The following is a 115,343-nucleotide window of genomic DNA, read 5'->3' as shown; positions in this document are numbered from 1 at the left end:
CTTCCGGTTACGGTCTTCAGGCTCCACGACGCGGGAGACGCTTTCGCACTGATGGCGTCCGGCCGGCATACCGGCAAAATCGCCGTCTCGATACCGGGCTCCGGGAACGTCGAAGCGATCGCCTGTCCGCCACCACAGCTGTTGGTCAGCTCAGACGGCGGATACGTCATCGTGGGCGGCATGGGGGGCCTCGGCTTCGCCGTTGCTCGGTGGCTCGCGGAGCAAGGCGCGGGACTGGTTGTCCTCAACGGGCGTTCGGCTCCGAATGATGACGTTGCAACCGCGATCGCAGAACTCAACGCCGCTGGGCGCCGAATCGAGGTGGTAGTCGGTGACATCTCCCAACCCGACACCGCCGAGCGGCTGGTCCAAAGGGTCGAAGGCCACGGCTTCCGAGTGGCCGGAGTCTTGCACAGCGCAATGGTCCTCGATGACGAGATCGTATTGAATATGTCCGACTCAGCCGCACGACGCGTGTTCGCACCGAAAGTCACCGGGAGCTGGCGTCTTCATCAGGCCACCGCCAACTTGAACCTGGACTGGTGGTTGACGTTCTCGTCGGCGTCTTCGTTGCTGGGCGCCCCAGGCCAGGGCGCTTACGCCGCCGCGAACGCATGGGTCGATGGTCTGGTCGCCTACCGGCGTTTCCTTGGACTGCCCGCCGTCGGAATCAACTGGGGCCCATGGGCCGAAGTGGGACGAGCCCAATCCTTCGCCGATCTCGGCGTCTCGATGATCTCGGTCGAGCAGGGGCTGGCAGCAATGCAGCGCGTGCTGGCGGCCGACCGGGCGCATACCGGTGTGTTCAGCCTCGACGCGCGCCAGTGGTTCCAATCCTTCCCCGCCGCTGCGGGATCATCCCTGTTTGCCAAGTTGCACAACACGACAAAGCCGGAGCGGCGCGGCGGCGGAGCGATGCGCGCGGAATTGGATGCCATCGACCCCGGCGAGCGCGCGGGCCGCCTCGCGGCGGCGATCGCCGACGAGATCCGGGCGGTGGTGCGCTCGGGCGGGCCAATCGATCATGACCGGCCGATGGAGTCGCTCGGACTGGATTCGCTGATGGCACTGGAGTTGCGGAACCGGTTGGAATACCGGCTCGGCACCACATTGCCGGCCGCCCTCGTCTGGGCATACCCGACGGTCAACGACCTAGCCGCCGCCATGTGCGAGCGCCTGGGCTACGCGACAACCGACGACACCGCGGAGACGCCCGATGCGGAGGCCGCGTTGTCGGTTGAGGACATGGAATTGCTGTCCGACCTTGTCGCTGCGAGCGAACTGGAAACGGCGGCGGGAGGCAGCGAGCAATGACCGGTCTCGCTGAGCGTGCGGCGCAAATGTCACCGAAGGCGCGCGAGGTACTGGCGCGTGAACTCGTCCGCGCGGGAACGGCATTCCCGACCGATATCGCCGAACCCGTGGCGATCATCGGGGTCGGATGCCGGTTGCCGGGGGGTGTGAATGGACCGGAGAGCTTCTGGCAGCTACTGATCGAGGGCCGGGACGCTGTCGGCGAGGTGCCGTCCGACCGGTGGGACGCGGACGCGTACTACGATCCGGACCCACAGGCACCGGGGAAGATGACGACGAAGTGGGGGGGGGTTCGTCGATGACGTCGCCGGGTTCGACGCCGACTTCTTTGGCATCACCCCACGCGAAGCCGAGGCGATGGACCCCCAGCAGCGGATATTGCTCGAGGTTGCCTGGGAGGCGCTCGAACACGCCCGCATGTCACCGGATTCACTGGGCGGCACTCGAACCGCCGCAATGATGGGCTTGTCGGCGTGGGATTACACGATCCTCAATCTAGAGCACCGCGCCGAGATCGACGCCTACATGAGCACCGGCAACCCGCACAGCGCCGCGGTGGGGCGGATTTCCTATCTGCTCGGGCTGCGTGGTCCGGCCGTCGCCGTGGACACCGCCTGTTCGTCATCATTGGTGGCGGTCCACCTTGCCTGCCAAAGCCTGCGCCTGCGCGAAAGCGACGTGGCGCTGGCGGGCGGGGTGCACCTGTCGTTGTCGCCATTCACCAGCATCGCGATGTCCAAGTGGTCCGCCCTGTCGCCGACAGGTCGGTGCAGGGCCTTTGACGCGATGGCCGACGGGTTCGTGCGCGGCGAGGGGTGCGAAGTGCTGGTCCTCAAGCGGTTGGCCGATGCGGCGCGCGACGACGACCGTGTGCTGGCAGTCATCCGCGGTTCGGCGATCAATCAGGACGGGCGCTCCAACGGCATGACCGCCCCGAGCGCGGCTGCGCAGCGCGAGGTGATCACCGCGGCGCTGCGGCTGGCCGACGTGCCTGGGGGCAGCGTGGACTATATCGAAACACACGGCACCGGAACAATTTTGGGCGACCCGATCGAATTCGAGGCGCTGGCCGCCACCTACGGACGAGGCAGCGGCCGCTGCGCGCTCGGGTCGGTCAAGACGAACCTCGGACATCTGGAGGCGGCCGCTGGGGTCACCGGACTGATCAAGGCGATCCTGGCCGTGGAGCGGGGACACATTCCGCAAAATTTGCATTTCAGCCGTTGGAATCCGGCGATCGACGCCTCGTCCAGCCGGTTTTTCGTGCCCACCGAGGGCGCCGACTGGCCAAGCGGCGCCACGCGTCGCGCGGCGGTGTCGTCGTTCGGACTGAGTGGCACGAATGCTCACCTCGTGATCGAGCAGGCGCCCGCTACGGCGCCCATACCGCGGACCGCCTCTGGGGCAGTGGTTTCGACGTTGGTAGTGTCCGGCAAGTCGTCGAGGCGGTTGGCCTCGACTGCCGCGGCCCTGGCCGACTGGATGGACGGCCAGGGCGCCACGGTATCGCTGGCAGACCTGGCACACACGTTGTATCGTCGCCGGGCCCGTCATTCCGAGTCCGGTGCCGTCATCGCCCGGGACCTCCGCGCTGCGGCTACGGGGTTGCGGGCCTTGGCCGCTGGCAGCCCAGCGCCCGGCGTCGTGGGGGCGATCACGGCCACTCGCGGCAACGGCACGGTATTCGTGTACTCCGGCCAGGGTTCGCAATGGGTGGGGATGGGCCGCCAACTGTTGGCTGACGAACCGGCTTTCGCCGCCGCCATCGGCGAACTGGAACCCGAATTCGTTGCCCAGACCGGCTTTTCGCTACGCGAAACCCTGGTGGAGGGCCGCGAGGTGGAAGGCATCCACAACACCCAGCCGGTGCTGGTGGCCATGCAACTAGCGCTGACCGCGCTGTGGCGCCACTACGGCGTCGAACCCGACGCCGTAATCGGACACTCGATGGGCGAGGTGTCGGCCGCGGTTGTAGCCGGCGCGCTGACCGCGACAGAAGGGCTGCGGGTGATCGCCAACCGCTCACGTTTGATGGCGCGGCTATCCGGTCAGGGTGCGATGGCCCTGCTGGAACTCTGCGGCGGCGCCGTCGAGGCGCTCCTCGCCGACTACCCGCAGGTGACGCTGGCCGTACACGCCTCACCGCGCCAATCGGTCATCGCGGGTCCCCCCGAGCAGGTCGACGCGATCATCGCTGCGGTGACCCAGCAGAACCTACTGGCGCGCCGCGTCGACGTCGACGTGGCTTCCCATCACCCGATCATCGAGCCGATACTGCCGCAACTGCGTTCGGCGCTAGCCGATTTGGCGCCCAGGCGGCCGACGATCCCGATGATTACCACGACGTGCGACAATCCGGCACCGCTGCTCGATGCCGACTACTGGGCCGCGAACCTGCGCGAGCCGGTCCGCTTCCACCAAGCCATCACCGGCGCCGGCGCCGACCACCGTACCTTCATCGAGGTTAGTCCTCACCCGTTACTCACTCATGCCATCGCCGACACCCTCGGCGATGCCGACACACACGCCATCGGCACCCTCGAACGCGATGCCGACGACACCGTCACCTTTCACGCGCGTCTCGCCGCGGTGGGGAAAGCCGCACCGGCCACCACCGAAGGCCGACCAGTCGACATTCCCGTAACACCCTGGCAGCACGACAATTTCTGGGTCGCCGATCGGTCAGCGATGTCGGACTCTTCCGACGCCCATCCACTGCTCGGCCGCCACATCGAGGTCCCGTCGAGCCGGGACCATGTCTGGCAGGTCGATGTCGGCACCCAGGTGGCCCCGTGGCTCGCCGACCACAAGGTGTTCGGCCAAGCCACCATGCCGGCCGCGGCATTCGCCGAGATCGCCCTGGCCGCAGCCAGCGAAGCGTTCGGCGTGCCGGCCGACGCCCTGTCCATCTACCAACTCGAGGTCGAGCAGATGCTCCCCCTCAACGACCACACACAGCTGGCCACCCAGTTGACCCCTGGCGCCGATGAGAAGACCCGTATCGAAATCTATTGCCGCTCAACCGAGCGCCGCTGGTCTCGACACGCCACGGCCAAGGCCGAAAGGCGGATGCCGGATGCCTCCCCCAATCAGGCCGCGCCCACCGGTGGCGCAAGCGAAACGGCCGTCAAGCCAACCGACCTGTACGCTGCGCTGCGGCGCATCGGTCAACACCACGGTCCCGCTTTCGCGGCCCTAACGACGATTCACCGTCTACCGGGCGGTTGCGCCGAGACCGAGATCGTCCTGCCGGACGAAGCGCCCCGTGACTCGAGGTATCGGATCCATCCGGTGATGCTGGACGCGGCCTTGCAAAGCCTGGCGGCCGCGATGCCGGACGAGGAAATGACCGGCGCGGGCGAAACCAGCTATCTGCCAGTGTCATTCGAAAGTTTGCGAGTATACGGCAACCCGGGCCGGCGCGCCCGCTGCCGGTGTTCGTTAGCCAGCCTTGATGAAAGTGGAACGGGAAAGATCGGCAAAATCGTCCTCACCGACGAGGCCGGGACGACCACGGCAGAGATCAACGACATCTATCTGCGGCGCGTGGAACGGCGCAGCGTGCCGCTTCCGCTGTCGCAGAAGGTCTTCGACACAGTCTGGGTGACCAAACCTCTCGGTGCCGTGCACATCGAGCCATCCGGTAGTTGGCTCGTGCTCGCCGACGCGCCAGCACCCGAGATCGAACAATTCGTAGCCGGCTGGCGCACCCCCGCACGCCGAGTGCTCACGGCCGACCTGAACGACGAGGCTGCCGTGCTGGCCGCATTTGCCGAAACGGCAGGCGATCCCGACTACCTTCCCGTTGGTGTGGTCGCCTTCGTCGGATCCAATCCGGGCGTCACCGACGCCGGCATCGCCCGCGCAAAGGGATCGGTCTGGGCGATTTCGACCGTCGTTCGCGCGATCGTCGGCGGCTGGCATGGCCAGCCGCCTCGGCTGTGGCTCATTAGCACCGGCGGCCTTGCGGTTCATGACGAGCCGGGACAACCCGGGATCGGCGCATTGAAGGGCCTGGTGCGTGTGCTGGCCTACGAGCACCCCGAGCTGAGCACCACGCTCGTTGACCTCGATGCGGATTGGGACCCAACGGCAGCGTTGACCGCCGAATTGACTGCGGTGGTCAGCGACTCGATCGATGACGTGATTGCATGGCGACGTGGGCGGCGCTACGTCGAGCGGCTTTCGCGGGCCACCCTCGGCGAGTCCACGACCGACGATGTCGTCCGGGCCGGGGCGTCATACATCATCACCGGCGGGCTGGGCGGGCTCGGCTTGGTGTTCGCGCGGTGGCTGGTGGACAGCGGCGCGGGCCGAGTCGTCCTCAACGGCCGCGGCGAACCCTCACACGAACAGCGCACGGTCTTGGCAGAGCTGGAAGACATGGCTGAAATCGTCGTCGTCACCGGCGATGTGGCGGCTGAAGGTGTCGCAGAAAGGCTAGTGGCCGCTGCGGGCGAGTCATCCCTGCGCGGCATCCTGCACGGGGCCGCGGTCCTTGACGACAGCCTCGTGTTTTCCATGACCAAGGAGAGCCTCGAAAGCGTGTGGGCCCCCAAGGTCGTCGGTGCCCAGCGAATGCACCAAGCAAGCACTCGCTGTGAACTGGACTGGTGGCTAGGCTTTTCGTCTACCGCTTCCATGCTGGGCGGTCCCGGACAGAGCTCATACGGGTCCGCCAGCGCTTGGCTCGACGCGCTGGTCGACTGGCGACGTGCATCAGGCCTGCCGGCGGCCGTAATCAACTGGGGACCGTGGGCAGAGGTCGGGCTTGCCCGCAGCCTCACGGGCGGTCCCCTGGATCCAATCACGCCTGCCGAGGGCATCACGGCGCTGGAAGTGTTGCTACGCACCCGCCGGTGCCACACCGGCGTGGGACGGCTGCGTCCCGATCGGGCGCTGATCGCCTTCCCAGAAATCCGCAGCCTCGGTTATTTCACCGACGTGGTCGAGGAACTAGACTCCGCCGGCGACGGCGGTGACTGGGCGGGTCCCGACGCGCTGACCGGACTCGAGCCCGGCGAAGCACAAGGCATGATGACGGAACGACTGCGCACGCGCGTGGCTGCGGTGATGGGCTACGCCGACCGATCGGCCGTCGACGTTACCGTGCCGCTGGTCGACTTGGGTATGGATTCCCTGATGGCCGTGCGGATCCGCAACACGGCCCGTGTGGATTTCGGGGTCGAACCGCCGGTGACGCTGCTGTTACAGGGCGCGTCGCTACAAGACCTCACGGCCGATCTCGCCCGCCAGATCGGTCTCCGAGAGGACTCGTGGGCACTCGACTCGGACGATGAGGTTCGCGACCGGGCACAGCAGCGCGCGGCGGCGCGTCAACAAGCCGCGATGCGGCGGAAGCGAGGACAACCACGATGAGCACCGATCCGGAGTCGTACGCAAAGAGTTTGCCGGCCAGCGCAATCGCGGTCGTTGGTATGGCCGGTAAGTTCCCGGGGGCGAATAGCGTCTCGGAGTTCTGGGACAATCTGCGACGCGGCGAGGAATCCATCGTCACATTCTCAGAGGAAGAACTACGGGCTGCCGGGATTGGCGATGAAGCATTGGCAAATCCCGCGTATGTCCGGCGGGCACCGGTCATCCAAGGATTCGACGAGTTCGACGCTGAGTACTTCGGCTTCCCACCGCAATCCGCTCGGCTGCTGGATCCACAACACCGACTGTTTCTTCAGTGCGCTTGGCACGCGTTCGAGGACGCCGGCTGCGATCCGGCGCGGTTCGGCGGCTCAATCGGTGTCTACGGAACCAGCTCCCCCAGCGGCTACCTCCTGCACAACCTGATGTCGCACCGTGCCGGCGACGCCGCCATGGGGCAGGGCCTCAATTTCGAACAATTCAACCTGTTCCTCCAGAACGACAAGGATTTCCTGGCAACGCGGGCATCCCACCAATTCAATCTTCGAGGACCGAGCATCACGGTCCAGACCGCATGCTCGTCGTCGCTCGTTGCGGTCCATTTGGCCTGTCAGAGCCTGCTCAGCGGGGAATGCGACATGGCGCTTGCCGGGGGGGTGTCACTGTCGATCCCCCACCATGTGGGTTACTGGAACTCGCCGGGATCGATGGTATCGGCGGTGGGGCACTGCCGGCCCTTCGATGTGCGGGCCGATGGCACGGTGTTCGGCAGCGGCGTGGCCATCGTGGTTCTCAAACCGCTGCAGGCCGCCATCGAGGCCGGCGACCGAATTCATGCCGTCATCCGCGGTTCGGCGATCAATAACGACGGATCCATGAAAATGGGTTACGCGGCGCCAAATCCGGCCGCTCAAGCCCATGTCATCGCCGAAGCCCACGCCGTGGCGGGCATCGATGCCTCCACCGTGAGCTACGTCGAGACACACGGAACGGGTACCCCGCTAGGCGACCCCATCGAAGTCCAGGGTCTGCGAACCGCATTCGCCGTATCGGCGGCAACCCGTGCGGCTCCCTGTGTTCTAGGCTCGGTCAAGTCGAACATCGGCCACCTGGAGGTGGCGGCCGGTGTTGTGGGTCTGATCAAAACCATTCTGTGCCTGAAGAACAAAGCGATCCCGGCGACGCTGCACTACACGGCCCCCAACCCGGAACTGCGTCTCGACGAGACCCCGTTCACCGTGCAAAGTGCGTACGGCCCCTGGGAATGGGAGGGCACGCTGCGGGCCGGGGTCAGCTCGTTCGGCGTGGGGGGGACCAACGCGCACGTCGTGATTGAGGAGGCGCCCCCTGCCGCAGCGCGGCTCGAGCCCGCCGGCCCGCAGGTGCTGCTCGTTTCGGCGGAAGACGAAGTGGCACTTCAGGAATCCCGTGTTGCGCTGGCGGCGGCATTGGTCAGGCCGGATGCTCCTGCCCTAACCGACGCCGCGTTTACCCTCTCCGGGCGCCGCAAACACCGCCTCAGCATGGTGGCGGTAGTTCACGACCGTGAACACGCGGCGACGGTGTTGCGCGCATCCGACCACGACAACGTTTTTGTCGGGGAATCCATCGGCGAGAATACCGAATCCGGCTCAGAACTCCTCGTGTTCATGTTCCCCGGGCAGGGCGCCCAGCACGTAGGGATGGCCCAAGGCCTGTACGCCTCCGAACCTGTCTTCGCCGAACACTTCGACAGGTGCGCCTCCCGCTTCCGTAACGAGATGGGCATCGACCTACGCGCCGAGATATTCGGCGACGCCACAACAGACTTGGAGCGGATTGACTATTCTCAGCCGGCCCTGTTTACGGTCGAATACGCACTTACGCGGCTGGTCGAAACATACGGGGTGCGCGCTGGAGCGTACATCGGCTACAGCACCGGTGAATACATCGCGGCCACCCTGGCCGGGGTATTCGATCTCGACACGGCAATCAAAACGGTGTCACTGCGCGCCCGCCTGATGCATGAGTCCCCACCGGGTTCCATGGTCGCGGTGGCAGTGGGTCCCAAAGTCATCGCCCCGTACCTGGCGGAATACGCCCACAAAGGGGTGGACCTTTCCGCAGTGAACGATCCCGGCCACTGCGTCGTCGCGGGGCCGAATGACGAGATCCGGGCCTTCACCCAACGTCTTCGCGAGGTCGGCATCACTGCCCGACGGGTCCGCGCGACCCACGCGTTCCACTCCAGTTCGATGGATCCCATGGCCGCACAGTTCCAGGAGTTCCTTTCCGGCATCGAGCTTCGGCGCCCGCACACCCCTTTGCTCAGCAACCTGACGGGAACGTGGATGACCGACGAACAGGTCACCGACCCCGCGAGCTGGGCCCGCCAAATCAGCTCCACGATCAGGTTTGCCGACGAGGTCGGCGTGGCGCTGAGCGAGCCGGGTCGGATCCTCGTCGAGGTGGGCCCGGGTGGGGGCCTGACGGGGTCAGCAATGCGGCACCCGAAGTGGTCGGACGGCCACCGCGCGATTCGGCTCATGCGGCATCCGATCCAGAACAGCGATGATCGAGACACCTTCTTGCTCGGCCTCGGTCAACTGTGGGCGGCAGGCGTGCAAGTCGATTGGTCGCCAGCAACGGGACCGAATCCGCGAATCGTGTCACTCCCCGGATACCCCTTTGCCCATCAACGGCATTGGATCGATCCGACGCCGATCACCTGGACCGATCGACCCGCCCTATCGAACACCCCCATTAACGACGCCAGCACCCACTCCAAACGGGCTGCCGATGGCAAGGTGCAAACCGAAGCGGCACTACGGCAGATCTGGCTGCGCTGTTTGGGCGTCAAATCGATCGACCGCAATGCCAATTTCTTCGACCTCGGCGGCGATTCACTGATCTCGATCGGCATCTCGGCCGCCGCCACCGATGCAGGTTTGGATGTCACGCCGCAGGATCTTTACCGACATCCGACACTGGCCATGCTGGCAACGCACGTCGACGCTAAGGAAGCGGCAGGCAGCTTGGCGAAACCTCTTGACCTGACCGCCCATTTCGCGGTGCCGCCGAATGTCGCGCAGTTTTTCGATCAAGGTGTGCAAGAGCCCGGCCGCTGGCGGTTCCCCCTCGTCTTCCGACTCGCGCCGGGCGTGGGCGTTGAGGACGTCCGGTCCGTGCTCACCGCGGTGACTAACCATCACGACGCGTTGCGCCTTCGTCTCGTCGAGCGTGCAGGGGCGTGGGAGCAGCACATCGCGCCACCGCAGGAATTCGACCGGCTGTCGACCCGTTCGCTTTCCGGCGACGTCGAAGCCAGCTCGGACCGCCTGCCCGCTGCGCTGCCAGCCGCGGTGCGAGACATCGTTGCTGAGGCTGTGGCGCTAAATGACTTGTCCGCGCTGTTGACCGCCACCCATGTTTCGGGCCCGGAGTCCATTGGGCAAGACGCCAGCTACCTGATCTTGTCGGTACACGAGATCGTAGCGGACAACGCTTCTCGCGAGATCCTGCTGGCCGACCTGCTCACCGCATTCACCCAGCGACTTGCGGGTGAGGACATCGTGCTGCGCCTTGCCAGCGCCGAATGGCGCGAATGGTCTCTGCGTTCCGCGACCCTGGCGACGCACCCGGCGGTCCTGGGTACCCGAGACTTCTGGCTGGAGAACTCCACCAGATCAACGCTGCGGCTGGGCGACCCCGAGGTATCCGACCGGCCACATTTCAGCGACCTGGCCCGGCTACCGTCGGCGCTGACCGTTGATCAGACAGCCGAGATCGACGACGCCCGCCGCAGACTCGGCGTGTCGATGGAGGAAATCCTGCTGGCGACGTTGGGCCGGACGATGGCCCAAACTGTGGGCGAGGGCTTGATCTCGGTGGATTTGGAAGGCACTGGGCGGACGGTGCTGAGACCCGAGGTGGACCTGCGCAGGACTGTCGGCCGCTTCACGACGGTCTACCCCGTCCCGGTACCGTGCACGGGGGACAGCGACGCGGCGACGCTGCTGTCCACAGTTGGCGACACCCTCAAGTCCGTCCCCCACCACGGAATCGGCTACGCACTACTGCGTTACGTCTATGCGCCCACCGCGCGGCAATTGGCGGCGACGGGCTCCGCCGACATCCACTTCCGGTACGTGGGCATGATTCCGCAGCTGCCCCCCACCGATGCGCCGATTCAATTTGATTCCGACACGATTTCGGCAATCGGACCGGTTCGCGACACAATTCCGGGTCTGGGCCACGCCATGGAGTTTCGGGTGTACCGCCACTCGGGCATGCTTCATCTCGATTGGTGGTGCGACACAAGCCGCGTTGCACGCGCAACGGCCGAGCTTCTGGCACACCGATTCCCGCTAGCCCTACGGGTTCTCATCGATGACGCCATCCGCACCGTCCCCGGCGAAGCCGACGGCGCATCAAGGCCTGTGGACCTGGCCCTCGTGGACTTGTCCGGCGCATAACGTTCGAGGGTTGAAGGGAGATCCAATGAGTTACGCCGCGCGGGGTTTCGGCAAGGCGATCGTGGTCGATCAGGTGCGCAAGACCTACGGCGAGGTGGTGGCCTTGCAGGACGTCAGCTTCGAAGTCGGTCGCGGTGAGGTGATCGGTCTCCTCGGGCCCAACGGGGCGGGGAAGACCACAATCGTAGACATCCTGTCGACTCTGAGCAGGCCGGATCGAGGACGTGCGATCGTTGCCGGCTATGACTGCGTCTCCGAGCCAGCCGGCGTACGCCGGTCGATCATGCTCACCGGCCAACACGTGGCCCTCGACGACATGCTCACCGGGCGAGAGAACCTCGTCATGTTCGGTCGGCTGTACGGTCTCGATAAGTCGGACGCGCGCGCCCGCGCCGAAGAATTGATCGAAGAATTCGCACTAGCCTATGCCAGCAACAGGCGCGTGAAAACATACTCGGGCGGAATGCGGCGGCGGGTAGATATCGCGTGCGGCCTTATGGTCCCGCCTCAAGTGGTTTTCTTGGATGAGCCGTCCACTGGATTGGATCCACGTAGCAGACAAAAGATTTGGGATCTAGTCAGCGATTTCAAAACCGCCGGGATCACCACACTATTGACCACGCAGTACCTCGAGGAAGCCGACGCCCTTGCCGACCGCATCATTGTAATCGACCACGGAAGCATCATTGCCGAGGGAACGGCCGATGAACTCAAGGCGCGAACCGGCGCCAGCTATTGCGAGATCGTCCCGCAGGATCTCAGCGACCTGCCCGTGATCGCCAAGACGCTCGGCTCTTTGTTGCCGGAGAAGAACAGGGCCGCTTTGACGTCCGCATCAGATCGAATCGCCATGCCGGCACCGGATGGTGCCAGCACCCTCATCGCAATCGTGGGGAGGCTCGCCGCCGCCAATATCGATGTCGTCGACGTCGCGTTGCGACGCCCGTCGCTGGACGAAGTATTCCTCGCGTTGACAGGGAATTCCCCCGAGCCACACACCGCTGTCGCGGAGTCCGTCCAGTGACGTCCCCGGCTCGCGCGCGGCCCCGCCCCGGGGCGCTCGCACAGTGGTGGGTCCTCACTTACCGCTTCATCTCGCCGACGCTGCGCAACGGTGAAATCGAAGTCACCATCGCGTCCTCGGTGGTCTTCACAGCCGGCTTCTACATCCCATTGCACGACGTCATGAGCGCCGCCACGAGAGGATTCGCCAGCAGCTACGCGCAGTACATCATGCCGTTGATCGCATTACAGGCCATTACATTCGCTGCGATGTCGACGGCGTTCCGCGCGGCGACCGACTCCGTGCAGGGAATCAACCGGCGGTTCAGATCGATGCCGATCTCACCGGTCACGCCGGTGGCAGCGCGCATCTCTGCCGCTGTGTACCGTTGCCTGGTCTCTTTGGTAGTAGCGCTCGTGTGCGGCCACCTGATCGGATTTCGCTTCCACCGGTCAGCGGTCTACTCGCTCGCCTTTTGCGTACTAGTGCTCGTGGTCGGGGCGTTGCTGTCGTTCGCAGCGGACCTGGTCGGCACCGCAACCCGAAACCCGGAGGCCATGACGCCGCTACTGATCCTGCCGCCGTTGATCTTTGGCCTACTTTCTGTCGGCGTGCAACCCGTCGGCCAGTTTCCTCCCTGGATCCAGCCCATTGTGCGCAACCAGCCGGTCTCGAAAATTGTGGACACCCTCCGCGCGCTGGCCGGTGACACCACACCGTTTGGCGGAACGGTCACCTGGTCCGTGCTGGTGCCCACGTTGGCGTGGCTATGCGGATTGGCAGCAATCCTGGTACCGGCATCGGCAACGGTGCTGTCAAGGCGGACACGATGACCCTGGTCCACGAAAAAGTCACCAATCCCGACGGGAACCGGCGGTGCGACGAAAGTTCCGCGCGGGTGCTTATCCCGCAGACCCTGGTGCAGACACGGCGGATCCTCCTACGGTGGTCGCGCGATCTCACCGCGGTGGTCGAGGTTTTGGTGTTGCCGATCTTGTTTCTGCTGACTGTGAATATCGTGCTCGGGCACATGGTTTCACAGATCACCGGGCACAGCGCGCTATACGGCAGCGTTCCGATGAACGCCCTCGCCGCTGCGATCAACGGATCGGCAGTCGGGGCGATCGGCCTTATCGGGGAGCGAGACGACGGGCTGCTTCGGCGGTTGTGGGTGCTTCCCGTACACCGCGCATCGGGTGCCTGTTCGCGGATCGCCGCCGAGGCCGTTCGGATCGTCATCACGACGGCGTTCTTGCTCGCCGTCGGGATGCTGCTCGGTTTTCGCTTCCATCAGAGCGCACTGGCGAGCCTGTCCTGGCTGATCGTCCCGGTAGTATTCGGGCTGTCGTACGCGACGCTCGTCACGATGGTCGCGCTGTATACGGCGAAAACGTTTCTGCTCGAGGCAGTTACACTCGTACACCTTCTCGCCGTCGTCTTCTCGACCGGCTTTCTGCCGGTGGATCAATTTCCAAAGTGGATACGTCCGGCGGTCGCACACCAGCCGATGACCTACGCGATCGAAGCGATGCGCGGACTGTCGCTTGGCGGTCCGGTGCGATGGCCCCTGACCGCCACCCTCTTGTGGTCCACGGCCATCGTCGCGATATGCGTAGCTCCGACACTCGTGGCTTATCGACGGGGCAGCACGCACTGAAAAGGGAGTTCTACGGTGTTTCCCGGATCCGTTATCCGAAGGCTGGCTCGCAGCGAAGAAGTGTTCGCGGTCAACGAGACCTACTTTGCGTTCACGGCGCACCTCGAGGGTGCCGTCGACGTCGACGCGATGTCGGCCGCTTTTGACACGCTCCTGCGGTGTTATCCGGTTTTCACCGGCCACCTTGAGAAAGCTGATGACGGCCGGCACCAGATCGTGGTCGATGAGTTCTTACACCCCGGGCTCTGGGTAGTCGACGACGACGCCGACCGCACCGCCACACCGAAACCAGCGGGAGCACAACTCGATCAGACCCAGTCACTAATGCATCTGCGATGGAAAGGTAACGGCACAGGCGGCGCACTGACACTGTATACCCACCACAGCTTGGCCGATGCCCACCATGCATTCGGCCTTCTCGAGGAGCTTTTCACCCTTTACACGAAGGTGGTGGAGACTGGCGACCCCGGCCCGGTCGTTCCGCAAGCCGCACCCGAGCCGCTGGAGGTGTTGCTCGAACAGCGCGGAATCAAGAAGCAGGTCCGGTCTGGGCTCGAACGTTTGTACCCGGCTACGTTCGCTTACGACTTGCCCGTAGCCGAAGCACCACCCATGCCGCCGAACCCTGATGCAGTAGCACCCATTCCGGTAGCACGCATCCGGTTCACCGAGCAAGAGACGTCCGATCTGGTGGAGTTTGGCCGTGCCAACCAACTCAGCCTGAACTCCGTGGTGGCCGCAGCCATCCTGCTGACCGAGTGGGAACTGCGTGGTACGCCGCACATTCCGATCCCGTACATCTATCCCGTCGACTTACGATACATACTGTCTCCCCCGGCAAGCCTGACCGGCAGCACGCTGCCGCTGGGGGTGGCGATCTACCTTGCGGAGATCGGACCGGAAACCGAACTCGTCGACGTAGCCCACGGTATCGCGGATGCCTTTCGAGCCGACCTGTCCGACGGCGTGATCCAGCAGTCTACCTTGCACTTCAATCTGCAATACGATGGCACTCCGCCCGGGCTGCCGCAGTTCGTGCTGTGTACAGACACCGGCACGATCCCTGGCCTGGGCACGCCACCGGGCTTGGAGGTGTCCGACTTCCACAGCGAATTGCACTTTCCCACCCGCACCCCGGTCGACCTCTACAGTTGTGGAACCTTCGCCGGCTTGCTGTTCATCGAGCACCATGCACATTTGCCGGGACGGGAAAAGCCGCTGAAGGCAATACATTCACTGCTGTGCTCCCTTCCCGCCGGCGACAGCTGGGATATGGAGTGACCGCTGAGCGCGAGTTTGACATCGTCTTGTACGGTGCCAGTGGCTTCTCCGGAAAGCTGACGGCCGAGTACCTCGCGCATGCGGGCTCGGGGGCACGAATTGCGCTGGCCGGCCGCTGCAGTGATCGCCTGTTGGCAGTGCGGCGGATGCTCGGCCCGGCCGCCCAGAGTTGGCCCCTGATCGTCGCCGAGGCGTCGCAGCCAACGAGGCTGGCGGCGATGGCTAGGCGGACTCGAGTGGTGTTGACGACCGTTGGCCCCTACACCCGGTACGGCCTGCCACTGGTGGCGGCGTGCGCCGCCGCCGGAACGGACTACGCCGATCTTACAGGGGAGCTGTTGTTCGTCCGAAGGAGCATCGAATGCTACCACGACCAGGCCGTCGACACGGGTGCGCGGATCGTGGTCTCGTGCGGATTCGACTCGGTCCCTTCGGATCTCAATGTCTATCAGCTCTACCGCCGCGTCATTGAGGACCGCTCCGGTGAACTTTGCGACACGACATTGGTGCTGCGATTCTTTCGCCAATCCGCCGCATCCGGGGGCACCGTCGCATCAATACTGGAAACAATGCGCGCCGCGTCTACCGACGTGCAAGTCCGCAGGATCATCGACGATCCCTACACGCTGACGACCGACCGCGCCGGCGAACCGGAACTCGGGGCGCAGCCGGACTTCCTGAGGCGTCGAGGCCGCGACATCGCGCCCGAGCTTGCGCGATTCGGGGTCGGCGGATTTGTGATGGCTCCGCATAACACACGAATAGTTCGACGTAGCAATGCGTTACAGGGCTGGCCCTATGGTCGGCTTTTCCGCTACTCGGAAACCATGAGCCTCGGCAAATCGCTCGCGGCGCCGATCGCTTCGGCGACAACCAGCGGCGCTTTGGCCTGTGCTTTTGGCCTCGGCAACAAGCACTTGCGCCGAGTTTCCCGCCGGCTGGTGGAGCGCATCACGCCCAAACCAGGGTCCGGTCCCGCCGAGAGCGCGCGGAAGCGCGGCCACTACACCGTCGAGACCTACACCACCACGTCGACCGGCGTCCGCTACGTGGCGACGTTCGCGCAACCGTGCGACGCTTACCAGGGCACCTCAGTACTGTTGGGCGAGAGCGGCCTCGCGCTGGCCTTGGACCGCGACCGCCTCTCCCCGCTGCGGGGCGTGCTTACGCCGGCAGCGGCAATGGGCGATGTGCTGTTGGCCCGCCTCCCGTCCGCCGGTGTCTTGATGGGAACGGCCCGGCTCAGCTGAAGGCCAGCTCACGGGGTAGGAACCGTCACGTACCCCATATACATCCGGCCCCGCAAGCGGCTACCGAGAGCGCAGTCGAAGGCACGGAGGCACATTTCGGTGAGGTCGGTCCGCGAGATATTCTGCGACTGAACCCACTTCACGCACGCGGCGCGAACGAACGCCAGCCAGGCCTCCACGGCGATCTCGGCGGCGTCACGCAGACATCCGTCCGCGACGAGTTGATCGACCAGGCGTTCGCCGACAACTTTTAGCTCTTCGGCGAGAATCGCCCGGATTTCCGGGTCATCCGCCAACGCGACACGGTTGATCGCGGCCGCCTCAAAGGGATGGTCCGCAAAATGTTGGATGTGGGCCTCAAGCCCGGCGACGAGCTGTTCTGCGAGCGGCAGTTGCGGATCAAGGCTGACGCTTGCCAGGAACCGGTCACTAGCTCGCTTCACTATGGCTATGTACAGATGTCGCTTGCTCGGAAAGTAGTGATACATCGTCGCTCTCGACACGCGCGCGCGGGCGGCGATGTCCTCCACGAAGACATCTTCATATGGTTTTTCCGCGAACATCGCGGCTCCGATGTCGAGCAACTGCTCGCGACGCTGCTGCGGCTTAAGCCGGCGTCGTATCACGTGGAGCCACCTCCGACCAGTTCAGGGGATTCGGTCACGGCCATGTCGGTCGCAAGGGTTTCCGAAAGATACAGACCCAAAGCTCGCGCGCAGTTGTGGATCGCGATGGTTTTGGGGGTGATTCGCAGTCCGGTTTCGGCTTCGATGCGGTTCCGCAGTTCGAGGTTGCCCAGCGAGTCCAGGCCGTGGTCCGCGAACGGACGGTCGGGGTCGATCGCACGCCGCAGGATCAGGCCGGTCTGCTCGGTTATGAGACGCCGAAGCCGAACGGGCCATTCGGTTGGCGAAAGTGTCTGCAGCTCAACACGCAGAGTGGAGTTTCCCGGGGCCGCTCGGTCTCCGGCCGTCCGGAAAGCTTCGGCGAACGGGCTGCGTGCAACCAGCGATGCCAGCCACGGTGCACCCAAAGTGGGGACGTAGCCGGTGTAACCACGATCGTGACGCAGCAACGTCGCGAACGCCTGAGCGCCTTCATCTGGCGTGATCATCGTGGTCCTGCCATTCGCCGCCATGAAGGCCGCGCGGCCGATTTCGCCCCATGCTCCCCACGCGATGGCGCTGGCGGGAAGGCCCTGGCTGCGACGCCAATGGGTGAAGGCGTCCAGCCAGCTGCAGGCCGCGGCGTAAGCCCCCTGACCGGCTGAGCCGAAAAGCGCGGCCACCGAGGAAAAGGAGCAGAACCAGTCCAGCGGCTGTCCGGCGGTGGCCTGATGCAGGTTCCATACACCGTATACCTTTGGCGCCCAGTCCCGGTCGATCAGTTCGTCGGTGATGTTTGCCAGGGTGGCGTCTTCGACCACTGCGGCGGCATGCAAAACGCCGCGCAGCGGAAGCCCGGTGGCGGTGGCGGCGGCCACGACCTGTACCGCCGTGTCGGCCTCAGCGATGTTGCCGCACTTTACGACGATGTCGGCTCCGGTCGCCCAGAGCCGTTCGATGGCTTGCCGCGTTCGGGGGGTCGGGTTGGAACGGGCAGTCAGCACGATCCGCCCACAGCCCGCTTTCGCCATTTCGCCGGCCAGGAATAGCCCGAGGCCGCCCAGGCCGCCGGTGACGATGTAGGCGCCGTCGTCCCGGAAGACCGGTGCCTCTTGCGGCGGCACTACCGCGCGGGTCTCCCCGGTGCGCGGCACGGTGAGTACAAGCTTGCCGGTGTGCGCGGCGCCGCTCATCATCCGCATTGCTGTAGAGGCTTCCGATAGCGGATATTCGGTGTAGGCGGGCAGCGGCAAGTCACCCTTCGCGATCCGCTCGTACACGGTCTGCAGCAGCTTCTGCAACCGCAGCGGATGGGTCTTTGACAGCAGCGCCATGTCGACCGCGTGAAACGTGAGGTTGCGGCGGAAGGGGGAAAGACTTATCCGGGCATCGCCGTAGATGTCTTGCTTGCCGATTTCGACGAACCGCCCGCCGTAAGCCAACAGGTTCACCCCGGCGCGCAGCGCCGCTCCCGTTAGCGAGTTGAGCACGACATCGACGCCGTACCCGCCGGTGTCGAGACGGATCTCCTCGGCGAAATCGGTGCTGCGCGAGTCGTAGACATGTTCAATGCCGATGCCCCGCAACATCTCCCGGCGCTCGACGCTGCCGGCGGTGGCATAAATTTCGGCTCCCACCATGCGGGCGATCGCAATCGCAGCCTGGCCGACGCCCCCGGCGCCCGAGTGGATCAGCACTTTGTCTTCTGCAGATATCCGCGCCAGGTCGCAAAGGCCGTGCCACGCAGTGCCGTACGCGGTGGCCGCGGCGGCGGCCTGGCCGGCGGTCAGGCAGGATGGCAGGGCGACCACCAGCCGGGCATCGCAGGTGACGAACGTACTCCAGCTGCCGTTGGCGTAGCCGGAGAAACCACCGACCCAGTCGCCGACCTGATGGTTGGTGACGTCGTCGCCGACTCGGGCAACCACACCAGCCAGGTCGAATCCCAATTCGTGCGGTTGACCCTCGAGGTCGGGGTAGCGGCCCAGGGCGGCAAGCACATCGGCGAAGTTGATGCTCGACGCGTTGACCGCGATCTCGACTTCTCCCGGCCCCGGCGGCCTCCTATCGTGGCCGACAAATTCCATCGTCTGCAGGTCGCCGGGGTGGCGGACCGTCATACGCACCCGCTCGGACTCGTGCTGCACCGTGGTAACGCGGCGTTCCTCGGCGCTCAGCGGCGTGCAGCGCACCCGGGCCACGTACCTTTGGCCGGCGCGCCAGGCCGTCTCGTCTTCCTCTGAACCACTGAGGAGTTCGTGCGCCACCTGGCCGGCGGCAGTATCTTCCTGGAGGTCGACCTGGGTGGGACGCAGCTGGGGGGTCTCGGCGCCAATCACCCGTAGCAGGCCGCGCAGTCCGGCCTGCGCCAGGTTGGGGTTGTCATCCGCAAGGACGACCTGGGCGCTCCTGGTGATTACATACAGCCGGGGCGGCTGCGCCGACAGTTCCGGCAGCTCGCGGGTCATGCGCACCAGGTGACGCACCTCCTCACGGCCGCGCAGCAAACCATGCTCGGCTGCATCGTCGGCGGGTGGCGGGCAGACCATCACGATGCCTTCGAGGCCGTTGCGCACGTGGACGCCGAGCTGTTTGCCGTTAGCCACGTGGTCGGCGTCCTGCGGCCAATTCAGAGTGGTGCATTGCGCTCCAAGTGCTTTCAGCGCGTCCGTGAGGCGGGATACCAGCGGATCAGTCTCGGCGGTATCGATCAGCAGCCAACTCCCTACCACCCGGTCGGGCACGGGTGGCAGCGTCTGCCGCTGCCAGTCGATGGTCAGAAGTCGCTCGGCCATCAGTTGGCCCGCGCCGCCACTGATGCCCATCCGCAGGCCCTTGACGGCCAGCAGGACCGTGCCCTTTTCGTCCAGCAGATCCAGATCGATCTCGGCTGCCGACGCGCTCACTGATGTGACCCGCAAGTGGCAATAACGCGTGGCAGCCGTCGGGGCGTACTGGCGCAACCGCCGCACACTCAGCGGCATCAACGCTCGCCCCTCAGAGAAGTCCTTGACGGCCGGGTGTGCCAGCACCGACTGGAAGCACGCATCCAGCAACGCGGGATGAACGCAATAATCAGCACGTTGCGACCGAACTGAGCTGGGCAGCCTGATTTCGGCGACGAGGCTGCGTCCCTTGCGGTCGGCGGTGCATGCCGATGACAAACCGCTGAAGGCAGGGCCGTATTCGACACCCCGGTCGGCGAAGGACTGTCGTAGCGCCGCACCGTCAATCAAATGAGAGTGGGCGGCTAGCAAGGTGGAGATGTCGCGCGGCTGCGGCATCTGATCGTCAGCCGCGCGTAGCATCGCGCTCGCTCGCCGGGTGCGCTCACCCTCGTGCTCGGTGTTCACCGCGAAATCGGCAACGCCGGCCCCGTCCTCTGCCGCCACCGCGCTCACCTGAGTCGCCTCACCGAGCAGCAACGATTGCTCGAAGTGAAGGTCACACACCTCGGAGTCCGGGCCCAGCACCGCGTTCGCAGCCGCCAGCGCCATCTCGCAGAATGCGGCTCCCGGAAGGACCGCAACCCCGTTCAGTCGGTGATCGGCCAGCCAAGGGAGCGTTGCGGTGCCGACCTCACCCTGCCACGCATGACGTTTCGGTTCTTCGAGCAATTTCACATGCGCGCCCAGCAGGGGGTGCACCACAACCGTGGACTTGCCGGGCGGTCGCGTCGCTGCCTCGGACTCGATGAGGAGCCGCTGGTGGGTCCACGTCGGCAGCGGCGCATCCACCAGACGCCCGGACGGATACAGCAGTGAGAAGTCGATGGCGGCACCGGCGATGTGCAGGTCGGCCAGGAAGCCGAGCAATCCGTGGGGCATCGGTTGCTCGCGCCGCACGCCGGCAAGCGCGGCAACAGACATGTCGGCGGCGCTGGCGGTATGTTCCACTGCATGGATCAGCAGCGGGTGCGGCGACGACTCGGCGAACACCCGGTGACCGTCACCGAGGGCCGCCTGCACCGCAGCGGCGAACTTCACCGTTCGCCGCAGGTTATCCACCCAGTAGTCGGCGTCAAAAGTCGGTGGTGTACGCGGATCATCAAGTGTCGCAGAATAGTACGGTACTTCCGGCGCGGTCGGCGTGAGGTCTGCGAGTTGGCCGGCCAAGTCGGCTAGGATCGGTTCGACCTGAGGCGAATGCGAGGCGACGTCCACGGCCACCTCGCGGGCCATGAGGTCGCGGCCCTTCCATTCGGCAACCAGTTCGCGCAGCGTTTGGGCCGCCCCGGCCACCACGGTGGAATTCGGTGAGGCGACGACCGCCACCTCGACCTCGCTTATGCCTCGCTCGGCCAGCTCCTGTCGCACCCGCTCAGCTGGCAGCTCCACCGACGCCATCGCTCCCGCTCCCGCGATGCGCGACAACAACTTAGAGCGCCGGCAAATCACCTTCGCCCCATCTTGTACTGACAGCGCGCCTGCTACGACAGCAGCCGCGATCTCGCCAAGGGAATGGCCGATTACCGCGCCAGGCCGCACGCCCCGGGCTCGCATCGCGGTGGCCAATGCTACCTGGAAAGTGAAGAGCGTCGGCTGCACCCGGTCAACGCCGGTAACGACCTTGGGAGACGACATCGCCTCGCGCACTGAGAATCCCGACTCCCGTGCGATCAGCGGCTCGATGTAATCCACGGTCGCGGCGAACACCGTGTCCATTGTTAGCAGCTCGGCGCCCATGCCTGCCCACTGTGAACCCTGGCCCGGGAAAACCCAGACCGGTCCGCGATCGTCGCGGCCAGCCGCCGGTGCGTAGGCCACATCCGCCTCGGCGACGTCCCGCAGCCGAGCAAGTAGCCCGTCGATGTCCTCTCCGTCCTCCGCCACTACCGCAGTCCGCACCGTCCGGTGTCCGCGTCGCCGCGCCAAGGTGTAGGCCAGGTCCCAGATCGCCACGCGGTCCCTGTTTCTGTCCAGCCAGTCGGCCAGGCGTTTTGCGGTGCGCCGCAACTCGTCGGCCGAGGTAGATGAGACCGGCAACAGCAACGGCCCGTGGCTTTCCGGCGTTGTGCACCCCGCTTTCGCGGCAGGGGCCTGCTCGAGGATGGCGTGGACGTTGGTGCCTGACATGCCGAAGGACGACAACCCTGCTCGCCGTGGCACCATACCTTTGTCCGCCCACGGCATAACTTCCTGCGGCACAAAGAGTCCGGTTTCCATCCTCCGCAGCGCCTGAGGCAACTCAGTGAAGTGCACCATCGGTGGCACCACGCCGTACTGCAGCCCGAGGACCGCTTTTATCAGTCCGACAGCCCCGGCGGCGGCTTCGGTGTGCCCCAAGTTGCTTTTGGCTGACCCAAGTGCGACGCGGTTGCCACAGGTTCCGTATACCTCAGCAAGGCTTGTGAATTCGAGTGGATCGCCGATCGGAGTACCGGTGCCGTGCGCCTCGACCATGCCGATTGTGGCCGGGTCCACCCCGGCAGCCGCCAAGGCTGATCGGTATACCGCTGCCTGGGCATCCGCTGATGGCGTGGTGATGGTTTCTGAACGGCCATCCTGGTTAATCGCGGTGCCACGGACGATGGCCAGAATCCGGTCGCGGTCCCGCAGCGCGTCGGGCAGCCGCTTGAGCAGGACAACCGCACAACCGTCTGAGCGGACAAATCCGTCCGCGGAGACGTCGAACGTATGGCAGCGGCCTGTGGGCGAGAGCATGCCCTGCGCGGATGCCGAAGCGGACACCCGCGGGTCCAGCACCAGCATCGCGCCCCCGGCCAGGGCAAGATCGCTCTCGCCCTTGTCCAGGCTCAGGCAGGCCATATGCACGGCGAGCAAGCCCGAGGAGCACGATGTGTCGACCGTGAGCGCGGGGCCCACCAGCCCCAGCCCATAAGCGATCCGCCCGGAGGCCATGCTGAAAGGAGTGCAGGTGTAGCCGTAGGCGTCATCCAGCGAACCGGCATCACCGGCAATCAGCGTGTAATCCTGTTGACACAGCCCCACGAAAACGCCCGTGCGAGAGCCGTTTAGCGAGCTCGGCGCGATGCCCGCATGCTCGATCGCTTCCCAGGATGTCTCCAGTAGCAACCGGTGCTGCGGATCGATGGCGGTCGCCTCCCGTTCCCCGAAGCCGAAGAACGACGCATCGAAACCTCCGACGCCGTCGATGAACCCGCCCCACCGCGATACGGACCGCCCGGGCACGCCGCGTTCCGGGTCGTAATGGTCTTCGATGTCCCACCGATCGGCGGGAATCTCGGTCACCAAATCGTCGCCGCGGAGCAGCGCCTGCCAGAACGCGTCGGGCGAATCTATGCCGCCGGGGAGGCGGCATGCCATCCCGATGATCGCAACGGGGGTGGCGCGTCGTTCCATGGGGTTTTCCAACCTCGCCTCAACTAGACCGGCACCGCTTCGCGGACCGAACTTAACTTGTGAAACTGGAGAAGGTCACCCCACCGCGTCACCCTGACAACCCCGGTCCCAATCACGGGGCATCGACGCAGAACCATCGCCGGAAACTTGAGCTTAGACCCCCGCCATCGGACAGGTTGGTCAAACGACGAACTTCACTGGGCCGGAAGGCATATGGATTGCGACAACTAATGTTGTTGCACACCAATCTATTTCAGGGACGCCGCCTGTCTTCGGCTGCTACCAACGAGTAGTTTCGCATTGAACTTTGCGCCTAGACTTGGGGATTTGCCACGCTCACACGAGTTCGCCTTATGATCAGCGGTTTTTCATGTGTTGAGATATTGCCGGACGCGGTGGATCGTGGACCGCTTCATCAGGTTTCCCGGAAACAGCGTCGCCAGTTGGCGAGGACTTCGGTACTGTTCCACACGCGTCGAATCATTGGTACTCAACATCGCGGAAGGGCGGGTTAGGTGCGACTAGTACTACGTGCCTCAGATTCGTTGAACAGCACCATGAAAGAAAGCCGGTCACCGGTGGATGGCCCAACGTCCCCGGCGACTAGGGGGGCTGTTGCCGGTCCATACTCACTTGCCCTAGCCGGCGGCAGACGGGCAGCTTCCCCGCAGCGCCCCACCGCCGCGGGGAAGCTGCCCGTACTCAACGGCCGGTGCCCGCGAAGTGGTGGCCTAGGCGACTGAGCTGAAGGGATTGTGCTGCATCAGATTACGACAGTACCACGCGTCATTTGTCACGCAGCTTCCTTCGGGGCGGATTCGATGTTCCGTGGCTTGGCGACGTAACTCGTTCTCCGGAAAGGGGATCGATGTCCACGCGGCGCAATGTCTATCGATCACCCGGCTGGCGGGGTCTTATTCCACCACGCTGGGGAGTGACGGTTCCTGCCTGCGTACCCACCGCGCTTGAGTGCGTCCGCGGGCGTTCTGTCGGTCCTCTGTTTATCCAGCGTTGGCCCACCGTGCGCCTGCGCAGGTTCTATCGAGGGTAGTTTCCGCGCGTTGTCGTCGTCTCACACGGCTTTAGCGCCCCTGTCCGCCGAAGTCATGGGATCAGCCCGGTCAGCTCGGTTTGCAGCCCGCCGAGGCTGGTGCCCGCGACCGCGTCCATCACGTCCCGGGTGACCGCGTAGGGGAAGTTGAACGACGCCGCGCCGACCTCGTTGATCCCGCCGCGGACCGCGTTGAGGATCGTCGTCGGGTCGGCGGTGAACAGCGACTGCCCGACGTTGAAGGCCGCGAACTGGGGCGCCGTGATCAGGTCGCGCGCGTCGACGAACAGCTTGGTCGGCAGCGTCGCCGGCCCGACGGGAACTCCGTCCCAACTGACCAGCGTCCAGCCATCCGTGGGATTTCCCTGTACCTGGACCACTCCGGTGTTGGGCAGGGAGTGGGTGAGCATGAGCAAGGGGTTGGGGTTGTTGACGTTCATCAGCGTCCCGGTCTCGATCGCAAACGCGCTCGAGAAGGCGACCTCGGTGACCTTGCCGTTCGCGGCCACGACCATCGGGTTGGCCAGCGCGTTGGCGTACATCGCCTGCAGCGCGTTGGTGAAGCCCTGGTCGAAGACCACCCCGTTGAATTGGGTGCCCAGGCCCATGTTCGGCATCAGCGGAAATCCGAGCGTCCACGCCATCGGGCCCATCAGATAGAAAATGCCCGCGGGGATTTGGGGCATCCCCTCGAAAATCCCGGCGCTGATCTCGTTCAGCCCGGACAACACCTGCGGCGCCATCCCTTCGATGTTGGCCAAGGGCAGGGCGGTCTGCTGCGCCCTGATCAACTGCGACTCCCAGATCCCGGCGAAGGGCCCCTGCTGCTGCAGTGCCCCGGCGATGGCATTGGCCTGGTCAATGCCCAGCTGGGTGAGTGACGGCCCCGGCACCGCGGTGTCAATCAGGTTTGCGGCGTTGCCGAACGATTGGCCGTGCCGCACGAAGTCGATCTGGATGATCGGCCCGCTGGGCCCGCCGGGACCGCCGGCGCCGATGAACAGCCCGCCACGACCGGCGGCGCCGTCGACACCGCCGGGCCCGCCGGGCCCGCCGAGGCCGCCGTTGCCCAGGAAGAACGCGTGGCCACCGGTGCCGCCGTTGGCGTTGGCGCCGCCGGCACCGCCCATGCCGCCGTTGCCCATCAGCCAGCCGCCGATGCCGCCCGTGCCGCCGGCGCCGCCGGCGAAGCCGGCGCCGCCCACGCCGCCGTTGCCGATCCACCCCGCAGCCCCGCCGGCGCCGCCGACTGCGCCCGCGCCCCCGGTGGGCGAGTAGCCGGCCCCGCCGTCGCCGAAGAGCAAACCGCCGGGGCCGCCGGTGGGCGACACCGCCGTTCCGGCGGCACCGTTGCCGATCAGGTCGCGCCCCAGCAGGAAGTCGGTGGGCGCGTTGATGATCGGGCCGACCGCCTGGCCGAGAGGGCTGTTGATCCAGGCTTCACCGGTCGCGTGAATCGGCCCGTAGACAAACGTCTGGAACCCGTTGGCAGCCGCGGAAGTCAGGCCGGAGGCGACGCTCGCCTCGGCACCGGCATACATGGCCGCCGCCGCGCCCAGCGTGCGCAGGAATTGCTCGTGATACGTGGCCGCCTGCGCTGCCGCCGCCTGATACTCCTGGGCGTGCGCGCCGAACAGCGCCGCGACCGCCGCCGACACCTCGTCGGCGCCCGCCGCCGCCAGTTGGGACGTCGGAATGGCCGCGGTCAGATTGCCGACACTGACTGCCGAACCGATCTGCGCCGCATCGGCCGCCGCCGCTTCCAGGAAGTCCGGCACCACGAACATGAACATCGCCTAACCCCCCGGTTACCAACGCGTACTAGACATCATGGAGCCGGTCGGCGGAGAAAGAGGCGTATCGACACAAACGACTCGCCGTCATTTTGCGAAGGGCGCGGCCGCCTATTGAGCGCCGGCCGCGGGCCACCCGGGGTACGGCGGCAGGGTGGGGAAGTCGGAGCGGGGATGCGCGCCGTTGAGCAGGTGCAGCCGGCGCTCCAACGGGTCGGGCGCTTTGTCCACGCAGGACTGGGCGTCGGCCGATGCCGAGGGCCACTCGGCCGGGTTGAGATTGGTCGTCATCGCGGGATCGGCGGTGAGGTAGCCGACGACCTGCCAGCCGCCGAAGACGTCGTCGACGGGCGCGGCGGCGGGCCCCTTTTGGTTCGGCAGCGGCGGTGACGCGCTATGTTCGGGCGCCGTCATCCGGACCCACCGCAAAGCCAGCCCCGCCGTGGGATCCGTTGCGGGCGCGGCGCCCTTCGAGCCATACGTCCCATTGCCCAGATCGGTCGCCTCGCCATATCCCCACCCGCACACGACGGCGGTCACCTGACGACCCGAGGTGTCGATGCGCAGGATGTGGTAGCGACCGGTCCCGACGACGCGATCACGGATCGGGTGCTCGGTGTTGGGCCAGCGATCGCGGGCGCTGTCCGGTTGGCCCTCCGGCGCATCGGGCGGCACCGCGCGGGTGAACCCCGGATAGGCGTAGCCGATATCTCCGCCGGTTTCCGCCACGACGACCGACTCGACATAGGCACGCACCACCGCGGCCGCGCCAGTGAGCAGATCGATTCCCGGCTCGGCGCTCCACACCACCCTGTCTTCGGACAGGTTTCCCGTCCACGGAATTTTGGGCGGGGGCGCGGCGGGGTACTGAACGGCCCGAGAACCGCAGCCCGCGAAAACCACGCTGAGCGCCGCAGCGAGCACCGCGCCGAAAATGCCTTGCCGCAATGAATTCACGGGCCCGTTCCTAGGGGTTGGGGATCTGCGTCACGGTGTCGTACTGGTGTTGCATGTGGGGAATCACGGTGCCATCGGCCAGGGTGTGGTGGCCCGGCAGGTCCAACAATTCGTGGGAGTGCTGGCCCAGGTGGGCCGCGTGGGTTTGGTCGGTTTGGCCGGCGATCTGGGCCTCCGGCCCGGCCGCGTCCTTGGTCCAGCTGAACAGCGACCCGGCGGCATCGCCTCCGTCGGACCAGGCGTGGTGGGTGATGTTGTGCAGGAAGTCCTGGGTTGACTGGTCGCAAAGACCCTGTTGGTTGACGATCCAGTTGACGGCCTGGTGGTCGCGGCCGGCCGCCCAGAACACCGATTCGACGGTCGGGTCGAAGGTGTTGCGCGACCAGTCCTGTGTCAGGATTAGCGAGTAGCCGTTGCGGATCGAATGCATATGGTCCAGTGCGCCTTTGGTGACCTGCACCGCGTCCTGTTCGCACGGCCGATGAAGGCCTCGAGCGCCGGCCCCGTGAAAGGCCGTAGCTAACGCGGAAATCTGCGCCGGGCGACCAACTTGCAGGGTCTGATTGATCGCCCACGGATCACCGCCGGCCGCGGCGATCAACGCGGAGATGTTTATGTATTGGAGCCGCATGCCACCTGCGCCGGCGGGCCCCCGACATCGCTGCCCCCTTCCTGGATTCGTGATCAGATTAGTGACCTTGACCGACCTGTCAATTCATCGGGGCTCGGCACTGGCGCGCAGAGCGGCCCACTATTCCGAAAAAGGATCGGCGCGATTCCCGCCTATTAGCCACGTGTTAACGCTGCCGAAAAGTACACCGATAACGTATTGCGGTATGGCGCCCTCAGACCAGACACGCCGCTGGGCCAAGACCTCCGCTACACAGCAGCGGATCCTCGATGCAGCGACTGAAGTGTTCGCGACCCGGGGGTTCGCCGCCGCGACGATGGCCGATATGGTGGCCACGTCGGGTGCCAGCATCGGCAGCATTTATCACCACTTCGGCGGCAAATATGAGCTGTTTCTGGCGATGTTCGAACAGATGGCCAATGCCGTCGACCGCCGCATCGAGGAGGTGATGCGTCAGGCGGGCCAGTCCTCACCGGAGGGCATCGACCCGCGGCGCACCTTCGAACTGCACGTGCGGGCCTATCTCGAGGCGATGTGGGAGAACCGGCGCCTGGCCCGGGTGCTGACGGCCGGCGACACGCCGCCGGGTTTCGAGGTTGCCCGTCGCGGCCGCATGCAGGCGGCTTTCCGGCACTGGATGGCGGTGCTGGAACTGGACAAGTCGGCGCGCGGGCAGCTCCTGAGGCGTGTCCTGGTGGCGACTATGGCGGAATCGTCGCTGATGGTTGCTGCGTGCGAAAACTCAGACGATGTCCCGGCCATCACCGACGCGACGCTGGAATGGATCGACCGGTTGATCGAGTGAGCGGCGGGGTTTATGAGCCACCAAGCCCTTTCGGATAAACATTAGGCAGAGATCGGTGAGCAGACGGACCCGATCTGTAACTCGGCGCGACTGTGGAAGTTTGTCCAAACAAGATTGGCTATGCTCACGTTTGCTGTTCCACGTGTGTCTAAGTTGCATTCCGTTCAAATTCCGCGACATTAAAAGGTGTGGCACACAATATATTTCGAGATGTATTTCGAGTTCGGTACGGCAGCGGTCCTATAGTCTGCCATCGCCTGCCCGTCCACCCTCATCGCAGATCCAAGTGAGGTATCGGGGCCGCCGACCCGAATCGCCTGCCGTCCCGGTATTACAGCAGAACAGCGCCACGAATTATGTTGGACCGCACCAACGCGGCCCGGTCCGGCTCGGCCGGCCATTCCACTTCGAACTTCGCCCCCGTCGCCATCCAGCCCGTGGGCAGCTTCGCGCCCGGTTATCCGGTGATGGCCCCGCTGTCGGCATCCCCACCGTGGAGGCTTGAACAGAACCGACACGGACTCACGACCTGGCGATTACGCACAGTCGCCGATTCTCGCCCGCGCCAATCTGATCCTGATGCGCCATGACGATCACCTTCGCATCAGGGTCCGACAACACCCCGCAACGTGGTCCGCCGGCATTCAAGCCGGCAACCGGCAATCAGCCGTAGAGCGGCACCCAGACGCCGAAGAACCAGTAACCCCAACCTCCGTACTGCCAGTTGAAGACCGGAAAGACGGTGAAGGTGTTGTAGTTGAACGGCCCGAAGTCGCCCCGGGCCACGGCCATGTCGCGCGGCGGGCCCGACCACGGGCGGTTCCACCCGCCGGGAGGCGGCGGACCGTTCCACCCGCCGGGGGGCGGCGGGCCGACCGGGTCACCCTTGCCCGCATAGGTCCCGGACATGTCGATGATCGGGGCGCCGGCCGGCAGCGGCGCGCCCGCGGGGGCGCCGGCCAGGATGGGCGCACCCACCGGCAGCGGGGCGCCGATCGGCACGGGGGCGCCGATCGGCAGCGGGGCGCCGATCGGTAGCGGCGCGCCGATCGGCACGGGCGCGCCGACGGGCAGCGGCGGCCCCAGCGCGATCAGGGGCGCGCCGACCGGCACCACGGGCAGCGGCCCGGGCACCACCAGCGGGACGCCGGACATGTCGGTGACCGGGGCGCTGGCCGTGCACACCTGGCCGGCCGCCGGGGCGCCGGCCGCTCCGGCCGCGGCGGCGCCTCCCGGTCCGCCGGCCGCCGGGGCCCCGGCCTCGCCCGACTGCCCCTCGATGCACGCGGTCCCGCCGGTTTTCAGCGGGGTGGCTGCCGCTTGCGGGCCCAACGCTATGGCGGCGCCGCACAACCCGGCGATCGCACCCACCTTGATGTAGAACCGATCAAAGACCGTCATCACGGCCGACTCCTTCAACCCTCGAACATTCGCATCAAACGGTGCAGCAAATCGCGTAGTGCACCGCAGCCGTGTCGAATGTATGGCCGCCGATCCCTATTGGACATGCGACGATTCCGGCGCTTATAGAACCGATACAAAGCAGACACGCTCCGGTTATCGCGGGTGCTGTGTGCCCGGCAAAAGCCCAGCACTCTTCCCGGCGGACGGTGGCGCGCGTCACTGATCTAGGCTGGCGGCGAGCGCTTCATCAGCCGACTGATGAGCACACGAGAAGACAGGGAGAGATCACGTGACGGTCCGAGTGGGCATCAACGGCTTCGGTCGAATCGGACGCAACTTCTACCGGGCCCTGCTGGCTCAACAGGAGCAGGGCGGCGCCGACATCGAGGTCGTCGCCGCGAACGACATCACCGACAACGCGACGCTGGCGCATCTGCTTCGGTTCGACTCCATCCTGGGCCGGCTGCCCTACGACGTGAGCCTCGAGGGCGAGGACACCATCGTGGTCGGCAACCAGAAGATCAAGGCGCTCGAGGTCCGGGAGGGCCCGGCGGCGCTGCCGTGGGGCGACCTGGGCGTCGACGTCGTCGTCGAATCCACCGGCCTGTTCACCAACGCGGCCAAGGCCAAGGGCCACCTGGAGGCCGGGGCCAAAAAGGTGATCATCTCGGCGCCGGCCACCGACGAGGACATCACGATCGTGCTGGGCGTCAACGACGACAAGTACGACGGCAGCCAGAAGATCATCTCCAACGCGTCGTGCACCACGAATTGCCTTGCGCCGCTGGCCAAAGTGCTCGACGACGAGTTCGGCATCGTCAAGGGCCTGATGACCACGGTCCACGCCTACACCCAGGACCAGAACCTGCAGGACGGGCCGCACAAGGACCTGCGCCGCGCCCGCGCCGCCGCACTGAACATCGTGCCGACCTCGACCGGCGCGGCCAAGGCCATCGGGCTGGTGATGCCCAACCTCAAGGGCAAGCTCGACGGTTACGCCCTGCGGGTGCCGATCCCCACCGGCTCGGTGACCGACCTGACCGCCGACTTGTCGAAATCGGCCAGCGCCGAGGACATCAACGCCGCGTTCAAGGCCGCGGCCGAGGGCAAGCTCAAGGGCATCCTGAAGTACTACGACGCGCCGATCGTCTCGAGCGACATCGTCACCGACCCGCACAGCTCGATCTTCGATTCCGGGCTGACCAAGGCGATCGACAACCAGGCCAAGGTGGTGTCCTGGTACGACAACGAGTGGGGCTACTCCAACCGGCTGGTCGACCTGGTCGCCCTGGTCGGCAAGTCGCTGTAAAACCGTGACGGAATCGTCGCCCCCCGACCTCTCCGCCCTGCTGGCCGAAGGCGTTTCGGGCCGCGGCGTGCTGGTGCGCTCGGACCTGAACGTCCCGCTCGACGATGGCGGGGCGATCACCGATCCGGGCCGCATCGACGCGTCGGTGCCCACACTGCGGGCGCTGCTGGACGCGGGCGCGAAGGTCGTGGTCACCGCGCACCTGGGCCGGCCCAAGGGCGGGCCCGACCCCAACCTGTCGCTGGCGCCGGTGGCCGCGGCGCTGGGCGAGCGGCTGGGCCGGCACGTGCAACTGGCCGGTGACGTGGTGGGCGGCGACGCGCTGGCCCGCGCCGAGGGGCTGACCGACGGCGACGTCCTGCTGCTGGAGAACATTCGCTTCGACCCGCGCGAAACCAGCAAGGACGACGGCGAGCGGCTGTCACTGGCCCGGGAGCTGGCCGAATTAGTCGGTCCGACGGGGGCTTTCGTTTCCGACGGCTTCGGGGTGGTGCACCGCAAGCAGGCGTCGGTGTTCGACGTCGCCACCCTGCTGCCGCACTACGCCGGCACGCTGGTGGCCGAGGAGATCCGGGTGCTTCAGCAGCTGACCAGCTCGACCAAGCGACCCTACGCGGTGGTGCTCGGCGGGTCGAAGGTCTCCGACAAGCTCGGCGTCATCGAGTCGCTGGCCACCAAGGCCGACAGCATCGTCATCGGCGGCGGCATGTGTTTCACGTTCCTTGCCGCGCAAGGCTTTCCGGTCGGCAGGTCGCTGCTGGAGGCCGAGATGGTGGAGACCTGCCGCGGGTTGCTGGACACCTACGTCGACGTGCTGCGGTTGCCGGTGGACATCGTGGTGGCCGAGCGGTTCGCCGCCGACGCGCCGCCGCAGACCGTCGCCGCCGACGCCATCCCGGAGAACCTGATGGGCCTGGATATCGGGCCGGGTTCGGTCAAACGGTTCGCGACCCTGTTGTCCAACGCCGAGACCGTCTTCTGGAACGGGCCGATGGGCGTGTTCGAATTCCCGGCCTTCGCCGCGGGCACCAAGGGCATCGCCGAAGCGATCGCCGCGGCGACGGCCAAGGGCGCGTTCTCCGTGGTGGGCGGCGGCGATTCCGCGGCCGCGGTGCGCGCGCTGGGCATCCCGGAGGGAGACTTCTCGCACATCTCCACCGGCGGCGGCGCGTCGCTGGAATACCTGGAGGGCAAGACGCTGCCGGGCATCGAGGTATTGGACCGACCCCAACCGACTGGAGGCGCCGCGTGAGCCGCAAGCCGCTGATCGCCGGCAACTGGAAGATGAACCTCAACCACTTCGAGGCGATCGCGCTGGTGCAAAAGATCGCGTTCGCGCTGCCGGACAAGTACTACGACAAGGTCGACGTCACGGTGATCCCGCCGTTCACCGACCTGCGCAGCGTGCAGACCCTGGTCGATGGCGACAAGCTGCGGCTGACCTACGGCGCCCAGGACCTGTCGGAGCACGACTCGGGGGCCTACACCGGCGAGATCAGCGGCGCGTTCCTGGCCAAGCTCGGCTGCCGCTTCGTCGTCGTCGGACACTCCGAGCGGCGCACCTACCACAACGAGGACGACGCCCTGGTGGCCGCCAAGGCCGCCGCCGCCCTCAGGCACGAGCTCACGCCGATCGTGTGCATCGGCGAGCACCTCGACGTCCGGGAGGCCGGCGATCACGTGACCCACTGCGAAGCGCAGCTGCGCGGCTCGCTGGCGGGCCTGTCGGCCGAGCAGATCGGCCAGGTCGTCGTCGCCTACGAGCCGGTCTGGGCGATCGGAACCGGGCGGGTCGCCAGCGCGTCCGATGCCCAGGAGGTGTGCGCGGCGGTCCGGACCGGCCTCGATGCCCTGGCGTCACCGCAGATCGCCGAGTCGGTGCGGGTCCTCTACGGCGGGTCGGTGAACGCGAAGAACATCGGCGACATCGTGGCGCAGGCCGACATCGACGGGGCGCTGGTCGGCGGCGCGTCGCTGGACGGCGAGCAGTTCGCGACGCTGGCCGCCATCGCCGCGGGCGGGCCACTTCCCTAGGGGGCTCCTGACGCCGCCGGGCGCACCGGTAGGCTTTGCGGCATGGAATTGGCCCTGCAGATCACCCTGGTCGTCACCAGCGTGCTGGTGGTGTTGCTGGTGTTGCTGCACCGCGCCAAGGGTGGCGGCCTGTCGACGCTGTTCGGCGGCGGCGTGCAGTCCAGCTTGTCGGGGTCCACCGTCGTCGAGAAGAACCTCGACCGGTTGACCCTGTTCATCGTGGGCATCTGGCTGGTGTGCATCGTCGGCATGGCCCTGCAGATCAAATACCGCTGACGGTCGCCACGTCACGCCGAGTGTGAAATCGGCGACGCGACACGCGGGCGATGCGTCGTGATTTTCACTTTCGCCGCCAGGGAGCACCGCCAGGGAGCGCCGCACGGGGCCGCGCACCGATACTGGGATGCATGCCCCCCGAACGCCCGGAAGCCTCCGAAGACTCCGAAGCCTCCGGCACCGGTGACTCCGCGCTGGAACCGATCGGAGCCGTCCAGCGCACCCGGGTCGGACGCGAGGCGACCGAGCCGATGCGCGCCGACATCAGGCTGCTGGGCGCCATCCTCGGCGACACCGTGCGCGAGCACAACGGCGAGGAGGTCTTCGGTCTCGTGGAACGCGCGCGGGTCGAGGCCTTCCGGGTGCGGCGCTCCGAGATCGACCGGGCCGAGATGGCGCGGATGTTCTCCGGTCTCGACATCCGCCGGGCGATCCCGATCATCCGCGCGTTCAGCCACTTCGCGCTGCTGGCCAACCTGGCCGAGGACATCCACCGCGAGCGCCGGCGCGCCATCCACATCGCGGCCGGCGACCCCCCGCAGGACAGCAGCCTGGCCGCCACCTACGCCAAACTTGACCGGGCGCAACTCGATTCGGCCACCGTCGCCGACGCGCTGACCGGCGCCGTGGTGTCCCCGGTGATCACCGCACACCCCACCGAGACCCGCCGGCGCACGGTGTTCATCACGCAACACCGGATCACCGAGCTGATGCGCCTGCGCGCCGCCGGGCGCGCCGAGACCGACGACGGCCGCGACATCGAACTCGAGTTGCGCCGCCAGGTGCTCACGCTGTGGCAGACCGCGCTGGTGCGGGTCTCGCGGCTGCAGATCACCGACGAGATCGACGTGGGCCTGCGCTACTACCCGGCCGCCCTGTTCCGGGTGATTCCGCAGGTCAACGCCGAGGTGCGCGAGGCGTTGCGCGCCCGCTGGCCCGACGCCGACCCGCTATCGGCGCCCATCCTGCAGCCCGGGTCGTGGATCGGCGGTGACCGCGACGGCAACCCGAACGTGACCGGCGCGGTCGTGCGGCGGGCCACCGGCAGCGCCGCGTTCACCGCGCTGGGGCACTACCTGGCCGAGCTCACCGAGCTCGAGCAGGAGCTGTCGATGTCGGCGCGGTTGATCACCGTCACCGACGAGTTGACCGCGCTCGCGCAGGCGTGCGGGGAGACCGCCCGCGCCGACGAGCCCTACCGGCGGGCGCTGCGGGTGATCCGCGCCCGGCTCACCGCGACGGCCGCGCAGATACTCGACCGCACGCCGCAGCACGAGCTCGACCTGGGAATGCGGCCCTACGGCGGGCCGGGCGAACTGCGGGCGGACCTCGACGTCGTCGACGCCTCGCTGCGCGGGCACGGCGCCGCGCTGCTCGCCGACGACCGGCTGGCCCGGCTGCGAGACAGCGTGCACGTCTTCGGTTTTCACCTGTCCGGCCTCGACATGCGGCAGAACTCCGAGGTTCACGAGGAGGTGGTCGGCGAGCTGCTGGCCTGGGCGGGGGTGCATGCCGACTACGCCGCCCTGACCGAAGACGAACGCGTCGAGCTGCTGGCGGGCGAGCTCGCCACCCGCCGCCCGTTGGTCGGTGATCGCTCCGGTCTGTCCGATTTGGCGCGCGGCGAGCTGGACGTGCTGGCGGCCGCCGCCCGCGCCGTCGAGCTCTACGGTCCGCCCGCCGTGCCGAACTACGTCATCTCGATGTGCCGGTCGGTGTCCGACGTCCTGGAGGCCGCAGTCCTGTTGAAGGAGGCTGGGCTGCTGGACGCGTCGCGGCCGGAACCCTATTGTCCCCTGGGGATTTCGCCGCTCTTCGAGACGATCGACGACCTGCACAACGGGGCGCCGATCCTGCGGGCGATGCTGGATCTGCCGCTGTATCGATCGCTCGTGGACGCGCGGGGCGGCTGCCAGGAGGTCATGCTCGGCTACTCCGACTCCAACAAGGACGGCGGCTACCTGGCGGCCAACTGGGCGGTGTACCGGGCCGAGCTCGACCTCGTCGACGTGGCCCGCAAGTCCGGTATCCGGTTGCGGCTCTTCCACGGCCGCGGCGGCACCGTCGGCCGCGGCGGCGGCCCCAGCTACGAAGCCATCCTGGCGCAGCCCCCGGGGGCGGTGAACGGCTCGCTGCGCCTCACCGAGCAGGGCGAGGTCATCGCCGCCAAGTATGCCGAGCCGCAACTGGCGCGGCGCAACCTGGAGAGCCTGGTGGCGGCGACCTTGGAGTCGACGCTGCTGGACGTGGAGGGCCTCGGCGACGCGGCCGAACCGGCCTACGCGGTGCTCGACGAGGTGGCGACCCTGGCACACCGCGCCTACTCCGAATTGGTCCACGAGACAGAGGGTTTCGTCGATTACTTCATGGCCTCCACGCCGGTCAGCGAGATCGGCTCGCTCAACATCGGCAGCCGGCCGACGTCGCGCAAGCCCACGTCGTCCATCTCCGACCTGCGCGCCATTCCGTGGGTGCTGGCGTGGAGTCAGTCGCGGGTGATGCTGCCGGGGTGGTATGGCACCGGGTCGGCCTTCGAACGGTGGATCGCCGGCGGCGACGAGGCAGAGCGGACGGCGACGCTGCACGAGCTTTACGAGCGCTGGCCGTTCTTCCGCAGCGTGCTGTCCAACATGGCGCAGGTGCTCGCCAAGAGCGACCTGGGCCTGGCGGCCCACTATTCCGAACTGGTGGCCGACGAATCGTTGCGGCGCAGGGTGTTCGACAAGATCGTCGACGAGCACCGGCGCACCATCGCCATGCACAAGCTGATCACCGGTCACGACGACCTGCTCGCCGACAACCCGGCGCTGGCCCGTTCGGTGTTCAACCGCTTCCCATACCTGGAGCCGCTGAACCACCTGCAGGTGGAGTTGCTGCGCCGGTATCGCTCGGGCGACGACGACGAGTTGGTGCGGCGCGGCATCCTGCTGACGATGAATGGGCTGGCGAGCGCGTTACGTAACAGCGGCTGATGGGCATCCTCGTGCCATGGACCCGGCACAGGTGGCACAGAACGGCGTCTTCGAACGATTCGCACGCGCCGGCTACGTGGTGAACGGGCTGCTGCACCTGATCGTGGGCTACCTCGCCTTCCGGGTCGCGCTCGGCGACGGCGGCACCGCCGATCAGACCGGTGCGCTGGCGACGCTGGCGGGCAAACCGGGCGGCCCGGTTGTGCTGTGGGTCGCCGCGGCCGCGCTGCTGACCATGGGCCTGTGGCGGCTGGTGGAGACGGCCCTCGGCCGATCGAGCGACCGCGCGCCCGAGGGCTCCCCGCCGGGAGCGTGGGACCGGGCGAAAGCGTTCGGATTGGCGGCGGTGTATCTCGCCTTCGCCTACTCGGCGTTCGGATACGCCCGCGGCGCCGGGAGGCCTGCCGATCAACAGAATTCGAGCATCAGCGCCCGCCTGATGCAGACCACCACCGGGACTGTCGCGCTCATCGCCTGCGGCGTCGTCATCGTCGCGGTGGGCGGCTACCACATCTACAAGGGCGCCAGCCGCAACTTCGTCGGCGACCTCAAGGGCAAGTCGGGGGATATGGTGCGACGCCTCGGCGCGGCCGGCTACGTCGCGAAGGGCTTGGTGATCGCCGGCACCGGGGCGCTGGTCGTCGTCGCCGCCTGCCGCTCGGAACCGAAGAAGGCCACCGGTCTGGACGGGGCGCTGAAGACCCTGGGGGCCCAGCCCTACGGGGCGGCGCTGCTGATCGCTGCCGGCGCGGGGATCATCACGTACGGGCTGTACAGCTTCGTGATGGCCCGGTCGACCAAGATGTAGGCCTAGCGGTTGCGCAGCCTGTCCATCACACCGCGCACGGCGTTCTCGGTGACGGCCAGCGGCGACATCACCGTCTCGCCCACCTTCAACATGGAGTCCACCCGTTTGACGATGGTCTCCAACGGCTCGACCAGCACGACGAGCCGCCGGGCGAGGTCATCGAGGCTCGACAGCGTCCCGTCGAGGTGATCCAGGCCGCCCTCCATGCGCTCCACGGTGGCGTTGAGGTTCGACAGCGAGCTGTTCAGCTCCTTCATCGTCCTGCTCAGGCCGTCGAGGACGTCTTCGACCTGCTCGACGGTCTTGTCGGCATTCAGCGCGGCCTGGGTGAGGGTCTTGATCCGGCTCCGCTCCGGCCCGCCGCGCACGGTTCTGTCTGCCATGGGGCCATTATGCTCGGCCGGGGCTCAGCGGGGGGAGCTTCGATGCGGCCTCTTCGTCGAGCAGCCAGAGCGTGGTTTCCAGCCCGACGGCCCCGGCGGCAGGCACCGACGCCGGGGCGGCGCCACCGATGGCGGCGGCGGCCGCGTCGGCCTTGCCCGCACCCGACACCATCAGCCACACCTCGCGGGAACGGCGAATCGCGGGGATGGTCAACGTGATTCGTTGCGGCGGCGGCTTGGGGGAGTCGTCGACGGCAACCACCGTGCGGGTCGTCTCCAGCACCGCGGGGGTGCCGGGGAACAGCGAGTTGATGTGGCCCTCCGGCCCCATCCCCAGCAGGTGGACGTCGAAACTCGGCACCGGCCGGCCCGGCTCGGCGTTGGCGGCGAGCAGCTGCTCGTAGGCCAGCGCCGCGGCGGCCAGGTCCGCGCCGAACTCGCCATCGCTGGCCGGCATCGGGTGCACCTGGCTCGACGGGATGTCGACGTGATCGAGCAAGGCCTCACGCGCCTGCTTGTCGTTGCGCTCGTCGTCGTCCTCGGGCACGTAGCGTTCGTCGCCCCAGAACACGTGCACCTTGGACCACTCGATCTGTTCGCGCCGTGTGGCGAGATAGCGCAGCAGCCCGATGCCGTTGCCGCCGCCGGTCAGCACGATCAGCGCCCGGCCCCGCGCCGCGACGGCGCTGCCGATGGTGTCGATCAGGCGCGCGCCCGCCGCCTCGGTCACGGCTTCGGCGTCCGGGAAAACTTCGACGATCGGGCTCACACGTACTCCACCTTTTCGATTCCTTCGAGCGCGGTCCGGTAGATCTCGTCGGCGTCGAGGCGCCGTAGATCCTCGGCCAGGCACTCACCGGTTTCCCTGCGCGCCAACGGAACCAGCGCCTCGGGCTTGGCGGTCCGGCTCAGCGTCGCGGTCCGGCCCTCCTGCGGCCGGCTCAACGCGATGGTCTCGCTGGCGCGAACCAGCTCGACCTTGAGCTCGCCGACCGCCCGGCGGACCGGACCGTCGATCCGGCTGGCCAGCCAGCCCGCCAGGATGTCGAGGGCGGGCTCGGTCTTCAGGCCGGAAACCAGCGCCGACTCGATCGGGTCGTGCGGCGGCTGGTCGACGGCGGAGGTCAACAGCGCCCGCCAGTAGGTGATGCGCGCCCAGCACAGGTCGGTGTCACCGGCGGTGTAGCCGGGCAGGCGGCTCTTGATCGCCGACAGCGGGTCGACGCCGTTGGTGGCGTCGGTGATGCGGCGGATCGCCAACTTGCCCAACGGATCCTGCGCGGGCTTCTCCGGGGCGATGTCGGGCCACCACGCCACGACCGGAATGTCGGGCAGCAGGAAGGGGATGACCACGCTGGAGGCATGCCCGGCCAGCGCTCCGGACAACGTCAGGACCACCACCTCGCCGGCGCCGGAGTCGCCGCCGGCGCGCAGCTGTGCGTCCAGGCGTGGCTCGTCGGCGTACGGGTCGCCGCGCATCGTGACGATGATCCGGCTGGGGTGCTCGTGGCTGGCGTCGTTGGCGGCCTTGAGCGATTCCTCCAGCACGTCCTCGCTGTCGGGCGCGATGAGCAGCGTCAGCACCCGCCCCATCGTGACGGCGCCGATCCGCTCGCGCAGCTCGTCGAGCTTCTTGTTGACCGCGTTGGTCGTGGTGTCGGGCAGGTCGACAATCATCTGCGCCACTCCTCGGCATCACTTCGTTCTGCATCGTCGCCGGCTAAATCAATTGCGCCGCTCCTCCTCATCGCTTCGTCCCGCGCAAGCGGGCGGTGCCCCCACTGCATCGTCACGGCGCGGATCATGGCCGCCGCCATTCCCGACCCGTGCGGCGCAGCATGTCGAACGCCGAGTCCGGACCCCAGGTGCCGGCCTCGTACGGGTCGGGCTTGCCGTGCGCCGCCCAGTTCTCGAGGACGGGATCGAGTATCTCCCAAGCCAATTCGACCTCGGCGTTCACCGGAAACAGCGACGGCTCGCCGAGCAGGACGTCGAGGATCAGCGCCTCGTAGGCCTCCGGGGATTCCTCGGCGAACGCCGACCCGTAGGAGAAGTCCATGTTGACGTCGCGGACCTCCATCGCGGTGCCCGGCACCTTGGAACCGAACCGCAGGGTGGTGCCCTCGTCCGGCTGCACCCGGATGACCATCGCGTTGGCGCCCAGCTCGTCGGTCATGGTGGCGTCGAACGGCAGGTGCGGCGCGCGCTTGAAGACCAGCGCGATCTCGGTCACCCTGCGGCCCAGGCGTTTACCGGTGCGCAGGTAGAACGGCACGCCCGCCCAGCGGCGGGTGTCGACCTCGAGCGTGATGGCGGCGAACGTCTCGGTGGTGGAGTCCTTGGCGAACCCCTCCTCGTCGAGCAGCCCGACCACCTTCTCGCCACCCTGCCACCCCCCGGTGTACTGGCCGCGGCTGGTGGTCTCATCGAGCGGCTCGGCGAGCTTCGTCGCCGAGAGCACCTTGATCTTTTCGGTCTGCAGCGCCGACGGGTTGAAGCTGACCGGCTCCTCCATCGCGGTCAGCGCCAGCAGCTGCATGAGGTGGTTCTGGATGACGTCGCGGGCGGCGCCGATGCCGTCGTAGTAGCCGGCCCGTCCCCCCAGCCCGATGTCCTCGGCCATGGTGATCTGCACGTGGTCGACGTAGTGGGAATTCCAGATCGGGTCGAACAACTGGTTGGCGAAGCGCAGCGCCAGGATGTTGCGCACCGTCTCCTTGCCCAGGTAGTGGTCGATGCGGAACACCGCCTCCTCCGGGAAGACGGCGTTGACCGACTTGTTCAGCTCCTGAGCGCTTTCCAGGTCGTGGCCGAACGGCTTCTCGATCACCACCCGGCTCCACCGGTTGCCCTGCGGGCGGGCCAGTCCGGACCTGTGCAGCTGCTCGCACACCACCGGGAACGACCTCGGCGGGATCGCCAGGTAGAACGCGTGGTTGCCGCCGGTGCCGCGTTCGGCGTCCAGCTTCTCCAGCGTCTCGGCGAGCCGGGCGAACGCCTCGTCGTCGTCGAAAGCGCCCGGCACGAAACGGAATCCCTCGGCCAGCCGTTCCCAGTTCTCCTCCCGGAACGGGGTGCGGCAGTGCTCCTTGACGGCCTGGTAGACCACCTTGCGGAAATCCTGGGTTTGCCAGTCCCGCCGGGCGAACCCCACCAGGGAGAAGGTGGGTGGCAGCAGGCCGCGGTTGGCCAGGTCGTAGATCGCCGGCATCACCTTCTTGCGGGCCAGGTCCCCGGTGACACCGAAGATCACCATCCCGCAGGGGCCGGCGATCCTGGGCAGCCGCTTGTCCCGCTTGTCCCGTAATGGGTTATGCCATTGCGTGGTTGGGCGAACCGGACTCATTTCGAGGTGGAGTCCAGCTGCTTCTGCGTCTCCTCCAGCAGCTCGGTCCAGGACTCCACGAACTTTTCCACGCCCTCTTTCTCCAGCACCACGAAGACGTCGGTGAGGTCGACCCCGACGCCGGACAGCTGGTCGAACACCTCCTGCGCGGCCTTGGCCGTGCCGGTGACCGTGTCGCCCTTGATGTCGCCGTGATCGGCGACGGCGTCAATCGTCTTCTCCGGCATGGTGTTCACGGTGTTCGGTGCGACCAGCTCGGTGACGTAGAGGGTGTCGGGGTAGTCGGGGTTCTTGACGCCCGTGGACGCCCACAGCGGTCGCTGCACGCGGGCCCCGTCGGACTTGAGCGCCGCGTAGCGCTTTCCGCCCTCGAAGACCTCCTGGTAGGCGGCGTAGGCCAGGCGGGCGTTGGCCACGCCGGCCTTGCCACGCAGCGCGAGCGCGTCCTCGGACCCGATCTTTTCCAGCCGCTTGTCGACCTCGGTGTCGACCCGGGAGACGAAGAACGATGCCACCGAATGGATCTTGGAGAGGTCGTGTCCGGCCTCGCCGGCCTTCTCCATGCCGGCCAGGTAGGCGTCCATCACCTCGCGATGACGTTCCACGGAGAAGATCAGCGTGACGTTGACCGAAATCCCTTCCGCCAGGACGGCGGTGATGGCCGGGATCCCGGCCTTGGTCGCGGGGATCTTGATGAACAGGTTCGGCCGATCGACGATCTTCCACAGCTCGACGGCCTGCGCGATGGTCTTGTCGGTGTCGTCGGCCAGCCGCGGGTCGACCTCGATGGAGACTCGGCCGTCGACCCCGTCGGAGGCCTCCCACGCCGGCGCCAGCACGTCGCACCCGTTGCGCACGTCGTCGGTGGTGACCGTGCGAATCGTGGCGTCCACGTCGGCGCCGCGCTCGGCCAGTTCGGCGATCTGCTGGTCGTAGGCGTCGCCCTCGGCGAAGGCCTTCTGGAAGATGGACGGGTTAGTGGTCACCCCGACAACGCTTTTGGTGTCGATCAACTCCTGCAAGTTGCCCGAGCGCAGCCGCTCCCGCGACAAGTCGTCCAGCCAAACGGACACGCCCGCGGCGCTCAGCGCCGCGAGGTTGGGGTTCTGACCGGCCATGTGAATCACCCTTTCTCAGTTGTCTACGACCTGTTCCGCCGCGGCGGCGACGGCTTCGGCGGTGAAGCCGAATTCACGGAACAGCGTCTTGTAGTCGGCGGATTCGCCGTAGTGCTCGATCGAGACGATCCTGCCGGTGTCGCCGACGAGCTTGTGCCAGGACTGCGCGACGCCGGCCTCGACGGCCACCCGCGCCGACACCGACGGCGGCAGGACGCTGTCGCGGTACTCCTCGGGCTGGGACTCGAACCACTCGACGCACGGCATCGACACCACCCGAGCGACAATGTCGCGCTCCGCCAACAACTTCTGCGCCTCGACCGCGAGCTGCACCTCGGAGCCGGTGCCGATCAGCACCACGTCGGGCTCGTCACCACCACCATCGTCTCCCAGGATGTAGCCTCCCCGCCGCACGCCCTCGAAACTGGTGCCCTCCAGCACCGGCACGCCCTGGCGGGTCAGGACCAGCCCGACCGGACCACTGCCGTTGCCGCGGGCCAGGATGGTCCGCCACGCGTACGCCGTCTCGTTGGCGTCGGCCGGGCGCACCACCGACAGCTTGGGGATGGCGCGCAGCGCCGAAAGGTGCTCGATGGGCTGGTGCGTTGGGCCGTCCTCGCCGAGCCCGATGGAGTCGTGGGTCCACACGTAGATGGTGTCGATGTCCATCAGCGACGCCAACCGCACCGCCGGGCGCATGTAGTCGGAGAACTGCAGGAACGTGCCGCCATAGGCGCGCGTCGGGCCGTGCAGGACGATGCCGGACAGGATGGCGCCCATCGCGTGCTCGCGCACCCCGAAATGCAGCGTGCGCCCGTACCAGTGCGCGGTGTAGTCCTTCGTCGAAATCGACGGCGGGCCAAAGGAATCCACGCCCTTCATGGTGGTGTTGTTGCTGCCCGCCAGGTCGGCCGATCCGCCCCACAGCTCGGGCAGCTTCGGGCCCACCGCCGAGAGCACCTCGCCCGACGCGGCGCGGGTGGCCAGCGCCTTGGACCCGGGTTCCCAATACGGCACGTCGGCGTCCCAGCCCTCGGGCAGCTTTTCGGCGGTCAACCGGTCCAGCAGCGCCTTGCGTTCGGGTTCGCGTTGTGCCCACGCGTCGAACTCCGCCTGCCACTTCTCGTGGGCTTCCTTGCCCCGGTCCACCAGCTTGCGCGTGTGGGCGATGACCTCGTCGCGCACCTCGAAGTTCTTGTCGGGATCGAACCCCAGGATTTTCTTGACGGCGGCGACCTCGTCGTCGCCCAGGGCCGCGCCGTGCGCCTTGCCGGTGTTCATCAGGTTGGGCGCCGGGTAGCCGATGATGGTGCGCAGCTCGATGAACGACGGCCGGTCGGTGACCGCCTTGGCGTTGGCGATGGCGTCGAGGATGCCGACGACGTTCTCGCCGCCCTCCACCTTCTGCACGTGCCAGCCGTAGGCCTCGTAGCGGGCGGCGGTGTCCTCGCACAGGGCGATGTTCGTGTCGTCCTCGATGGAGATCTGGTTGTGGTCGTAGAAGACGATGAGGTTGCCCAGCTGCTGCACGGCCGCCAGTGACGACGCCTCGGAGGTCACCCCCTCCTCGATGTCCCCGTCGGAGGCGATCACGTAGATGAAGTGGTCGAACGGGCTGGTGCCCGGCTCGGCGTCCGGATCGAACAGGCCGCGCTCGTAGCGCGACGCCATCGCCATGCCGACGGCCGACGCCAGCCCCTGGCCCAGCGGGCCGGTGGTGATCTCAACGCCCTTGGTGTGCCGGAACTCCGGGTGCCCGGGCGTCTTGGATCCCCACGTGCGCAGCGACTCGATGTCCGAGAGCTCCAGGCCGAACCCGCCCAGGTACAGCTGCAGGTACAGCGTGAGGCTGCTGTGGCCGGCCGACAGCACGAACCGGTCGCGGCCCAGCCAGTACGTGTCGCTGGGGTCGTGGTGCATGACGCGCTGAAACAGCGTGTAGGCCAGGGGGGCCAGGCTCATCGCCGTGCCGGGATGGCCGTTGCCGACCTTTTGGACCGCGTCGGCGGCCAGCACCCGGATCGTATCGACCGCAGCCGAATCGATCTCGGTCCAGTCGTCGGGCAGGTGCGGTTCGGTCAGCGTGGAGATCTCTTCGAGTGTGGTCACAGCCTCGGTCCTTGGGGTTATCAAGCTGATATTGCTCACCCTAGTGCGGCAGCGCCGGCTCTTACAGCGCAGAGTCTCGGATACCCGTGGCCGGCCGGTGTGAAAAATCACGCACCGGGCGCGCGGGCCCCGCGATCAGTCCGGCCGGATCCGGCGGAAACCCGGCGGAAGGGACCCTGAGGGCTGGGCACCGCCCCCACGCGGTCTACCATCGTGCGTAGTAGATGCTGCGCGCAGCCGCGACCCCGAGGAGTTATTGCGTGAGCGTTCGCGGGCGCGTCGCGCCCCGTCCAGTACCGAGCCGAGTACACGGCACGGTCTTGGCGTACCTGGCGCTGACCAAGCCGCGGGTCATCGAGCTGCTGCTGGTCACCGCGATACCCGCGATGCTGCTGGCCCACCGCGGCACCGTGAACCCGCTGCTGATCCTCAACACCCTGATCGGCGGGATGCTGGCCGCCGGAGGCGCCAACACGCTCAACTGCGTGGCCGACGCCGACATCGACAAGGTGATGAAGCGCACCGCGCGCAGGCCGCTGGCGCGGGCGGCGGTGCCGACGCGAAACGCGTTGGTGCTGGGCCTGGTGCTCAGCGTGGGCTCGTTCTTCTGGCTGTGGTGGACGACGAACCTGCTGTCCGGGCTGCTCGCCATCGCCACCATCGCGTTCTACGTGTTCGTCTACACGTTGTTGCTCAAGCGCCGCACGTCGCAGAACGTCGTGTGGGGCGGCGCGGCGGGCTGCATGCCGGTGATGATCGGCTGGTCGGCCGTCACGAACACGATCGGCTGGCCGGCGCTGGTGATGTTCGCCATCATCTTCTTCTGGACGCCGCCGCACACCTGGGCGCTGGCGATGCGCTACAAGGACGACTACCGGGCCGCCGGTGTGCCGATGCTGCCCGCCGTGGCGACCGAGCGCCAGGTCACCAAACAGATCCTGATCTACACCTGGCTGACCGTCCTGGCGACGCTGACGCTGGCGCTGGCCACCGGCTGGCTGTACGCGGCGGTCGCGCTGGTGGCCGGGGTGTGGTTCCTGGCGATGGCCCACCAGCTCTACGCCGGCGTGCGCGCCGGTGAGCCGGTCAAGCCGCTGCGATTGTTCTTGCAGTCCAACAACTACCTGGCGGTGGTGTTCTGCGCGCTGGCGGTCGACTCGGTGATCGCGCTGCCGACCCTGCTCCCGTGAGCTAGGGCAGCAGCACGATCGAACCCGTGGTCTTGCGGCCCTGCAAATCCGCATGCGCGCGCGCCGCGTCGGCCAGCGGGTAGCGTCCGCCGACTTGGATCGTGATGGCCCCGCCGGCGATCGCGTCGAACAGTTCGCCCGCGCGCCAATGGAACTCGTCGCCGGTGCGGATGAAGTGCGCCAGCGAGGGCCGCGTCAAGAACACCGATCCGGCGGCGTTGAGGCGCTGCGGGTCGAACGGCGGAACGGGGCCGCTGGCGGCGCCGAACAGCGCCAGGGTGCCGCGGACGGCCAGGCTGGCCAGGCTGGCGTCGAACGTCGTCGCGCCCACGCCGTCGTACACCGCCGCCACCCCGGCGCCTGCAGTCAATTCCCGGATCCGCCGGCCGAATTCTTCGGCGTCGTCGGGGTAGGAGAGCACCTCGTCGGCGCCGGCCTCCTTGGACATCCGCGCCTTCTCCGCCGTGGAGACCGTGGTGATGACCCGTGCGCCGAGCCGCGTGGCCCACTGCGTCAGGATCAGCCCGACACCGCCGGCGCCGGCATGCACCAGAACACTGTCTCCGCTTTGCACCGGATACACCGACTTGAGCAGGTAGTGCGCCGTCAGGCCCTTCAGCATCACCGAGGCCGCCACGTCGGATGGCACGCTGTCGGGCACCTGCGAGGTCAAAGATGCTGGAGCGGTGGCGAATTCGGCGTAACCACCGGAGGCCGCGGCGGTGCCCACCCGATCGCCCGCGCTGAACCCGTGGACTCCGTCGCCCGTGGCCACGACGGTGCCGCACGTCTCCTGGCCGAGGATGAACGGCAGCTCGCGCGGATACTGCCCCGAGCGGAAATACGTGTCGATGTAGTTGACGCCGATCGCGTCGGCCTTGATCAAAACCTCGCCGGGGCGGGGCGCGGGCTCGGGGACATCGACGTAACGCAGGACTTCGGGACCGCCGGTTTCGCTGATTTCGATTGCGTGCATAGCGATATCATGCCCGGGCATGAAGCTGGCCCGGCCGGACGTCTTCCACCCGCGGATCGTGCTGGCGGGCGGTCCGCGACACGCTGACGACGCCGGGCTGGTGGGAGCGCTGCGAAAGCGCGGGCTGCACGCGCGCTGGTTGGCGTGGGACGACCCGGCCACCACCCGCGCGGATTTGGTGATCCTGCGGGAGGTCTCGGACGCTTTTGACCGGCTCGACGAGTTTTCGGCGTGGAGCAGATGCGTCCGCCACCTGCTGAACCCGCCCGACGCGCTGGCCTGGAATCTGGGCGCGCAATATCTGCGCGACCTCGACGGCGACGGCGTGCCGACGCTGCCCGGGGGGACGGCACAGTCGGCGCTGATCTTCCTGGGCGGAAACCGGTCGCATTCCTGGCCGGGCGAGCCGGAGCTCGAGTCGTGGGACCTCGGGTACGCCGCGATCGCCGCGGCCGCCGCGCGCGCGCGAATCGCCACGCGCGAGCTGCTTTTCGCGCGCGCCGACGTGGCGGGGGACCGGCTCGTGGGCCTCGACCTCGTCGCGCCGTCGCTGGGCTGGTCGCACCTTGACGCCGACACCCGTGAGCGTGCCCAGCGCGAGTTCGCGCTGGCCGTCGAGTCAGCCTGCGACCGGCTCGGCCTCGGCCCGCTCTCGCGTCGTTTCCCGCATTGAGGCCCACAGCGCCGCCGTGGCCGCCGTGCACGCCGCCGCGCCGGCAACGTGCAGCGCGACCAGGGCCGCGGGCACCCCGGTGTAGTACTGCGCGGTGCCGACGGCGGCCTGCGCGCAGACCAGCGCGACCAGGACGCCCAGCCGCAGCAAAACCGCCCGGGCGGCGCGCACCGCCAGCAGCCCGAAGCCCAGCCCGATCACCAGGGCCAAATACGAGACCAGCAGCGACGAGTGCGCGTGCACCAGCGTGGTGACCTCGACCTTCAGCCGGGGCACCGTCCGGGTGGCGCTGCGGTCACCGGCGTGCGGACCGGCGGCGGTCACCAGGGTCCCCGTCACCAGCACCGCCGCCAGGTTCAGCCCGATCAGCGCCGTCAGCCCGCGCAGCGGCGGCGCCACCCGGCGGTGGACCACTGCGTCGTCGGGCTCGCCGACCTTGACGTAGAGCAGCACCGACAGCCACACCATCGCCATCGACGTCAGCAGGTGGATGGCCACCGTCCACCACAGCAGCCCGGTGCGCACGGTGATTCCGCCGATCACCGCCTGCACGACCGTCGACGCCGGCATCAGCCACGCGTAGACGAGGACCTCGGTGCGCCGCCGCGCCCGGGTCACCGCCAGCACGGCCAGCGCCGCGGCGATCACCACCGCGAACGTGACCATCCGGTTGCCGAACTCGACGGCCTGGTGGATCCGCGGCACCTCGGCGTGGGCCACCGGGGTGAAGCTGCCCGGAAAACACTGCGGCCAGGTGGGGCAGCCCAGGCCCGACGCGGTGACGCGCACGATCGCGCCGGTGACGGCGATGCCGCCCTGGGTGAGGATGACGAGCGCGGCGATCGCCCGCTGGGCGCGCACGCTGGGCTCGGGGAGCAGGTCCAGCCACCGTCGCGCGCGCATCGCCCGATCGTAAGGCAATGAAAACTACGGCCTGTAGTACGGGCGGTCGTGCGGGCCCCCCGCGCTCGCCCGGCCCCGCGCGTCCCGCCGCGGCGTCAGGTGAAGCGGAACCAGCGGAGCGCGGCCAGCGCGGCCAGCGCGCCCCACACCGCCAGCACGACGACCCCGAACCAATCCACCGACAGGGTCATCGCCTGCGACAGCGCCTCGGTCAGCGCGCCCGACGGGGTGAGGCGGGCGGCCCACTTGACCGCCGTCGGGATCATCCGGGTCTCCAGCGTCAGCGCGCCGAGCCCGGCGAAGACGAACCACATCAGGTTGGCCACCGCCAGCACGATCTCGGCCCGCAGCGTCCCGCCGAGCAGCAGCCCCAGGGCCGCAAACCCCGCGGTGCCCAGCGCGATGACCGCCGCGCCCAGCGCCAGCGCGGCGGGGGCGGGCCGCCAGCCCAGCGCGAAACCGATGGCGCCCAACAGGATCGCCTGCAGGAACACGACCGTGACCACCGCCAGCGACTTGCCGGCGATGATGCCCCAGACCGGCAGCGGGGTCGCCCCGAGCCGCTTCAGCGCACCGTAGCGGCGATCGAAGGCGACCGCGATCGCCTGCCCGGTGAACGCGGTGGAGATGACCGCCAGGGCCATGATGACGGGCGTGAACGTGGCCGCGCGGTGCGGCCCGAACTCACCGAACGGCAGCAGGGTCAGCCCGATCAGCAGCGTGATCGGGATGAACATGGTCAGCAGCAGTTGCTCGCCGTTGCGCAGCAGCAGCCTGAGCTCCAGCCCGAACTGCGCCGCGAGCATCCGCGGCACCGGGCTGGGGCGCGGATCCGGGGCGAAAGTCCCCGCGGGAAAGGGTGATTCGCTCATGGCCGCAACTTCCTGCCGGTCAGGTCGAGGAAGACGTCCTCGAGGCTGCGTTGCTCGACGCGCAGGTCGGTGGCCAGCACGTCGATGCGCGCGCACCACGCCGTGACGGTCGCCAGCACCTGCGGGTCGACGGGGCCCTCGACGAGGTACTCGCCCGGCGTCACCTCGCTGGCCTTGTAGTCCTCGGGCAGGGCCGAGGTCAGCAGGGACAGGTCGAGCCGGGGCGGCGCGGTGAACCGCAGCTGGTCCTTGGCGCCCGAGCGCATCAGTTCCGCCGGCGTGCCCGACGCCACCGTCACGCCGTGGTCGATGATCACCAGCCGGTCGGCCAGCTCCTCGGCCTCCTTGAGTTGGTGGGTGGTCAGCACCACGGTCACGCCGTCGCGGCGCAGCGCGTCGATCAGCTCCCAGACCAGCAGCCGGGCGTGGGCGTCCATGCCTGCGGTGGGTTCGTCGAGGAACACCAGTTCGGGGCGGCCGACCAGCGCGCACGCCAGCGCGAGCCGTTGCTGCTGCCCGCCGGAGAGCCGCCGGTAGGTGGTGCGGGCGGCGTCGGTGAGGCCGAGGGTGTCCAGCAGCCACGCCGGGTCGAGCGGGTCGGCGGCGTAAGCGGCCACCAGGTCGAGCATCTCGCCCGCGCGCGCCGCGGGATAGCCGCCGCCGCCCTGCAGCATCACCCCGATGCGCGCCCGCAGGCGCGCGTTGTCGGCGATCGGGTCCAGGCCGAGCACCTCGATCGTGCCGGCGTCGGGCCGCACGAAGCCCTCGCACATCTCGACCGTCGTGGTCTTGCCGGCGCCGTTGGGTCCGAGCAGGGCCAGCACCTCGGCGGCGCGCACGTCCAGGTCGAGGTCGGAGACGGCTGTGGTGGACCCGTATCGCTTGGTCACCCCGCGCAGTCGGACGACCGCATCGGGGGCGTGGGGGGCCGAGCTCACGTGGAGTCAGCGTAGGCGTCGGGCGCGGTCTCGGAAGAAGGGGTGGCCGGTCGGCCCTGGCCGTCGGGCGGCGCGTCGGGCACCCGTGGCGGCCCGGGCTGGCGCTGCCCGTTGGGCAGCCTGCGCCACGGCAGGCGGGTGTAGGTCACCGCGATCAGGGCGAGCACGATGATGCTGCTGGCCAGCGTGGCGTCCACGATCTGGAACAGCGCGAAGCGGTCGCCGTTGGCCGTGGGGCCGAAGATCCCGACGATCAGGGTGATGAGGATCGCCGCCACCCGGAAGCCCGTGCGCGTCGCCCAGGCGGCCAGCGGGATGATGGCCCACAGCAAATACCAGGGCTGCACGACGGGAAACAGCAGCACGGTGATGCCCAGCGCGACGCCCAGGCCGCCGATCGGGTGCAGCCGGCCCCGGAAGACGGCCACCAGCAGCCACGCCACCATCACGGTGATGATCAGCACGCCGATGCCACGCGTGAGCCCCAGCACCGCGGTGGTGTGGTCGCCCAGCCCCAACAGGATCCCCACCTGGCCGGTGCCCAGCGCCAGCAGCGTCGGCGGCGACATCCAGCTGCGCACCACGTTGGCGGTGCCCAGCGTGTAGATCCAGCCGAATCCCAGCCCGCTGGCCCAGCCGACCAGCGCCATCACCGCGAGCGACAACGCCGCCATCCCGCCGCCGGCCAGCAGCAGCGCCCGCACGGTGCCGCCGCAGCGGTGGGCCAGCGCCACCGTGACGAACCCCAGTGCCAGCAGCGACGGCAGCTTGACCTGCGACGACAGCGTGATCAGGACGGCGCCCGCGACCAGCATGCCCACCGGCCCCCAGGCCGGGCCCGGCCGCCACGACGCCGGGAGCAGCCGCGGGGCCTTGCTATCTGAGATACCGCGCAGCGCGAACTCGGCGCCGGCCAGCATCAGCCCCAGCATCAGCGCCTCGTTGTGGACACCGGCGACCAGGTGCATGATCAGCAGCGGGTTGGCCGCCCCCAGCCACAGCGCGCTGACCTCGGCGACGCCGCAGCGGCGGGCCAGCCGCGGGGTGGCCCACACGATCAGGCCGACCCCGATCAGCACCACGATCCGGTGGCAGAGCACCGCGGCGACGATGTTTTCCCCGGTCAAGGCCGAGATCCCGCGCCCGATCCACAGGAACAGCGGGCCGTAGGGCGCCGGCGTCTCCCGCCACAGCGTGGGCACGGACAGGGTGAATACGTGCGACAGGCCCAGCCCCGACGCCGGACCCACCCGGTAGGGATCGAGGCCCTCCAGCGAGATTTGGCTCTGGGCCAGGTAGGAGTAGACGTCCTTGCTGTACATCGGCGGCGCGATGAGCAGCGGCAGCGTCCACAGCAGCAGGGTGCGGTCCAGGTCGCCCCGCGACATCCGCCGGCTGCCCAGCGCGAACCGGCCGAGCATCAGCCAGGCCAGGGCCATCATCACCGCGCCGGTGGTCGTCATCGTCAGCGATACGGTCTGGATCCGCGACGGCAGGTTGAGGAGCCGGACGCCGAACGTCGGGTCCTGCACGACGGGCCGCGCGCCCGCCCCCAGCGCCCCGATCGCCATCACCACGGTGCCGGTCGCCCCGAACAGCCGCGTGCGCTGCAGCGCGGTCAGCTCGGTATCGTTCAGCGGCGAACCCACCGCTTGCTCGTCGCCGTGCAGGCTGGCGATCGACGAGCTCAGCGTGTGCTGGCGGGCTGCCATCAGAGCAGCGTAGCCCTGACGACGCGGCGGGCCGCGTGGCGCGGCCCGGCAAGCAGGGCAATCGGGCGTGGCCGCCCGGCGGTGTGACCAGCGCAACGCCGATAGAGGGGACCCTTGCTAGACCGATGCCCGGAATTGCGTCACACTGGTGTTGTGAAAATCCGAACCAGCCTGGATGAGGCCGCCGGGGTCCCCGGCGCGGCCCCGCCTGTCTCGGATGGTCACACGCGGCGGGCCATCGTGCGCCTGCTGCTGGAATCCGGATCGATCACGGCCGTCGAGATAGGTGACCGCCTGGGCCTCGCGCCCGCCGGCGTGCGGCGCCACCTGGACGCGCTGATCGACGCGGGCGACGCCGAGTCGGCGCCGGCCGCGGCGTGGCAGCAGGTGGGCCGGGGCCGGCCGGCGAAGCGCTTTCGGCTGACCGCCGCGGGCCGGGCCAAGCTCGACCACGCCTACGACGACCTCGCCGCGGCGGCCATGCGCCAGCTCCGCGAAATCGGCGGCGAGGACGCCGTCCGCACGTTCGCCCGGCAGCGCATCGACACGATCCTGTCGGGCGTCGAGGCGGCCGACGGCCACGACGACGCCGCGGTCGAGGCGGCGGCCGAGCGGGTCGCCGGCGCGCTGACCGAGGCGGGCTACGTCGCCAGCACCACCCGGGTCGGCGGACCCATCCACGGGGTGCAGATCTGTCAGCACCACTGCCCGGTGGCGCACGTCGCCGAGGAGTTTCCCGAGTTGTGCGAAGCCGAGCAGCAGGCCATGGCCGAGGTGCTCGGAACCCACGTGCAGCGGTTGGCCACCATCGTCAACGGAAACTGCGCCTGCACCACCCACGTGCCACTCACCGTGCCCATCTCGAAGACGACCCCGACCCCGACGGCGCCCAGCCCGCGCCGCGACACCACGAGCATCAAAGGAGCGTCCGCATGACACTCACCCCCGAGGCCAAGACCGCTGAGACTCCGGTCGCGCCGCTGACCCAGGAAGAGGCGATCGCCTCCCTGGGCCGGTACGGCTACGGCTGGGCGGACTCCGACGTCGCGGGCGCCAGCGCGCAGCGCGGGCTGTCCGAGGCCGTGGTGCGCGACATCTCCGCGAAGAAGAACGAGCCCGAGTGGATGCTGCAGACGCGGCTGAAGGCGCTGCGGATCTTCGAGCGCAAGCCGATGCCGACGTGGGGCTCCAACCTCGGGGGCATCGACTTCGACAACATCAAGTACTTCGTGCGCTCCACCGAAAAGCAGGCCGCGAGTTGGGAAGACCTTCCCGAGGACATCCGCAACACCTACGACCGGCTGGGCATCCCGGAGGCGGAGAAGCAGCGGCTGGTCGCCGGCGTGGCCGCCCAATACGAGTCAGAGGTCGTTTACCACCAGATCCGGGAAGACCTTGAGGCGCAAGGGGTCGTCTTCCTCGACACCGACACGGCCCTGCGCGAGCACGAGGACATCTTCAAGCAGTACTTCGGCACCGTGATCCCGGCCGGGGACAACAAGTTTTCCGCGCTCAACACCGCGGTGTGGTCGGGCGGCAGCTTCATCTACGTCCCGCCGGGTGTCCACGTCGACATCCCGCTGCAGGCCTACTTCCGGATCAACACCGAGAACATGGGCCAGTTCGAGCGGACGCTGATCATCGTCGACGAGGGCGCGTACGTGCACTACATCGAGGGGTGCACGGCGCCCATCTACAAGTCGGACTCGCTGCACTCCGCGGTGGTGGAGATCATCGTGAAGCCCGGTGGCCGTTGCCGTTACACCACGATCCAGAACTGGTCGGGCAACGTCTACAACCTGGTCACCAAGCGGGCCCGCGCCGAGGCCGGCGCCACCATGGAGTGGGTCGACGGCAACATCGGCTCGAAGGTGACGATGAAGTACCCGGCGGTCTGGATGACCGGCGAGCACGCCAAGGGCGAGGTGCTGTCGGTGGCGTTCGCCGGCGAGGACCAGCACCAGGACACCGGCGCCAAGATGCTGCACCTGGCGCCGAACACGTCGAGCAACATCGTGTCCAAGTCGGTGGCCCGCGGTGGCGGCCGCACCTCGTACCGTGGCCTCGTCCAGGTCAACAAGGGCGCGCACGGGTCGCGGTCCAGTGTGAAATGCGATGCGCTGCTGGTCGATACGGTCAGCCGCAGCGACACCTATCCGTACGTCGACATCCGCGAGGACGACGTCACGATGGGCCACGAGGCCACCGTGTCGAAGGTCAGCGAGAACCAGCTGTTCTACCTGATGAGCCGCGGGCTGACCGAGGACGAGGCGATGGCGATGGTGGTGCGCGGCTTCGTCGAGCCGATCGCCAAAGAGCTCCCCATGGAGTACGCCCTGGAGCTCAACCGGCTGATCGAGCTGCAGATGGAGGGCGCGGTCGGATGACGGCCGTTCTCAACAAGGGAGAGCTGTTCTCTTCCTTCGACGTCGACGCGTTCGAGGTTCCCCACGGCCGCGACGAGATCTGGCGATTCACCCCCCTGCGCCGGTTGCGCGGCCTGCACGACGGCTCCGCGGCCACCACCGGCAAGGCGCAAATCGATGTCGCCGAGCACCCCGGGGTACGGACCGAGACGGTGCGCCGCGGCGACGAACGGCTGGGGGAGGGTGGCGCCCCGACCGATCGGGTTGCCGCTCAAGCGTTTTCGTCGTTCAACTCCGCCACCGTGGTCACCGTCGGCCGGGACAGCCGGATCGCCGAGCCGATCAACATCACCGTGACCGGGCCCGGCGAGGGCGCGGTGGCCTACGGGCACCTGCAGATCCGCGTCGAGGAGCTCGGCGAGGCGGTGGTGGTGATCGACCAGCGCGGCAGCGGAACCTACGCCGACAACGTCGAATTCATCGTCGCCGACGCCGCCCGGCTGACGGTCGTGTGGATCGCCGACTGGGCCGACGACATGGTGCACGTGTCCGCGCACCACGCCAGGCTGGGCAAGGACGCGGTGCTGCGGCACGTCACCGTCACGCTGGGCGGCGAGGTCGTGCGGCTGGCGGCCAACGTGCGCTACTGCGCCCCCGGTGGTGACGCCGAGCTGCTGGGCCTGTACTTCGCCGACGACGGCCAGCACCTCGAGTCACGGCTGCTGGTGGACCACGCTCAGCCCGACTGCAAGTCGAACGTGCTGTACAAGGGCGCGCTGCAAGGGGATCCGGACTCATCGCTGCCCGACGCGCACACCGTGTGGGTCGGTGACGTGCTGATCCGCGCCGAGGCCACCGGCACCGACACCTTCGAGGTGAACCGCAACCTGGTGCTCACCGACGGGGCGCGCGCCGACTCGGTGCCCAACCTGGAGATCGAGACCGGCGAGATCGTCGGCGCCGGGCACGCCAGCGCCACCGGGCGTTTCGACGACGAGCAACTGTTCTACCTGCGCTCCCGCGGCATCCCCGAAGAGCAGGCCCGCAGGCTGGTGATCCGCGGCTTCTTCGGCGAGATCATCTCCAAGATCGCGGTGCCCGAGGTGCGCGAACGCCTCACCGCGGCCATCGAACACGAACTGGAAATCACGGAAAAGACGGAAACAAAAGCCTCATGACGACTTTGGAAATCAAGGACCTGCACGTCAGCGTCGGCGGTTCTGATGGACCCAACGCAGCCGACGGGGAGCGCGAGATCCCCATCCTCAACGGTGTCGACCTGACCGTGAAATCCGGTGAGACACACGCGCTGATGGGCCCCAACGGCTCCGGCAAGTCCACCCTGGCCTATGCGGTCGCCGGGCATCCGAAGTACCGGGTGACCTCGGGGTCGATCACCCTGGACGGCGAGGACGTGCTGGCGATGAGCATCGACGAGCGCGCTCGCGCCGGACTGTTTCTGGCCATGCAGTACCCGGTCGAGGTGCCCGGCGTCTCCGTGTCGAACTTCCTGCGATCGGCCGCCACCGCCGTGCGCGGCGAGGCGCCGAAGCTGCGCCACTGGGTCAAGGAGTTCAAGACGGCGATGACGTCGCTCGAGATCGACCCCGCGTTTGCCGAGCGCAACGTCAACGAGGGCTTCTCCGGCGGCGAGAAGAAGCGCCACGAAATCCTGCAGCTGGAGCTGCTCAAGCCCAAGATCGCCATCCTGGACGAGACCGACTCCGGGCTGGACGTCGACGCGCTGCGCGTGGTCAGCGAGGGCGTCAATCGGTACGCCGAAACCGAACGCGGCGGGATCCTGCTGATCACCCACTACACCCGCATCCTGCGCTACATCCACCCGGAATACGTGCACGTGTTCGTGGGCGGCCGCATCGCCGAATCCGGCGGCTACGAGTTGGCCGACGAGCTCGAGCAGAACGGCTACGTGCGCTTCACCCAATCGGCGGCCGCGGGGGCGTAAGGCATGACGGCGTCACGACTGGACCTCGCCGCGATCCGCGCCGATTTCCCCATTCTCAAGCGGGTGATGCGCGGCGGAAACCAGTTGGCATACCTGGACTCCGGCGCGACGTCGCAGCGCCCGCTGCAGGTGCTCGACGCCGAGCGCGACTTTCTGGTCACGTCCAACGGCGGGGTGCACCGCGGTGCGCACCAGCTGATGGAGGAGGCCACCGACGCTTACGAGCAGGGCCGGGCCGACATCGCGGCGTTCGTCGGTGCCGACAGCGACGAGCTGGTGTTCACCAAGAACGCCACCGAGGCCCTCAACCTCGTGTCCTACGCGCTGGGCGACAACCGTTTCGACCGCGCCGTCGGACCCGGCGACGCGATCGTCGTCACCGAGCTCGAGCACCACGCCAACCTGGTCCCGTGGCAGGAGCTCGCCCGGCGCACCGGCGCCACGCTGCGCTGGTACGGGGTCACCGAATCCGGCCGCATCGACCTCGACTCGCTCGAACTCGACGAACGGGTCAAAGTCGTTGCGTTCAGCCATCATTCGAACGTCACCGGCGCACACGCCCCGGTGGAGGAACTGGTCACCCGGGCGAAGGACGTCGGCGCGCTGACCGTGCTGGACGCCTGCCAGTCGGTGCCGCACCGGCCGGTCGACTTCCACGGCCTCGACGTCGACTTCGCCGCGTTCTCCGGACACAAGATGCTGGGTCCCAACGGGATCGGCGTGCTGTACGGGCGCGGCGAGCTGCTGTCGGCCATGCCCCCGTTCCTCACCGGCGGGTCGATGATCGAGACGGTGACCATGGCGGCCACCACCTACGCGGCGCCGCCGCAGCGCTTCGAGGCCGGCACCCCGATGACCTCCCAGGTGGTCGGTTTGGCCGCGGCCGCGCGTTATCTCGGCGCCATCGGGATGGACGCCGTCGAGGCCCACGAACGCGAACTGGTCGCCGCCACCATCGAGGGACTGTCCGGCATCCGCGGCGTGCGCATCATCGGGCCGGCGTCGACGGAAAATCGCGGCTCGCCGGTGTCGTTCGTCGTCGACGGCGTGCACGCGCACGACGTCGGGCAGGTGCTCGACGACGAGGCCGTCGCGGTCCGGGTCGGGCACCACTGCGCGTTGCCGCTGCACCGCCGGTTTCATCTGGCCGCCACGGCGCGCGCGTCGTTCGCCGTGTACAACACCGGCGACGAGGTCGAGCGGCTGGTGACCGGCGTGCGCCGCGCCCTGGATTTCTTTGGGAGAGACTGACGTTGCGCCTCGAGCAGATCTACCAGGACGTGATCCTCGATCACTACAAGCACCCGCAGCACCGGGGGCTGCGGGAGCCGTACGGCGCCGAGGTCTTTCACGTCAACCCGGTCTGCGGTGACGAGGTCACCCTGCGGGTGGCGCTGTCCGAGGACGGCGAAACGGTCACCGACGTCTCCTACGACGGGCAGGGCTGCTCGATCAGCCAGGCCTCGACGTCGGTGCTGACCCAGCAGGTGATCGGCCGCAGCCTCGGCGAGGCGCTCAAGACCATCACCGCGTTCACCGAGATGGTGTCCTCGCGCGGCACTGTCGAGGGCGACGAGGACGTCCTGGGCGACGGCATCGCGTTCGCCGGGGTCGCCAAGTATCCGGCGCGGGTGAAGTGCGCGTTGCTGGGGTGGATGGCCTGCAAGGACGCGCTGGCCCGGGCGGCCCAGGCTCCAGCGGAAAACGACGCAGCTTTCGAGGAGGGTTACCGATGAGCGAAACCACCGCGCGGAATGAGGAATTCCTCGCCGACGTCGAGGAGGCGATGCGCGACGTCGTCGACCCCGAACTGGGCATCAACGTCGTGGATCTGGGGCTGGTCTACGGGCTCGACGTCGAAGAGGGCGACGAGGGAACCGTCGCGCTGATCGACATGACGTTGACCTCCCCGGCCTGTCCGCTGACCGACGTCATCGAGGACCAGTCACGCAGCGCGCTGGTCGGCGCCGGGCTGGTGGACGAGCTGCGGATCAACTGGGTGTGGAACCCGCCGTGGGGGCCGGACAAGATCACCGAGGACGGCCGCGAGCAGCTGCGCGCTTTGGGCTTCACCGTCTGACCCCGCCCGAATCGCGGGCCGTCACGCGGTTTCGCGCCGCCGCGGCGGTCCGTGTCCCAAACCGGATCGTGACGATCCCGCTTCGTTGTCTTTGCGGTTGTCGTTGCGGTTGTCGTCGCGCAGAACCGAGATAGCGCCTTTCGCTTCGAAGATCGCGAGGTTGACGCCGTCGGCGTTGGGGTGCCCGTGCAGGCGCAAGACGGCCTCCAGGTCGGAGGTGGTCAATCCGCAGTGACGCAGGTTCCGCCGGTCTACTTGCCCGTCGCGGATCAGCACCTTCAGGGGCGGATCGATGAACCGTCGAATCCCGGGAACCAAGCGCAGCCTTGCCAACACCGCATGGGCGACGAGGAGGCAGCTCAGCGCCACGGTGGCGCTGAGCCACGATGTGTCACTGGCGGTGGCGGCCCTACCGACGATGGCTCCCGCCGCGACGGCGGCTATCCAGTCGAACGGCGCGAACTCGGCGAGCGTGCGTCGCTCCGTGAACCGAAATAGGACCGCGGCCGTGAGGAACAGGGTCGAGGTCTTGATGGCGGCGCCGACGACGCCGTGCGGGTCACCGATCAGGGCATGCAATATCAGGTCCACGCGCGCTCCATTTCACCGTTTCGCCCCACAGCGGAATCCCGATCGGATCTTTCGCGAACTCCAAGCACATCGCTGATCCCTTCCCCGGAACGTTCGCTTCGGTGGCACCAAATGAGTGGCGGAGCGCGGGTTCTCGATAGTCATCGTGGCCCGAACCTGCGCGAGCTGTCATCACCCTCCGTCACCATTCACCCGGGTGAATGACCGGCTGGGGTGATGACGGTTCACCCCATCGCGCGTCAGGCTCGGTGATGAGCAGACCAGCGAGGGTCTCGTCAGCGGCCCGACCGCGGCCGGTTGTGAGAAATGACGGGAGAACACGACGTGAGCACCGAGTTCGAGGCCGAGGAGGTCGCGATGGCAAATTCCCCACACCCGTTTCGATGCAACGAACGTCACCGGGCCCCGGTCAATGGTCCAATTGCAGGCCGAAGCGGAAGCCCACTGATGCGTAACCCGATTCCCGTTCCCCGTGGCATCGAACATCTCGACTTCTTCCCTCAATGTCGCCTCGCCTTCCTGGACAACGGGTTTCGGTGCACCCAGCCGGCGGCGGCGTATGTGGAATACCACATGGTCGGCTACTGCAAGCGCTTTGACTGCGACGCGGACGGCAATGCATGCGGCTATGTGTGCGCCGCGCATCTCGACGCGCTGGATTACACCGCCGAGTGCACCGTGCGAGAGTTACAGCCGCCAACCCGTGCGCGGTGGCGGTCCCGCCGCATCGTTCGATGCCCGAGCTGCGACCGGTCGATCCGGTCCGCCTCCGACATTCTGCAAGTCGTGGTGATGCTCTGATCGGCACGGATCCTGTCGCCGTCAATCGGCCACGGAACACTTTGTGGCATAGCCGGTTGCGGCCAACCAGCGTTCGGCGTCGAGGGCGGCCGCGCAGCCGCTGGCGGCGGCGGTGATGGCCTGCCGGTAGCGCCGGTCGACCAGGTCGCCCGCGGCGAAGACGCCGTCGACCGAGGTGTGGCTGGTGGCGTCCGGGGTTAGGACATACCCCCGAGCGTCGAGATCGAGCAGCCCCACAAGCAGCTCGGAACGGGGGCCATGCCCGACGGCCACGATCACCGCCGAAACCGGTAGGTCGCACTCGGCGCCGGTGATGCGCTGTCTGAGCCGCAATCCGGTGACCCGGCGCTCGCCCCGGATGGCGACGACCTCGGTGTTGGTCAGCACGCTGATCTTTTCGTGCGTGCGAACACGGGCGGTCGTGATTGGTGACGAGCGAAACGTGTTGCGGTGATGAACGATGGTGACGCTGCGCGCGATCCCGACTGAGAAAAGCGCCTCTTCCATGGCGGCGTCCCCCCCGCCAACCACGGCGACGTCCTTGTCGCGCAACAAGAGCCCGTCACCCTTGGCTGTGAAACCAATGCCTCGGCCCTGCAACCTCATCTCACCCGGGACACCAAGCCACCGTGGGGCCGAACCCATGGCGAGGATCACGGCGCGGGAATGCAAGGTGTTCGCGGCCGTGCCCACGGTCTTGACGGCACCGGCGAGCCGGAAGGTATCGACGTCACCGAAGTGCAGACGGGCACCGAACCGCTCGGCCTGGGCACGCAGGTGTCGCACCAGACCGGGTCCGCTGGTGCCCTCGGCGAAGCCGGGATAGTTGTCGACGAGCGTGGTGGTCATCAGCGCCCCGCCGCGCGAAGTCCCCTCGATCAGCACGGTGTCGAGCTGTGCGCGCGCCGCATAGATCGCCGCGGTGTACCCCGCCGGACCCGATCCGACGATGACGACGTCATGGACCTTGCCGGGTCGGGACCGATCGCTGAAGACGCCGGCCGGCAACGACTCCGGCATCGGCTCACGGCGCATTCCTGGTGTACTGCACATGCGCCTCAGCGCGCAAGCGGCCGATCATGTGCGGGTAGTGCAGTTCGAAGGCGGGTCGTTCGGAGCGGATGCGGGGGAGTTCGGTGAAGTTGTGTCGCGGGGGCGGGCTGGCGGTGGCCCATTCCAGCGAGTTGCCGTGTCCCCATGGGTCGTCGACGGCGGCCGGTTCGCCGTAGCGCCAGCTTCTGAACACGTTCCACACGAACGGCAGCATCGATAACCCGAGGATGAACGCCCCGACGGTGGACACAACGTTGAGCGGTTGGAAGCCGTCCGTGGGCAGGTAATCGGCGTACCTCCGGGGCATGCCCATGTTGCCCAGCCAGTGCTGCACCAAAAACGTGGTGTGAAAACCGATCAGCGTCAACCAGAAATGCAGCTTGCCCAACCGCTCGTCGAGCAGCCGGCCGGTCATCTTCGGAAACCAGAAGTACACCCCGGCGTAGGTGGCAAACACGATCGTGCCGAACAGCACGTAGTGGAAGTGCGCGACGACGAAATAGGTGTCGGTGACGTGAAAGTCGATCGGTGGGCTGGCCAGCAGCACACCGGACAAGCCGCCCAGCAGAAACGTGACCAAGAAGCCCATCGCGAACAGCATCGGCGTTTCAAAGGTCAGCTGGCCTTTCCACATGGTGCCGACCCAGTTGACGAACTTGATCCCGGTGGGCACCGCGATCAAGAACGTCGTGAACGAAAAGAACGGCAGGAGAACGGCACCGGTGGCATAGAGATGATGGGCCCACACCGCCATCGACAGCGCCGCGATGCTGATGGTGGCGTACACCATCGTGGAGTACCCGAACAGCGGCTTACGGGAAAACACGGGGATGACCTCGGAGATGATGCCGAAAAACGGCAGCGCGATGATGTAGACCTCGGGGTGGCCGAAGAACCAGAACAGGTGTTGCCAGAGCAGGACTCCGCCGTTCGCCGGGTCGAACGCGTGGGCGCCGAGGTGGCGGTCGGCGGCCAGCCCGAACAGCGCGGCCGTCAGAAGCGGGAAGGCCACCAGCACCATGACGCTGGTGACCAGGATGTTCCAGGTGAAGATCGACATCCGAAACATGGTCATACCCGGCGCGCGCAGGCAGACCACCGTGGTGATCATGTTGACCCCGCCCAAGATGGTGCCCAAGCCCCCGACGATCAGGCCCACGATCCACAGATCACCTCCGGCGCCCGGGGAATGGATCGCGTTGGAGAGGGGGGTGTAGGCGGTCCAGCCGAAGTCCGCGGCGCCACCGGGGGTGATGAATCCCGCCAGGGCGATCAGCGCGCCGAACACGAAGAGCCAGAACGACAACGCGTTGAGCCGCGGAAACGCTACGTCGGGGGCGCCGATCTGCAAAGGCAGCACCAGGTTGGCGAACCCGAACACGATCGGGGTGGCGTAAAACAGCAGCATCACCGTGCCGTGCATGGTGAACAGTTGGTTGTACTGCTCGTTGGAAAAAAACTGCAGCCCCGGGACCGCCAGCTCGGCGCGGATGAAGAGCGCCAGCAGTCCACCCACGAAAAAGAAGGTGAAGCAGGCGACGATGTACATGATCCCGATCAGCTTGTGGTCGGTCGTCGTGATCAGGCGGTAGAGCAGGGCGCCCCTGGGCCCGACGCGCGCCGGGAACGCCCGGTGCGCCCGAAGCCCTTCCAGCGGGGGTGCGTAGGCGGACATCAGCTCGGTCTCCTAACGGTGCTCAGCGCGCTGCCGCGATGCCGCGCGGACAAGACCTGCCAATCGCGGCATCGCGGGTGTTCAGCAATCGCGGGTTGCGCGCGTCTACGCCGAGGCGGCACCGCGAAAGCCGCTGCGGTGGGGCAACTTCCAGTCCGGCCGGACGTAATGGCACGTATAGCCGGATGGGTAGCGCTCCAGGTAGTCCTGGTGCTCGGGCTCGGCTTCCCAGAACTCGCCGGCCGGACTCACCTCGGTGACCACCTTGCCCGGCCACAGGCCCGACCCGTCGACGTCGGCCACGGTGTCGAGCGCGATCTGCTTCTGCTCGTCGTCCAGATAAAAGATCGCCGAGCGGTAGCTGGTTCCGATGTCGTTGCCCTGGCGGTTCTCGGTGGTCGGGTCGTGGATCTGGAAGAAAAACTCCAGGAGCGTCCGATAATCGGTCTCGTCCGGGTCGTAGGTGATCTCGATCGCCTCGGCGTGGCCGGGATGGTTGCGATACGTGGGGTGCGTGTTGTGGCCCCCCGTGTAGCCGACCCGGGTGGACACCACCCCGGGCTGCTTGCGAAACAGGTCCTGCATGCCCCAGAAGCATCCACCCGCCAGGACCGCCGTCTTGTCCCGGTGCGTCATGAGCGCTGCTCACTCACGATTTCCCCGTCGCGCCCGGCCGGATCCGCGTTCGCGAACAGGCTCAGGTACTGCCCGTAGCCTTCGGCTTCCAGGTTGTCGCGGTGAATGAAGCGCAGCGACGCCGAGTTGATGCAGTAGCGCAGGCCGCCGGCCTCGCGAGGGCCGTCGGGGAACACGTGGCCCAGGTGGCTGTCGCCGTGAGCGGAGCGCACCTCGGTGCGCTCCATGAAGTGGCTGCGGTCGTGCTTCTCGACGACGTTGTTCGCGTCGATGGGCCTGGTGAAGCTGGGCCAGCCGGTGCCGCTGTCGAACTTGTCGGCCGACGCGAACAGCGGCTCCCCGGAGACGACGTCGACGTAGATGCCCGGTTGCTTGTTGGCCCAGTACTCCCCGGAGAACGGACGCTCGGTGCCGTTCTCCTGGGTGACGTGGTACTGCTCCGGGCTCAACGCGTCGACCGCGGCCGGATTCTTGTTGTATTCGTGTGACACGGATTCTCTCCTTAGTTGGGTGTCGAGTCAGTTGCGGCCGGCCATGATGCCGCCGTCGACGTTGAGGATTGCGCCGGTGACCCAGCTGGCTTGGTCGGAGAGCAGATAGGTGATGGCGTTGGCGACGTCGGCGGGGGTGCCGATCCTTCCCAATGGGTGCAGCGGCGCGAATGTCGCCAGGGTGGCGTCGATCTCGCCCTTGGGGATGAAGCCTTCGTACAGCGGGGTCTTGACAACCGCCGGTGCCACCGCGTTGACACGAATGTTGTGCTCGGCCAGCTCGATCGCGAGGTTGTGGGTGAGCGCGTGCAGCCCGGCTTTTTGCATCGAATAGGCGGACGACGGGGTCGCACCGATGGCTTGATGTGCCCATATGGCGCCGATGTTGACGATGGATCCGCCCGCGCCGTTGGCGACCATGCCCGCGACGACGGTCTGGGTAAGGAAGAACAGGGCGTAGTTCAGCTCCAGGTACGAGTCGTAGGTCAGCGCATCGAGCTCGAGAAACGGCTTCGGGATGAAATATCCGGCCGCGTTGACCAGCAGGGTCGCGTCGTCGTGCTGCTCGGAAAGCACACGCTGCACATCGCCGACCGCGGCGCGGTCCGTCAGCTCGGCGGCGATGCCCCAGGCCTGGCCACGCCGGCTGGTCAGCTCGGCGACCGTGTCGTCGACCCGGTCCTTGGAGCGTCCGATGATCACCGCGCTGCCGCCGTGATCGACGACGTCGAGCGCGACCTGCCGGCCCATGCCGGCGCTACCGCCCACCACGATGACTTTCTTGTCGTCAAAATGCATTTCGGGTCCCTTCCTGATCTCCCTGACGGCTCCACTTGGGCCGCTGCTCTTCTGGACCGCTCGGCACTACACGCAATGCCGAGCGGTTTCGACCCGCCAGCGGAATGACAATCGCGTTCGGATCTCCTCGCATCGAGCCTGCGGCCGGTCGGGGTGAGCTGTCATCACCCCGAGCGCCGGTTCACCCGGGTGATCGCCAGGCCCGGGTATCGGCGGCGGTGCGACCCCGCCCGTCCCACCTACAGATTGATGGCCTTGCCGGTCAGGGCGTGAAAGCACTCCTGTAACCCTTCGCCGAGCGTGGGATGCGTGTGGACGTTTCGGGCCAGCTCCGTGGCGGTGAGATCCCACAGCTGCGCCAGCGTCAACTCGGGCAGGAGCTCGCTGACCTCGCTGCCCACCAAATGCGCTCCCAGCAGCTCGCCGTGCGCATCGTCGGCAAGTATTTTGATGAAACCGCCGCGTTCACCCAGTCCGTGGGCCTTGGCGCTGGCCTGCATGGGAAAAGTGGCGACCCGCAAGCGGTGACCGGCCGCGCGCGCCCGCTCTTCGGTGTAGCCGAAGCTGGCGATTTGCGGCTGGCAGAACGTCACCCGCGGCATCATCCGGTAGTCCAACGGCATCGTCGCGACGCCGGCGATGCTCTCGGCGGCGACCAATCCTTGTGCCGAAGCGACGTGGGCCAGTTGAACTTTGGCGGTGACGTCACCGACGGCATAGACATGCGGCGCGGAAGTGCGCATGTGGTCGTCGATGTCGATTGCGCCACCGGCGGTGAGACGCACGCCGGCGGTGTCGAGACCGATTCCTTCGACGTTGGGGCGAAACCCGATGCAGATGAAGGCCCGCGCGGCCCGCGTGGTGGCGGATGTTCCGTCGGCGCCGGTGTGGTTGACGACGACGTGCTCGCCGTGGTCGATGACTTTGTCCACCCTGGTGGATGTGCGAATCGCGATCCCGCGGCGCCGGTAGTGCCGCTGAAGTTCTCGTGAAACGTCGGCGTCCTCGTTCGGAAGGACGCGGTCGGCGAATTCCAGCATCTCGACGCGTACGCCGTAACTGTGCAGGATGTAGGCGAATTCCATGCCGATGCCGCCGGCGCCGATGATCACGATGGACTCGGGCAGTTCGGCGCTGAGAATCTGCTGTTCATAGGTGACGACGTTGTCGCTGAGGGCAACCCCCGGCAGCAGCGGCACGCGCGATCCGGTCGCAATCACGGCGTGGTCGAAGCTCACCAATCTGGTGCCGCCCTCACGCAGGGCGATCTGCAGGCTGTGCGGACCGATGAAACGGCCGCGGCCGTCGATCTCGGCGATGTTGTTCTTGCGCATCAGAAAATGCACACCGCGGACCCGGGCGTCGGCGACTTCCCGGCTGCGCGACACGGCACGGGCGTAGTCGAGGCCAACGTCGCCGGAGATGCCGAATGTGTCGGCCTGGTGGGTGATGATGGAGGCAATCTCCGCGTTGCGCAGCAGCGCCTTTGAGGGAACACAGCCCGTGTTGAGGCACACCCCGCCCCAGTAGCGTTCCTCGACTACCCCGACGGTCATGCCCAGGTGGGCGGCGCGTATCGCCGCCACATACCCCCCGGATCCCGCGCCGAGGACGATGAGGTCGTAGTGGTCGCCGGCCGGCTTTGTCATCTTGGCTCCTGTGTTGTTGCGCAGCGTGAGGCCTCGTCGAGCAGCGCGCGCGCCGTCGGATCGAACTCCTCCGCGCAATTGGCCGGCGACCGTGAGATCCGTGTGCCAGACGCGATTTCATGAGTGGTTATGGTCAGCGTGGTTTGGGGGAGCCCGTTCGTTCGCGGGTCGCGTCGACAGCATCGGCCAGCAACCACAGCGCCAGGCCGATGAGCGCGATGTCCTTCATCAAGAACTCCCCGTCGGCGGACAAGATGGGAAAGCCACCCGCGGACGCCTCGCCGACCCCGGGGGTTGTGACCATGAAGCTCAGCGTGGTCACGAAGAACAGCGAGGCGATGATGCCGCCCACCACGGAAGCCTTCGGGAACCATGGCTTGGCGGCCAGCAGCGCCGCGGTGATCAATTCTATCGATCCGTTCAATCGACCAAAGGCATCGATGGACATGATGTTGTAGAACCAACTCAGGAACGGGCTATTGGCGACCCAATGTGAAATGCCGTGGGATTCGTAGTAAGTGAATTTCATGGCCCCGAACCAGGCCAGAACGATGACCAGACCGTACCGTGCGATGAGAGGCGCAATGCCCGTCGTTCGGGACTTTACTGGTTCATCAAGGGTCATGGTGGTGGCCTCGTTGTGTGACATGCGCTCTCCGTTCTGTGTGTTGCGCCTACCGCATCACGGTGATCCAGGCTGCCTCGGTCGCGGTTTACCTCGGCGACCACTATCGCCGCGCGACGGGTGAGTTGTCCTCATCCCCCAGTGCAATTCACCCGGGTGAGAGGGTCGAGTTCATTGCGCACAGGCCGGCTCCGGCAGATCCAAGTCGGCCTTGGTCAACCGGTAGACCTGAAGCGTGAGGTTGTAGTACTTGTCGGTCTCGCCCACCCATTCCATCCCGACCCGCCGGGCGGTAGCCACACCACGGCGGTTTTCCGGCCGCACGACCGCGAAGACCTCACTGACGCCGGGGTTTTCGAATGCCTGGTGGGCAACCGCGTGACCGGCTTCCGCGCCGTATCCGTGGCCCCAGGCGTTCGGAGACAGCTGCCACCCGATTTCCAGATCCGTGCCGCCCGGCGGCAGCGGAAGCAGGGCCACGCCCCCGATCAGCTCTTCGGAGCTTTTGTCGGTGATCGCCCATCGGCCCAGCGGGAGGCCGGTCGGGTCGCTTTCGGCGGTCCACGCCTCGAGAACGCGTCGCATTTCGGTCCGATCGGCGATGGGGGGCAGGGCCGGACACAGCCACCGCGCTACTTCGGGTGCACCGTATATCGCGTAGGCGGCGAGCTCGTCATCGGGCCGCCACGGCCGCAACACCAGCCGGGGTGTCGTGATGCGCCGCGCGCCCGCATCCCATTCGACGTGGCGATGATCAACCATCGTGGCCCCTTGCGTTGTCGTGGGCGTACCGGGTGCGGTGCCCAAAAGCCATGGGCGACCGCGCCGGTCCGTCGGTTTCACCGGTGATGGTGGCGATGGCCCGCTCGTCCTCCGCGACGACCTGGTTGGCGGCTTGCAGCACGGCGCGCACGTCACCGGCGGGAATGACCGCCGCGCCCGAGACGTCGGCGAAGACGTAGTCGCCGGGACGGACCGCCACCCCGGCGATCACCACCGGATGGTTCGCCTCGTAGGGCGTGACGACGTCACCGCCCCACCGCGTTGTTTCGCCGCGGCAATAGATGGCGAGGTCGTAACGCTCGAGCTCGGCGAAGTCGCGCAGCCGTCCGTCCGCGAGAACGCCGGCGAGCCGATGGTTTTCGGCACGCGACAGCTTTGTTCCGCCGCCCAGGGACTCATCGGTGAAGCCGTTGCTGGCCAGGACCAGCACACGCCCGTCGGCGCCGCCTTCGATGGCGTCGTAGAACAACCTCTTGAAGTTGTAGCGGTCGGGCGGGAGGGCGGAGCGGCAGGCCGGGAAAAAGGAGATGGTCACGGCGGGGCCGAAGAGGCGGCGACCCGGGGTCGGGCTCACCAGATCGAGGAGATGGCAACGATGGCGGTGCCGTCGCCCCATGGCGTCCACGATGTCGGCGGTGCGCACGCGGCCGGCGAGGGCGTCGAGGGATTGCATCAGCGGGCCGGGATCGCAACACGCCAGGACTGGGCGCCGCGGAAATCGAGCCACACCTCGGTGGGCGTTCGCACCAGCCGGGCCAGGACCTCCTCGCAGGCCGGGCAGCGCACGACGATGCCCGGGCCGCGGTGATAGACGTGACTCTCGGCGAAGGCCATGGTGCGACAACATTTCCCGCAGGTGAGCGCCGCGGTGGTGGCGTCGAATCCCAGGACTTCGGCGAAGGGGCCCGCGGCCGCGTTGCCGTCGACGTGCGTGGGTTCGGTCATCATTCCTCGCTTCTGGATCAGTTGCTCGGCCCGAACCGCTCGGTCCGGATGGCTGACGGCCGGTACCCGTGCGCGATCAGCTTCGCGGTCGCCGATTCGACAAATCCCGTCGGGCCGCAAACGTAGACACATACGCCACGATCGGGGATCGACCCGGTCGGTGCGAGGTCGGCGTAGCCGACCCGGCCGGGCGGCCGGGCGGTTTCGGGTGCGGCCGCGCGGCTATACAGCAAGGCGACGCTCAGCCAATCACATTCGCGCTCGAGGCGGCCCAGTTCGTCGGCGTAGTAGACGTCGGCCGGACTGCGCACCGAGTAGACCAGCCGAAAATCGGCGCCGCCCGCGACCACTCGCTGTCGCAGCATCGCCATCAACGGCACGATTCCCGATCCGCCGCCCACGAGCAGCACCTGAGCCTCCTCGTCCGGGCGCCAGACGAACCAGCCACCGATGGGTCCGCGAAGTTCGATCTCGTCGCCGGCCGCAAGTCCGATGAGATAGGGCGAGACCTCTCCATCGGCGACCCGCTGAACGGTGAGCTCGATGCGCTCACCGTCGGCCGGTCGGCTCAGTGAGTAGCTACGCTGCGCGCTGTAACCGTCCTCGGCGGTCAGCTTGAGATCGACGTGCTGGCCCGCCAGGTGGCCGCCCCAGCCGGGCACGATCAGCCCGATCGTCTGAGCGGACTCGGTCTCGGGGTGGGAGTTCACCACCTGCGCGACCCGCCACTGGAGCTTCGGTTTCACGTCGGCGTCCACGGTTGTCGTCAATCCCCGGCGTAGCGCTGTTCTCGCCACGGGTCGCCGTAGCTGTGGTAGCCCAGCCCTTCCCAGAAACCCGATACGTCGCTGCCGCGCAGCTCAATGGATTTCACCCACTTCGCGGACTTCCAGAAGTACAGGTGCGGCACCAGCAGCCGCGCCGGGCCGCCGTGCACCGCCCGCAGCGGTTCGCCCTCGTAGGCGTAGACGATCCATGCCTTGCCGTGGAGGAGATCGCGCAGCGGGAGATTGGTGGTATAGCCCCCATAGGAGCCGACGAGCGCGAATTCGGCGTCGGTGTCGGTCGTTTCGAAAAGGGTCCGCAGAGAAACGCCTTCCCACCTGGTACCGAGCTTGGACCACGAAGTGACGCAGTGGATGTCGACGGTGACCCGTTCGCTGGGCAATGACTTCAGCTGGGCCCACGTCCAACGGTGTTCGGCGCCGCGCGCGTCACGGATGGTGAACCGCCAGTCGTCGAGATCGATGCGCGGAGTCGGCCCTGCCTGCAGGACAGGGAAGTCCGCGGTCAGATGCTGACCGGGCGGCAGCTCGCGGGTCGATTCGGTGCGGCGTCCGCGAAACCCCTTCTGGACGATGCTCACTGGTGCTCCTCGCGCGGTTGTGGGGGGCCGGGGTAGGAGGCGAGCAGTTGCCGCCAGGATGCTGCAAAGTTGGCGACGCCGTTGTTCTCCAGCACCCTGACAACGTCGTCGAGGTCCACGCCGACCGCGCCGATGTCGTCGAGCACCGCGCGAGCCTCGGCGGCTGTCCCGCTGATGGAGTCGCCCCTGATCACGCCGTGATCGGCGAGGGCCTCCAAGGTCTTTTCCGGGATCGTGCTGACGGTGCGGGCTGCGACCAGCTCGGTGATGTACATCGTGTCGGGATAGGCGGGGTTTTTCACGCCGGTGGAGGCCCACAGCGGGCGCTGCACCTGCGCTCCGTCGTAGCTGAGCGTGGCGTAGCGCTGTCCGGCCTGGAACACCTCCTGGTATGCGGCATAGGCGAGCCTGGCGGTGGCGATTCCGGCACGTCCGCGCAGGGCCATGGCGGCCGCGGTGCCGATTGCCTCCAGCCGCTGGTCGATCTCGGTGTCGATGCGGGAGACGAACACCGATGCCACGGAATGGATTTGGGTGAGGTCTTTGCCCGCGCGTCGCGCGGCTTCCAGTCCGGCCAGGTAGGCGTTCATCACCGCACGATGGCGCTCGACCGAGAAGATGAGGGTCACATTGACTGAGATGCCTTCGGCCACCGTGCCGGTGATCGCCGACATACCGGCCGACGTCGCGGGAATTTTGATGAACAGATTTGGCCGATCGACGATCTTCCACAGCTCGACGGCTTGACCGACCGTCTGCTCGACGTCGTCGGCCACCCGCGGGTCGACCTCGATCGATACCCGTCCGTCGAAACCGGCGGAGGCTTCCCACTGCGGGCGCAGGACGTCGCACGCCTGCCGGACGTCGTCGGTGATGACGGTGCGGATGGCCGATTCGGCGTCGGCGCCGCGTTCGGCCAGTTCCATGATCTGCCGCTCGTAGGCTTGGCCGTGTGAGATCGCCCGCTGGAAGATCGAGGGGTTGGTGGTGACACCGACGACGCCTCTGGTGTCGATCAGCCGCTGTAGGTTGCCGGATACCAAACGCTCCCGGGACAGGTCGTCCAGCCAGACCGACACGCCGGCCGCGGACAGCGCGGTCAGGGCGGGGTTTTGCGTCACGGGGCCGCGGCCTCCTGCCGGTGTCGGTGGCAACGCGCGGTTCGGGCGGTAACGACCAGCGCGGCGAACGCGAAGACCGGCCAGCACGCGCCGGCCAGCATTCGCCGATCCCGTGTCGTCAAGCAATAGGGGCGTGCGGTGCGGCGCTCACGCATGGCGGCGCGCCTCAACCATCGTGCGCGACGCGGCGCTGGCAATGCAGATCGCGGCGGTACCTTGTGCGTCGTGGTGCGTCACACGTCCTCCGTTATCGGGCCTTCGTAGAGCGCTGTTTCGCGAGCGCGCGTGCCCGCGCGTCGATGCGGAACTCATGCCCGCCAGGTCGATGTCCCGATGTCCAGGCTGTGGATCGGCGGCTGCCGGGCGGTGTTCTCAGCGTGCCCCGGACCCGGTTCGGCTGTCATCACCCCCCACCACCATTCACCCGGGTGAAAGTGCTCCGCCCGGCGGCGCTGCTCCGGTGTGATCGCCCGCTGGACCGCGGCACACCGAGGACTCGGTGGCGTCAGTCCAGATCGTCGTGGGCTATCAGTCGCCGGGCCGCCTCGGTGATCGAGCCCGACAGCGACGGGTAGATGGCGAGCGTCTGCGCCAGCTCGGTGACCGTGATGCGGTTTTGCACGGCCACCGCGATCGGCAGGATCAGCTCGGAGGCGATCGGGGCGACCACCACGCCGCCGATCACCACGCCGCTCGCCTGTTGGCAGAACAGCTTGACGAAGCCGTGACGCAGCTCCGACATCTTGGCGCGCGCATTGGTCTCGAGTGGCAGCGTGACGATCCGGGCCGGCACCGAGCCGTCGTCGATCGCCGCCTGCGGCACGCCGACCGCGGCGATCTCCGGCCGGGTGAACACCGTCGCCGGGACGGTACGCAACCGGATCGGGCTGACGGCCTGACCCAAGGCGTGATACATGGCGATGCGGCCCTGCATGGCGGCGACCGAGGCCAATTGCAACAGGCCGGTGCAGTCCCCGGCGGCGTAGATCCCGGGCACCGACGTCCGTGACACCCGGTCCACGGTCAGGTAGTTGCCGCGGCCCAGCTCGATGCCGACGCGCTCGAGACCCAGGCCGGCGGTGTTCGGGGTCGATCCGATCGTCATCAGCGCGTGACTGCCCTCCACGGTACGGCCGTCGGTCGTCGTCACCACGACTCCGCGGTCGCTGCGGGTAACCGATTGCGCGCGTGCGTTTTTCACCAGCCTGACCCCGCGCTCGGCAAGCGACTTCTCCAGCACCGCGGCGGCGTCGGCGTCCTCGTACGGCAGCACCCGGTCGCGGCTGGCCACCACCGTCACCGTGACACCGAGTTCGGTGTAGGCGCTGACGAATTCGGCGCCGGTGACACCCGAGCCGACGACGATCAGGTGGTCGGGCAGCGCGGCCAGGTCGTAAAGCTGGCGCCAGGTCAGGATGCGCTCGCCGTCGGGCCGCGCCGACGGCAGGATCCGCGGGTTGGCGCCGGTCGCGATCAGAACGACGTCGGCGTCTCGCAGCGTCGTGGCGCCATCGGGCGCGGTCACCTTGACACAGTGGCGCGCCAATCCGGGAGTCGGGTCGATCAATTCACCGCGGCCGGCGATCAGCTCGACACCCATGCCGAGCAGGTCGGCGGTGATGTCGGCGGACTGGGCGGCGGCCAGGGTCTTGACCCGCTGGTGGATTTCCGGCAACGAGATCGCGGCGTCGCCGACCTCGATGTCCAGCCCCAGCGGCGCCCTGCGCAGTTCGGTGCGCAGCCCGGTGGAGGCGATGAATGTTTTCGAGGGCACGCAGTCGCACAGCACGGCCGCACCCCCGATCCCGTCGGAGTCCACGACGGTAACCTGGGCTACCTCGGGACCGCGGGCGGCGGCCACCAGCGCCGCTTCGTAACCGGCCGGGCCCGCGCCGAGGATCACAACGCGGGTCACCACGGCTCGAACCTCATCGGCCGTCCGGCCGGCGGGTCATCGAAGACCCCACCCCCCACCGGCGCCGGTGTCCTCGTCGCCGATGATATGGATGGCGGCTTCCTCGGCCGAGGCGGCGCCGCCGTCGATGCCGACGTCGTAGGCGAGGTAGTCGGTACCCGGATCGGTCGGGTCGACGTCGAAGGCGACGAGCCGGCCCGCGCGCATGCCGCCGACCTGATCGTCGATGGGCTCGCCGTCGCTGTCGGTGCTATCGCCGATCCCGTCGCCATCCCACCGGTCGGTCACGTCGGGCAGTTCGCGGGCCAGTCGGCGCGCCAGACTTTCATGCGTGCGCGCTTCCCTCGCGGTAAGACCCCACGCCCGCAACTCCTGCGGACTTTCCGGGGGCGAGTAGCCCTCGTCGAGGTCGATGCCGGTCTGTTCGGAGTCCACGCTTTCTTCCGGCTCGAGCAAATGGGCCCCGACATCGTCGAATTCAGATATCCCCATAGCGGCGTCTCCAATCCGTATCTGCGAGGTCACGCGCGCGCGGCGCAGGCGCGCGCCCGCTCGGTGGTGGCCTCAACCGAGCGCCCCCACAAGGTCGCGGCAGGCTCGTTCACAGCGCCGGCACACCTCGGCGCACACGCGGCAATGCTCGTGGTGCGCCGCATGGTTGTCGCACTCGTCCGCGCTTGTCTTGCAGGCGGTGGCGCACGTTTCGAGCACCGTCCTGGTCAAGTTGGCGTCGTAGCCCGTGTGCCGGGACAGGACGCGACCGGTTGTCGCGCAGACGTCCGCGCAGTCAAGGCAGGTACGGACGCATTTGGTCAAGTGCTTGACGTCGTCTTCACTGAGGCAGGCGTCTGCACACGCGGTGCACGCCTGGTCGCATTCAATACATGCGTCGATACATGCGACCAGCTTGTCCCTGTCGATCCGGCCTAGATCTCGTGGATAGGTCTCCAGCATTCTCCTCGCGGCGCTCACGTGAAGAGCATGGCGCGCAAAGGGGTGAACTGTCCTCGCCCACTTCCGTCACTCACCCGGGTGATAAGCGACGTGACGAGAAGCGGCTGGGGGCGACGAGCGCGAAATGGCCTGCCACTCGCGCTATCCGGCGGCGCTGTCTGCCGGAGGAGCGAACTCCTCACTGACCGAGAAACGCGCGATGGAGGACGGGGCTACACCCAGCGACACCATGGGCCGCGGGAAAACGAGCGCGGTCAGATATGCCGTGAAGACAGCCCAGCGGTTCGCGGCGCTCGGTATCGCGTAGAGGTGGTAGCCGCGCGTGACGGCCTTGGCCGGCAGCCCCGACATGTGGATGTTGAGTGGATTGGCCACCGCAAAGCCCGGTCCGAGGTCGACGACGGTGCCCAGATCGCGATGCCGGTAGTCACGTGGCCTTCCGTGGCCGAGGCTGGCGGCGACATTGGCTGCGAGGGTTTTGCCCTGGCGGGTGGCGTGTTGCGCGGTCGGCGGGGTGATGCGCCCCGGCTTGGTGACATCGGCGACCGCGGCGGCGTCACCGCCGGCGAACACGCCCGGCATATCCGGCACCCCGAGGTCGGCATTCACCTTGAGCCGGCCGCGCTCGGTCGGCAGACCCAGCGTGGCGATCAACGGGCTGGCCACCACTCCCGTCAACCAGGCCACGGTGTATGTGTCGATGCGGGTGCCGTCGGTGAGGATCACGTGATCGGGACCGACCTCGCCGAGGGTCACCCCCAGTTGGATCCGCACACCGTGGCGCCGCAAGACGCGTTCGGCCCTCCCCGCGAGCTTCGGGCCGATTTCGGGCATCACCCGGTCTGACAATTCGAGCAGGATCAGTCGGATGTCGTCCCGGGGGATTTGGAATTTGCGCCCGGCCGCCGCGGCCATCGCGCAGAGCTGGGCGGTCAGCTCGGCGCCCGAGTACGACGCCCCCACGACGACAACGGTTTTGCGCGCCTGCGCGCGGCGCGGGTCGCGGTCGATGGCGGCCAGCTCGAACTGTTCGAGGATGTGGTCACGCAGATAGAGGGCTTCGGCGATCGATTTCAGGCCGCGGGCGTGCTCGGCGAGGCCGGGAATGTCGAAGCGGCGAGTGATCGAGCCCGGGGTCAGTACCAGCCGATCCCACGCCAACTCCTGGGTGGCGTTTTCCTGATCGCGAAAGCGTACGGTTCGTGCGGGGAAATCGACCGCGTCGACGTAGCCGCGGATCAGCCGCACACCGGGCAAGTTGTCGCTCAACGGAATCGTGACGAAGCGCGGATCGATCACGCCTCCGGCGACGTCCGGTAACAGCGGCGTGTAGAGCAGATAGTCCACCGGAGAGATCAGGGTGACGGTCGCGCGTGATCTCTTGCGGCGCAGCAAGGATGTGAGCCGTCGCGCGCATTCGAATCCGGCGAACCCGCTACCCACGATCACCACCGACGGGGCATGGTCGGTCTGTCGGGTCGTGCGCATCTAAACCGCCTCGAGCTGCTGGAGGCGAATGGCGGTCAGCATCGTGCGCAGTTGCGGCTCCTCGGGGCTACCGGCGTAGCCATCCAGCCAGCCGGTCAGCTTCGCGAATACCGCCACCGGCAACGTCATCGGGTTCGACAGGAGGGCGGTGAGGATGCGTTTGATCACCAGATAGGTTTCTCCGCAGCCCAATTCGACGAAGACGATGGTGCGCTCGTAGCCGGTCAGACGCGACTTCACCGCATCGACCAGTGACCATGCCATGTCCTCGTCGCGGGTCGCCGACCGGTCAATCGGGGGGAGCGATTGCGCCAGCGAGCCACGCCTCGCGACGTTCGGTGTCGGCGACGACGCCGATCGCACCCCGCTGGCGTCCCCGGTGAGGACGTAGACCGGGGCCTGCGGCCCGACGGCGGCGTGGCCGGGGCCGTCGGCGGCCTTCTTGACCTCCACGGCGGTAAGCATGTCCTGGTTCCTTCCACGAGCCCGTCGATCGTCTGCTCTTGTGTGAGGCTGCCGCCGCGTGGGGTGAACCGTCATCACCCCAGCCCTCTGTTCACCCGGGTGATTGACGCGATGTCGCGCTCGACGATTACAGCAGGCCGAGTTCCCGCGCCCGGCTGACCGCCGCGCCCCGGTGCTCAACCCGCAGCTTGCGGTACACGGCGCGCTGGTGGGTCTTCACGGTGTTGAGCGAGACGTAGAGCCGCTCACCTATCTCACGTCGCGACAACCGCGTGGCGAGCAGGCGAAGAACCTCGAGCTCCTTGGGGGTCAGCTCCTCATCGACGGCGAACTTCGCGTTGCGCGAAGCCGCCGCGGCCGACGCGTTGCGCCCGGCCGAAGCGAGCACCGTCGAGCCGATGCCGGCGTCCGGGCAATCGCGCACGAGGGTGTCGACCTCTTCGAGGATCGCCTTCGCCGTCTGGTGGTCGCCGAGTTGCTCGACGATCTTTGCCCTCACCGACAGCGTCTTGGCCACCTCGAGGATCGCTCCACCTTGGCGCGCCGACCTGACGGCCATGTCGGCGGCGGCTGCGGCCGCGGCCGTGTCACCGCGCATCCGGAGGAGTTCGGCCGTGGCGAGCGACACCATGGCGTCCACGAGGTGTTCCCCGTCCGCCAGATCCTTGGAGCTGCCGGAAGCTCGGCGGATCTGACGTTCGGCGTCCGCCAGCCGGCCGTGCTCGGCCGAAATCAGCGCCAGTTGGCCCAGCGCGTAGCTGCGCGCACGACGATCGCCCACCTTTTCGGCCAGCTCCACTGCCCGCCGGAAGGCGGCCTGCGCCTCGTGGGTGTTGCCCGAAAAGTACAGTGCGGATCCATAGATGCAGTAGGCGCTTGATCGGCCCAGCGGCACCTCGCCGAGATCGAGAGTGATCGCCCTGCGAGCCGCCTCGAGCGCCGCGGCGAGTTCGGCCGTCTTGAACGAGTGAACCGCGCGCAGGACGACGGCTTGAGCGCTGACGGCCCCGCCGTCTGCGGTGTCGCCCGCGGATCCGGTCTCGACTGCCTCGATCCATTCGGCGGCGTCATCGAGTTGACCACCGCTCAGGGCGATCCACGCGCGGGCCACGCTCAGCCGCGGATCCCGTAGAACGGTTTCCTCGGGGAGCAGATCAAGCAAGCTGGAGACGGTCGACCGGCCGCCCCCGTTGAATTCGTCGACCCAGTCCGCGGCGATCAGATCGGCACTGCGCGCGATGTCACCGCCGGCGACCAGGTGCCGCACCGCCTCATCGATGAGGCCCTCGGTCTCGAACCAGGTCGCGGCTCGCCGGTGCAGATCGGCGACGAGATCGGGCTCGCTGCGCCGCAACTCGGTGCGCAGCAATTCCCCGAACAGCTGGTGATAGCGATACCAGCGACGGGACATGTCCAGCGGCACGACAAACAGGTTTTCGCGCTCGATCTTCTCCAGGACCGAGGCCGAGCCAGACGTTTGCAGTATCGCGTCGCACAGCTCACCGTTGAGTCGTCTCAGGACCGAGGTGCGCAGCAGGAACCTGCGCAGTTCCGGTGGTTGACCGTCGAGCACCTCGGCCATCAAGTAGTCGACGACGTGACGGTTGTCGCCGGCGAAGGTTCTGATGAACGCGGAGGCATCGGCACGCCCGGCGAGTGAGAGGGCGGCAAGGTACAGGCCGGCGGCCCACCCTTCGGTGCGCCGGTGCAGCAGTTGCACATCTTCGTCGGCCAAGTCCAGCCCGAGCACATCGTTCAGCAGATGCTCCGCATCGATGGGCCCGAAACGTAAATCGTCGGATCGCATCTCGGCAAGGTCGCCGCTGGCCCTCAACCGCGCTAACGGCAGCACCGGATCCGATCGGGTGGCCAACACCAAGTGAAGATTCGCGGGGATCCGGCTGATGAAGAACGCCAGTTGGTCATGAACCGCGCGACTTGTCACCAGGTGGTAGTCGTCCAGGATGAGCACCATCGGGCTGGCGATCGTGTCCAGATCATTCAGCAGCGTCGGCAGAACGACCTGCACCGGGTCGGCGCCCATCGCGAGGAGTTCGACCGCGCGAATCCCGACCCCCGGGCTGATCTTCTGCAGCGCGGCGACCACGTACATCCAAAACCACACCGGGTCGTTGTCCGAGGGATCAACCGACAGCCAGCCGAACCGCTGGTCCTCGTCTCCACCCAGCGCCCACTCGGCCAGGAGTGTCGTCTTGCCCCATCCCGCCGGCGCGCTCAGCAGTGTGAGCTTGCGGCGAAGCCCGGCCGACAGGACGTCGAGCAGGGCGGCCCGGTGGACGAGCTGGGTCCCGATCGCCGGGATGTGCAGCTTGGTGCCGAGCAGAACCGCCCGCGCGGCGGCTTCGCCGGTGCCATGGGCGCCGCGTCCCCCCGAGCCGGTCATGTCCGAATTCCGCGAATCCGTCGAAGCCGGGGGCCGGGCGGGAAGCCGCGGCGTTGGCGCCTCCTGGGTGGGCGCTGGCGTTTCGGCATCCCAATTGTTCTCTGCGGGGTCGGGCGGGCTCGTTCTGCCTGGCGATCGCGGCGACCCCATTGAATCAGATCCGTCCTCGGTGACGACCTTGGGCACGCGCCGCCGGTGCCCGTTCGAAGTGGCGGGCCCCAGCAGCATCGGCCCAATCATTTTCTCGTGATTCGCGCTCACGCCGTGCCCGCTCACCGCATTTCACCTCTTTCACCGAAGCAGCAACTCCTGCAACCCATGACATCGCCGCGCGCGGATGGTGAGCGTCTCAAGATGAGGTGATTCAGCGTCTCAAAGTGAGACGCCCGGGCCGTCGGGCGGCCCGTCGGCGTCTTCAGCGTGCTCATGGCCGTCGGGACACCAACCCGTCCCCGCCGACGCCGAACACCACGGGCATCATCATCAACATTCCCCAGACTGTGCTCATCATCGCTTCCCAACTCCCCTGTGTCTGGCCCCCCGGCGCCGCTTCCCGGTTGAGCGGCGGGGTCGCGGCGATCCGGAGTGCAATCACTACGTTGGCAGCGTGCGCACCGCCGATACCATCGCCCAACGGGTGATCTTTAGCGCCGGGTCGGTGTATACCTAGCGCCTTGAAATTTGACGGACCGGTCAATGGTCATGACACCCGCTCCTCGAGCGGCTTTCCCGACGCCGCGCACGCACCCGGGTCACCAGCTTCGAAATCGGCACGGTGGCCGCCGGCGGCGATGGCGGAACTGATGGCTCCGGTGACGACCTCCGGGACTTCATACAACAGCGTGTGCCCCGCGGTGGGCCGGTGGATGAGCGTCGCCCCGCGGATCCCGTCGGCCAGCTTGCGGGCGTGCCACATCGGCGTGAGCTTGTCCGCTCCTCCACTGATGATGGTCGTCTTGGCCGTGATAGAGCTCAGGGTCTGAGAGCAGTCGTACTCTTTAAGACCGCGCAGGAAGCCGACTTTGGTCGTCGACGGGGTGGCGTCCACGGCGGCCGCGGACATAGCCACCAACGATTTCGGGGCGGCTTCACCGTATCCGCCGTGTCTGGTCAGTGCCGCGCACACCGGCCTGGCGAGGAATTGAACCACCTCATCGGTGCCCGCGCGAGGCATCCGGCGCACGATGCCGTAGAGCATGCTCGTCGCGGGCGTGTTCAGCAGCCGTCCGAGGCCGTGCGAGCCGAGATTTCCCGCGGCGGTCGCGACGAGAACGAGGCTCTCCGGCTCAACCGGACGCTTGCCGGCCGGCCGCCGAAAATAGGCCAAGGCCGCCATGCCGCCCATCGAGTGCCCGACCAGCGTGAGTGGGCCCGTGACGCCAAGCGCGACCAGCAACTCGGCGAGGTCGTCGGCGAGCCGATCGATCCGGTACGTGTCCATGGGTGCTTTGCCGGATGCGCCGTGACCGCGGTGGTCGTAACTGATGATCCGGATGTTGTTGCCCCAGTGGCGGATCAGGTCTGTCACCTGGATGTTCCAGGACTCTTTGGTCAGGCAAAAGCCGTGCAGAAGTACGACCGTATGGCAGGCGCCGTGAGGTCCCCAGTCGCGAACGGACAGCGCGACGCCATCGCTCGTGGTGACTGTGCGGTGGCGCGGCAGCGATCGGCCCGTGCCGGGCGTTCGCCTGCGGCCGCGTCGCGCTGACGGCCGCTGCGACGTCGCCTTGTCGCCGGACGTTAGCCGCGCATCGAGATGTACAGTCCCGCTTGCCGGTTCGGCGAGCGTGCTGGCGTGACCGGCGGTCATCGGGACACCAGCCCGGCCCCGGCGACACCGAACGCCACCGGCAACCATCGTCGGCATTCCAAGCGCCGCATCCAGCATCGTTCGCTCTTTCCCTTGCGTGCTCACCGGCACCTGGCCGGCCCGAATGGGCCGCTTGCCTGGGTGAGGACGTGAGTAGTTTCGGGAACTACGCTCGTCGCGCGGGCAGCGGAAAACCATCGCCCGAGGGTTGATGTTTAGGGCCGGATGGGTGTAGTGACAGGCCGGCGCGGGGGACCCGCGAAGCGGCCGCCGAAATCAGATGCGCGCGGCGGACCGGTCCGCGGACACCGCAACAGCGACCCGCGCGTCGGGTCCCGGGGGCGCCGTCGTTGAACCCGCGAGCCGTCGGGAGGTCCGTGCGGCTAACCGGCCCACTGTGCGGTGAACGCGGCGACCGAGCGCGCGACCCGCTCCCGGATGGCGTCGGGATCGGGAAGCGCGGCGGCGAGGCCGGTGACGGCCCGGTCGGCGCGGGGGCGCCATTTTTCGATCCACCCTTCGATGACGGCGCGGTTGGCGGGATTGGCGGTCAGTGCGTAGCGGGCGAGTGCGGCGCTCCATGCTTGGTTGCGGGTGGTGTCGACCCGGGATTCCTGCAGCAGCGCCGCCGTCAGGCCGTCGCCGTGGTCGTTGGCCAACTCGGCGAACGCCTCCTTCAGCAGCGCGTCGAGCGCCGGTTTGACCGCCAGGTTCAGCGCGGTGAAGGCCTCGCCCCAGTCGTAGGCCACCAGCAGGCGTTCCAGCGTTTCGCGGGCGGGCTGCCAGGCCTCGTCGGTTTCCCAGATTCGCCGTGTCGCTTCGGTATTGGCCAATCGTGTGTCGTGGGAGAGTGAGAGCGACTTGGCGCGGTAGGCGATCCATTGCAGCGCCCGTAGTTCGTCGGCGGCCTGGAAGAAGGCCGCGTTGGTGATGTAGGCGCTCGGCGCGAGTTGTCCGACGTAGAGGCTGGTGATCTGCAGGACGTGGAACAGGTAGCGGGCCGGGACATAGATGCGGGCCAGGGTCTCGATCCAGGCGGGATCGAGCTTGCCGTCGCTGTCGAGGGCTTCGTGGTGGTCGACCACGCCCTCGGCGTAGACCTCGCGGTCGTGTTGCAGTGCGATGTAGCGGCGGTAGTTCAGAGCGGCGGGGTCACGGAAGCCTTCCCAGTTTTCGGCCTGCAGCGGTGAGCCCTCGCGGTGCCTGAGGTACCAGCGGTTGATGGCGCTGCCGGGATCGAGGTCGAAGGGTGCCGGATGGCGGTTGAAGTGGTAGTGGAACCTGCCGGTGACGGCTTCGTACTCGGTGGGTTTACGCCGGGTGTCATCGGCGATGCTCCAGGTCTTCAGCGGTCGGGTCTTCGCGGCGGTCATGTGTCAGTCCTCTCGGTCCAGGTACCAGTGCAGCTCGTCGTCGCCGACGTAGCGCATCCGGCCGGCGAACGCCACCAGTGCCGGTTCCAAGCTGGCCAGCGGGAAGGGTTGGCCCGCAGCGGATTCCAGGCTCGCACGGGTTACGCGCAGGAATCGCGGTGCGTGGATGCGCACGTAGCCGGCATGGTCCTCAACGGTGATGGCGGCGCCGGGGTTGTCGGTGAAGATCGTGTCGGTCAGGGCGGCGACGATGTCGGGGTCGAAGCCGCGCACGACGGGGCCGACGAGCTTGTCCTGTTCTGCGGCGGCGGTCATCGGTGGTCTCCTTCGCTGAGCGATACGGTGATCTGGTCGCCGTCGAGGCGTACGGGATGGCTGTGCAGCCGGCAGTTGTCCGGATTCACCCCGGCACCGGTGGCGAGGTTGAATTCCCAACTGTGGGCGCTGCACGTCAAGATGTCTCCTTCGACATCGCCGTCGGCCAGCGGGAATCCGGCGTGCGGGCACAGACCGTCGTAGGCGCGAATTTCCCCGCCGCGCAGGTGGGCGAGCAGGATCGGCCGGTCACCCACCTCGAATTCCGCCACCTCGCCCTCCCATAGGTCGTCGAGGGTGGCCACGGGAGTCCAGGTGCTAGCGCTGGGCATAGAACGCCTCGACGTGGTCCAGCGGACCGACTCCAGACGCACCGATTCCCGCTTTGGGGTCCAGGACTTTGCCGTTGTGGCGCAGCCGGATTGGGGCATCGCGCTTGGCGACCCGGTGACCGACCACATGATGGGCGATCGCCGCGCTGACGGCTTCGACGCTGTCGGCGTCATCGACGGGGATGAGGAGTTCGAGCACGTCGCCCTCGAACAGGGCGGTCAGGGGAAGCAGCGCCATGGTTTCAGCCCTTCGATCCGCTAATCGATCCGTGGCGGACACCGTTGAGCGCCCACCCGTAGTTGTCGGCGTCTTGGCCCTGTTCCTCGGCCGAGAGCCCGAAGTACCGCAAGACGGTGCCGAGGTCGGGTGGGCTGATCTCGCCGGACAGGACCCGGTCGATCAGGGACTGGTGGCCGGCGAACCGGTCGGGTCGTTGGGTGAAGATCCACCGGCAGGGCTCCGAGCAGAACAGGTACTTGCGGCCGTTGTGCACATGCGTCAGCGGGGCGGGATCGGTGTGCGCACCGACGATCACCCCGGCGGCACGCACGATGGGCAACTGGCACAGGTTGCAGGTGATCGGCAGGGTTTCCGGCAGGGTGGCGGCGATGTCACCGTTGCGGATGTTGTCGGTGACGACATCCCACTGCTTGCCGAAGTTGCGGTTCCAGCCGGGGTACTTCTCCTCCAGCCACAGTCGCTCCGCGTCGGAGGCGCCGGCGTCGGGGTTCCACCACACCGTGGGCCGGTAGTACCACACACCCAAATGAATGGCATGGTGATACCAGGTCAGCTCGTTGATGAATTCCTCCCAGTACCAGGGGAAGTCGAGCCCGTAGTCGCGGAACTGGTCGGCGAACTGCTTGACCACCCAGTCCTCGATGAACTCCTTGAAGCTCATCCGCCGGCTCTCCAGCGGGGTGTAGTAGTCCATCGACAGACCGGTCAGCAGCGCGAAGATGCGCCACGACCGCCAGAACATGTGGTCGATGAGGAACTGGCCCCACTCCGCCTCGCCGTTGTCGGTGAGCACCTTGATCGTCGGCTCGCCCTGTTGTGCGTGGCGGGCCTCGTCGGTCTGGATGGAGCTGATCAGCGCGCCGAATTCCAGGTCGCCGACGTCGATGGCGTCGGCGGCCATCCCGAGGAACTGCAGGTTGGTGAACCCCGTCTCCAGGGTGAAGGTCAATTGCAACGCGATCGACAACGCGTCGTTGGCAACGAACATGTCGTCGAACAGATAGCGCACCGCGAGCACGATCCAGTTGTTGGTGTGAAATGCCTTGAGCGCCCAATCGCCTCGGGGTTCTTTGTCGAGCAGGCCGTACGGGAAGAACGCCTGAATCTGGCCATGGCGGACCTCGTCCAGGGTGCCGAAGGTCGCGGTGTTGCGCCAGGCCGCCGAGCGGCCGAACCTTCCCATCCGCGCTTCACCGATGGACGCCAGGTATTCGGGCATCGTGATGGCGCCGTAATGCGCCACGATGACGGACTTCCACCCCGGGTCGAGTTGCTCGAACAGCTTCGATCGTCCGATGGCGTTCTTCAGCGAGTACGTCGTGGTGTCCTTGGTGACCTGATTGTGCACGTACTCGCGGAAACCGATTTTGTACGGCTCGTCCCACTTGAGCCAGGCCTCCGAGGAGACCCGGTGCGTGCCCGAAAGCTCCTCGGGAAACACCTCGTTCTCGGTCACGTAGCGAAACGTCCAGTTGGTGTCGCGGGCCAGGTCGTACCAATCGCTGCGAGAAAGTTTGGGCATGTGTCGTCCTTGGTCGGGCATGAGCTGCGATCTGAGCCGCGTTGAGCTGCGTTGATGACGCGAACGGGACCATGATGCAATAAACCTCGAGGGCTCCTAAGCGTTACGATCACGGTGATTCGCAACGTCGGGTGAAACCGGCGCGCCAAATACGCTCCGATGCGGATGTCCACCCGACAGAAAGCACGCGGGAAGGGGTCACAGTGCCGACGAGCACCCGGCAACACGGTTCGTCATCGAGCACGAATCCGTGGGCGGCTTCGCCGGACGTCGCCGCCGGCAAGCCGAACGAGGTCGTGCCCTGAAATCCGAAGGTGCACGTCACCGAAGCCTGGACTCCAAGATCGTCGCCGCGCTCGACCGGGTCGGCGAAGCTCTGCACGTGCTGGCCAGGCGGGCCGCCGAACGACACGATCTGTCGAGCACCCAAATGCGGGTGCTCAGTTGGCTTTACGTCGGTCCGCCGCCGGCGGCCCGCAGCACCGCGCTCGCCCGCGAACTCAACGTCGCCGATCCCACCGTCAGCGACGCAATCGCGGCACTGATCCGCAAAGGCCTGGTGGTGCGCACCCCGAACCCCGACGACCGCCGTCGCCGCGACCTGGTACTCACCCCGACAGGCCGCAAAGCCGCGACCGAGCTGGCACGCTGGACCGCACCCGCGGAGATCGCCACGTCCAAACTCGACCGCTCCGAAGCCGAACGGCTGCTCGACACGCTCCTCGTCGTCATGGCCAAACTCCATGACGCGCAGATGCTTCCCGTCATCCGCGCCTGCAGCACATGCGTTCTACTGCACACCACCGATGCGCGAAGCTACCACTGCAGGTTCTACGACACGCCAATGACGATCTCGGATCTGCGAGTCGATTGCAGCGACCACGTTGCCGTCTAACGGCGCGTGACTCGCGGGATGCTCTGGCATGCGGTCAATCAGCGCCGCGCACCAGCTGCGCCAATTGGGCGCGGGATGCGATGCCCAATTTCGCAAATGCGTTGTGCACGTGGGTCTTCACGGTGTGGGGGGAGAGGTGCAGTTGGGCGGCGACGTCGCGGTTGGTCGCGCCCTGTGCGATGAGGTTGACCACCGTGAGCTCGGAGTCGGTCAGGCTGTCCCAGCCGCTTTTTGCCCGCGGGTGCGTGACGACGCGCCGTTCCACGCCTAATTGGCGCAGCGCGCGGCCCACCCGGCGGGCATCGGCAATCGATTCGCACTCGATATAGGTGTCGAACGCCGCGTTCAGCTGGTCGATCGCCTCGGCGTTGCGCCGGGCGCGACTCAGCTCGCCGCCGGCGTCCTCGGCGGCGCTCGCGAAAAGAAGCGGCCGCGACGACGAGTGGAGTAACTCCGCGGCGACAACCAGCGCCCGGGCATCGTGTTCGAGGATCCCGCGGGCATACCCGGCCACCCCTGCCAACAGCGGCACCGCGGACCCCTCACGCTCCAGCACCTCGGTGGCCCGCAAAGCCCGCGCGCGTAAGCCGGCATCACCGGCGGCCCTGGCAACCCGGGCACCCAAGATGAGCCGAACGAATGCATGGGGGAACAGCGGTGTCCCCAGTAGGGTGACCTCGCCGAGCCAGCGCATCGCGTCGTGAACATCGTCGTGCTGCCACGCCGCCAGCGCGAGCACATACGCCGCTCCTCGACGTACCGCGGCTGAGCCGGCGGAATAGGCATCACGCGCGTCGTTGACCATCCGCTGCAGCAGATTTCGGTCGTCGGTGTGCACCGCCACCTCGGCCAGAGTCACCATTCGCAGTATGTCGGGCTCGGTCGCACCTGTCGGCTGTGGGGGCGGCAAGGACTCCGTCGCGTCGCGAGCGGCCGACAGCCGGCCCGCGGCCAGATGGACAATCCCACTAAAGACGGCCCAGATGACGAGTGCCATCGCGTTGCCTTCCCGCTGGGCTTGGCCAATGCCGCGGGCGACCCGGGCGGTCGCGTCGTCCAACCGGCCGACCACTGCCAGCAGGTTTGCGTAATGCATTGCGGCATAGGCAGAAGCCAACGCCGCATCATTCGTGGGCGCGGGCGGGGAAAGCTCTTCGAGGCGACTTACGGCGCGTCGTGTGTACCCCTCACCGGCGTCGAGTAAAGCGACGGTGACGCCGGCCATGATCGTGGCCTCGAGGTCACCGGTGACCGCCGCGGCCGCGGCAGCCTCGTCGGCGGTCGTGCGACGTTGCCCACCTTGGTCCTGCAGGGCCAGGTTGTAGGCCAGCCACGCCAGATGCCGTGCCCGGGTGACCTCGCTGATGTCGGTCAACTCGAGCGCCCGCCGATTCTCCGCCACGCGCCGCTGGGTGTTGTGCTTGGTGTGCGCCGGGAGCCGGAGGCGAATCTCGGCCTCTACTTCGGGCGAGGCCGCCTGCGAGAGCGCCACGACGGCCAAATCTTCGGCCTCGCCGTAGCGGCTGGCCCGGTTGAGCCACTCGACAGTGTCGGCGACGAGTGACCCGGAGTCCGGGTCGTGGGCGGGCAGTAGCTGCAACGCGCGCTTGCTCAAGTCCGCGGCCGAGCTCGCGTCGTTGTGGCCGACCGATTGCGCGGCCCGGCGCAGTGCGTCGATCGCTTCGCCGTCCCCCGGCTCTGCGCTGCGTGCCAGCTGGGTGGCCACCTCGGCCGGGGCCGCACCCATCCCCAGCATGACGGACGCCGACTGGCGCTCCATCGCCCGGCGCAGCGATTGTGGCAGCGACTGCCGGGTCGCCTCGCGCAGCAAGTCGTGCCGAAACCTCAGCCGCTCACCGTCTTCGACGAAAAGGTCCGCGCGCACCGCCTCCTCGAGCGCCGACAGCAACGATGTCGGCGGCCGGTCCAGCATCGCGGCCAGCAAGCCCCCCGAAAACCGGTCGGGCAGCACCGCGGCGACCCGCACCACCTGCGATGCATCCCCGGACAGGAGGTCCAGCCGCTGGTGCATCGTCGCGCCCAGGCGCCGCGGCAGCTCGTCTCCGGTGACCTTCGCGCGGCCGCCGGAGAGTTTGAGCCGGCCCTCCTCGCCCAAGCCCCTGACGAGCTCGGTGACGAGAAACGGATTGCCATGTGCCTTGGCGGCCAAATTCAGCAGCGAGACATCGGCTTTCGCCCGCACCGTGTCGCGGACCACGTCGGCGACCGCGTCCGGCGCGATGGCCGCCAATCGTACGAATGTGGCGTCCCCGCGTTGGAGCACCGACAATGTTTCGTGAAGCGCCGGCCCGCCGGCCCCGGTGCGGGCGGTCATCACCCACAGGACCGCCACATCCGGGCGCACCGCGGCCAGCGACCGCAGCGCAAGCAACGTGCCGTTGTCGGCCCAGTGAATGTCCTCCAGCACAATCGCCAGGGGGGTCTGTGCGGCCGCCGCTTGAATCGCATTGTGCAGATCGTGCACCACCCAGTAGCGCAGATCCGCCGAGCCGGCCAATTGCCGCAGCGCCCCGACGTCTCCCACCGGGGGATCGGCGTTCAGGGTGGCCATGAACAGTGAGAAGAACGGCACCGCCTGCTGATACTCGAATGCCTCCCCGAACAAGGTGCGCACCCCGACCTTGTCGGCCAGCGCTAACACCTCGGTGAGCAACCGACTCTTGCCGATGCCGGGCGGGCCTTCGATGACCAACACGCCCCCGCGCCCCTGGGCCACCGCGGTAACCAGCGCGGCAATCAGTTTCAGCTCGTCTGTCCGCCCCCGAATCGGCGGTGTGACCAGCCGTTGGCCGCCGACATCAGAAAGGCCGGTCGAAGGCCCCACCGGGTGTCCTATCTACCTAGCTACCTATTTCTACCCACCGTTACCGGATCGTTCCTGCAGCGCCTGTCATTGTAGGCATGCCCCCGTCGTCTCTCCGATTTGCTGTCGTCAATCAGAGCCCTGGATGAGCTGCGCCAATTGGGTGCGGGACGTGATGCCCAGCTTCGCGAAAGCGTTGTGCACGTGGGTCTTTACCGTGTGGGTGGACAGGTATAGCTGGGTGGCGACGTCGCGGTTGGTCGCGCCCCGTGCGATGAGGTTGACGACCGTGAGTTCGGCGTCGGTGAGGCTGTCCCAGCCCGTCTTTGCCCGTGGGCGCGTGACGATGCGCCGTTCCACGCCCAGCCGGCGCAGCGCGCGGCCGACCCGGCGCGCATCGGCGAACGCCTCGCACTCGACGTAGGTGTCGAATGCCGCGCTCAGCTGGTCGATCGCCTCGGTGTTGCGCTGTGCGCCACCCAGCTCGTGGCCGGCATCCTCGGCGGCGCTCGCGAAAAGTAGCGGCCGGCCCGACGAGCGAAGCGACTCGGCGGCCGCAATCAGCGCCGGGGCGTCGTGTTCGAGGAGCCCGCGGGCATACCGGGCCACCGCCGCCAACAGCGGCGCCGCGGGCTGCTCGCACTCCAGCACCTCGGCGGCCTGCAGGACCCGCGCGCGCAAGCCCGCATCACCGGCCGCGGAGGCCACCCGCGCACTCAAGATCACCCGATCGAAGGCATAGACCTGCAGTGGTGTCCCGAGAAGGGCGATGTCGCCGCCGAGCCAACCCGCCGCCTCATGAACGTCATCACGCAGCCATGCGGCCAGCGCAAGCACATACGCCGCTCCTCGACGGATGGCAGGCGAACCGGTGGGGTAGGCATCGCGCGCCTCATTGGTCATCTGCTGCAACAGATTTCGGTCGTCCGTGTGCATCGCGACCGAGGCCAGGATCACAATGCGCAGCAGGTCCGGCTCGCTTACGCCTGTCGGTTGGGGGGCCTGCAGAGGCTCAGCCGCGTCGCGAGCCGCCGACAGCCGGCCCGCGGCGAGGTGGACGATCCCGCTGATGACGGTCCACATATTGAGGACCATCGCGTTGCCTTCCCGACGGGCCTGCCCGATGCCTTCGGCGACCCGGGCTGTCGCGTCGTCCAGCCGGCCGACCACTGCCAGCAGGATTGCGTAGTAAATTGCGGCAAAGCCATGAGCCGAGGCCGCATCACTCGTGTAGCTCAGCGAGCAGAGCCTTTCGAGGCGGCCGAGGGCGCGACCGCGAAACCCGTCACCTACATCGAGCAATGCGAGGGTGATCTCGGCCATGATCGTGGCCTCGAGATCACCGGTGGCTGCCGCGGCGGCGGCAGCCTCGTCGGCCGCCGTGCGCCGTTGCCCGTTTTTGTCCTGCAACACAGTGTTGTAGGCCAGCCACGCCAGATGCCGTGCCCGGGTGACCTCGCTGATGCCGCCCAGCTGCAGCGCTCGGCGATTCTCCTCTGCCCGCCGCTGGGTGCTGTGCTTGGTGTGCGCCGGGAGCCGGAGGCGAATCTCGGCCTCTTCGTCGGGCGACGCCGCCTCCGAGAGGGCCGCAAGGGCCAATTCTTCGGCCTCGCCGTAGCGGCTGGCCCGGTTCAGCCACTCGACCGTCTCGGCGACCAGTGACCCGTGTTCGGCGTCATCGGCCGGCAACAGCTCCAGCGCCCGCCCGCACAAATCCGCGGCCGCACTCGCATCGCCGCGGCCCACCGAGTGGGCGGCCTGCCGCAGCGCACCGATCGCCTCCCTGTCGCCTGGCTCCGCGCTGCGTGCCAGCTGGGTGGCCACCTCGGCCGGGGCCGCGCCCATCCCCAGCATGACCGACGCCGACTGGCGCTCCATCGCCCGGCGCAGCGATTGTGGCAGCGACTGCCGGGTCGCCTCGCGCAGCAAGTCATGCCGAAACCTCAGCCGCTCACCATCTTCCACGAGCAGGTCCGCGCGCACCGCCTCCTCGAGCGCCGACACCAACGACGCCGGAGAACGCTCAAGCATCGCGGCCAGCAAGCCGGCCGAAAACCGGTCGGGCAGCACCGCGGCGACCCGCACCACCTCCGCCACCTCACCGGAGAGCAAGTCCAGCCGCTGGTGCATCGTCGCGCCGAGACGCCGGGGCAGCCCGTCTCCGGTGACCATCGCCCGGCCGCCGGAGAGTTTGAGCCGGCCCTCCTCGCCCAACCCCCCGACCAGCTCGCTGACCAGAAAAGGGTTCCCGTGCGCCTTGGCGGCCAAATTCAGCAGCGACACATCGGCTTTCGCCCGCACCGTGTCGCAAACCATGTCGGCGACGGCGTCCGGCGCGATGGCCGCCAATCGCACGAATGTGGCGTTCGCGCGCTGCAGCACCGACAAGGTTTCCTGCACCGCAGGCCCGCCGGCCCCGGTGCGGGCGGTCATCACCCACAGCACCGCCACATCCGGGCGCACGGCGGCCAGCGACCGCAGCGCCAACAGCGTGCTCTTGTCGGCCCAGTGGATGTCCTCCAGCACAATCGCCAGGGGGGTCTGTCCGGCCGCCGCACGAATCGCGTCCGCCAGATCGTGCACCACCCAGTAGCGCAGATCGGCCGAGCCACCCAGCCGGCGCAGCGCCTCGGCGTCTCCGACCGGGGGGTCGGCGTGCAGGGTGGCCATGAACAGCGAGAAGAACGGCACCGCCTGCTGATACTCGAAAGCCTCGCCGAACAAGGTGCGGACCCCGCGCGCGTCGGCCAGCGTCACCACCTCGGTCAACAGCCGGCTTTTGCCGATGCCGGGCGGGCCCTCGATGACCAGCACACCCCCGCGCCCCTGGGCCACCGCGGTGACCAGCGCGGCAATCAGTTTCAGCTCGTCCGCCCGCCCCCGAATCGGCGGCGTGACCAGCCGCTGACCGCCGACATCAGAAAGGCCGGTTGAAAGCCCCACCGGGTGTCCCGTCTACCGTTTGCCGGACTGCCACTGCAACGGGCGTCATTGTAGCCCGGCCGCGCCATCCACGATTTGCTGTCGATCAGCCAGGCGAGTGCATGAGCGGCGCCAATTGGGCGCGCGAGGTGATGCCCAGCTTGGCGAAGGCGTTGTGCACGTGGGTCTTCACCGTATGGGTGGAAAGGTGCAGTTGCGTGGCGGCGTCGCGGTTGGTCGCGCCCTGCGCGATGAGGTTGACGACCGTGAGCTCGGCGTCGGTGAGGCTGTCCCAGCCCGTCTTTGCCCGCGGATGTGTGACGATGCGCCGTTCCACGCCCAGCCGGCGCAGCGCGCGGCCGATCCGCCGGGCATCGGCAACCGCTTCGCACTCGGCGTAGGTGTCGAAGGCGGCGTTGAGCTGGTCGAGCGCCTCGGCGTTGCGGCGTGCACGACTCAGCTCGTGGCCGGCATCCTCGGCGGCGCCTGCGAAGAGAAGCGGCCGCCCCGACGAATGAAGCGCACTGCCAACCGCCGCCAACGAATCGGCATCGCGGTCGAGTATCCCGCGCGTGTGCTGCGCGACCGTCGCGAACAACCGAACCCCGGGACGCTCGCGTTCGAGCACCTCCACGACGTCCATGAGACGCGCCCGCAGCCCGGCGTCACCGGCGGCTGACGCCACCCGCGCGGTCAGGGTCAGCTGATCCAAGACCGTCGGCAAGGGCGGCGTCACGAGTAGCGGGATATCGCCGCCGAGCCAACGGACCGCCTCGTGAACATCGTCGCGCTGCCACGCCGCCAGCCCGAGTGCGCCCGCCGCTCCGCGACGTACGGCGGGTGAACCGTTCGCGTACGCATCGCGCGCTTCACTCGCCGTCGCCAGTAGCAACGTTCGGTCGTCGGTCCGCGCCGCCACCTCCGCCAGCGTGAACATGCGCATGGCGTTGACGAAGGTCGATCCCGTTCGTTCCGGCGTCGGCAGCCACTCGGTGGCGGCGCGGGCAGCCGACAACCGGCCCGCGGCCAACTGCACCACTCCCGCCGTGAGGGCCCAGATGTGCAGCGCCATCCCGTCGCGTTCCTGCTGGGCTTTTTCTGCGCGGGCCGCGACCAACCCCGCGGCGTCGTCGACGCGTCCGACCAGTGCAAGCAGGTTCGCCAGGTGGACTCCGGCGAGGTGATGAGCGGTCATATCGCCGGCGGGGCTGAAAGATTGCAGTTCCTCGACTCGTCGTAGAGCGCGGCTTGCATAGCCGTTTGCGCCGTCGAGGCACGCCAGCGCTATTCCGGACAGAATGCTCGATTCGAGATCGCCGGTGGATGCGGCGGCGGCCGCTGCCACGTCGGCCGCCATGCTGTCGTACCCGTGTTGGCCGTGCATCGCGAGGTTGTAGGCCAGCCATGCCTGATGTCGTGCCTGGGTGACGTCGCTGAGGTGGGGCAGCTGAAGCGCGCGGCGGTTCTCCTCGATGTGTCGCGCCGTCGTATCCGTGGTCACCGTCGGCAACCGAAGGCGAATCTTGGCCTCTTCCTCGGGTGTGAGCGCGGCCGACAGGGTGGTGCTGGCCAACCGCTGCGCCTCCTCGTAGCGCGTGGCCCGATTGAGCAGCACGATCGTTTCCGCTACCAGTGGCCCGCGTCCTGGGTCCTGGGGCGGCTGGAGCTCCAGCGCCCGCTTGCTCAAATCCGACGCGGCGCTCGGATCGCTGTTGGCCACCGACTGTGCGGCTTCGCGGAGTGCGACAATCGCGACCTCATCGCCCACCTCGGCGCTGCGCGCGAGCTGCGTTGCCACCTCCTCGGGTGCCGCCCCCATGTCCAGCATGATGGTCGCCGCCTGCCGTTCCATCGCCCGGCGCAGCGACTGCGGCAAAGATTGCCGCGTGGCTTCGCGCAGCAGATCGTGACGAAACCTCATCTGATCACCGTCTTCGATGAGTAGGCCGGCCCGAACCGCCTCTTCGACCGCCGCTAGCAGGGCGGCCGGTCGGCGTTCCAGCATCGCGGCGAGCAGCCGGGCGGAGAACCGGTCAGGCAGCGCCGCGGCCACCCGCACGACTTGGCTCGCATCGGTGGAGAGCTGGTCGAGTCGTTGCTGCATGGTGTCGCTGAGCCGTCGCGGCAACGTGTCTCCGGTGGCGACCGCGCGGCCGCCGCTGACATCCAGCCGCCCCTCCTCGTCCAGTCCTCGCAGCAGCTCCGTCAGCAGGAACGGGTTGCCGTGCGCCTTCTCGGCCAGACTCAGCAGCGACGGATCCGCGTTGGCGCGCACGGTGTCCTGCACGATGTCGGCGACCGCGCTCGGTGCCATCGCCGTCAATCGCAGAAAGCTGGCATCCTCGCCTTCCAGCGCTGCCAGCGTCTCGCGAACGCTCGGTCCGCCGGCGCCGGTCCGCGCGGTAAGCACCCACAGCACCGGGGCATCCCGGCGCGTCGCGGCCAGCGACCGCAGCGCCAGCAGGGTGGCGTTATCGGCCCAGTGGATGTCCTCGAGGAGGATCGCCAAGGGTGTTCGGGACGCTTCCGCGTGTATGGCGGCTTGCAGGTCGCGCACCACCCAGTAGCCGAAATCGGTGGACGCGCCCATGCGGCGCAACGCTTCCGCATCACCGACGGGGGGATCGGCCCGCAGGGTCGCCATGAACAGCGAGAAAAACGGCACCGTCTGCTGGTACTCGAACGCCTCGCCGAATAGGGCCCGAACGCCGGCCTTCTCGGTGAGCGCCACGATCTCGGTCAACAAGCGGCTCTTCCCGATGCCCGGCGGACCCTCGATGACCAGGACCCCGCCCCGCCCCCGCGCGACCGCCGCGATCAGCGCGTTGATGACCTTCAGCTCGCCCGCCCGCCCACGAATCGGCGCTGTGTGCACCTTCCCGGGCGCACTCGCGGTGCTCACGCGAACCCCGTCCACCGCGGTGGGTGACCCGGGACGCAAACTACCGAGGGCGGCCCGAAACAGCGGCCGTGCCCGCGAGGGGATCGCGCATGCCTCGGAACGACGCTCTGACTCGACGCCCGATGTCACGCCGCCACCTGGACTTCCACCGACAGGTAGTCCGCGATGCCGTGGGTTGCAGGCCAGTCGCCGTCGCATACCGCTCGCCCGAGCGACTCCACTAACGGACTACGGGCGCCCAGCTCGGCGAGCCACGAGGCCACCGTCGGCGCGATTTGATCTGCTTGGACGTGTACGGTGCGGCCGTCGTGTAGGCGATCGGTCAGCTGGTAGATAGTCATCTCTCCATGCCCTTCGCTGGGTCACCGCGTGGCGCGTGTGTTAGCTGACATGACCCATGAGACCGCCGCGGGCGTACACTGAGCGTCTCAATCTGAGCAGCGTTGCGCGTCTCAAGATGAGACGACGGTATTGGGGCGGCCGCACCGGTCGGCAGGGGAGCGAGGTCCATGAGTCGATGAGCTCGCGGGCCGACGTTCAAACCGATGTTCGCCAGGTCAGGGAACGGTTCTTGTGCGATGGGTCCCTGGAGGCGGAGACCCTGCCCCCAGCCGTGCTGGACTCCTGGCGCCGGTCGCAGGCCATGCAGGTTCATCCCGACCGGCTCGATTTGCCCTATGTCCGGCAACCGGATACCGGCTCACGACTCGCTCACGCCGCGGCGCCAGTGCTGAAGGGGATCACCGAGGACGTGACCATCGACGCGATGTCGGTCATCCTCACCTCGGCCGACGGCGTAGTCATGCAGCGCTCGGCCTCGGAACGGTCCTTTATGGAGGCACTGGATTCGGTGAGCCTTGCCCCCGGCTACAGCTACGCGGAGGAATTCGCCGGTACCAACGGGATCGGCACCGCGCTCGAGACCGGGCGGCCGGCATTCATCCGCGGCGGCGAGCATTTCGTCGGGCCCTTGGGCGAGCTCGCCTGTGCGGGCGCACCGATCCGTGACCCGATAACCCAACGGCTCGTCGGCGTCGTCGATCTCACCTGCTGGGCCAGCCGCTCGAATCCGGTCTTGTTGCCACTGGTCAAGAGCCTCGGCAGCCAGATCGAGGACCGACTGAGAGAGTCGGCCCACGCCAGCGAGATCGCGCTTCTGGAGGCGTATCGCAACCAGGCGCGACGGTTCTCATTCGGTGTGCTGGCGATCGGTGGTGATGTGTTGCTGATGAATCGCTACCTGCGCCAGGCACTCGACACCAATGATCAGATCGCTTTGCTCGAACACGCTTCGGAGCTGCTCGGGTCCACACTGTCGGGCACGGTGTTGGCCGTTCTGCCGAGCGGGCAGATCGCCAAAATCACCGCCGCCGACCGCGCGGAGATCCGCGGCAGAACCAACGTCGTTTTCCTGGTGCGTTTGTCCTCCGAGCCGACGGCGCACCGTGTCGGGACGCGGCAACCGGTGGTGTCGCACATTCCCGGCCTCGCCGGGCGCAGCAGCTCATGGCAGCGCAGCTGTCAGCAGGTCGAGCGATGCTGCCGAGACCGCGATTGGGTGCTGCTCGAAGGCGAGAAAGGGTCCGGACGAACCAAGCTGGCCCAGGCCGTCGCACAGCACAGGCACCCGGCAAAGACGGTGCGGGTGACGCGGGCGGAAACATTCGCGACGCCAGCGCTTTTCGTCGCCGAGATCGTGACTCAAACCGACGGCGATGACTTCGCCGTCGTGATTCCCGACGTGGATTGCCTGGATGAGGGGACGCTCGCAGCGGTCGTTCCGGTGTTGCAATCCCGTGCGGGTCGCGGATGGATCGCGGCGACGATCAGTTCGTCGACGCCGTCACCGATGGTTGAGCTGCTGCTGCCGTTGTTTACTCACACCGTGGCGGTGCCCGCGCTGCGGCACCGGATCGAAGACATCGAGGTATTGGTGTCGTTCCTGCTGCGCGAGCTGACCTCCGGCGCTGATGTGTGCCTCGATGCCGACGCGATGCGTCAACTCAGTAAGCTGCCCTGGCCGGGTAACGTCGCACAGTTGCGACGAGTGCTCGCCGAAACCGTTGCGCGACAACGTTCCGGCGTGATCGGTGCCGACAAGCTGCCGCCCGAGTGTCGATCCGTTGCCAAGCGCAGGCTCACCCAGATGGAGGCGCTTGAGCGAGACGCCATTGTCCGCAGCTTGGAGGACAACGACAACAACAAGCTGCAGGCGGCGACAGCCTTGGGGATGTCGCGGGCGACGATCTATCGCAAGATGCGGGATTACGGCATCGCCTGACATATGCCAAAGCCGCATGGTGACTGCGAGACAGAGTCGAGGTAGCAGGAGGATGAGGGCGCGGGCCGGTCGAACGACCGAAGTTCAGCGGGTCAGGGAAGGGTTTCTGACCGCGGGGTCCGTTGACGCGGTGCGCCCTGTCGATGGGGACCTTCTGCAGCCCAGCGTCCTGGAGTCCTGGCGTCGGTCGCGGGCCCTGCGGGTACATCCCGACCGGGTCGAGCTCCCGTATGTGCGTGAACCCAATACGGGCTCCCGGTTGGCGCGTGCCGCGGCGCCGGTGCTGCAACGCGTCACCGATGACCTGGCTGCGCAAGCAATCAGCGTGGTCCTGACGTCGACCGACGGGGTGGTGGTTGAACGGAGCGCGGCGGAAGTGTCCATCCTCAACGCGTTGGACGGGGTGAGTCTCGTACCCGGCTACAGCCTGGCCGAAGAGGTGGCGGGCACCAACGGGATCGGCACCACCTTGGAGACTGGGCGGCCCTCGTTCATCCGCGGCGGCGAGCACTACGTGGAGATGTTCACCGGTTTCGCGTGCGCCGGGTCGCCGATCCGGGATCCCATAACGCGCAGGACAATCGGCGCCGTCAATCTGAGTTGTCTGGCCGACGAATCCGATCCGCTGTTGCTCGCGCTGGCTACCAGCGCCGCCCACCAAATCGAGGATCGCATGCGGGTGGTGGCCCATGAGGGGGAGACCGCGCTGTTGGAGGCGTATCTGCAGCAGACACGGCGGTCTTCGAGCGGTGTGCTCGCGATCGGTGGCGACGTGGTGTTGATCAACCCCTACCTGCGCCGGACACTTCACGGTAACGATCAGACCGTGCTGCTCGAACACGCCTCGGATCTGCTCGGCTCCACGCTGGCCGGCACGACGCTGGCTGTCCTGCCAAGCGGGCACATCGCCAAAATCACTACCGTCCAGCGCGCGACGATGCGAGGTGGCCGTACCAATGCCGTTTTCCACGTTGATCTTTCCGCCGAGGCCAGACCGCACCCTCCTCAAAACGGCCACCCGGCGCAGACTTTCGTTCCGGGCCTGGCCGGTCGCAACAGCGCCTGGCTGCGCTGCTGCCGACAGGTTCGCCAGTGCTGCCGCGACCGCGACTGGGTGATGCTCGAAGGCGAGAAAGGATCCGGCCGCGCACGGCTGGCCCAGGCGGTGGGGCAGGACGTGAAACCGGGCCGAACCGTTCGGGTGATGCGCCCCGAAACATTTCCCAGTGCGGCGCGTTTCGTCGCCGAGCTGGCGGCCGAGTCCGACGATGGGGATTTCGCACTCGTGATCGCCGACGTGGATGACATCGACAAGGACACGCTCGAATCGATTACCTCGATATTGGCCACCCGCGCCGGCCGGGGGTGGGTCGCGGCGACCAAAAGCTCCGGACAGCCCTCAGCGCCGACCAAGCAACTGCTGCCGCTGTTCCCCCATACCGTCACAGTGCCGGCGCTGCGGCACAGGATCGATGACCTCGAGGAGCTTGTGCCGCTGCTGCTGCGCGAGATCACCCGGGGTGCCGATGTGCGGCTGGCACCGGAGGCAATGCGCCAACTCAGCAGGCTGCCGTGGCCTGGCAACGTTTCGCAGCTACGGCGGGTGCTGACCGAAACCGTGGCGCGCCAACGATCGGGGATTATCGGCGCCGACAAGCTGCCACCGGAGTGCCGGTCCGTCACCCGGCGCAAGCTGAGCCAGATGGAAGCTTTGGAGCGCGATGCGATCGTCCGGAGCCTGCAAGACCACGGCGGCAACAAACAAGAGGCGGCTAGCGCGCTGGGAATGTCGCGGGCGACCATCTACCGCAAGATCAACGACTACGGCATCGCGTAACACCCCTGCTTGTCGGCCCAAAAGCATTGGCCCGCAATCGCCGCCGCGAATGTGTCGCCCGCGCCGCCGTCGTCTACCCACCTAGCGACATTTCGTCTGGCTGCGGTGATGTTCGAGACAGTCGGCAAATCACCCGGGTGAATCAGTTCGCCGGGTGATGACCACTCGTCCCACGTCGGTTAATGCTGGCTTGACAGATCGCAAGCGGGCGGTGGTGGAGCCGCCTAGAGCCGGATCTGCGTTCGGGGCCGCATGAGCGGGTCGCGACGACGGTTGGCAACCGTGCCGCGCCGATCACCGCGGACCCATCGCCATAAATCGGAGAAAGCCAGATGAACCATCGCCAATTTCAACGCTCGACCGCTGAATGCGGCCCCGGCGTCACGCGAACACCTTGGCTGCTGCATCGAATGCGCGACGCCGCCGCGTCGGCCCGGCGTTGGGTGTATCGGAAAGGATGGGAAACGGCTGACACCCCGACGGGCGAAGTCCCGGCGATCGAGGATCAACTGCACGCGCTACGGCCCGTCTGCAGTGCCCAGCGGGTGTCGACCGGCAGTATCTGCGGTGCGCCGGCGGTGGCCGTCGCCGAGATCCACGCCGTCGACGGGTGCGACCAGATGGGGCTGAGCCCCGACGGCGACCTCGTCGAGACGCTCTGTCAGGCCTGCCTGGCCACCCTGCGATGGGCGATGGCGACCTACGTGGGCGACAAACGCGAGGTGGCGTCGCGATGCGGAACCCACCCGGCGTGCGCCACCTGCGGGCGTCCCACCGGATACCTGCGCAGCGTCTTCGCCGTGCGTCCCCTCGGGCCCGAGGGGACGGCAACATGACCCGGCTACGCATTGCCTTCCTCTTTGTGGCTGTGTTGGCCGGCGACTACGCGGCCCTCATGTTGATCAATGGCCAGCCAGTCGATTTCGGAGTCGCCGCCGCCATTTGTGCGGGGTCCTCGGTCGCTGCCGGGCTGATCGCGTACGCGGGCGGTCGACGCCGCAAGGCGATGGCGCGGGGACGAGCCGCAGTCTGGGAGCGCCGTGACCGGCAGGCGGCCGGCTCCGTCCGCCAGTGCCCGTTGTGCCGAGACGGGCGCCAAAAGCTGGGTGCCTCACCAAGATTCGTCGACCGGCAGGGCGCGCGCCTATGCCGGGCATGCGCGCCTGCCCCCTTCCGGTCCGGCACGATGAGCCCGGGGTGGAGGTGATGACATGAGCGCACCCGCCACCGTGTCGGGATCACCGCTCTCCGCTCCACGAGCGGCCCGGGCGCGAAAAGCACGACGGCACCCGTCGCACGGGGGCGCCGTCGTCGACGTCTTCCCGCATGGTCCCAGTGCGGCCGGGCGCATCGCCTGGCTGGGCGCCCGGGTGTTGATCCGGCCCGCGTTGAGCGTGGGCGCCTTCCTGCCCTCGGCGCCGTGGCCCTGGGGCGTCGTCGATTTCGCCGCCCGCGCCATCGTGCCGCCACCGGGCACGGTGCGGGCCGGCGTCGCGCTGGGGCATTGCACCGCGCAGCTCATCCGGGCCGCCGGAGTGCCACCGGCCGGCGGTTCCCGTCGGGTCGTGCTGTATCTGCACGGTGGCGGGTTTCTCACCTGTGGGGCGTACTCGCACGGCCGGCTGGTGAGCATGCTGTCCCGTTTTGCCGACAGTCCCGTGCTGGTGCCCAACTACCGCAAGATTCCCAAGCATTCGATCGGCGAGGCGATCGACGACTGCCACGACGGCTACCGGTGGCTGCGCCGAAAGGGTTATCAGCCCGACCAAATCGTGCTGGCCGGTGATTCCGCCGGCGGCTATCTGGCGCTGGCGCTGGCCCAACGCCTGCTCGAGAGCGGTGAGCATCCTGCCGCGCTGGTGGGCATGTCACCGCTGCTGCAATTGGCCACACGACCCAAAGCGGCCCACCCCAATATCGGCTCGGATGCGATGTTTCCACCCAAAGCGTTCGACGCCGTTCATGGCCTGATCACCCGCGCCGCGGCGCACCGCGACGCCGGTGGGGGTCCGCACGCGCTCTACGAGCCGCTCGACCACATCCAACCCGGCCTACCCCGCACGTTGATCCATGTGTCCGGCAGCGAGGCGCTGCTGCACGACGCGCAACTGGCGGCCCGACGATTGGCCACCGCCGGCGTGCCTGTCGAGGTGCGGGTATGGCCGGGCCAAATCCACGTGTTTCAACTCGCCGCGCCGATGATCCCCGAAGCCACTCGCTCGCTGCGCCAGATCGGCCGCTACATCCGCGAAGCGACCGGATAGCCAAGGGAGCCCGAGGTTTTCGAATGGATTTCGGAGCGTTGCCGCCGGAAGTCAACTCCGGCCGCATGTATTGCGGTCCCGGCTGCGGGTCGATGCTGGCTGCCGCGGCGGGCTGGGACGGGCTGGCCGCCGACCTCCATTCCACGACGGCCTCCTATCGGTCGGTGATCTGGGACCTGAGCGGCGCGGCGTGGCTGGGGCCCGCGTCCGTGGCGATGGCCGCGGCCGCGGTGCCCTACGTTTCGTGGCTGAGAACGACGGCCGCGCTGTGCGAGCAGGCCGCCACCCAGGCCAGGGCGGCCGCGTCCGCCTACGAGGCGGCGTTCGCGATGACGGTGCCCCCACCGATGATCGCGGCCAACCGCGTGCGGCTGATGGCGCTGATCGCGACGAACTTTCTCGGCCAAAACGCACCGGCGATTGCGGCCACCGAAGCCGAGTACGGCGAGATGTGGGCCCAAGACGCCGGGGCAATGTATGCGTATGCCGGCGCGTCCGCTGCCGCTGCGGCGTTGCCTCCGTTCGCCTCGCCGCCGCCCACCACGAATCCGGCCGGGGCCGGTCAGCAGGTTGCCGCAGTCGGTCGGGCCGGCGCCACGCCCGCCGGCGCGGGCGCCCAGACCATCATGTCGATGGGCTCGCAGCTGGTTTCCGCGATACCCGATGCGCTTCAGGGCCTGGCGTTGCCGTCACCGGCCGCCGCGGCGTCACTGCCATCGTTCCTGCAATTGCTGAGCTTGCTGAGCCCGGTGAACCTGAGCGTGTCGTCGGCAGCAACGGCCATCACGTCGACGGGCACCGCTGGTTCGTATACGGGCTTGGGATACGCGGTGCACTACGACCCAGACGGCGCCAGCAAGATGGATGCCATACTGCAACGCCTGGGGGTGGCCCCGGGGGGCTCGGGAGCCGGCGCGGCAGCGTCATTGGATTCGGCGGGCCCGGGGGCGGGCAGCGCCGCGGCACCTGCATTGTCGGCGGGTTTGGGCCGCGCGCCCGCGATCGGCGCGCTGTCGGTGCCGCCGACCTGGGCCGCGGCCGCCCCGCCGATCAGGCGCGTCGCGGTAGCGTGGCCGGACGCCCTCCCCGGCGCCACCCCGGCGGTCCCAACGCCAATTCCGGAAAACCTGCTCAATGAGATCCTGTTGGCGAGCATGGCCGCGCGGGGCATCGGCGGTAGGTCCCCCCGGGGCCGGCCCAGGATCACCATCACCGTGACGCCACCGGACGGCGACAACGGAAGCTGACACCGCGCCGGCCGTCCATCCCCGCATGATGCGTTCGCACTCACCCGGGTGAAATGGCTCGCCGGGTGATGACGGCTCACCCCCCGTCGGTGAATGCTGATCGGCAGCTGGCGAGCGGAGGACAAATGCGGCCAACGATGTACCGGATCTGCATTCGAGGCTGCGTGACCGAACGGCTCGGGTGCGCGCTAGAGGGAATGCGCCTCGAGGCCGGTGCGACCGACACCGCGTTCACTGGTGAAATCCGCGACCAGTCACAGCTTTACGGACTCCTCGACCGGGTCCGTGATCTGGGCCTCGAGCTCATCAGCGTACAGCCGCAGCTGGCGGCTGATCCCGCGACAACAACCCGCGTCAGGAAGGACCTGTAATGCAAGCCATCACCGTTTCAGATCGTAACGCCGGCGTCGCCGGCCTGTCCCTGACCGACGTGCCATACCCCCAGGCGGCCGACAACGACGTCGTCGTACGGGTGCACGCCGCGGGGTTCACCCGCGGTGAGCTCGACTGGCCGCACACGTGGATCGACCGCGGCGGTCGTGACCGGACACCGAGCGTGCCCGGCCACGAGCTGTCGGGCGTCGTGGTTGAGTTGGGGTACGGCACCACCCTTTTGACCGTCGGTCAACGGGTGTTCGGGCTCGCCGACTGGGCGCGTGACGGCTCGCTCGCGGAGTACACCGCCGTGGAAGCGCGTAACCTCGCACCGCTGCCGGCCGACATCGACCACACGGTCGCCGCGGCGCTGCCGATCTCCGGATTGGCCGCCTGGCAGGGCCTGTTCGACCACGGCCGCCTCGTCGCCGGCCAAACGGTTCTGATCCACGGCGCAGCGGGTGGGGTCGGGTCGATCGCGGTGCAGCTCGCTCGCGAGATCGGTGCGCGCGTCATCGGCACCGGCCGGAGTGAGGACCGAGACCGGGCCGGGGAGCTAGGCGTCCACAGCTTCATCGACCTGGACACCGAAAAGCTCGAGGACGCGGGCGAAGTCGACGTGGTGTTCGACGTCATCGGCGGGGACGTCCTGGCCCGCTCGGCGGCACTGGTGCGGGCGGGCGGAACGCTCGTCACCGTCGCCGAGCCGCCGAAGACCCTGCCGAGCGACGGGCGGGGGATTTTCTTCCTCGTCGAGGCCGATCGGGCCCAGCTCGCGGAGCTCGCCGCGCGGGTACGCGACGGGCGCCTCAAGCCGGTGGTCGGTGCCGTGCTCCCGCTCGCCGAAGCTCCCGCAGCATTCGCCCCCGGAAAGCGTATCCCCGGCAAGACGATCCTGCGTGTCGCCGAAGACTGACCGGGAGTGTGAAAACACCGCCGTCCGAGGGGAAGGCAGCCGAATGGCCCTCAAAGTACTACTCACCGCGCTGATCACCGTCGTACTACTCGCGCCCGCGGTGCGCGCCGAACCGACGCCGCAGGGGTCTAGCCAAAGGCCCGTTGTCCGAACAGTTTTCGATCAACCTACCAGTGTTCCGGGCAAGTCACTCGAAGCAGTTACCGTCAGCTATCCGCCAGGAGCCAAAAGCGCGGCTCACCACCACGCGAAATCGGCGTTCATCATGGCCTACGTGATCTCCGGAGCGATCCGAAGCCAGCTCGAGGGTGAGCCCGCGCGTGTCTATCACCCCGGTGAGACCTGGAGTGAAACGCCCGGTGCGCACCACACGGTCAGTGAGAATGCCAGCGCCACAGAACCCGCCGAATTGCTCGCAGTCTTCCTGGTGGACACCGGAGAGCACCCGCTCACCACGGACGACGACGCGGAGAGATGATCCACCGCGTCAAGGCCATGCACAAGCCTGATCGGGTCCGGATCGTCCGGACAGCGCTGCGACTATCGCTCGCCACGGCCTTTCTGTCCGCTGTCGCCGACCGATTCGGCTGGTGGGAGCCGTTCGGGCAGGGTACCTGGGGGAGCGTGGCCTCCTTCGCCGACTATGCGCACCAGCTTGTTCCGTTTGCCTCTGGATGGTCATTGACCGTCATCGTGTGGGTCGCCACCGCCACCGAAACAACCCTGGCAATCCTGCTCTTGGCCGGCTGGTGGCCAAAACTCGTCGGGGCGGCCAGTTCCTTGGTGCTCATAGTATTTGGCACCGCGATGGCGGTATCCCTCGGTATAGAATCACCGCTCAGCTACAGTGTTTTCTCCGCGGCGAGCGCGGCCGCCGCTTACGCGACACTCGGAACTGACACCCCACAGTCCCGGAACCTTGCCCCGTCCGGTCGCCCGGAACGGTCGCGAGCCTAGATGAAAGCCGGCCAGGAATTCGACGTCGTCGTCGTCGGCGGCGGGGTGGGCGGCGTGGCCGCCGTGCGAAAGCTCGCGGCGGTGGGCCATGCGGTAGCGCTCGTCGAGGATCGCCTGGCCGGCGGCGAGTGTCATTACTTTGGCTGCAACCCGAGCAAGACCCTGCTTCGCCCGATTGAGGTGTTCAATCTCGCGAAGGCCGTTCCTGGTGTGCGAGAGGTGATTTCGGCCCAAGGGGTCGACGTCGCGGGCGTCTTCGCAAAACGCGACGCGATCATCGAGCATCTCTCGGATCAAGACCGGGTAGCGTCATTGCGGCAGGCCGGTGTGACGGTGTTTCATGGGTTCGGTCGGTTGAGCGGCCAGCGAACCGTGCGCGTGGCGCGGGGCGATGCCTCCGAAGTCTTGGAGGCACGCCACGCGGTTGTTCTGGCCACCGGCACACGTCCTTACATTCCGCAGATATCCGGGTTGGTCCAGGCACGTCCGTGGACGAATCGGGACTTGACGACCATGACACGCGTGCCGCCCCGCGCGCTGGTGGTGGGCGGCGGTGTGGTCAGCGTCGAGTTCGCGACCATCCTGACCGGTTTGGGCTCGGAGGTAACACTTCTGGCACGTGGGAAGACCGTGCTCAGCAACTGCGAACCCGAGGCCCGCGCGCTGGTCGCGCAGTCACTGCGGAGCAAGGGCGTGAAGATTCACTTCGGGACGGAGTTGGCGGCGGTAGACCGCCCCGTGGCGGGTGGGCCGGTGACCGCAGCTTTCAACGATCAGACCGTCGAGGTAGACGAGATCGTCCTGGCCGCCGGACGGTGCGCGAACACCGACGGCATCGGACTGGAAACCGTTGGCCTGCCGGGTGGCGGGTCCGTTTGTGTGAACGACCATCTCCAGGCGCTCGGGGTCAGGGGCGGGTGGCTCTACGCCTTGGGCGACACCACCGGGCGTGCTCGGCTGTCTCATATCTCCACCTACCACGGGCGTCTCGTCGCCGAAATCATCGCGGCGAGAGCCGCGGGGCGAGAACTGTCGGAGAACGAGCTTGCGGCCCGGGACAGCGGCAATCTGGCGCAGGTTATTTACACCGAGCCGCAAGTAGTCAGGGTAGGGCGCACGGAAAGCCAGGCCCGAGCAGAAGGGTTCGCGGTGAGAACGCGAACTGCCCGTTACCCCGAGGCGGTGTCACACCTCGCCCTTTACCGGGATGGCTTCGATGGGTGGGCGAAATTGGTCATTGACGTCCCGACCCAGAGATTGCTCGGAGCGACATTCGTCGGGCCGGAGTTCTCCGAACTGGCGCAAGCGGCCACCCTGGCTGTCCTCGCGAAGGTTCCCACCACTCTCCTGCGTCATGCTGTCGCGCCACATCCAACGGTCAATCAGGTCTGGGACCCGCTGCTCGCCGAAGAATCCGAACTTGCCCGTTACTTGAGACCGAAGGCAAAAGCCACCCGAGAGCCCACAAGCGAATCCCCCCGCTTGTCAGAGCCGTTAGACCTCGGTCGTTGAGATGGCTGCGACCATGCTGGTAGCGGGGGTCCGCACGCTGGGCGGCAAGGTGGAGACGCTCGAAGTGGACGGGCCGCGGTCGCCGGCAGCCGACGAGGTCCTTATCGAGGTCCGCGGCGCTGGGGTCGGCAACTGGGACAACATCATTCGCGGCGGCGGCTGGGACGTTGGCACGGAGCCGCCGCTGGCGCTCGGTGTCGAGGCCGCCGGCGTCGTCAAGGCCGTCGGCGCCGACCCGGGCGGATTCAGTGTGGGTGACGAGGTGCTGTGCCACCCCGTGCCGCTGCGCGATCAAGGCGCGTGGGCGCCGTTGTTGATCGCGCCCGTCGGCTCGCTCGCCCACAAGCCGCACGAGATTTCATGGGAGACCGCGGCGATCTTCCCGGTGCCGGCGTTGACCGCCGAGCAGGTGGTCGGCGAGGCGTTGGCCCTTGACGGTGGGGAAACGGTGCTCGTTCATGGCGGTGGTGGAATCACCGGCGGACTCATCGTCCAGCTGGCCGCCCTGCGCGGGGCCGATGTGCTCGCCACGGCCGGCCCCCGCAGCGCCGACCGGGTCCGCGCCAATGGCGCCCGCGAAGTAATCGACTACCGCGATCCGATTTGGCCACAACACGCGAGGGCGCTGGCGAAGGGCACCATCGACGCCGTCGCCAACGCCGCCCCGGGGGGCGCCGCCGCGGCGATGACCGCGCTTGCCGACGGTGGCCGGTTGGCCACCATCACCCCCGACCCGCCGGCACCCACCCGCGGCATCAGGGTCACGGCGGTTTACGTCCGTTCCGACGGAACTCAACTCGAGCGACTGGCCGCGCTACTCGCATCCCATCGGTTGAGCGTGCCCACCCCGCGTTCCTGCAGCCTGGATCAGGCCGGCGACGCCCTCGCGCAAGTCGTCGCAGGCCACGAGCCAAACGGGGTTGTCGTCACGAAAGACATCTCATGATGATGCCGTCGCACGCCGAAAACCCCGCATGGCAAAGGAATCCCATCGAGAGCGTCATCCCGTGGTTAGCGTCTCGACGAGAGCCTCGCCGCGCGGTGGTGGCCCTTACCGACCACGGCCTCACGGCACTCGAGGTCCTCCAGCTGGCACCGCCAACCTGCATCCCATACACACCCAAATATCGCACCAGCAAAGGAGTCTGCAGATGACCGGCATTACCCACATCTTCACCGGAGTGGGCGCTCACATCGCTCCCGGATACGCCGACGCGGTCGCCGTATCGGGCGGCGGCACACAGATTTTCGTCTCCGGAACGCCCGGACTGCGTGAAGACGGCACCGTACCGGAGGACTTCACCGACGAAGCGCGGCAGTGCTGGGCCAACGTCGAAACCGCGCTCGGCAAGGCCGGCGCCAAGCTCACCGACATTGTCTACATGCGCCAATGGCTCACCAGCCGCGACAATTTGTCCGCCTACCTGGCGGTGAGCAAGGCCATCATCCACCACGAACCCGCCGCGATGCTCAGCATCATCGAGGGGCTGGTGTGGCCCAACCAGCGCGTGGAAGTGGAAGTCATCGCCATCCTGCCGACATGAGCGATTACCCCATCGTCGACTTGTCCATCGACGAACTGCTGACCACGACGCGCTCGGTGCGCAAGCGACTCGATTTGACCAAACCCGTTCCCATCGGCCTGATCCGGGAATGCCTGGAGATCGCGGTGCAGGCGCCGACGTCGTCGAACGTGCAGAACTGGAGTTTCATCGTGGTCACCGACGCCGAACAGCGTCGCGCGATCGCCGATGTGTACCGCCGCACATGGGAGTGGATCGTCGCCTCTCCCTTCGCCGTTGCAGACCGGTTCAAGGACGACCCCGCGCGCAATCGTGAGCAGCGCAAAGTTGCCGACAGTGCGGCATATCTCGCCGAGCACATCGGTGAGGTCCCCGTCTTGATGATCCCCTGCGTCGAGGTCATCGACGGCGACGGCGGGCTGACGGCCGAAAACGCCAACCAGTATTGGAGTTCGATCATGCCCGCGACGTGGAGCTACATGCTCGCCGCGCGTTCCCGGGGCTTGGGAACCACGTGGACCGGGGTGACCATAATGGCCGACGACGAGATGCGGGCCATCCTCGGCCTGCCCGACAACGTGTACCACGCCACGGCCGTCCCCACCGCCTACTACACCGGCACGACCTTCCGCCCCGCCAAGCGGATTCCGCTCGACGACGTGTTGCACTTCGACCGTTGGTGAGCTGCCGATCGAAGCCGTACGGCGGGCCGGTGTACGAAAGCCTAAGGAGGACAACCATGGACGGCGATTCCGACGACCCTCGTCCCCGGCGATGACGTTGCGCGACGCGGCACCGACCAGCCGTGCGATGGTCGTCGCGGTGATGGTGTCGATGGTCGCGTTCCTCGACTCCACCGTGATCAATCTGGCTTTGCCGGACATCGGGCGCGACCTCGGCGGCGGGCTGGCATTGCAGCAATGGATCGTCGACGGCTACCTGTTGTCGACGGCGGCCGCGATTCTGCCCGGCGGATCCATCTCGGACCTGTTCGGACGCGTGCCGGTGATGCGGTTCGGGCTGTTGGCTTTCGGGGCGGGCTCGGTTCTCGCGGCGGCTGCCACCTCACCGGCGATGCTGGTCACCGCGCGCCTCATCCAGGGCCTCGGTGCGGCGTTCCTCGTGCCGGGCTCGCTGGCGCTGATCAACACGGTCTTCGACAAGGCACAGCAGTCCGCGGCGATCGGCGTCTGGACCGGCTGGACGGGAACCGCCTTCGCGTTGGGCCCCCTGCTGGGCGGAATGTGCGTCGATTTCCTCGGTTGGCGTTGGATTTTCGTGTTGTCGGCGATCCCCATGGCGGTCGGCTACGCGCTGACGTTCTGGCTGTGCCCGATGTCGGGGCGGATCGAAGGCGCCCGCGTCGACGTCGCCGGGGTGGGCCTGTCGGCCGTGGGTCTGAGCGCCACCGTGTATGCGTTGATCGAATCGCAACACGATGGTTGGACCGACCCGATGGTCATCACACCACTGGTGATCGGGATCGCCGCGTTGGCCGGCTTCGTGAGCTGGCAGCGCCGCAGCCGGTGTCCGATGCTCCCGTTGCCGCTGTTCACCTTTCGCAATTTCGCTGCCGCCAACCTCGTCACCGCGTTCGTCTACGGCGCGTTGACGCTGGGATCGCTGGCCGTCGCCCTCTACACCCGAGAAATCGGCGGCTACTCGGCCACCGCGGCCGGTCTGGCCACCCTGCCGATCCCGGCGCTGTCGTTCGTGTTCGCACGTCATGTCGGCCGCATCGCGGCGCGGGTGGGACCACGCGCGTTCCTGATCGCCGGCCCCGCCTTGGCGGGGATCGGGCTGCTGCTGATCCGCCCGAAAACCAATGGATTCCACGCGATCACCGACCTGGTCCCCGGGATGACCGTGCTGGCCATCGGACTGGTGGCGACTGTCACACCGCTGACGTCGGTGACGCTGGCCTCGGTGCCGATCGAACACAGCGGCCTGGCGTCGGCGGTCAACAACGCCGTCTCGCGGCTGGCCGCGTTGATGTCGATCGGGTCCATGGGCCTGATCACGGTCGGCACGGCGAGCGCGACCGGATTCGCCCACGTGTTAGAGGTGAGCGCCGCACTGTTCGCGCTGGGCGCGCTGTGCGCCGCCCTGTTGATAACCAATCCTCCCGCCGGGTGCGAACCCGTCCCATGCGACCTCGCGGCCCTGTGCCGCGACCGACCGGGTGCACAACCCGCCCTGGTCACCAGCTCGCCGCCCGCGACCGAACCATTCCCTCCGCGGTAGTCGTGCACCCGCTCAGCGAAAGGTGCTCAGCGAGAGGTGCTCTACGAAGGGTCGACGGGCGCTGTTGTCGCGCGCCGGTCCGGCGGCCACCGCGGGAATCAACTCGACCCCCGTGGTGTTTGGTTGGCCGTGGCGAGGGCAACGAAAGGTCTTGACGGCGGTCGGTCGACAACGGGTAACCGGGGGTCCCGGTGTTGAGGCTTCTCAAGCGGGCATGGGTTCCGTTGGTCGTCATCGTGGCGTTGATCGTCGGCGGTGTTGCAGTTGACCGCCTCAACGGCGTCTTCCCGGGGCCGGGCGTGCCCAAGCCCGATCCCCGGGATGCGACCCCGCCGTACGCGGCCAAGACCGCGATCTACGAGATCCTGGGACCGCCCGGGACGACAGGCGTTGTCAACTGGATGGACGCGGAGGCACAACCGCAGAAGGCCAACTTCACCACGCTGCCGTGGTCGACGACGATAGTCGCGGAGATGCCCGGCATCTTCGCCTACGTTGTCGCCCAAGGTGACAGCCACTCCATCGGCTGCCGGATCACCGTCGACGGCAAATTGGTCGATCAGCAACAAGTCGACGCGCGTGATGCGCAGGTTTCCTGCTTGGACAAGTCCGCGTGACCGACGACACCGGCGACACGGACGAAATCCCCGTCGCACAGCCCACCGACGTTGAGCACAGACCGCGTCTGGCCCGCGCCATTCGCGTCCTGGCGCTGCCGATCGTCGTGTTCTGGGTGCTGATCGCGGTCGGCGTCAACGTCTTCGTCCCGCAGTTGGAGAAGGTCGCCGAGGAGGTCTCGGTGCCGCTGTCGCCATCCGACGCGCCCTCGGTCACGGGGATGAAGCGAATCGGGGAGAAATTCAAGGAGTACGACTCCGACAACCTCGTCCTGGTGACCCTCGTCGGTGAGAAACCTCTCGGCGAGGACGCTCACCACTACTACGACGATCTGGTCAGGAAGCTGCAGCGGGACACCGAACACGTCGAGCATGCGCTGAATTTCTGGGGGCAGCGATTCACGTCCTCGGGCGTCGAAAGTTACGACCACAAGGCCGCCTACGTCCAGGTCAACCTGCGCGGTGACCAGGGCGGAGCCGTCGGCGACAAGTCGGTTGCCTCGGTTCGCAACATCGTTGCGGACTCCAAGCCGCCGCCGGGGGTGAAGGCCTACGTCGCCGGCCAGGGAGCCCTCACCGCCGACACGATCGTTGTCGGCAACGCGAGCCTGGCCAAGATGACGATCATCACCATCGTCATCATCGCGATCATGCTGATGTTCGTCTACCGATCCATCGGCACCGTGCTCTTGACGATGGTCATCCTGTTCGTCGGACTGGCCACCGGCCGGGGCGTGGTGGCACTGCTGGGCGAGACCGGCATCATGGGGCTTTCCACCTTCGCGGTCAACCTGCTGACGGCACTGGCCATCGCGGCCGGTACCGACTACGCGATCTTCATGGTGGGCCGCTACCAGGAGGCGCGCGAACGGGCGCTGGACCGCGAAGCCGCCTACTACGACACCTTCGCCGGTGTCAGCAAGGTGGTGCTGGGCTCGGGGCTGACGATCGTTGGGGCGCTGGCCAGTCTGAAATTCACGCGGCTGCCCTACTTCAGTTCGCTGGCATTCCCCTGCGCGGTGGGTCTGCTGGTGGTGGTGGCCGCCGGGGTGACCCTGACACCGGCGCTGATCGTGGTCGCGAGCCGGTTCGGTCTTTTCGACCCGAAGCGAAAGTTCAACTACACGCGCTGGCGCCGCCTGGCGACGGCCATCGTGCGGTGGCCGGCGCCCATCCTCGCGACATCGGTCATCCTGGCGATCGTCGGTGCCATTGGGTTGATGGGCTTCAATCCGCGCTATAACGACCTGTACTACCTGCCGAAGAGTGCGGCCTCGATCCAGGCATACGATGCGGCCGATCAGCACTTCACCCAGGCGCGGTTGAATCCGGACATTCTGATGATCGAATCGGACCACGATCTGCGCAATCCCGCCGACATGCTGGTCCTGGACAAGGTTGCGGGAGCGATCTTCCGGACGCCCGGCATCGAACGGGTGCAGAGCATCACCAGGCCACTCGGCCCGCCAATCCAAAACGGCTCCGTTCCGTTCCAGCTCAGTGTGCAGAGCGCGCCGATCCGCGACAACCTGAGCTACCTGAAGGACCGGATCGCCGACATCAAGAAGATCATCGGCGATCTCGACACGCTGATCGTCCTCTTGCAGCGCACCTATGCGGTGACCCAGGAGCTCGCGAACGCCGCGGACGACAGCGCGAAGACCGCGGGGAACACGGCGGCCATCACGGACGAAATTCGCGACCACATTGCCGATTTCGACGACTTCTGGAGACCAATTCGCAGTTACTTCTATTGGGAGAAGCACTGCTTCGACATCCCGATATGCTGGTCGCTACGATCCTTGTTCGACGCCCTGGACGGGTTCGATCAGCTCGCCGAGCAGTTCCACAGCCTCACCAACGACCTCGACCACACGGCCGCGGCCACGCACCAACTGCTGCAGATCATTCCCCAGATCATCGCCACGTCGACGGCAATCCGGAACACAACGTCGACCATCTACAGCACATTCGACAACCTCGTCGTCCAGTTCGACCGGCTCACCGACACCAACGCCGTGATGGGCAAGTCGTTCAACGACTCTCAGGTGGAGAGCCTTTTCTACCTGCCGCCCGAGATTTTCGGCAACCCCGACTTCTTGCTGGGGTTGAGCCTGATGGTGTCGCCGGACGGCAAGGCCGCCCGTTTCATCATCACTCACGCAGTGGATCCGGCGACGACGCAAGGAATCTCGTCGGTGGATCAGGAACGCCAGGCGGCCAAGGAGGCGCTGAAACTCACCTCGCTGCAGAACGCCGACATCTACCTCGGCGGAACGGCCGCGACGTTCTACGACATCGCCAAGGGTGCGAAATACGATCTGATGATCGCCGGGGTGGCCTCGATCGTGCTCATCTTCATCATCATGGTGATCGTCACGCGCGCGCTGGCCGCCGCGGCGGTCATCGTCGGCACCATCGTAATGTCGCTTGGGGCCGCCTTCGGGTTCTCGACGCTGATCTGGCAGCACCTGCTTAATTTCCAGTTACACTGGGTGGCAACCGAATTCGCGTTAATCGTACTGTTGGCAGTGGGGTCGGATTACAACCTGATGCTGGTGTCCCGGATCGAGGAGGAGATCGGAGCAGGCCTGAAAACGGGACTCATCCGCGGCATGGGTGTCACCGGCCCGGTGGTGACCGCCGCCGGGATGGTGTTCGCCGTCACCATGGGCGCGATGATCACCAGCGATCTCCGAGCGATCGGCCAATTCGGCACGACGATCGGCCTTGGACTCCTGTTCGACACCTTCGTCGTCCGGTCACTCATCACACCGTCGATCATGACGGTGATGGGACGCTGGTTCTGGTGGCCGAAGCGGGTACGGGTCCGCCCGGCCAGCCAGATGCTTCGGTCGGTCGGGCCGCGCCCGCTGGTACGTGCGCTGCTGCACCAGCCGCGGCACGCGGTTCCGCGGGATCCCCAGCCGCCGTATCCGGCACCGCACGCGCCGGCGGTTGCGGAGGTGTCGCGTCGATGAAATCGGCAAAACGATCGTTCGCCGTCGGTCTGAAACCAGCGCAGATTTGGGGTCGTGGCGCGTACCCTGACCAGTATGGTCAAGGCCAAGACCTGTGTGCATTGCGGCCACACGTTCGACCCGAACGACCGATCGCATGACCTGTCCGACCCGGACTGGCTTCCGGCCGCATCAGTCTTTTGTTCGCATGAATGCAGTGACCGGTTCCATTGCGATCTTGGGCATTGCTGCTCGACCCACGTGAAAGAGAAGGCTCAGCGCGAAGCCGCCAAGGCGCACTCCGGCAGGTAGACCGATCGGCGTCACTTTCTGGCGCACAGCGCGTTCGGCTTGTCCGGCTCTTCCGTTACCCGAGCGCGTCGCGGCACGCTGCCAGAACTCACCCGGGTGAACAGGCGGTTGGGGTGATGACGGGTCACCCCGCCCGGGTGAATTCTCAGTACGACCAAAAAGACCCGGGGAGGACCTCGAACATGCATTTTGAGGGCAAGAAGGTCGTCGTTGTCGGCGGCAGCGCCGGCATGGGTCGGCAGGTCGCGATCGACGTCGTCGACCACGGCGGCAGCGCGGTGATCGTGGGACGCTCCAAGGGCCGGGTCGACGATACTGTCGCCGAGCTGACCAGCCGGCGGGGCCAGGCCTGGGGCATCGCCGCCGAGCTGACGGATCGCGGGGCCGTCGCGGATGCGCAGCGCGTGCTGTCCGAGCGGCACGACGACGCGACCCTGCTGGTCAACGCGGCCGGATTCTTCATCCCGAAGGCGTTTCTCGACTACCACCCGCAGGACTACGACGCATACATGGAACTCAACTATGCCCTGTTCTTCCTGACGCAGACCGTCGTTGCGGGCATGATCGCGCGCGCGGAGGGCGGCTCCATCGTCAACATCGGCAGCATGTGGGCACATCAGGCCCTCGGTGTGACCCCGTCGACCGGGCACTCCATGCAAAAGGCGGGCCTGCACGCGCTCACCCATAACCTGGCCATCGAGCTTGCCCGGCACCAGATCCGCGTCAACGCGGTCGCACCGGCCGCCGTGAAAACTCCCGCCCTCGAGCGGTGGGTCCCGAAAGACGAGGTCGACGACAAACTCGACACTTTCGCGCCGCTTCATCCCCTGGGACGAGTCGGTAACCCCGCCGACGTCGCCAACGCCATCACCTATCTGCTCTCCGACCGGGCCGGCTGGGTCACCGGCGCGATCCTCAACGTCGATGGTGGCATCATGGCCGGCCGCAACTAACAACCGCGCACTCAGCAAAAGGCGCGCCCGTGTCACACGAAGGAGAGATTGCAGTGACGGTCGAAATCTTGAGGCCAGGTGGCCCGCCGGCCAAGTCGGTTGGCCGCACCGAAGGCAAGTCCGTGTTCCTCGGGACGATCGGTGTCCGCCACATCGTCGATAAGTTTCAGGCGGAAGGGCGCTTCTCCGTCCTCGAGCATCCGATGTCACCCCGAGCGCTGGCCTCGCCGCTTCATCGCCACCACAACGAGGACGAGTACAGCTGGATCATCGAGGGGCGCGTGGGCGCCTTGCTCGGCGACGAGGTGCTCCACGGCGGACCCGGCGACTTCATTTTCAAGCCACGAGGCCAATGGCACACGTTCTGGAACGCGGGCGATGAGCCCGCCCGCATCCTCGAGATCATTTCCCCCGCGGGATTCGAGCAGTTCTTCGACGAGCTCAGCGACCTCGGCGGGGTGGACAAGATCTCGACGGAGAACCTCGATGAGCTCTGTGCGCGGTACGACCTGGAGATGGACGTCGACAGTGTTCCCGAACTCTGCAAACGCTTCGACTTGAAATTCCCCGGTGAACCCGTTTGGTAGAACGCTGCTGATGAACCTCCGGCCGGATCGGTTGCGGCTACCAAGGCTCCGACGACAACGATGAGAGGAACCCCCGCCATGTCCAAACCCGAATTCTTCGACACCCCCGGATACGGCGAGATCGCCCGTACCCGCAACCGCTACCGCCAAGCCCTACGCATCGGCGATCGCATCGAGATCTCCGGCCAAGGGGGCTGGGACGCGGATTTCACCCTGCCGGCCACATCCCTCGAGGACGAGATCGCCAAGGCGTGCGACAACGTCGAAAAGACCCTCGCTGAGGCGGGCGCCACCTGGAGCGACGTCGTGAGCGTGCACTCCTATCACGTACCTACCGCCGACGATTCCATTGGTGGTCAACACATGTCGGCGATGGTGGACCAGTTCCGCAGGCGGTTCGGCGACAGCCTGCCGGTGTGGACCGCGGTCGGCGTCAAGGCGCTCGCGCTGGCCGGCCAACGCGTCGAGATCGAGGCCGTCGCCATCGCCGGATCCGGCAGCGGTAGCCGGCCAGAGGCAACGAAGGGTTCGTCATGAAGATCGTAGTCATCGGCGGTCGTGGGCTGATCGGCGCGAAGGTGGTGGTCAAGCTCAGCGCGCAGGGACACGACGTGATCCCCGCCTCCCGCCGATCGGGTGTCGATTCGCTCACCGGCGAAGGCCTCGCCAACGCCGTCGCCGGTGCGGACGTTCTGGTCGACGTCGCCGATTCGCCGTTGTTCGACGACGAACCTGTGATGTATTTCTTCACGACCGCGACCGCCAATCTGTTGTCCGCCGAACAGCAAGCGGGAGTCAAGCACCATGTCGCGCTGTCCGTGGTGGGTGCGCAGAGCATGCCGGACAGCGGCTACAACACCGCGAAGGCGGCTCAGGAAAACCTGATCAGGGATTCGGGCCTGCCATATTCGATCGTGCGGGCGACTCCGTTCTACGAATTCGCGGTTGGCTTGGCCGATTCCGCGACCGACGGAGACGTAGTCAGGTTGCCACACGCGTCGTTCCGTCCCATCGCCGCCGACGATGTCGCCACCGCCGTGGCCGGCGCGGCGGTGGGACCTCCCATCAACGGAGTCAGGGAGATCGCCGGTCCCGAAGCGATCGGGATGGACGACTTCGTCCGCGCGGGCCTCGCCGCCAACGGTGATCACCGTCGGGTCGTCACCGATGCCCGGGCGCCGTATTTCGGTGCGGTGATCGACGATCACACCCTCGCACCCGACGAAAAGGCCACCATCTTCACCACTCGACACGCCGACTGGATCGACGCCCACAGCGGGCGCCGCGGTTAGGGATCATGAACGGAACGGCGAAGCTCGAAGCTTCCACCAGTTGCTAGTGATGGTGGAACGGGATGTGGATGGGCAGATGGGGCAGGTGCGGCAGGTGGGGGCGCGGCCGCCCCATCGGCGGGCACGCTTGCAGCGCGATCGTCACCGCTTGTAGCGCGGCGCCGCTGTTCGTTCCCTGGGCCCCCAGGCATTTGCCGTTCCCGATCGCGTCGGCGCTCGAGGGCGTCTGCTTGTTGTAGGTGGTCGAGTCGTTGACAGCCACGGTGGCGGGTGAAGGCTGGGGGCCGACGCCACCGAGGCCACTGACGGCGATGGTGTTACCCGAAACCGAGGTGACCATCCCGTAGAAACCGGCCGGCGGCGGACACTTACCCTCGATCGCCGGGGTGACCGTCACTGCTTGCGCGGTGATCGCGGCGGGTGGGGGAGCGCTCTGTGGGGTAGCACGCACGTTGATGCAACTGCCCTCGGTCACGTCGGAAAGCTGAGCCGGGGCCTGTTCGACGACCCGGGTCTGCGGCGTGAAGTCCACCGTGGCCGACCCGGTCCGGGTCCTGAGTTGAATCGTGCCGGCCGATACCGCCTGGACCAGGCCTTCGACGTAGTCCTTCGGTACGGGGGGCGGCGGCGGGGCG

Annotated in this window: 92 protein-coding genes and 6 pseudogenes (1 of these 98 running past the window's edge); 47 read left to right on the top strand and 51 right to left on the bottom strand. The window is 67.4% G+C overall.

Annotation, left to right across the window (positions count from 1 at the left end; all coding sequences use genetic code 11):
* From BST11_RS09490 to BST11_RS09455, 8 genes and pseudogenes are all read left to right on the top strand, one after another.
* Nucleotides 1-1,314, top strand: the final stretch of a protein-coding gene (locus BST11_RS09490) for a type I polyketide synthase (protein WP_083137662.1). The gene continues 5,193 nt to the left of window position 1, outside the view; only the last 1,314 of its 6,507 coding nucleotides appear in the window; the start codon falls outside the window, past its left edge; it ends in the stop codon at nt 1,312-1,314.
* Nucleotides 1,311-6,693, top strand: a pseudogene (locus tag BST11_RS09485) (type I polyketide synthase). The gene BST11_RS09490 and the pseudogene BST11_RS09485 overlap by 4 nt, the downstream one beginning before the upstream one ends.
* Complete coding sequence (locus BST11_RS09480) at nt 6,690-11,144, top strand: type I polyketide synthase (protein WP_083137661.1); 4,455 nt, start codon at nt 6,690-6,692, stop codon at nt 11,142-11,144. Before BST11_RS09485 ends, BST11_RS09480 begins: the two are co-directional and overlap by 4 nt.
* Nucleotides 11,145-11,169: 25 nt before the next feature.
* Nucleotides 11,170-12,168: an ATP-binding cassette domain-containing protein gene (locus tag BST11_RS09475; protein WP_083137659.1), complete on the top strand. Its 999-nt coding sequence runs from the start codon at nt 11,170-11,172 to the stop codon at nt 12,166-12,168.
* Nucleotides 12,165-12,980, top strand: coding sequence for an ABC transporter permease (locus tag BST11_RS09470; RefSeq protein WP_083137658.1), 816 nt, complete (start codon nt 12,165-12,167; stop codon nt 12,978-12,980). The genes BST11_RS09475 and BST11_RS09470 overlap by 4 nt, the downstream gene beginning before the upstream one ends.
* A complete protein-coding gene (locus tag BST11_RS09465) occupies nt 12,977-13,804 on the top strand; it encodes an ABC transporter permease (protein ID WP_083137657.1) in 828 nt (275 codons plus the stop codon). Before BST11_RS09470 ends, BST11_RS09465 begins: the two co-directional genes overlap by 4 nt.
* 15 nt (nt 13,805-13,819) lie before the next feature.
* Nucleotides 13,820-15,085, top strand: coding sequence for a phthiocerol/phthiodiolone dimycocerosyl transferase family protein (locus tag BST11_RS09460; RefSeq protein ID WP_083137655.1), 1,266 nt, complete (start codon nt 13,820-13,822; stop codon nt 15,083-15,085).
* Nucleotides 15,082-16,335, top strand: coding sequence for a saccharopine dehydrogenase family protein (locus BST11_RS09455; RefSeq protein WP_083137653.1), 1,254 nt, complete (start codon nt 15,082-15,084; stop codon nt 16,333-16,335). Before BST11_RS09460 ends, BST11_RS09455 begins: the two co-directional genes overlap by 4 nt.
* A gap of 8 nt (nt 16,336-16,343) precedes the next feature.
* Here the strand turns inward: BST11_RS09455 and BST11_RS09450 are convergent, their stop codons facing one another.
* The 6 genes and pseudogenes from BST11_RS09450 to BST11_RS29245 all read right to left on the bottom strand — a co-directional run.
* Nucleotides 16,344-16,961, bottom strand: a complete 618-nt coding sequence (locus BST11_RS09450) for a TetR/AcrR family transcriptional regulator (protein WP_211284685.1) — start codon at nt 16,959-16,961, stop codon at nt 16,344-16,346.
* The gene (gene pks2, locus BST11_RS09445; RefSeq protein ID WP_083137651.1) at nt 16,958-23,263 is read right to left on the bottom strand and encodes a sulfolipid-1 biosynthesis phthioceranic/hydroxyphthioceranic acid synthase; all 6,306 of its coding nucleotides are present in this window, start codon (nt 23,261-23,263) and stop codon (nt 16,958-16,960) included. Before pks2 ends, BST11_RS09450 begins: the two co-directional genes overlap by 4 nt.
* A gap of 1,104 nt (nt 23,264-24,367) precedes the next feature.
* Nucleotides 24,368-26,101 carry a PE domain-containing protein gene (locus BST11_RS09440; RefSeq protein WP_083137685.1) on the bottom strand — a complete coding sequence of 578 codons (1,734 nt, stop codon included), beginning with the start codon at nt 26,099-26,101 and terminating at the stop codon, nt 24,368-24,370.
* 117 nt (nt 26,102-26,218) lie between these two features.
* The gene (locus tag BST11_RS09435) at nt 26,219-27,064 is read right to left on the bottom strand and encodes a hypothetical protein (protein WP_244897589.1); all 846 of its coding nucleotides are present in this window, start codon (nt 27,062-27,064) and stop codon (nt 26,219-26,221) included.
* Nucleotides 27,065-27,074: 10 nt separating this feature from the next.
* A complete protein-coding gene (locus BST11_RS27080; protein WP_244897593.1) occupies nt 27,075-27,494 on the bottom strand; it encodes a TPR repeat domain-containing protein in 420 nt (139 codons plus the stop codon).
* 66 nt (nt 27,495-27,560) lie between these two features.
* Nucleotides 27,561-27,695: pseudogene (locus BST11_RS29245) on the bottom strand (putative alpha/beta hydrolase); the annotation flags it as partial.
* 205 nt (nt 27,696-27,900) lie between these two features.
* Here BST11_RS29245 and BST11_RS27075 point away from each other — a divergent pair.
* Nucleotides 27,901-28,500, top strand: a complete 600-nt coding sequence (locus BST11_RS27075) for a TetR/AcrR family transcriptional regulator (RefSeq protein WP_142276264.1) — start codon at nt 27,901-27,903, stop codon at nt 28,498-28,500.
* A gap of 358 nt (nt 28,501-28,858) precedes the next feature.
* Here the strand turns inward: BST11_RS27075 and BST11_RS28460 are convergent.
* Both BST11_RS28460 and BST11_RS29240 read right to left on the bottom strand, forming a co-directional pair.
* Nucleotides 28,859-29,033 (bottom strand): annotated as a pseudogene (locus tag BST11_RS28460) (IS607 family element RNA-guided endonuclease TnpB); the annotation flags it as partial.
* 130 nt (nt 29,034-29,163) lie between these two features.
* Nucleotides 29,164-29,376 (bottom strand): annotated as a pseudogene (locus BST11_RS29240) (MAP_0585 family protein); the annotation flags it as partial.
* A gap of 817 nt (nt 29,377-30,193) precedes the next feature.
* On the opposite strand from BST11_RS29240, the gene gap reads away from it, so the two are divergent.
* The 6 genes from gap to BST11_RS09380 all read left to right on the top strand — a co-directional run bounded on the left by gap (nt 30,194) and on the right by BST11_RS09380 (nt 37,303).
* Nucleotides 30,194-31,213: a type I glyceraldehyde-3-phosphate dehydrogenase gene (gap, locus tag BST11_RS09405; protein WP_083137645.1), complete on the top strand. Its 1,020-nt coding sequence runs from the start codon at nt 30,194-30,196 to the stop codon at nt 31,211-31,213.
* A 4-nt stretch (nt 31,214-31,217) separates the two neighbouring features.
* A complete protein-coding gene (locus BST11_RS09400; protein ID WP_083137644.1) occupies nt 31,218-32,465 on the top strand; it encodes a phosphoglycerate kinase in 1,248 nt (415 codons plus the stop codon).
* On the top strand, nt 32,462-33,247 hold the full coding sequence (gene tpiA / locus BST11_RS09395; protein WP_083137643.1) for a triose-phosphate isomerase: 786 nt from the start codon (nt 32,462-32,464) through the stop codon (nt 33,245-33,247). The genes BST11_RS09400 and tpiA overlap by 4 nt, the downstream gene beginning before the upstream one ends.
* A 42-nt stretch (nt 33,248-33,289) precedes the next feature.
* Nucleotides 33,290-33,523, top strand: a complete 234-nt coding sequence (gene secG / locus BST11_RS09390) for a preprotein translocase subunit SecG (RefSeq protein WP_067322565.1) — start codon at nt 33,290-33,292, stop codon at nt 33,521-33,523.
* 131 nt (nt 33,524-33,654) lie between these two features.
* Complete coding sequence (gene ppc / locus BST11_RS09385; RefSeq protein WP_083137642.1) at nt 33,655-36,495, top strand: phosphoenolpyruvate carboxylase; 2,841 nt, start codon at nt 33,655-33,657, stop codon at nt 36,493-36,495.
* A 16-nt stretch (nt 36,496-36,511) separates the two neighbouring features.
* A complete protein-coding gene (locus BST11_RS09380) occupies nt 36,512-37,303 on the top strand; it encodes a DUF1206 domain-containing protein (RefSeq protein WP_142276263.1) in 792 nt (263 codons plus the stop codon).
* Between the two features lie 2 nt (nt 37,304-37,305).
* Here the strand turns inward: BST11_RS09380 and BST11_RS09375 are convergent, their stop codons facing one another.
* The 7 genes and pseudogenes from BST11_RS09375 to tkt form a co-directional block, all read right to left on the bottom strand.
* Nucleotides 37,306-37,686, bottom strand: a complete 381-nt coding sequence (locus BST11_RS09375; protein WP_083137640.1) for an ATPase — start codon at nt 37,684-37,686, stop codon at nt 37,306-37,308.
* Nucleotides 37,687-37,693: 7 nt separating this feature from the next.
* A complete protein-coding gene (gene pgl, locus BST11_RS09370) occupies nt 37,694-38,455 on the bottom strand; it encodes a 6-phosphogluconolactonase (protein WP_083137639.1) in 762 nt (253 codons plus the stop codon).
* The gene (gene opcA / locus BST11_RS09365) at nt 38,452-39,363 is read right to left on the bottom strand and encodes a glucose-6-phosphate dehydrogenase assembly protein OpcA (RefSeq protein WP_083137680.1); all 912 of its coding nucleotides are present in this window, start codon (nt 39,361-39,363) and stop codon (nt 38,452-38,454) included. The genes pgl and opcA overlap by 4 nt, the downstream gene beginning before the upstream one ends.
* Before the next feature lie 48 nt (nt 39,364-39,411).
* Nucleotides 39,412-39,495: pseudogene (locus BST11_RS28455) on the bottom strand (hypothetical protein); the annotation flags it as partial.
* Nucleotides 39,488-41,032, bottom strand: coding sequence for a glucose-6-phosphate dehydrogenase (zwf, locus tag BST11_RS09360; RefSeq protein ID WP_083137638.1), 1,545 nt, complete (start codon nt 41,030-41,032; stop codon nt 39,488-39,490). The pseudogene BST11_RS28455 and the gene zwf, both read right to left, overlap by 8 nt.
* A complete protein-coding gene (gene tal / locus BST11_RS09355) occupies nt 41,029-42,150 on the bottom strand; it encodes a transaldolase (RefSeq protein ID WP_083137637.1) in 1,122 nt (373 codons plus the stop codon). The genes zwf and tal (BST11_RS09355) overlap by 4 nt, the downstream gene beginning before the upstream one ends.
* 15 nt (nt 42,151-42,165) lie before the next feature.
* Complete coding sequence (tkt, locus tag BST11_RS09350) at nt 42,166-44,259, bottom strand: transketolase (RefSeq protein ID WP_083137636.1); 2,094 nt, start codon at nt 44,257-44,259, stop codon at nt 42,166-42,168.
* A gap of 260 nt (nt 44,260-44,519) precedes the next feature.
* On the opposite strand from tkt, the gene BST11_RS09345 reads away from it, so the two are divergent.
* Entirely contained in the window at nt 44,520-45,449 is a 930-nt protein-coding gene (locus BST11_RS09345) for a heme o synthase (RefSeq protein ID WP_083137635.1), read from the top strand.
* A gap of 1 nt (nt 45,450) precedes the next feature.
* Here the strand turns inward: BST11_RS09345 and BST11_RS09340 are convergent, their stop codons facing one another.
* Nucleotides 45,451-46,425, bottom strand: coding sequence for a quinone oxidoreductase family protein (locus BST11_RS09340; RefSeq protein ID WP_083137634.1), 975 nt, complete (start codon nt 46,423-46,425; stop codon nt 45,451-45,453).
* A 19-nt stretch (nt 46,426-46,444) separates the two neighbouring features.
* On the opposite strand from BST11_RS09340, the gene BST11_RS09335 reads away from it, so the two are divergent.
* On the top strand, nt 46,445-47,098 hold the full coding sequence (locus BST11_RS09335; protein ID WP_083137633.1) for a hypothetical protein: 654 nt from the start codon (nt 46,445-46,447) through the stop codon (nt 47,096-47,098).
* On the opposite strand, the gene BST11_RS09330 is transcribed toward BST11_RS09335, so the two are convergent.
* From BST11_RS09330 to mptB, 4 genes are all read right to left on the bottom strand, one after another.
* Nucleotides 47,045-48,019, bottom strand: a complete 975-nt coding sequence (locus tag BST11_RS09330) for a COX15/CtaA family protein (RefSeq protein WP_372509688.1) — start codon at nt 48,017-48,019, stop codon at nt 47,045-47,047. The genes BST11_RS09335 and BST11_RS09330 overlap by 54 nt on opposite strands.
* A gap of 77 nt (nt 48,020-48,096) precedes the next feature.
* On the bottom strand, nt 48,097-48,873 hold the full coding sequence (locus BST11_RS09325; protein ID WP_083137632.1) for an ABC transporter permease: 777 nt from the start codon (nt 48,871-48,873) through the stop codon (nt 48,097-48,099).
* Nucleotides 48,870-49,811: an ABC transporter ATP-binding protein gene (locus BST11_RS09320; protein ID WP_067323999.1), complete on the bottom strand. Its 942-nt coding sequence runs from the start codon at nt 49,809-49,811 to the stop codon at nt 48,870-48,872. Before BST11_RS09320 ends, BST11_RS09325 begins: the two co-directional genes overlap by 4 nt.
* Nucleotides 49,808-51,523, bottom strand: a complete 1,716-nt coding sequence (gene mptB, locus BST11_RS09315; protein ID WP_083137631.1) for a polyprenol phosphomannose-dependent alpha 1,6 mannosyltransferase MptB — start codon at nt 51,521-51,523, stop codon at nt 49,808-49,810. Before mptB ends, BST11_RS09320 begins: the two co-directional genes overlap by 4 nt.
* Nucleotides 51,524-51,637: 114 nt before the next feature.
* Here mptB and BST11_RS09310 point away from each other — a divergent pair, with 114 nt between their 5' ends.
* The 7 genes and pseudogenes from BST11_RS09310 (at nt 51,638) to BST11_RS09280 (ending at nt 57,935) form a co-directional block, all read left to right on the top strand.
* Nucleotides 51,638-52,459: a helix-turn-helix transcriptional regulator gene (locus tag BST11_RS09310; RefSeq protein WP_142276262.1), complete on the top strand. Its 822-nt coding sequence runs from the start codon at nt 51,638-51,640 to the stop codon at nt 52,457-52,459.
* Complete coding sequence (gene sufB / locus BST11_RS09305; RefSeq protein ID WP_083137630.1) at nt 52,456-53,910, top strand: Fe-S cluster assembly protein SufB; 1,455 nt, start codon at nt 52,456-52,458, stop codon at nt 53,908-53,910. The genes BST11_RS09310 and sufB overlap by 4 nt, the downstream gene beginning before the upstream one ends.
* Nucleotides 53,907-55,067 carry a Fe-S cluster assembly protein SufD gene (gene sufD, locus BST11_RS09300; RefSeq protein ID WP_083137629.1) on the top strand — a complete coding sequence of 387 codons (1,161 nt, stop codon included), beginning with the start codon at nt 53,907-53,909 and terminating at the stop codon, nt 55,065-55,067. Before sufB ends, sufD begins: the two co-directional genes overlap by 4 nt.
* Nucleotides 55,064-55,855, top strand: a complete 792-nt coding sequence (sufC, locus tag BST11_RS09295; protein WP_067323989.1) for a Fe-S cluster assembly ATPase SufC — start codon at nt 55,064-55,066, stop codon at nt 55,853-55,855. The genes sufD and sufC overlap by 4 nt, the downstream gene beginning before the upstream one ends.
* A gap of 3 nt (nt 55,856-55,858) precedes the next feature.
* A complete protein-coding gene (locus tag BST11_RS09290) occupies nt 55,859-57,106 on the top strand; it encodes a cysteine desulfurase (RefSeq protein WP_083137628.1) in 1,248 nt (415 codons plus the stop codon).
* A pseudogene (gene sufU, locus BST11_RS09285) lies at nt 57,103-57,613 on the top strand (Fe-S cluster assembly sulfur transfer protein SufU). The gene BST11_RS09290 and the pseudogene sufU overlap by 4 nt, the downstream one beginning before the upstream one ends.
* Entirely contained in the window at nt 57,588-57,935 is a 348-nt protein-coding gene (locus BST11_RS09280; protein WP_083137627.1) for a metal-sulfur cluster assembly factor, read from the top strand. The pseudogene sufU and the gene BST11_RS09280 overlap by 26 nt, the downstream one beginning before the upstream one ends.
* A gap of 21 nt (nt 57,936-57,956) precedes the next feature.
* Here the strand turns inward: BST11_RS09280 and BST11_RS09275 are convergent, their stop codons facing one another.
* The gene (locus BST11_RS09275) at nt 57,957-58,526 is read right to left on the bottom strand and encodes a DUF421 domain-containing protein (RefSeq protein ID WP_083137626.1); all 570 of its coding nucleotides are present in this window, start codon (nt 58,524-58,526) and stop codon (nt 57,957-57,959) included.
* Between the two features lie 324 nt (nt 58,527-58,850).
* On the opposite strand from BST11_RS09275, the gene BST11_RS09270 reads away from it, so the two are divergent.
* Nucleotides 58,851-59,327 (top strand): hypothetical protein, encoded by a 477-nt coding sequence (locus tag BST11_RS09270; RefSeq protein ID WP_244897588.1) that lies wholly within the window; start codon nt 58,851-58,853, stop codon nt 59,325-59,327.
* Nucleotides 59,328-59,348: 21 nt separating this feature from the next.
* Here BST11_RS09270 and BST11_RS09265 read toward each other — a convergent pair whose 3' ends face one another.
* The 25 genes from BST11_RS09265 to BST11_RS09145 all read right to left on the bottom strand — a co-directional run bounded on the left by BST11_RS09265 (nt 59,349) and on the right by BST11_RS09145 (nt 83,288).
* Entirely contained in the window at nt 59,349-60,347 is a 999-nt protein-coding gene (locus BST11_RS09265) for an NAD(P)/FAD-dependent oxidoreductase (protein ID WP_142276261.1), read from the bottom strand.
* 4 nt (nt 60,348-60,351) lie between these two features.
* Nucleotides 60,352-62,055, bottom strand: a complete 1,704-nt coding sequence (ctaD, locus tag BST11_RS09260; RefSeq protein WP_083137623.1) for an aa3-type cytochrome oxidase subunit I — start codon at nt 62,053-62,055, stop codon at nt 60,352-60,354.
* Between the two features lie 105 nt (nt 62,056-62,160).
* A complete protein-coding gene (msrA, locus tag BST11_RS09255) occupies nt 62,161-62,691 on the bottom strand; it encodes a peptide-methionine (S)-S-oxide reductase MsrA (protein ID WP_083137622.1) in 531 nt (176 codons plus the stop codon).
* Nucleotides 62,688-63,182 (bottom strand): peptide-methionine (R)-S-oxide reductase MsrB, encoded by a 495-nt coding sequence (gene msrB, locus BST11_RS09250; protein WP_083137621.1) that lies wholly within the window; start codon nt 63,180-63,182, stop codon nt 62,688-62,690. The genes msrA and msrB overlap by 4 nt, the downstream gene beginning before the upstream one ends.
* A gap of 27 nt (nt 63,183-63,209) precedes the next feature.
* Nucleotides 63,210-63,980: an SDR family NAD(P)-dependent oxidoreductase gene (locus BST11_RS09245; RefSeq protein WP_067323972.1), complete on the bottom strand. Its 771-nt coding sequence runs from the start codon at nt 63,978-63,980 to the stop codon at nt 63,210-63,212.
* Between the two features lie 239 nt (nt 63,981-64,219).
* Complete coding sequence (lpdA, locus tag BST11_RS09240; RefSeq protein ID WP_083137620.1) at nt 64,220-65,629, bottom strand: dihydrolipoyl dehydrogenase; 1,410 nt, start codon at nt 65,627-65,629, stop codon at nt 64,220-64,222.
* A gap of 133 nt (nt 65,630-65,762) precedes the next feature.
* On the bottom strand, nt 65,763-66,278 hold the full coding sequence (locus BST11_RS09235; protein WP_083137619.1) for a YkgB family protein: 516 nt from the start codon (nt 66,276-66,278) through the stop codon (nt 65,763-65,765).
* 147 nt (nt 66,279-66,425) lie between these two features.
* A complete protein-coding gene (locus BST11_RS09230) occupies nt 66,426-67,016 on the bottom strand; it encodes a GNAT family N-acetyltransferase (RefSeq protein ID WP_083137618.1) in 591 nt (196 codons plus the stop codon).
* Entirely contained in the window at nt 67,009-67,710 is a 702-nt protein-coding gene (locus tag BST11_RS09225) for an RraA family protein (protein ID WP_083137617.1), read from the bottom strand. The genes BST11_RS09230 and BST11_RS09225 overlap by 8 nt, the downstream gene beginning before the upstream one ends.
* Nucleotides 67,710-67,985 carry a DUF6510 family protein gene (locus BST11_RS09220; protein ID WP_068212362.1) on the bottom strand — a complete coding sequence of 92 codons (276 nt, stop codon included), beginning with the start codon at nt 67,983-67,985 and terminating at the stop codon, nt 67,710-67,712. The genes BST11_RS09225 and BST11_RS09220 overlap by 1 nt, the downstream gene beginning before the upstream one ends.
* Before the next feature lie 14 nt (nt 67,986-67,999).
* Nucleotides 68,000-68,740: a ferredoxin reductase gene (locus BST11_RS09215; RefSeq protein WP_083137616.1), complete on the bottom strand. Its 741-nt coding sequence runs from the start codon at nt 68,738-68,740 to the stop codon at nt 68,000-68,002.
* An 8-nt stretch (nt 68,741-68,748) separates the two neighbouring features.
* A complete protein-coding gene (locus tag BST11_RS09210; RefSeq protein ID WP_083137615.1) occupies nt 68,749-69,348 on the bottom strand; it encodes a molybdopterin-dependent oxidoreductase in 600 nt (199 codons plus the stop codon).
* Nucleotides 69,345-70,469 carry a transaldolase gene (gene tal, locus BST11_RS09205; protein WP_083137614.1) on the bottom strand — a complete coding sequence of 375 codons (1,125 nt, stop codon included), beginning with the start codon at nt 70,467-70,469 and terminating at the stop codon, nt 69,345-69,347. Before tal (BST11_RS09205) ends, BST11_RS09210 begins: the two co-directional genes overlap by 4 nt.
* 505 nt (nt 70,470-70,974) lie before the next feature.
* The gene (locus BST11_RS09200; RefSeq protein ID WP_083137613.1) at nt 70,975-72,387 is read right to left on the bottom strand and encodes an NAD(P)H-quinone dehydrogenase; all 1,413 of its coding nucleotides are present in this window, start codon (nt 72,385-72,387) and stop codon (nt 70,975-70,977) included.
* 33 nt (nt 72,388-72,420) lie between these two features.
* Nucleotides 72,421-72,876 carry a DUF5709 domain-containing protein gene (locus tag BST11_RS09195; protein WP_083137612.1) on the bottom strand — a complete coding sequence of 152 codons (456 nt, stop codon included), beginning with the start codon at nt 72,874-72,876 and terminating at the stop codon, nt 72,421-72,423.
* A 72-nt stretch (nt 72,877-72,948) separates the two neighbouring features.
* Entirely contained in the window at nt 72,949-73,338 is a 390-nt protein-coding gene (locus BST11_RS28450; RefSeq protein WP_244897592.1) for a four-helix bundle copper-binding protein, read from the bottom strand.
* 141 nt (nt 73,339-73,479) lie between these two features.
* Nucleotides 73,480-74,826, bottom strand: a complete 1,347-nt coding sequence (locus BST11_RS09185; protein WP_083137610.1) for an NAD(P)/FAD-dependent oxidoreductase — start codon at nt 74,824-74,826, stop codon at nt 73,480-73,482.
* Nucleotides 74,827-75,291, bottom strand: a complete 465-nt coding sequence (locus BST11_RS09180) for a hypothetical protein (protein ID WP_244897587.1) — start codon at nt 75,289-75,291, stop codon at nt 74,827-74,829.
* A gap of 127 nt (nt 75,292-75,418) precedes the next feature.
* On the bottom strand, nt 75,419-77,695 hold the full coding sequence (locus BST11_RS09175; protein ID WP_083137609.1) for a winged helix-turn-helix domain-containing protein: 2,277 nt from the start codon (nt 77,693-77,695) through the stop codon (nt 75,419-75,421).
* 700 nt (nt 77,696-78,395) lie between these two features.
* Complete coding sequence (locus tag BST11_RS09170) at nt 78,396-79,505, bottom strand: alpha/beta fold hydrolase (RefSeq protein ID WP_158086775.1); 1,110 nt, start codon at nt 79,503-79,505, stop codon at nt 78,396-78,398.
* Between the two features lie 383 nt (nt 79,506-79,888).
* Nucleotides 79,889-80,878 (bottom strand): aromatic/alkene monooxygenase hydroxylase subunit beta, encoded by a 990-nt coding sequence (locus BST11_RS09165; RefSeq protein ID WP_083137607.1) that lies wholly within the window; start codon nt 80,876-80,878, stop codon nt 79,889-79,891.
* Nucleotides 80,879-80,881: 3 nt separating this feature from the next.
* Nucleotides 80,882-81,193 carry an MmoB/DmpM family protein gene (locus BST11_RS09160; RefSeq protein ID WP_083137606.1) on the bottom strand — a complete coding sequence of 104 codons (312 nt, stop codon included), beginning with the start codon at nt 81,191-81,193 and terminating at the stop codon, nt 80,882-80,884.
* Nucleotides 81,190-81,525 (bottom strand): Rieske 2Fe-2S domain-containing protein, encoded by a 336-nt coding sequence (locus BST11_RS09155; RefSeq protein ID WP_083137605.1) that lies wholly within the window; start codon nt 81,523-81,525, stop codon nt 81,190-81,192. The genes BST11_RS09160 and BST11_RS09155 overlap by 4 nt, the downstream gene beginning before the upstream one ends.
* Nucleotides 81,512-81,763: a toluene-4-monooxygenase system B family protein gene (locus BST11_RS09150; protein ID WP_083137604.1), complete on the bottom strand. Its 252-nt coding sequence runs from the start codon at nt 81,761-81,763 to the stop codon at nt 81,512-81,514. Before BST11_RS09150 ends, BST11_RS09155 begins: the two co-directional genes overlap by 14 nt.
* 4 nt (nt 81,764-81,767) lie before the next feature.
* A complete protein-coding gene (locus BST11_RS09145; protein WP_083137603.1) occupies nt 81,768-83,288 on the bottom strand; it encodes an aromatic/alkene/methane monooxygenase hydroxylase/oxygenase subunit alpha in 1,521 nt (506 codons plus the stop codon).
* Between the two features lie 250 nt (nt 83,289-83,538).
* On the opposite strand from BST11_RS09145, the gene BST11_RS09140 reads away from it, so the two are divergent.
* On the top strand, nt 83,539-84,183 hold the full coding sequence (locus BST11_RS09140) for a MarR family winged helix-turn-helix transcriptional regulator (RefSeq protein ID WP_244897586.1): 645 nt from the start codon (nt 83,539-83,541) through the stop codon (nt 84,181-84,183).
* A 34-nt stretch (nt 84,184-84,217) separates the two neighbouring features.
* Here BST11_RS09140 and BST11_RS09135 read toward each other — a convergent pair whose 3' ends face one another.
* The 4 genes from BST11_RS09135 to BST11_RS09120 all read right to left on the bottom strand — a co-directional run bounded on the left by BST11_RS09135 (nt 84,218) and on the right by BST11_RS09120 (nt 93,172).
* A complete protein-coding gene (locus tag BST11_RS09135; RefSeq protein ID WP_083137602.1) occupies nt 84,218-87,028 on the bottom strand; it encodes a helix-turn-helix transcriptional regulator in 2,811 nt (936 codons plus the stop codon).
* Between the two features lie 108 nt (nt 87,029-87,136).
* Nucleotides 87,137-89,950, bottom strand: a complete 2,814-nt coding sequence (locus tag BST11_RS09130; RefSeq protein WP_083137601.1) for an ATP-binding protein — start codon at nt 89,948-89,950, stop codon at nt 87,137-87,139.
* An 85-nt stretch (nt 89,951-90,035) separates the two neighbouring features.
* Nucleotides 90,036-92,831, bottom strand: coding sequence for an ATP-binding protein (locus BST11_RS09125; protein WP_083137674.1), 2,796 nt, complete (start codon nt 92,829-92,831; stop codon nt 90,036-90,038).
* Nucleotides 92,832-92,956: 125 nt separating this feature from the next.
* On the bottom strand, nt 92,957-93,172 hold the full coding sequence (locus BST11_RS09120) for a hypothetical protein (RefSeq protein ID WP_067324133.1): 216 nt from the start codon (nt 93,170-93,172) through the stop codon (nt 92,957-92,959).
* A gap of 272 nt (nt 93,173-93,444) precedes the next feature.
* On the opposite strand from BST11_RS09120, the gene BST11_RS09115 reads away from it, so the two are divergent.
* The 21 genes from BST11_RS09115 (at nt 93,445) to BST11_RS09010 (ending at nt 114,708) form a co-directional block, all read left to right on the top strand.
* Nucleotides 93,445-95,112, top strand: coding sequence for a sigma-54-dependent Fis family transcriptional regulator (locus tag BST11_RS09115; RefSeq protein WP_280522723.1), 1,668 nt, complete (start codon nt 93,445-93,447; stop codon nt 95,110-95,112).
* A 259-nt stretch (nt 95,113-95,371) separates the two neighbouring features.
* Entirely contained in the window at nt 95,372-96,949 is a 1,578-nt protein-coding gene (locus BST11_RS09110; protein ID WP_276033819.1) for a sigma-54-dependent Fis family transcriptional regulator, read from the top strand.
* Between the two features lie 545 nt (nt 96,950-97,494).
* Nucleotides 97,495-97,785, top strand: a complete 291-nt coding sequence (locus BST11_RS28445) for a hypothetical protein (RefSeq protein WP_244897585.1) — start codon at nt 97,495-97,497, stop codon at nt 97,783-97,785.
* A gap of 375 nt (nt 97,786-98,160) precedes the next feature.
* On the top strand, nt 98,161-99,213 hold the full coding sequence (locus BST11_RS09095) for an alpha/beta hydrolase (RefSeq protein WP_083137596.1): 1,053 nt from the start codon (nt 98,161-98,163) through the stop codon (nt 99,211-99,213).
* 23 nt (nt 99,214-99,236) lie between these two features.
* A complete protein-coding gene (locus BST11_RS09090) occupies nt 99,237-100,460 on the top strand; it encodes a PPE family protein (RefSeq protein ID WP_083137595.1) in 1,224 nt (407 codons plus the stop codon).
* A gap of 164 nt (nt 100,461-100,624) precedes the next feature.
* Nucleotides 100,625-100,831 carry a hypothetical protein gene (locus BST11_RS09085; RefSeq protein WP_244897584.1) on the top strand — a complete coding sequence of 69 codons (207 nt, stop codon included), beginning with the start codon at nt 100,625-100,627 and terminating at the stop codon, nt 100,829-100,831.
* The gene (locus BST11_RS09080; RefSeq protein WP_083137594.1) at nt 100,831-101,751 is read left to right on the top strand and encodes an NADP-dependent oxidoreductase; all 921 of its coding nucleotides are present in this window, start codon (nt 100,831-100,833) and stop codon (nt 101,749-101,751) included. The genes BST11_RS09085 and BST11_RS09080 overlap by 1 nt, the downstream gene beginning before the upstream one ends.
* A gap of 43 nt (nt 101,752-101,794) precedes the next feature.
* Complete coding sequence (locus tag BST11_RS09075; RefSeq protein ID WP_083137593.1) at nt 101,795-102,229, top strand: cupin domain-containing protein; 435 nt, start codon at nt 101,795-101,797, stop codon at nt 102,227-102,229.
* A gap of 17 nt (nt 102,230-102,246) precedes the next feature.
* Nucleotides 102,247-102,708 (top strand): hypothetical protein, encoded by a 462-nt coding sequence (locus BST11_RS09070; protein WP_083137670.1) that lies wholly within the window; start codon nt 102,247-102,249, stop codon nt 102,706-102,708.
* Nucleotides 102,709-104,220: a dihydrolipoyl dehydrogenase family protein gene (locus BST11_RS09065; RefSeq protein ID WP_083137592.1), complete on the top strand. Its 1,512-nt coding sequence runs from the start codon at nt 102,709-102,711 to the stop codon at nt 104,218-104,220.
* Nucleotide 104,221: 1 nt separating this feature from the next.
* Nucleotides 104,222-105,166 (top strand): NADP-dependent oxidoreductase, encoded by a 945-nt coding sequence (locus tag BST11_RS09060; RefSeq protein ID WP_083137591.1) that lies wholly within the window; start codon nt 104,222-104,224, stop codon nt 105,164-105,166.
* Nucleotides 105,167-105,371: 205 nt separating this feature from the next.
* Nucleotides 105,372-105,764 (top strand): Rid family hydrolase, encoded by a 393-nt coding sequence (locus BST11_RS09055; protein WP_083137590.1) that lies wholly within the window; start codon nt 105,372-105,374, stop codon nt 105,762-105,764.
* Nucleotides 105,761-106,426 carry a nitroreductase family protein gene (locus BST11_RS09050; RefSeq protein WP_083137589.1) on the top strand — a complete coding sequence of 222 codons (666 nt, stop codon included), beginning with the start codon at nt 105,761-105,763 and terminating at the stop codon, nt 106,424-106,426. Before BST11_RS09055 ends, BST11_RS09050 begins: the two co-directional genes overlap by 4 nt.
* Before the next feature lie 91 nt (nt 106,427-106,517).
* Complete coding sequence (locus BST11_RS09045; RefSeq protein ID WP_083137588.1) at nt 106,518-107,987, top strand: MFS transporter; 1,470 nt, start codon at nt 106,518-106,520, stop codon at nt 107,985-107,987.
* A 194-nt stretch (nt 107,988-108,181) separates the two neighbouring features.
* Nucleotides 108,182-108,604 carry an MmpS family transport accessory protein gene (locus BST11_RS09040; protein ID WP_211284682.1) on the top strand — a complete coding sequence of 141 codons (423 nt, stop codon included), beginning with the start codon at nt 108,182-108,184 and terminating at the stop codon, nt 108,602-108,604.
* Entirely contained in the window at nt 108,601-111,585 is a 2,985-nt protein-coding gene (locus tag BST11_RS09035; RefSeq protein WP_083137586.1) for an MMPL/RND family transporter, read from the top strand. Before BST11_RS09040 ends, BST11_RS09035 begins: the two co-directional genes overlap by 4 nt.
* A 75-nt stretch (nt 111,586-111,660) precedes the next feature.
* A complete protein-coding gene (locus BST11_RS09030) occupies nt 111,661-111,876 on the top strand; it encodes a ferric uptake regulation protein (RefSeq protein WP_083137585.1) in 216 nt (71 codons plus the stop codon).
* Nucleotides 111,877-112,058: 182 nt separating this feature from the next.
* Nucleotides 112,059-112,829: an SDR family NAD(P)-dependent oxidoreductase gene (locus BST11_RS09025; protein ID WP_083137584.1), complete on the top strand. Its 771-nt coding sequence runs from the start codon at nt 112,059-112,061 to the stop codon at nt 112,827-112,829.
* A 53-nt stretch (nt 112,830-112,882) separates the two neighbouring features.
* Entirely contained in the window at nt 112,883-113,416 is a 534-nt protein-coding gene (locus tag BST11_RS09020) for a cupin domain-containing protein (RefSeq protein WP_244897583.1), read from the top strand.
* A gap of 78 nt (nt 113,417-113,494) precedes the next feature.
* On the top strand, nt 113,495-113,953 hold the full coding sequence (locus tag BST11_RS09015; protein WP_083137583.1) for a Rid family hydrolase: 459 nt from the start codon (nt 113,495-113,497) through the stop codon (nt 113,951-113,953).
* Nucleotides 113,950-114,708, top strand: a complete 759-nt coding sequence (locus tag BST11_RS09010) for an SDR family oxidoreductase (protein WP_083137582.1) — start codon at nt 113,950-113,952, stop codon at nt 114,706-114,708. Before BST11_RS09015 ends, BST11_RS09010 begins: the two co-directional genes overlap by 4 nt.
* Before the next feature lie 43 nt (nt 114,709-114,751).
* Here the strand turns inward: BST11_RS09010 and BST11_RS09005 are convergent.
* Nucleotides 114,752-115,343, bottom strand: a 592-nt coding sequence (locus BST11_RS09005) for a DUF5666 domain-containing protein (protein ID WP_142276258.1), incomplete at its 5' end; no start/stop codon positions are given.

The sequence above is a fragment of the Mycobacterium alsense genome, assembly GCF_002086635.1.
GTDB classification, from domain to species: Bacteria; Actinomycetota; Actinomycetes; order Mycobacteriales; family Mycobacteriaceae; genus Mycobacterium; species Mycobacterium alsense.
This window is presented reverse-complemented; position numbering and strand designations above follow the sequence as displayed.

Bases quoted from the DNA above. Each gene is read 5' to 3' on its own strand.
- BST11_RS09335 (WP_083137633.1), top strand. From the start codon at position 46,445: ATGAAGCTGGCCCGGCCGGACGTCTTCCACCCGCGGATCGTGCTGGCG.
- tal (WP_083137637.1), bottom strand. From the start codon at position 42,150: ATGGCCGGTCAGAACCCCAACCTCGCGGCGCTGAGCGCCGCGGGCGTG.
- BST11_RS09235 (WP_083137619.1), bottom strand. From the start codon at position 66,278: ATGTCACACAACGAGGCCACCACCATGACCCTTGATGAACCAGTAAAG.
- BST11_RS09165 (WP_083137607.1), bottom strand. From the start codon at position 80,878: ATGACCGCCGCGAAGACCCGACCGCTGAAGACCTGGAGCATCGCCGAT.
- BST11_RS09280 (WP_083137627.1), top strand. From the start codon at position 57,588: ATGAGCGAAACCACCGCGCGGAATGAGGAATTCCTCGCCGACGTCGAG.
- BST11_RS09340 (WP_083137634.1), bottom strand. From the start codon at position 46,425: ATGCACGCAATCGAAATCAGCGAAACCGGCGGTCCCGAAGTCCTGCGT.
- BST11_RS09070 (WP_083137670.1), top strand. From the start codon at position 102,247: ATGCACAAGCCTGATCGGGTCCGGATCGTCCGGACAGCGCTGCGACTA.
- BST11_RS09480 (WP_083137661.1), top strand. From the start codon at position 6,690: ATGAGCACCGATCCGGAGTCGTACGCAAAGAGTTTGCCGGCCAGCGCA.
- BST11_RS09375 (WP_083137640.1), bottom strand. From the start codon at position 37,686: ATGGCAGACAGAACCGTGCGCGGCGGGCCGGAGCGGAGCCGGATCAAG.
- opcA (WP_083137680.1), bottom strand. From the start codon at position 39,363: ATGATTGTCGACCTGCCCGACACCACGACCAACGCGGTCAACAAGAAG.
- BST11_RS09220 (WP_068212362.1), bottom strand. From the start codon at position 67,985: ATGATGACCGAACCCACGCACGTCGACGGCAACGCGGCCGCGGGCCCC.
- ctaD (WP_083137623.1), bottom strand. From the start codon at position 62,055: ATGTCCGCCTACGCACCCCCGCTGGAAGGGCTTCGGGCGCACCGGGCG.
- BST11_RS28450 (WP_244897592.1), bottom strand. From the start codon at position 73,338: ATGCTGGAGACCTATCCACGAGATCTAGGCCGGATCGACAGGGACAAG.
- BST11_RS09185 (WP_083137610.1), bottom strand. From the start codon at position 74,826: ATGCGCACGACCCGACAGACCGACCATGCCCCGTCGGTGGTGATCGTG.
- BST11_RS09145 (WP_083137603.1), bottom strand. From the start codon at position 83,288: ATGCCCAAACTTTCTCGCAGCGATTGGTACGACCTGGCCCGCGACACC.
- BST11_RS27080 (WP_244897593.1), bottom strand. From the start codon at position 27,494: ATGCATTCGATCCGCAACGGCTACTCGCTAATCCTGACACAGGACTGG.
- BST11_RS09465 (WP_083137657.1), top strand. From the start codon at position 12,977: ATGACCCTGGTCCACGAAAAAGTCACCAATCCCGACGGGAACCGGCGG.
- BST11_RS09090 (WP_083137595.1), top strand. From the start codon at position 99,237: ATGGATTTCGGAGCGTTGCCGCCGGAAGTCAACTCCGGCCGCATGTAT.
- BST11_RS09030 (WP_083137585.1), top strand. From the start codon at position 111,661: ATGGTCAAGGCCAAGACCTGTGTGCATTGCGGCCACACGTTCGACCCG.
- BST11_RS09230 (WP_083137618.1), bottom strand. From the start codon at position 67,016: ATGGTTGATCATCGCCACGTCGAATGGGATGCGGGCGCGCGGCGCATC.
- msrA (WP_083137622.1), bottom strand. From the start codon at position 62,691: ATGACGCACCGGGACAAGACGGCGGTCCTGGCGGGTGGATGCTTCTGG.
- BST11_RS09475 (WP_083137659.1), top strand. From the start codon at position 11,170: ATGAGTTACGCCGCGCGGGGTTTCGGCAAGGCGATCGTGGTCGATCAG.
- sufC (WP_067323989.1), top strand. From the start codon at position 55,064: ATGACGACTTTGGAAATCAAGGACCTGCACGTCAGCGTCGGCGGTTCT.
- BST11_RS09075 (WP_083137593.1), top strand. From the start codon at position 101,795: ATGGCCCTCAAAGTACTACTCACCGCGCTGATCACCGTCGTACTACTC.
- BST11_RS09440 (WP_083137685.1), bottom strand. From the start codon at position 26,101: ATGTTCGTGGTGCCGGACTTCCTGGAAGCGGCGGCGGCCGATGCGGCG.
- BST11_RS09025 (WP_083137584.1), top strand. From the start codon at position 112,059: ATGCATTTTGAGGGCAAGAAGGTCGTCGTTGTCGGCGGCAGCGCCGGC.
- BST11_RS09155 (WP_083137605.1), bottom strand. From the start codon at position 81,525: ATGCCCAGCGCTAGCACCTGGACTCCCGTGGCCACCCTCGACGACCTA.
- BST11_RS09045 (WP_083137588.1), top strand. From the start codon at position 106,518: ATGACGTTGCGCGACGCGGCACCGACCAGCCGTGCGATGGTCGTCGCG.
- BST11_RS09055 (WP_083137590.1), top strand. From the start codon at position 105,372: ATGACCGGCATTACCCACATCTTCACCGGAGTGGGCGCTCACATCGCT.
- BST11_RS09160 (WP_083137606.1), bottom strand. From the start codon at position 81,193: ATGACCGCCGCCGCAGAACAGGACAAGCTCGTCGGCCCCGTCGTGCGC.
- ppc (WP_083137642.1), top strand. From the start codon at position 33,655: ATGCCCCCCGAACGCCCGGAAGCCTCCGAAGACTCCGAAGCCTCCGGC.
- BST11_RS09095 (WP_083137596.1), top strand. From the start codon at position 98,161: ATGAGCGCACCCGCCACCGTGTCGGGATCACCGCTCTCCGCTCCACGA.
- BST11_RS09015 (WP_083137583.1), top strand. From the start codon at position 113,495: ATGTCCAAACCCGAATTCTTCGACACCCCCGGATACGGCGAGATCGCC.
- BST11_RS09080 (WP_083137594.1), top strand. From the start codon at position 100,831: ATGCAAGCCATCACCGTTTCAGATCGTAACGCCGGCGTCGCCGGCCTG.
- zwf (WP_083137638.1), bottom strand. From the start codon at position 41,032: ATGAGTCCGGTTCGCCCAACCACGCAATGGCATAACCCATTACGGGAC.
- BST11_RS09065 (WP_083137592.1), top strand. From the start codon at position 102,709: ATGAAAGCCGGCCAGGAATTCGACGTCGTCGTCGTCGGCGGCGGGGTG.
- secG (WP_067322565.1), top strand. From the start codon at position 33,290: ATGGAATTGGCCCTGCAGATCACCCTGGTCGTCACCAGCGTGCTGGTG.
- BST11_RS09325 (WP_083137632.1), bottom strand. From the start codon at position 48,873: ATGAGCGAATCACCCTTTCCCGCGGGGACTTTCGCCCCGGATCCGCGC.
- mptB (WP_083137631.1), bottom strand. From the start codon at position 51,523: ATGGCAGCCCGCCAGCACACGCTGAGCTCGTCGATCGCCAGCCTGCAC.
- sufB (WP_083137630.1), top strand. From the start codon at position 52,456: ATGACACTCACCCCCGAGGCCAAGACCGCTGAGACTCCGGTCGCGCCG.
- BST11_RS09225 (WP_083137617.1), bottom strand. From the start codon at position 67,710: ATGCAATCCCTCGACGCCCTCGCCGGCCGCGTGCGCACCGCCGACATC.
- pks2 (WP_083137651.1), bottom strand. From the start codon at position 23,263: ATGGAACGACGCGCCACCCCCGTTGCGATCATCGGGATGGCATGCCGC.
- sufD (WP_083137629.1), top strand. From the start codon at position 53,907: ATGACGGCCGTTCTCAACAAGGGAGAGCTGTTCTCTTCCTTCGACGTC.
- BST11_RS09150 (WP_083137604.1), bottom strand. From the start codon at position 81,763: ATGGCGCTGCTTCCCCTGACCGCCCTGTTCGAGGGCGACGTGCTCGAA.
- BST11_RS09245 (WP_067323972.1), bottom strand. From the start codon at position 63,980: ATGCATTTTGACGACAAGAAAGTCATCGTGGTGGGCGGTAGCGCCGGC.
- BST11_RS27075 (WP_142276264.1), top strand. From the start codon at position 27,901: ATGGCGCCCTCAGACCAGACACGCCGCTGGGCCAAGACCTCCGCTACA.
- BST11_RS09290 (WP_083137628.1), top strand. From the start codon at position 55,859: ATGACGGCGTCACGACTGGACCTCGCCGCGATCCGCGCCGATTTCCCC.
- BST11_RS09180 (WP_244897587.1), bottom strand. From the start codon at position 75,291: ATGCTTACCGCCGTGGAGGTCAAGAAGGCCGCCGACGGCCCCGGCCAC.
- BST11_RS09170 (WP_158086775.1), bottom strand. From the start codon at position 79,505: ATGACCGCCGGTCACGCCAGCACGCTCGCCGAACCGGCAAGCGGGACT.
- BST11_RS09265 (WP_142276261.1), bottom strand. From the start codon at position 60,347: ATGCCGGAGTCGTTGCCGGCCGGCGTCTTCAGCGATCGGTCCCGACCC.
- BST11_RS09120 (WP_067324133.1), bottom strand. From the start codon at position 93,172: ATGACTATCTACCAGCTGACCGATCGCCTACACGACGGCCGCACCGTA.
- BST11_RS09050 (WP_083137589.1), top strand. From the start codon at position 105,761: ATGAGCGATTACCCCATCGTCGACTTGTCCATCGACGAACTGCTGACC.
- BST11_RS09010 (WP_083137582.1), top strand. From the start codon at position 113,950: ATGAAGATCGTAGTCATCGGCGGTCGTGGGCTGATCGGCGCGAAGGTG.
- BST11_RS09380 (WP_142276263.1), top strand. From the start codon at position 36,512: ATGGACCCGGCACAGGTGGCACAGAACGGCGTCTTCGAACGATTCGCA.
- BST11_RS09175 (WP_083137609.1), bottom strand. From the start codon at position 77,695: ATGACCGGCTCGGGGGGACGCGGCGCCCATGGCACCGGCGAAGCCGCC.
- BST11_RS09195 (WP_083137612.1), bottom strand. From the start codon at position 72,876: ATGGGGATATCTGAATTCGACGATGTCGGGGCCCATTTGCTCGAGCCG.
- BST11_RS09060 (WP_083137591.1), top strand. From the start codon at position 104,222: ATGGCTGCGACCATGCTGGTAGCGGGGGTCCGCACGCTGGGCGGCAAG.
- lpdA (WP_083137620.1), bottom strand. From the start codon at position 65,629: ATGACAAAGCCGGCCGGCGACCACTACGACCTCATCGTCCTCGGCGCG.